Source organism: Paenibacillus litoralis (assembly GCF_046244365.1).
Taxonomy (GTDB): domain Bacteria; phylum Bacillota; class Bacilli; order Paenibacillales; family NBRC-103111; genus Paenibacillus_V.
Map to the genome: position 1 here is coordinate 1 of NZ_CP176395.1, position 115,343 is coordinate 115,343.

The 115,343-nt window shown below is 52.5% G+C and carries 93 protein-coding genes, 3 tRNA genes, 3 rRNA genes and 2 riboswitches; of the genes, 90 read left to right on the forward strand and 9 right to left on the reverse strand.

Translation table 11 applies throughout. The features are described 5' to 3' along the window. The 23 genes from dnaA (at position 1) to ACKGJP_RS00115 (ending at position 27,311) form a co-directional block, all read left to right on the forward strand. A complete protein-coding gene (dnaA, locus tag ACKGJP_RS00005; RefSeq protein ID WP_409343678.1) occupies positions 1 to 1,359 on the forward strand; it encodes a chromosomal replication initiator protein DnaA in 1,359 nt (452 codons plus the stop codon). 292 nt (positions 1,360 to 1,651) lie between these two features. Beyond that, positions 1,652 to 2,794 (forward strand): DNA polymerase III subunit beta, encoded by a 1,143-nt coding sequence (gene dnaN, locus ACKGJP_RS00010; protein WP_409343679.1) that lies wholly within the window; start codon positions 1,652 to 1,654, stop codon positions 2,792 to 2,794. A 13-nt stretch (positions 2,795 to 2,807) separates the two neighbouring features. Beyond that, positions 2,808 to 3,023 carry a S4 domain-containing protein YaaA gene (yaaA, locus tag ACKGJP_RS00015; protein ID WP_409343680.1) on the forward strand — a complete coding sequence of 72 codons (216 nt, stop codon included), beginning with the start codon at positions 2,808 to 2,810 and terminating at the stop codon, positions 3,021 to 3,023. Next, on the forward strand, positions 3,023 to 4,138 hold the full coding sequence (gene recF, locus ACKGJP_RS00020) for a DNA replication/repair protein RecF (protein ID WP_409343681.1): 1,116 nt from the start codon (positions 3,023 to 3,025) through the stop codon (positions 4,136 to 4,138). Before yaaA ends, recF begins: the two co-directional genes overlap by 1 nt. A gap of 32 nt (positions 4,139 to 4,170) precedes the next feature. Continuing rightward, positions 4,171 to 4,419 (forward strand): extracellular matrix regulator RemB, encoded by a 249-nt coding sequence (remB, locus tag ACKGJP_RS00025; protein ID WP_409343682.1) that lies wholly within the window; start codon positions 4,171 to 4,173, stop codon positions 4,417 to 4,419. A gap of 109 nt (positions 4,420 to 4,528) precedes the next feature. Continuing rightward, on the forward strand, positions 4,529 to 6,445 hold the full coding sequence (gene gyrB / locus ACKGJP_RS00030; RefSeq protein ID WP_409343683.1) for a DNA topoisomerase (ATP-hydrolyzing) subunit B: 1,917 nt from the start codon (positions 4,529 to 4,531) through the stop codon (positions 6,443 to 6,445). A 136-nt stretch (positions 6,446 to 6,581) separates the two neighbouring features. Next, positions 6,582 to 7,739 carry a polysaccharide deacetylase family protein gene (locus tag ACKGJP_RS00035; RefSeq protein ID WP_409343684.1) on the forward strand — a complete coding sequence of 386 codons (1,158 nt, stop codon included), beginning with the start codon at positions 6,582 to 6,584 and terminating at the stop codon, positions 7,737 to 7,739. A gap of 200 nt (positions 7,740 to 7,939) precedes the next feature. Then, positions 7,940 to 10,441 carry a DNA gyrase subunit A gene (gene gyrA, locus ACKGJP_RS00040; RefSeq protein ID WP_409343685.1) on the forward strand — a complete coding sequence of 834 codons (2,502 nt, stop codon included), beginning with the start codon at positions 7,940 to 7,942 and terminating at the stop codon, positions 10,439 to 10,441. Between the two features lie 179 nt (positions 10,442 to 10,620). Then, positions 10,621 to 11,691, forward strand: coding sequence for an HD-GYP domain-containing protein (locus ACKGJP_RS00045; RefSeq protein ID WP_409343686.1), 1,071 nt, complete (start codon positions 10,621 to 10,623; stop codon positions 11,689 to 11,691). 316 nt (positions 11,692 to 12,007) lie between these two features. Beyond that, positions 12,008 to 13,548: ribosomal RNA gene (locus tag ACKGJP_RS00050) — 16S ribosomal RNA — on the forward strand. A gap of 176 nt (positions 13,549 to 13,724) precedes the next feature. Then, positions 13,725 to 16,644 (forward strand): 23S ribosomal RNA (locus ACKGJP_RS00055). Between the two features lie 103 nt (positions 16,645 to 16,747). After that, a 5S ribosomal RNA gene (gene rrf / locus ACKGJP_RS00060) occupies positions 16,748 to 16,864 on the forward strand. Together the 16S, 23S and 5S rRNA genes form the textbook arrangement of a ribosomal RNA operon. A gap of 145 nt (positions 16,865 to 17,009) precedes the next feature. Continuing rightward, positions 17,010 to 18,284: a putative glycoside hydrolase gene (locus ACKGJP_RS00065; RefSeq protein ID WP_409343687.1), complete on the forward strand. Its 1,275-nt coding sequence runs from the start codon at positions 17,010 to 17,012 to the stop codon at positions 18,282 to 18,284. Positions 18,285 to 18,398: 114 nt separating this feature from the next. Then, positions 18,399 to 19,856, forward strand: coding sequence for an IMP dehydrogenase (gene guaB, locus ACKGJP_RS00070; protein WP_409343688.1), 1,458 nt, complete (start codon positions 18,399 to 18,401; stop codon positions 19,854 to 19,856). Between the two features lie 124 nt (positions 19,857 to 19,980). After that, a complete protein-coding gene (locus ACKGJP_RS00075; protein WP_409347034.1) occupies positions 19,981 to 21,279 on the forward strand; it encodes a D-alanyl-D-alanine carboxypeptidase family protein in 1,299 nt (432 codons plus the stop codon). A 149-nt stretch (positions 21,280 to 21,428) separates the two neighbouring features. Further along, positions 21,429 to 22,310, forward strand: coding sequence for a pyridoxal 5'-phosphate synthase lyase subunit PdxS (gene pdxS / locus ACKGJP_RS00080; RefSeq protein ID WP_409343689.1), 882 nt, complete (start codon positions 21,429 to 21,431; stop codon positions 22,308 to 22,310). Positions 22,311 to 22,436: 126 nt separating this feature from the next. After that, positions 22,437 to 23,009, forward strand: a complete 573-nt coding sequence (gene pdxT / locus ACKGJP_RS00085) for a pyridoxal 5'-phosphate synthase glutaminase subunit PdxT (RefSeq protein WP_409343690.1) — start codon at positions 22,437 to 22,439, stop codon at positions 23,007 to 23,009. 27 nt (positions 23,010 to 23,036) lie between these two features. Next, positions 23,037 to 24,317 carry a serine--tRNA ligase gene (gene serS, locus ACKGJP_RS00090; RefSeq protein WP_409343691.1) on the forward strand — a complete coding sequence of 427 codons (1,281 nt, stop codon included), beginning with the start codon at positions 23,037 to 23,039 and terminating at the stop codon, positions 24,315 to 24,317. 77 nt (positions 24,318 to 24,394) lie between these two features. Next, positions 24,395 to 24,484 (forward strand) — tRNA-Ser (locus ACKGJP_RS00095). A 154-nt stretch (positions 24,485 to 24,638) separates the two neighbouring features. Then, a complete protein-coding gene (locus tag ACKGJP_RS00100; RefSeq protein WP_409343692.1) occupies positions 24,639 to 24,986 on the forward strand; it encodes a hypothetical protein in 348 nt (115 codons plus the stop codon). An 18-nt stretch (positions 24,987 to 25,004) separates the two neighbouring features. Then, positions 25,005 to 25,181 carry a hypothetical protein gene (locus ACKGJP_RS00105; protein ID WP_409343693.1) on the forward strand — a complete coding sequence of 59 codons (177 nt, stop codon included), beginning with the start codon at positions 25,005 to 25,007 and terminating at the stop codon, positions 25,179 to 25,181. Continuing rightward, positions 25,168 to 25,326, forward strand: coding sequence for a small acid-soluble spore protein P (locus ACKGJP_RS00110; RefSeq protein WP_409343694.1), 159 nt, complete (start codon positions 25,168 to 25,170; stop codon positions 25,324 to 25,326). The genes ACKGJP_RS00105 and ACKGJP_RS00110 overlap by 14 nt, the downstream gene beginning before the upstream one ends. Before the next feature lie 497 nt (positions 25,327 to 25,823). Next, positions 25,824 to 27,311 carry a phosphodiester glycosidase family protein gene (locus ACKGJP_RS00115; RefSeq protein WP_409343695.1) on the forward strand — a complete coding sequence of 496 codons (1,488 nt, stop codon included), beginning with the start codon at positions 25,824 to 25,826 and terminating at the stop codon, positions 27,309 to 27,311. 136 nt (positions 27,312 to 27,447) lie between these two features. Here the strand turns inward: ACKGJP_RS00115 and ACKGJP_RS00120 are convergent, their stop codons facing one another. The 3 genes from ACKGJP_RS00120 to ACKGJP_RS00130 all read right to left on the reverse strand — a co-directional run bounded on the left by ACKGJP_RS00120 (position 27,448) and on the right by ACKGJP_RS00130 (position 29,269). Beyond that, positions 27,448 to 28,524, reverse strand: a complete 1,077-nt coding sequence (locus ACKGJP_RS00120) for a polysaccharide deacetylase family protein (RefSeq protein WP_409343696.1) — start codon at positions 28,522 to 28,524, stop codon at positions 27,448 to 27,450. Positions 28,525 to 29,017: 493 nt separating this feature from the next. Beyond that, positions 29,018 to 29,094 (reverse strand) — tRNA-Pro (locus ACKGJP_RS00125). Positions 29,095 to 29,193: 99 nt separating this feature from the next. Continuing rightward, positions 29,194 to 29,269 (reverse strand) — tRNA-Arg (locus ACKGJP_RS00130). Between the two features lie 273 nt (positions 29,270 to 29,542). On the opposite strand from ACKGJP_RS00130, the gene ACKGJP_RS00135 reads away from it, so the two are divergent. From ACKGJP_RS00135 to ACKGJP_RS00150, 4 genes are read left to right on the forward strand one after another with little or no spacing between them, the layout of a single operon-like run. Next, entirely contained in the window at positions 29,543 to 30,061 is a 519-nt protein-coding gene (locus tag ACKGJP_RS00135; RefSeq protein ID WP_409343697.1) for an RNA polymerase sigma factor, read from the forward strand. After that, positions 30,058 to 30,612 (forward strand): anti-sigma factor family protein, encoded by a 555-nt coding sequence (locus tag ACKGJP_RS00140; protein WP_409343698.1) that lies wholly within the window; start codon positions 30,058 to 30,060, stop codon positions 30,610 to 30,612. Before ACKGJP_RS00135 ends, ACKGJP_RS00140 begins: the two co-directional genes overlap by 4 nt. Then, positions 30,605 to 31,855, forward strand: a complete 1,251-nt coding sequence (locus ACKGJP_RS00145; RefSeq protein ID WP_409343699.1) for a hypothetical protein — start codon at positions 30,605 to 30,607, stop codon at positions 31,853 to 31,855. The genes ACKGJP_RS00140 and ACKGJP_RS00145 overlap by 8 nt, the downstream gene beginning before the upstream one ends. Continuing rightward, on the forward strand, positions 31,852 to 32,526 hold the full coding sequence (locus ACKGJP_RS00150; RefSeq protein ID WP_409343700.1) for a hypothetical protein: 675 nt from the start codon (positions 31,852 to 31,854) through the stop codon (positions 32,524 to 32,526). The genes ACKGJP_RS00145 and ACKGJP_RS00150 overlap by 4 nt, the downstream gene beginning before the upstream one ends. A gap of 25 nt (positions 32,527 to 32,551) precedes the next feature. On the opposite strand, the gene ACKGJP_RS00155 is transcribed toward ACKGJP_RS00150, so the two are convergent. After that, positions 32,552 to 33,916, reverse strand: a complete 1,365-nt coding sequence (locus ACKGJP_RS00155) for an ABC transporter substrate-binding protein (RefSeq protein WP_409343701.1) — start codon at positions 33,914 to 33,916, stop codon at positions 32,552 to 32,554. 162 nt (positions 33,917 to 34,078) lie between these two features. Between ACKGJP_RS00155 and ACKGJP_RS00160 the strand changes: the two genes are divergently transcribed. Continuing rightward, positions 34,079 to 34,444, forward strand: a complete 366-nt coding sequence (locus ACKGJP_RS00160) for an ATP-binding cassette domain-containing protein (protein WP_409347035.1) — start codon at positions 34,079 to 34,081, stop codon at positions 34,442 to 34,444. A gap of 87 nt (positions 34,445 to 34,531) precedes the next feature. Here ACKGJP_RS00160 and ACKGJP_RS00165 read toward each other — a convergent pair whose 3' ends face one another. The 3 genes from ACKGJP_RS00165 to tadA form a co-directional block, all read right to left on the reverse strand. Next, a complete protein-coding gene (locus ACKGJP_RS00165) occupies positions 34,532 to 36,583 on the reverse strand; it encodes an ABC transporter ATP-binding protein (RefSeq protein ID WP_409343702.1) in 2,052 nt (683 codons plus the stop codon). Further along, positions 36,580 to 38,346 (reverse strand): ABC transporter ATP-binding protein, encoded by a 1,767-nt coding sequence (locus ACKGJP_RS00170; protein ID WP_409343703.1) that lies wholly within the window; start codon positions 38,344 to 38,346, stop codon positions 36,580 to 36,582. The genes ACKGJP_RS00165 and ACKGJP_RS00170 overlap by 4 nt, the downstream gene beginning before the upstream one ends. A gap of 135 nt (positions 38,347 to 38,481) precedes the next feature. Then, positions 38,482 to 38,973: a tRNA adenosine(34) deaminase TadA gene (tadA, locus tag ACKGJP_RS00175; RefSeq protein ID WP_409343704.1), complete on the reverse strand. Its 492-nt coding sequence runs from the start codon at positions 38,971 to 38,973 to the stop codon at positions 38,482 to 38,484. 452 nt (positions 38,974 to 39,425) lie between these two features. Beyond that, positions 39,426 to 39,519: riboswitch (cyclic di-GMP riboswitch) on the forward strand. A 252-nt stretch (positions 39,520 to 39,771) separates the two neighbouring features. Between tadA and ACKGJP_RS00180 the strand changes: the two genes are divergently transcribed. From ACKGJP_RS00180 to ACKGJP_RS00190, 3 genes are all read left to right on the forward strand, one after another. Continuing rightward, complete coding sequence (locus ACKGJP_RS00180) at positions 39,772 to 40,392, forward strand: flagellar brake protein (RefSeq protein ID WP_409343705.1); 621 nt, start codon at positions 39,772 to 39,774, stop codon at positions 40,390 to 40,392. A gap of 474 nt (positions 40,393 to 40,866) precedes the next feature. After that, on the forward strand, positions 40,867 to 45,990 hold the full coding sequence (locus tag ACKGJP_RS00185) for an S-layer homology domain-containing protein (protein WP_409343706.1): 5,124 nt from the start codon (positions 40,867 to 40,869) through the stop codon (positions 45,988 to 45,990). Between the two features lie 170 nt (positions 45,991 to 46,160). After that, positions 46,161 to 46,829 (forward strand): glycoside hydrolase family 73 protein, encoded by a 669-nt coding sequence (locus ACKGJP_RS00190; RefSeq protein ID WP_409343707.1) that lies wholly within the window; start codon positions 46,161 to 46,163, stop codon positions 46,827 to 46,829. Positions 46,830 to 46,938: 109 nt separating this feature from the next. Here ACKGJP_RS00190 and ACKGJP_RS00195 read toward each other — a convergent pair whose 3' ends face one another. Then, on the reverse strand, positions 46,939 to 47,097 hold the full coding sequence (locus tag ACKGJP_RS00195) for an asparagine synthase (protein WP_409343708.1): 159 nt from the start codon (positions 47,095 to 47,097) through the stop codon (positions 46,939 to 46,941). A gap of 214 nt (positions 47,098 to 47,311) precedes the next feature. Between ACKGJP_RS00195 and ychF the strand changes: the two genes are divergently transcribed. From ychF to prmC, 3 genes are all read left to right on the forward strand, one after another. After that, a complete protein-coding gene (ychF, locus tag ACKGJP_RS00200; protein WP_409343709.1) occupies positions 47,312 to 48,412 on the forward strand; it encodes a redox-regulated ATPase YchF in 1,101 nt (366 codons plus the stop codon). A gap of 66 nt (positions 48,413 to 48,478) precedes the next feature. Further along, positions 48,479 to 49,549: a peptide chain release factor 1 gene (gene prfA / locus ACKGJP_RS00205; RefSeq protein WP_409343710.1), complete on the forward strand. Its 1,071-nt coding sequence runs from the start codon at positions 48,479 to 48,481 to the stop codon at positions 49,547 to 49,549. Between the two features lie 6 nt (positions 49,550 to 49,555). Then, positions 49,556 to 50,431: a peptide chain release factor N(5)-glutamine methyltransferase gene (gene prmC, locus ACKGJP_RS00210; RefSeq protein ID WP_409343711.1), complete on the forward strand. Its 876-nt coding sequence runs from the start codon at positions 49,556 to 49,558 to the stop codon at positions 50,429 to 50,431. A gap of 45 nt (positions 50,432 to 50,476) precedes the next feature. On the opposite strand, the gene ACKGJP_RS00215 is transcribed toward prmC, so the two are convergent. Further along, the gene (locus ACKGJP_RS00215; protein ID WP_409343712.1) at positions 50,477 to 52,477 is read right to left on the reverse strand and encodes a hypothetical protein; all 2,001 of its coding nucleotides are present in this window, start codon (positions 52,475 to 52,477) and stop codon (positions 50,477 to 50,479) included. A 248-nt stretch (positions 52,478 to 52,725) separates the two neighbouring features. Between ACKGJP_RS00215 and ACKGJP_RS00220 the strand changes: the two genes are divergently transcribed. From ACKGJP_RS00220 to ACKGJP_RS00495, 56 genes are all read left to right on the forward strand, one after another. Next, the gene (locus ACKGJP_RS00220; RefSeq protein ID WP_409343713.1) at positions 52,726 to 53,109 is read left to right on the forward strand and encodes a glyoxalase superfamily protein; all 384 of its coding nucleotides are present in this window, start codon (positions 52,726 to 52,728) and stop codon (positions 53,107 to 53,109) included. An 80-nt stretch (positions 53,110 to 53,189) separates the two neighbouring features. Then, on the forward strand, positions 53,190 to 54,008 hold the full coding sequence (spoIIR, locus tag ACKGJP_RS00225) for a stage II sporulation protein R (protein ID WP_409343714.1): 819 nt from the start codon (positions 53,190 to 53,192) through the stop codon (positions 54,006 to 54,008). Between the two features lie 62 nt (positions 54,009 to 54,070). Continuing rightward, positions 54,071 to 55,222 carry an L-threonylcarbamoyladenylate synthase gene (locus ACKGJP_RS00230; RefSeq protein WP_409343715.1) on the forward strand — a complete coding sequence of 384 codons (1,152 nt, stop codon included), beginning with the start codon at positions 54,071 to 54,073 and terminating at the stop codon, positions 55,220 to 55,222. Positions 55,223 to 55,373: 151 nt separating this feature from the next. Further along, positions 55,374 to 55,934, forward strand: coding sequence for a manganese efflux pump MntP family protein (locus ACKGJP_RS00235; RefSeq protein ID WP_409343716.1), 561 nt, complete (start codon positions 55,374 to 55,376; stop codon positions 55,932 to 55,934). A gap of 70 nt (positions 55,935 to 56,004) precedes the next feature. Then, the gene (locus tag ACKGJP_RS00240) at positions 56,005 to 56,586 is read left to right on the forward strand and encodes a low molecular weight protein arginine phosphatase (protein ID WP_409343717.1); all 582 of its coding nucleotides are present in this window, start codon (positions 56,005 to 56,007) and stop codon (positions 56,584 to 56,586) included. A 138-nt stretch (positions 56,587 to 56,724) separates the two neighbouring features. Further along, positions 56,725 to 56,805: riboswitch (ZMP/ZTP riboswitch) on the forward strand. 178 nt (positions 56,806 to 56,983) lie between these two features. Beyond that, positions 56,984 to 57,442 carry a ribose 5-phosphate isomerase B gene (gene rpiB / locus ACKGJP_RS00245; protein ID WP_409343718.1) on the forward strand — a complete coding sequence of 153 codons (459 nt, stop codon included), beginning with the start codon at positions 56,984 to 56,986 and terminating at the stop codon, positions 57,440 to 57,442. 86 nt (positions 57,443 to 57,528) lie between these two features. Next, positions 57,529 to 58,176 (forward strand): TIGR01440 family protein, encoded by a 648-nt coding sequence (locus ACKGJP_RS00250; protein ID WP_409343719.1) that lies wholly within the window; start codon positions 57,529 to 57,531, stop codon positions 58,174 to 58,176. Positions 58,177 to 58,300: 124 nt separating this feature from the next. Then, the gene (gene glyA / locus ACKGJP_RS00255) at positions 58,301 to 59,557 is read left to right on the forward strand and encodes a serine hydroxymethyltransferase (protein WP_409343720.1); all 1,257 of its coding nucleotides are present in this window, start codon (positions 58,301 to 58,303) and stop codon (positions 59,555 to 59,557) included. A gap of 351 nt (positions 59,558 to 59,908) precedes the next feature. After that, the gene (gene upp, locus ACKGJP_RS00260) at positions 59,909 to 60,541 is read left to right on the forward strand and encodes a uracil phosphoribosyltransferase (RefSeq protein ID WP_409343721.1); all 633 of its coding nucleotides are present in this window, start codon (positions 59,909 to 59,911) and stop codon (positions 60,539 to 60,541) included. A gap of 118 nt (positions 60,542 to 60,659) precedes the next feature. Then, entirely contained in the window at positions 60,660 to 61,805 is a 1,146-nt protein-coding gene (gene wecB, locus ACKGJP_RS00265) for a non-hydrolyzing UDP-N-acetylglucosamine 2-epimerase (protein ID WP_409343722.1), read from the forward strand. Between the two features lie 265 nt (positions 61,806 to 62,070). Next, the gene (locus tag ACKGJP_RS00270) at positions 62,071 to 62,304 is read left to right on the forward strand and encodes an AtpZ/AtpI family protein (protein ID WP_409343723.1); all 234 of its coding nucleotides are present in this window, start codon (positions 62,071 to 62,073) and stop codon (positions 62,302 to 62,304) included. Continuing rightward, positions 62,301 to 62,675 (forward strand): ATP synthase subunit I, encoded by a 375-nt coding sequence (locus tag ACKGJP_RS00275; RefSeq protein WP_409343724.1) that lies wholly within the window; start codon positions 62,301 to 62,303, stop codon positions 62,673 to 62,675. The genes ACKGJP_RS00270 and ACKGJP_RS00275 overlap by 4 nt, the downstream gene beginning before the upstream one ends. Positions 62,676 to 62,711: 36 nt before the next feature. Next, positions 62,712 to 63,497 (forward strand): F0F1 ATP synthase subunit A, encoded by a 786-nt coding sequence (gene atpB, locus ACKGJP_RS00280; protein WP_409343725.1) that lies wholly within the window; start codon positions 62,712 to 62,714, stop codon positions 63,495 to 63,497. An 87-nt stretch (positions 63,498 to 63,584) separates the two neighbouring features. Next, positions 63,585 to 63,800: a F0F1 ATP synthase subunit C gene (gene atpE, locus ACKGJP_RS00285; RefSeq protein WP_409343726.1), complete on the forward strand. Its 216-nt coding sequence runs from the start codon at positions 63,585 to 63,587 to the stop codon at positions 63,798 to 63,800. Positions 63,801 to 63,995: 195 nt separating this feature from the next. Then, positions 63,996 to 64,481 (forward strand): F0F1 ATP synthase subunit B, encoded by a 486-nt coding sequence (gene atpF / locus ACKGJP_RS00290; protein WP_409343727.1) that lies wholly within the window; start codon positions 63,996 to 63,998, stop codon positions 64,479 to 64,481. After that, positions 64,478 to 65,023, forward strand: coding sequence for a F0F1 ATP synthase subunit delta (locus ACKGJP_RS00295; RefSeq protein ID WP_409343728.1), 546 nt, complete (start codon positions 64,478 to 64,480; stop codon positions 65,021 to 65,023). The genes atpF and ACKGJP_RS00295 overlap by 4 nt, the downstream gene beginning before the upstream one ends. 16 nt (positions 65,024 to 65,039) lie before the next feature. Beyond that, positions 65,040 to 66,554: a F0F1 ATP synthase subunit alpha gene (atpA, locus tag ACKGJP_RS00300; RefSeq protein WP_409343729.1), complete on the forward strand. Its 1,515-nt coding sequence runs from the start codon at positions 65,040 to 65,042 to the stop codon at positions 66,552 to 66,554. Between the two features lie 235 nt (positions 66,555 to 66,789). Further along, entirely contained in the window at positions 66,790 to 67,647 is an 858-nt protein-coding gene (atpG, locus tag ACKGJP_RS00305; RefSeq protein WP_409343730.1) for an ATP synthase F1 subunit gamma, read from the forward strand. Positions 67,648 to 67,804: 157 nt separating this feature from the next. Beyond that, positions 67,805 to 69,211 (forward strand): F0F1 ATP synthase subunit beta, encoded by a 1,407-nt coding sequence (atpD, locus tag ACKGJP_RS00310; RefSeq protein ID WP_409343731.1) that lies wholly within the window; start codon positions 67,805 to 67,807, stop codon positions 69,209 to 69,211. Positions 69,212 to 69,294: 83 nt separating this feature from the next. After that, positions 69,295 to 69,696, forward strand: a complete 402-nt coding sequence (locus ACKGJP_RS00315; protein WP_409343732.1) for a F0F1 ATP synthase subunit epsilon — start codon at positions 69,295 to 69,297, stop codon at positions 69,694 to 69,696. A 265-nt stretch (positions 69,697 to 69,961) separates the two neighbouring features. Continuing rightward, positions 69,962 to 70,327 carry an NADH-quinone oxidoreductase subunit A gene (locus ACKGJP_RS00320; protein ID WP_409343733.1) on the forward strand — a complete coding sequence of 122 codons (366 nt, stop codon included), beginning with the start codon at positions 69,962 to 69,964 and terminating at the stop codon, positions 70,325 to 70,327. Continuing rightward, a complete protein-coding gene (locus ACKGJP_RS00325; protein ID WP_409343734.1) occupies positions 70,312 to 70,830 on the forward strand; it encodes a NuoB/complex I 20 kDa subunit family protein in 519 nt (172 codons plus the stop codon). The genes ACKGJP_RS00320 and ACKGJP_RS00325 overlap by 16 nt, the downstream gene beginning before the upstream one ends. After that, positions 70,827 to 71,894, forward strand: coding sequence for an NADH-quinone oxidoreductase subunit C (locus ACKGJP_RS00330; protein ID WP_409343735.1), 1,068 nt, complete (start codon positions 70,827 to 70,829; stop codon positions 71,892 to 71,894). The genes ACKGJP_RS00325 and ACKGJP_RS00330 overlap by 4 nt, the downstream gene beginning before the upstream one ends. Before the next feature lie 6 nt (positions 71,895 to 71,900). Then, on the forward strand, positions 71,901 to 73,001 hold the full coding sequence (locus ACKGJP_RS00335; RefSeq protein ID WP_409343736.1) for an NADH-quinone oxidoreductase subunit D: 1,101 nt from the start codon (positions 71,901 to 71,903) through the stop codon (positions 72,999 to 73,001). Beyond that, the gene (gene nuoH / locus ACKGJP_RS00340; protein ID WP_409343737.1) at positions 73,001 to 74,008 is read left to right on the forward strand and encodes an NADH-quinone oxidoreductase subunit NuoH; all 1,008 of its coding nucleotides are present in this window, start codon (positions 73,001 to 73,003) and stop codon (positions 74,006 to 74,008) included. The genes ACKGJP_RS00335 and nuoH overlap by 1 nt, the downstream gene beginning before the upstream one ends. Before the next feature lie 22 nt (positions 74,009 to 74,030). After that, the gene (nuoI, locus tag ACKGJP_RS00345; RefSeq protein WP_409343738.1) at positions 74,031 to 74,486 is read left to right on the forward strand and encodes an NADH-quinone oxidoreductase subunit NuoI; all 456 of its coding nucleotides are present in this window, start codon (positions 74,031 to 74,033) and stop codon (positions 74,484 to 74,486) included. Further along, the gene (locus ACKGJP_RS00350; RefSeq protein ID WP_409343739.1) at positions 74,476 to 75,003 is read left to right on the forward strand and encodes an NADH-quinone oxidoreductase subunit J; all 528 of its coding nucleotides are present in this window, start codon (positions 74,476 to 74,478) and stop codon (positions 75,001 to 75,003) included. Before nuoI ends, ACKGJP_RS00350 begins: the two co-directional genes overlap by 11 nt. 2 nt (positions 75,004 to 75,005) lie before the next feature. Further along, positions 75,006 to 75,317 carry an NADH-quinone oxidoreductase subunit NuoK gene (gene nuoK / locus ACKGJP_RS00355; RefSeq protein ID WP_409343740.1) on the forward strand — a complete coding sequence of 104 codons (312 nt, stop codon included), beginning with the start codon at positions 75,006 to 75,008 and terminating at the stop codon, positions 75,315 to 75,317. A 179-nt stretch (positions 75,318 to 75,496) separates the two neighbouring features. Beyond that, a complete protein-coding gene (gene nuoL, locus ACKGJP_RS00360) occupies positions 75,497 to 77,383 on the forward strand; it encodes an NADH-quinone oxidoreductase subunit L (RefSeq protein WP_409343741.1) in 1,887 nt (628 codons plus the stop codon). Next, a complete protein-coding gene (locus tag ACKGJP_RS00365) occupies positions 77,373 to 79,007 on the forward strand; it encodes a NuoM family protein (protein ID WP_409343742.1) in 1,635 nt (544 codons plus the stop codon). The genes nuoL and ACKGJP_RS00365 overlap by 11 nt, the downstream gene beginning before the upstream one ends. A gap of 4 nt (positions 79,008 to 79,011) precedes the next feature. Further along, positions 79,012 to 80,556, forward strand: coding sequence for an NADH-quinone oxidoreductase subunit N (locus ACKGJP_RS00370; RefSeq protein ID WP_409343743.1), 1,545 nt, complete (start codon positions 79,012 to 79,014; stop codon positions 80,554 to 80,556). Positions 80,557 to 81,093: 537 nt separating this feature from the next. Beyond that, positions 81,094 to 83,586 (forward strand): S8 family serine peptidase, encoded by a 2,493-nt coding sequence (locus ACKGJP_RS00375; RefSeq protein WP_409343744.1) that lies wholly within the window; start codon positions 81,094 to 81,096, stop codon positions 83,584 to 83,586. A 53-nt stretch (positions 83,587 to 83,639) separates the two neighbouring features. Further along, on the forward strand, positions 83,640 to 83,897 hold the full coding sequence (locus tag ACKGJP_RS00380) for a DUF1146 family protein (RefSeq protein WP_409343745.1): 258 nt from the start codon (positions 83,640 to 83,642) through the stop codon (positions 83,895 to 83,897). Positions 83,898 to 84,258: 361 nt separating this feature from the next. Beyond that, positions 84,259 to 85,581, forward strand: a complete 1,323-nt coding sequence (gene murA / locus ACKGJP_RS00385) for a UDP-N-acetylglucosamine 1-carboxyvinyltransferase (protein ID WP_409347036.1) — start codon at positions 84,259 to 84,261, stop codon at positions 85,579 to 85,581. A gap of 251 nt (positions 85,582 to 85,832) precedes the next feature. Next, positions 85,833 to 86,915: a stage II sporulation protein D gene (gene spoIID, locus ACKGJP_RS00390; protein ID WP_409343746.1), complete on the forward strand. Its 1,083-nt coding sequence runs from the start codon at positions 85,833 to 85,835 to the stop codon at positions 86,913 to 86,915. A gap of 197 nt (positions 86,916 to 87,112) precedes the next feature. Continuing rightward, positions 87,113 to 87,760 carry a peptidoglycan DD-metalloendopeptidase family protein gene (locus tag ACKGJP_RS00395; protein ID WP_409343747.1) on the forward strand — a complete coding sequence of 216 codons (648 nt, stop codon included), beginning with the start codon at positions 87,113 to 87,115 and terminating at the stop codon, positions 87,758 to 87,760. A gap of 153 nt (positions 87,761 to 87,913) precedes the next feature. After that, on the forward strand, positions 87,914 to 88,204 hold the full coding sequence (gene spoIIID, locus ACKGJP_RS00400; RefSeq protein ID WP_409343748.1) for a sporulation transcriptional regulator SpoIIID: 291 nt from the start codon (positions 87,914 to 87,916) through the stop codon (positions 88,202 to 88,204). A gap of 242 nt (positions 88,205 to 88,446) precedes the next feature. Continuing rightward, complete coding sequence (gene mreB, locus ACKGJP_RS00405; RefSeq protein ID WP_409343749.1) at positions 88,447 to 89,442, forward strand: rod shape-determining protein MreB; 996 nt, start codon at positions 88,447 to 88,449, stop codon at positions 89,440 to 89,442. 154 nt (positions 89,443 to 89,596) lie between these two features. Beyond that, a complete protein-coding gene (locus ACKGJP_RS00410; protein WP_409343750.1) occupies positions 89,597 to 90,511 on the forward strand; it encodes a flagellar hook-basal body protein in 915 nt (304 codons plus the stop codon). Between the two features lie 34 nt (positions 90,512 to 90,545). After that, on the forward strand, positions 90,546 to 91,424 hold the full coding sequence (locus ACKGJP_RS00415; RefSeq protein WP_409343751.1) for a flagellar hook-basal body protein: 879 nt from the start codon (positions 90,546 to 90,548) through the stop codon (positions 91,422 to 91,424). A 19-nt stretch (positions 91,425 to 91,443) separates the two neighbouring features. After that, on the forward strand, positions 91,444 to 91,680 hold the full coding sequence (locus tag ACKGJP_RS00420; RefSeq protein ID WP_409343752.1) for a DNA-directed RNA polymerase subunit beta: 237 nt from the start codon (positions 91,444 to 91,446) through the stop codon (positions 91,678 to 91,680). A 211-nt stretch (positions 91,681 to 91,891) separates the two neighbouring features. Then, the gene (locus tag ACKGJP_RS00425) at positions 91,892 to 92,446 is read left to right on the forward strand and encodes a CDP-alcohol phosphatidyltransferase family protein (RefSeq protein WP_409343753.1); all 555 of its coding nucleotides are present in this window, start codon (positions 91,892 to 91,894) and stop codon (positions 92,444 to 92,446) included. A 119-nt stretch (positions 92,447 to 92,565) separates the two neighbouring features. Next, positions 92,566 to 92,997 carry a 3-hydroxyacyl-ACP dehydratase FabZ gene (gene fabZ / locus ACKGJP_RS00430; protein ID WP_409343754.1) on the forward strand — a complete coding sequence of 144 codons (432 nt, stop codon included), beginning with the start codon at positions 92,566 to 92,568 and terminating at the stop codon, positions 92,995 to 92,997. Between the two features lie 190 nt (positions 92,998 to 93,187). Next, positions 93,188 to 94,888, forward strand: coding sequence for a phospho-sugar mutase (locus ACKGJP_RS00435; RefSeq protein WP_409343755.1), 1,701 nt, complete (start codon positions 93,188 to 93,190; stop codon positions 94,886 to 94,888). Positions 94,889 to 94,971: 83 nt separating this feature from the next. Then, positions 94,972 to 97,011, forward strand: a complete 2,040-nt coding sequence (locus ACKGJP_RS00440) for a DUF5693 family protein (protein WP_409343756.1) — start codon at positions 94,972 to 94,974, stop codon at positions 97,009 to 97,011. Beyond that, positions 96,984 to 98,108, forward strand: a complete 1,125-nt coding sequence (gene csaB, locus ACKGJP_RS00445) for a polysaccharide pyruvyl transferase CsaB (protein WP_409343757.1) — start codon at positions 96,984 to 96,986, stop codon at positions 98,106 to 98,108. Before ACKGJP_RS00440 ends, csaB begins: the two co-directional genes overlap by 28 nt. Positions 98,109 to 98,114: 6 nt before the next feature. Then, a complete protein-coding gene (locus ACKGJP_RS00450) occupies positions 98,115 to 98,858 on the forward strand; it encodes a WecB/TagA/CpsF family glycosyltransferase (RefSeq protein ID WP_409343758.1) in 744 nt (247 codons plus the stop codon). Between the two features lie 131 nt (positions 98,859 to 98,989). Further along, positions 98,990 to 100,084, forward strand: coding sequence for a glycosyltransferase family 4 protein (locus tag ACKGJP_RS00455; RefSeq protein WP_409343759.1), 1,095 nt, complete (start codon positions 98,990 to 98,992; stop codon positions 100,082 to 100,084). Positions 100,085 to 100,330: 246 nt separating this feature from the next. Then, positions 100,331 to 104,296 (forward strand): S-layer homology domain-containing protein, encoded by a 3,966-nt coding sequence (locus ACKGJP_RS00460; protein ID WP_409343760.1) that lies wholly within the window; start codon positions 100,331 to 100,333, stop codon positions 104,294 to 104,296. Between the two features lie 438 nt (positions 104,297 to 104,734). Next, positions 104,735 to 108,202: an Ig-like domain-containing protein gene (locus ACKGJP_RS00465; RefSeq protein ID WP_409343761.1), complete on the forward strand. Its 3,468-nt coding sequence runs from the start codon at positions 104,735 to 104,737 to the stop codon at positions 108,200 to 108,202. Positions 108,203 to 108,294: 92 nt separating this feature from the next. Further along, complete coding sequence (locus tag ACKGJP_RS00470; protein WP_409343762.1) at positions 108,295 to 108,819, forward strand: hypothetical protein; 525 nt, start codon at positions 108,295 to 108,297, stop codon at positions 108,817 to 108,819. An 85-nt stretch (positions 108,820 to 108,904) separates the two neighbouring features. After that, a complete protein-coding gene (locus ACKGJP_RS00475; protein WP_409343763.1) occupies positions 108,905 to 109,180 on the forward strand; it encodes a small, acid-soluble spore protein, alpha/beta type in 276 nt (91 codons plus the stop codon). Positions 109,181 to 109,349: 169 nt separating this feature from the next. Beyond that, positions 109,350 to 110,552 (forward strand): methionine adenosyltransferase, encoded by a 1,203-nt coding sequence (metK, locus tag ACKGJP_RS00480; protein WP_409343764.1) that lies wholly within the window; start codon positions 109,350 to 109,352, stop codon positions 110,550 to 110,552. Between the two features lie 142 nt (positions 110,553 to 110,694). Beyond that, the gene (locus ACKGJP_RS00485; protein ID WP_409343765.1) at positions 110,695 to 113,355 is read left to right on the forward strand and encodes a stalk domain-containing protein; all 2,661 of its coding nucleotides are present in this window, start codon (positions 110,695 to 110,697) and stop codon (positions 113,353 to 113,355) included. 99 nt (positions 113,356 to 113,454) lie between these two features. Beyond that, the gene (locus ACKGJP_RS00490) at positions 113,455 to 114,633 is read left to right on the forward strand and encodes a sensor histidine kinase (protein WP_409343766.1); all 1,179 of its coding nucleotides are present in this window, start codon (positions 113,455 to 113,457) and stop codon (positions 114,631 to 114,633) included. Then, positions 114,617 to 115,342: a response regulator gene (locus tag ACKGJP_RS00495; protein ID WP_409343767.1), complete on the forward strand. Its 726-nt coding sequence runs from the start codon at positions 114,617 to 114,619 to the stop codon at positions 115,340 to 115,342. The genes ACKGJP_RS00490 and ACKGJP_RS00495 overlap by 17 nt, the downstream gene beginning before the upstream one ends. The last annotated feature ends 1 nt before the right edge of the window (position 115,343 follow it).

The following is a 115,343-nucleotide window of genomic DNA, read 5'->3' on the forward strand; positions in this document are numbered from 1 at the left end:
GTGGAAGGCCCTACGCACGATTTATGGCAGCAGGTATTATCCGTCATTCAGACCAAAATCAGCAAACCGAGCTTCGATACTTGGCTGAAATCGACAAAAGCGCTGTCGTTTACGGATACGGAGCTGGTCATTTGCACACCGAACAAGTTTACCCAAGAATGGCTCGAAAGCCGTTACCAGAAGCTCATCGGTTCGACCGTTTATGAAGTACTGGACCGTCAGGTCAACGTTTACATCGTTATCGACGACGGACAAGCGATCGCAGTAGCGCAGCCTTCGCCGGCCGTTACGCTGCCACCGCCCCAATCCGCCGTTTCGGAAGAGCCGTTCGCGCATATGCTCAATCCGAAATATCAGTTTGAAACGTTCGTCATCGGGCCGGGAAACCGGTTTGCGCATGCCGCGTCTTTGGCCGTGGCCGAAGCGCCGGCCAAAGCCTATAATCCGCTTTTCCTATACGGGGGAGTCGGTCTCGGCAAAACGCACTTGATGCACGCCATCGGCCATTACGTGCTCGAGCATAATCCGAAGGCTAAGGTTATGTATATTTCTTCCGAGAAATTTACGAACGAATTCATTAATGCGATCCGAGACAACCGGGGCGAAAGCTTTCGCAACAAGTATAGGAATATCGACGTGCTTCTTATTGACGATATTCAGTTCATTGCCGGTAAAGAAGGAACGCAGGAAGAATTTTTTCATACTTTTAACGCTCTTCACGAAGACAGCAAGCAGATCGTCATTTCGTCCGACCGGCCGCCGAAGGAAATTCCGACGCTGGAGGAACGGCTGCGCTCCCGCTTCGAATGGGGTCTCATAACGGACGTTCAGCCGCCTGATTTGGAGACGCGCATTGCGATTCTTCGCAAGAAAGCGAAAGCCGAAAACCTGGATATTCCGAATGAAGCGATGGCCTATATCGCCAATCAGATCGATTCCAACATCCGCGAGCTGGAGGGCGCACTGATTCGGGTCGTCGCTTATTCTTCCCTCATTAATCAGGATGTGTCCGCTCATCTTGCAGCCGAAGCGCTCAAGGACATCATTCCGGCCAGCCGGCCGCGCACGATCACGATACAGGATATTCAGCAGAAAGTCGGGGAGTTTTACGGGCTGCGCATGGAGGATTTCAAAGCGCGCAAACGGACGAAAGCAGTCGCATTTCCTCGCCAAGTCGCCATGTATTTATCTCGCGAGCTGACGGATTATTCACTTCCCAAAATCGGCGAAGCATTCGGGGGACGCGACCATACGACGGTTATCCATGCCCATGAGAAAATTTCGGACAACCTGAAGCAGGATCAGGAACTGTATAAGATTATTCACAACATCACGGAAAAGATAAAAAACCCGAGTTAAAATGACCCGGCAAAGTGACGACAAGCATTCAAGCGAGTTCCGAGCGCTTTGCGGTAAGCTCTAAAAACCTATATAATTTCACGGAAGCCTATGCACAAACTATGCACATGTGGATAGGCTTCCGCTTTGCCTGTTTGATGCACATATCCACATATTAGACGCGCCTACTACTACTGTTAATAAAAAAAGATTAAAATGAATAGCGCTAAAGCCTCAATCGCCTTCGGCAGACACGAATCGTTTCTTTTGTTTCCAGTCGGCCCATTTTCATGAATATCGTAGGAGTGACATGATGAAACTTACCATTTCGAAAGACTATTTGAATGAATCGATCCAGCACGTCTCCAAAGCCATTTCCAGCAGAACGACTATCCCTATTTTGAGCGGGATTAAGTTTGACGCAGACTTCAGCGGGGTTACGTTAACAGCCAGCGATACGGATATTTCCATTCAATCTCATATTCCGAACGAGATTGACAACGAGCAGGTCGTAACGCTCTACACGAAGGGCAGCGTCGTTCTTCCGGCGAAATTTTTTATGGAGATTGTCAGGAAGCTTCCTTCCGATACGATTGAAATCGAAGTAACGAACCATTTCCATACGACCATTCGTGCGGGCACGTCGGAAATTCAAATGGTCGGTCTTGATCCGGAAGAGTATCCGGTATTGCCGAGCCTGGAAGAGAACAAAGTGATCTCGATGGCCAGCGATTTGCTGAAAGCGATGATCAAACAAACCGCATTCGCCGTTTCGACGAGCGAAACGACGCCCATTCTTACCGGGGTGTTATGGACGCTCAGCGACAACCAGCTGAAATTTACGGCATGCGACCGTCACCGTCTCGCATCCCGTGAAGTGAACATGGAGACGCCGTCCGAACAGCAGTTCCAGAACATCGTCATTTCAGGCAAAACGCTGAACGAATTGAACAAAATTTTGCCGGATCAAAATATGCTCGTCGATATCGTCGTTTCCGACAATCAAGTGCTGTTCCGTTTGAACAACATCTTGTTTTATTCGCGTATTCTGGATGGAACGTACCCGGATATGACGAAGGTGATTCCCCAATCCTTTCAAACCGAGCTTGTTATTAAAGCGAAGCTGCTCACGGAAGCGATCGACCGCGCTTATTTGTTGTCCCGAGAAGAGAAAACGAATATCGTGAAAATGGTCATGAAGGAAGATTACACGATCGAAATTTCATCCAGCTCAACCGAGCTCGGGAAAGTAACGGAGACGCTCGCTTGCGAACAATTGACCGGGGACTTGCTGCGCATTTCGTTTAACTCGAAATATATGATGGACGCGCTCAAGGCGCTGGACAGCGATTCGATCCGCTTCCGTTTCACCGGTCCGATGAGCCCGATTATCATTACACCGGAAGACGGTACGAATATGCTGCAGCTTATTTTGCCTTACCGCACCGTAAACTAAGGGGACCGAGCCAATGAAGAACGTACCGATTCAAACGGATTATATTACGCTCGGACAATTCCTGAAGCTGACCGACTGCATCAGCACGGGAGGACAAGCTAAAGGCTTTCTGCAGGACGTACCGATCAAGGTGAACGGCATCGACGAGAACCGCAGGGGCAAAAAGCTTGTTGCAGGCGATATCGTCTCCGTTCAGGGCCACGGCGAATTTCGCGTGGAGCGCTCCTGATGTTTTTGAAATCGATCGGATTGAGCGGTTACCGCAATTACGCCGACTTCGAGCTTCGAACGGACAGCAGCGTCAATATTTTCATAGGACCGAATGCGCAAGGGAAAACGAATTTGCTTGAAGCCATCTATGTGCTGGCGCTGACGAAATCGCACCGGACTCATCAGGATAAGGAATTGGTCGGTTGGGACAAGCAGCAGGCGCTGCTCCAAGGCGAATTGGATAAGAAGTACGGTCCGATCAAGCTGCAGCTCTCCATCTCCCAAAGCGGCAAGAAAGCAAAGCTGAACGGGCTGGAGCAGAAAAAACTGAGCGGCTATGTCGGCGCGATGAACGTGGTGATGTTTGCCCCGGAGGATCTTGAAATCGTCAAGGGAGCTCCGGGCATACGCCGCCGTTTTCTTGATATGGAGATCGGACAGGTGCAGCCTTCCTACTTGTACGATATTACGCAGTATCAAAAAATATTACTGCAGAGAAACAATTTTTTGAAAACGCCGGCGGCCTCAAACAGCTCCGGAAGCGCGATGCTGGAGGTATGGAACGAACAGCTTGCCGGCTACGGTGTTAAAATTATCAAAAAGCGTCAAAGCTTTATAGAGAAGCTGCAGCAATGGGCGGAACGCATTCATTCAGGCATCACGAACGGCCATGAACAGCTGATCATTCGCTATGCTCCGTCACTGGAGACATCGCCCGAGGAACCGGAAGCTGTCTTATTGGACCAATTTATGTTAAAGTTATCAAAGGTGAAAGAGCAGGAAGTGCGTCGGGGTACTACGCTGGTAGGCCCGCATCGCGATGATCTTTTGTTTTACATCAACGATAAGGAAGTGCAGACGTTCGGTTCGCAAGGGCAGCAGCGGACGACCGCGTTATCGCTGAAGCTGGCTGAGCTTGAGCTTATTCGCGAGGAAGTCGGGGAGTATCCGATTTTGCTGCTTGACGACGTTCTGTCCGAGCTTGACCGTTATCGGCAAACCCAGCTCATCGAGACGTTCCAGGATAAAGTGCAGACGTTTATCACGACGACGGGCATTGAAAGCGTCAACCTCGACAAAATCAGCGGCGCGGCCATTTTTCAGGTTAGGAGCGGCACTGTGGTCGCCGAATAACGGCAGGATTGCCGGTTAGGAGTGGATCGTGCATGTTTATCCATTTGGGCGGAGAGAAAATCATTCGCGCATCGGAGCTGATCGCGATTTTTGACGTTGCCATCGAGAAAAATTCCAAGCTGTCGAAGCAATTTTTGACCTATGCCGGCAAAGAGAAAAAGGTGGAAGTCATAGGCGAGGAAGAGAGCAAGTCGCTCGTCGTCACGACGACGAAGGTTTATTACTCTCCCATTTCCTCCGGTACCTTGAAGAAACGGGCGAATCATCTTTTGATGAACTAAGGAAGCCTGCAGTCTTTTGAACGGCAATTGCATATAACGCATTTCCTCGTAGCCTTCGATTTCAGTTGAATCGAAGGCCAAGCGATATTACAGGGTAGGTGATCGGTCCATGTCGTCAAATCAAAATACGTATGATGAAAGTCAGATTCAAGTACTGGAAGGTCTTGAGGCTGTCCGTAAGCGTCCCGGCATGTATATCGGGTCCACAAGCGGCCGCGGGCTTCACCATCTCGTATGGGAAGTCGTAGACAACAGCATCGATGAGGCGCTCGCAGGCTTCTGTACGAAGGTCGATATCATCGTTCACAAAGATAACAGTATCACCGTCATTGACAACGGCCGCGGGATTCCCGTGGGCGAGAATGCCAAACTGAAGCGTCCTACCCTCGAAGTCGTTCTTACCGTGCTCCATGCAGGCGGCAAATTCGGCGGCGAAGAGTCGGGGTATAAGGTTTCGGGCGGTCTGCACGGCGTCGGCGTATCCGTCGTTAATGCGCTGTCCGAACAGCTGATCGTAACGGTCAAGCGCGGAGGGAAGGTATACCAGCAGGAATACCGCCGCGGCGCGCCGCAATACGACGTGAAGGAAATCGGGGAAACCGATGAAACCGGCACGACCATTACGTTCACGCCGGATCCGACGATTTTTACGGAAACGACGGAGTACGACTATGATATTTTGCAGTCGCGTTTGCGCGAGCTGGCGTTTTTGAATAAAGGCATCGAAATCAATTTGCTTGACGAGCGCACGGATGCGTCCTATTCGCACCGGTATGAAGGCGGGATCATCCAGTTCGTCGAATATTTGAACCGTTCCCGCGAGCCGCTGCACGTACCGCCGATCTACACCGAAGGCAAGAAAGACCATATCCAGGTGGAAATCGCGCTGCAGTACAATGACAGCTACTCGGAGAACATTTATTCGTTCGCCAACAACATCAACACTCATGAGGGCGGTACGCACGAGTCAGGCTTTAAGAGCGCGCTCACCCGTATTTTGAACGATTATGCCCGCAAGTCGAACTCGATCAAAGACAACGACGCCAATTTGAGCGGCGATGACGTTCGGGAAGGGCTTAGTGCGATCATTTCCGTCAAAATCCCGGAGCCGCAGTTCGAAGGGCAAACGAAGACGAAGCTGGGCAACAGCGAAGTGAGAGGGATCGTGGAATCCCTGTTCGCCGAGAAGCTTCAGGAATTTCTCGACGAGCATCCGGCTGTCGCGAAGAAGATCATGGAGAAGGGCATCCAGGCTGCGCGCGCCAGAGAGGCCGCTCGTAAAGCGAGAGAGCTTACGCGCCGCAAGAGCGCCCTGGAGGTAAGCTCCCTGCCGGGCAAACTGGCCGACTGTTCTTCCAAAGACGCTTCCATCAGCGAAGTGTACATTGTCGAAGGGGACTCCGCCGGCGGATCGGCTAAGCAAGGGCGGGATCGCCATTTCCAAGCGATACTGCCGCTTCGCGGTAAAATTTTGAACGTAGAAAAGTCGCGCTTGGACAAAATCTTGTCCAATCTCGAGATTCGGGCGATCATTACGGCGCTCGGGACGGGGATCGGTGACGATTTCGACATTGCCAAGGCACGCTACCATAAAATCATCATCATGACGGATGCCGACGTTGACGGTGCGCATATCCGGACACTGCTGCTGACGTTCTTCTTCCGTTACATGCGCAAGCTGATCGAAGCGGGCTACGTGTATATCGCGCAGCCGCCGCTCTTCAAACTGGAGCGCAACAAGACGATCAAATACGCCTACAACGACAAACAACGCGATATTATTCTCAAGGAATTCGGCGAAGGCGTCAAAGTGAACACTCAGCGCTACAAAGGTCTTGGTGAAATGAATCCAGGCCAGCTGTGGGAAACGACGATGGATCCCGATACCCGTACCCTGCTTCAGGTAACGATTCAAGATGCGATCGATGCCGACGAAGTGTTCGACACGCTGATGGGCGATAACGTGGAACCACGCCGGGATTTCATCCAAGCACACGCCAAATACGTGAAAAATTTGGACGTTTAGCATTATTCATAAGCAAGCTACGCTTCGCAGCGACTGGCTTCGGGAATCCCCGAAGCCGCCTTCCTACTTAATGCTCCGCAGCTTAAGCAGGATACGGCTCACTTACAGATAGACCTTTTGGGAGAGGGGTCCATTCTTGAACCGGTTAATTAAACAATTGACAGCTTTAGTATTCGTTGCGAGCGTATTGTTGTATCCGCGTATGATCGAATCGCAAGCAACCGTCATGTACGAGAATCAAGTCGCCGTGCTTGTCTATCACCATATCGACGACCGGCTTGAGGACAATAACGTGACGATCACGCCCGATTTGTTCCGCAGGCAGCTTGTGTATTTGCAGGACCGCGGGTACAACTTCATATCGTTGGAGCAATTCCGGACGTTTATGTCCGGAGGCGCCGTGCCCGTCAATGCCGTACTCGTTACGTTTGACGACGGGTATAGAAGTTATTACACGCATGCGTTCCCGATATTGCAGGAGCTCGATATTCCGGCGGTTCATTTTATCATCACGAATGATTTGGATCGTTCGCAGGATGTACGTGTCCCTTTTTTGTCGAAGGACGAAATCAGGAAAATGGTCGCCGCGCACAAGGGGAAATTCGACTTCGAATGCCATTCGGACCGGCTTCACCACAAGGATAAGAGCGGGACGCCGTATTTGATCAGCCGAACGCAGGATGGCGATACCGTCAAGAGCGACGAAGAGTATGAGAAAACGATCGTGAACGACACCAAAACATGCGTGTCGAAACTGAACGAGCTTCAGCCTACCCGCCATGACGCCTACGCGTATCCGTACGGCATGTTCGATAAGCGGTCCGTACGCATACTTGGCGGCGAAGGCATCCGATATGGCTTTACGACGCTTAGCGAAATGGCGACAGGATCGGTCGATCCGATGCAAATCCCGCGTATCAACGCGGGTTCTCCCTATGTCCAGCCCTCAGCCTTGCATAATTTGATCACGTTCAAAACGGTTACGGAAATCGGGGCGGATCAGTGGGTACCTCTTGGACAAACGGTTATGCAGATTGGCGGAAGCCTTATGCTGCTGCCCGACCAAAGCATACAGATGGATTGGGATAAGAGACAGTGGATTATTCATCCCGGCAGCACGGTTGTGCAAGAGGGCGACCGGACGATTCAGCTCGACGCTCCGATCGAACGAAGAGGCAAACGCAACTACATTCGGATGGGCGATCTGCAGAAGCTGATTCAGCAAAAAGTCATATACAACAAAAATCGCGGCTACTACCATGTGCGAAACGCACCGGATAAAGGCTCGCAGTAGGTCTTGTGGAGAGCGGACCGCTTCGAGGTTCGTATATCAGAAAGTATATACTCGGATGCGGCTCTCCACCTACGGTAAACGCCAGCGTCAAAAGACGCCGGTAGGCGTTTATCCTTGGCTTTCCGCGAAGATTGCAACGAAATTTAATGCCATTCTGGCAAGCTCGCCCTTTGAGGCGGTTTGCCGGCAGGAGGTAAATGATGGCCGAAGAATTGATCCCGCAAGTCAAAGAACGTGATATCGGCTCCGAAATGCGCGAATCGTTTATGGATTACGCGATGAGCGTTATCGTCAGCCGGGCGCTGCCCGACGTTAGGGACGGCTTGAAGCCGGTTCACCGCCGGATTATGTACGCCATGTCCGAGCTTGGTATGGCGCCAGACAAGCCATATAAGAAATCAGCCAGAATCGTCGGCGAAGTTATAGGTAAATACCATCCTCACGGAGACTCCTCCATCTATGAAGCGATGGTAAGGATGGCGCAAGATTTCTCATACCGCTACATGCTTGTTGACGGCCATGGAAACTTCGGTTCGATCGACGGCGATATGGCAGCGGCAATGCGTTATACGGAGGCTCGTCTATCGAAGATCGCGATGGAGCTTCTTCGCGATATCGGCAAAGAAACGATCGATTTCGTCCCCAACTATGACGGCGAAGAACTGGAACCGGCGGTTTTACCGTCGCGTTTTCCGAATTTGCTCGTAAACGGGGTAACGGGTATCGCCGTAGGTATGGCTACGAATATACCGCCTCATAACCTTAGCGAAGTCATCGACGGCATTCAGCAAATGATCCAAAACCCGGACATTACTCCGCTTGAGCTGATGCAATATATTAAAGGCCCCGATTTCCCGACCGGAGGATTCATTCTGGGCAGGGAGGGCATTAAGCAAGCTTATTCGACCGGCCGCGGCTCCGTCACAATGCGGGCAAGAGCGACGATCGAGGATAACAACGGCAAGGCGCGTATCATCGTACACGAGCTGCCTTACCAGGTTATCAAAACCAGGCTTATCGTCAGCATTGCCGATCTCGTACGCGAGAAGAAGATCGACGGCATTACCGATCTTCGTGACGAATCCGACCGTAACGGGATGCGGATCGTCATAGAGCTGCGCCGCGACGTCAATCCGAACGTTGTCCTTAACAATTTGTACAAGCATACGCAAATGCAGAGCAATTTCGGGATCACCATGCTGGCTATCGTCAATAAAGAGCCGAAGGTATTGAACCTGAAAGAAGTGCTGCATCACTATTTGCTTCATCAGCGGGAAGTCATTCGCCGCCGTACCGAGTTCGATTTACGCAAAGCGGAAGCGCGGGCTCATATTTTGGAAGGCTTGCGGATTGCCCTGGATCATCTTGACCGGGTAATTGCCTTGATCCGTGCATCGCGTACGACCGAGGAAGCGCGCGAAGGCCTGATGTCCCAGTTCCAGCTCAGCCTCGAACAGGCGCAAGCGATTCTGGACATGCGTCTACAGCGGTTGACTGGCTTGGAGCGGGAGAAGATCGAAGAGGAGTATGCGGAGCTCTTGCAAAAGATTGCTGAATTTAAAGCGATTTTGGCCGACGAGAATCTTATTCTTGAGATCATCAGCCAGGAGCTGCAAGAAATCAGAGATAAATTCCACGACGAGCGTCGTTCGGAAATTACGATCGGCGAGGATGCCATCGAAGACGAGGATCTTATTCCGCGGGAAGATGTCATTATCACGATTACTCACTCCGGATACGTCAAGCGCCTCCCGGTTACCACTTACCGTTCGCAGAAACGCGGCGGCAAGGGTGTCATAGGGATGGATACGAAAGATAACGACTTTGTCGAACATCTGTTCGTGAGCAACACGCATCATTATTTGATGTTCTTCACCGACAGAGGGAAAGTGTACCGGCTTAAGGCTTACGAGATTCCGGATCTGAGCCGGACGTCCCGCGGGACGCCGATCATCAACCTGATTCAAATCGAACAGGGGGAAACTGTTAACGCGGTTATACCGGTCGAAAACTTCGACTCCGATAAATATCTCTTCTTCGCCACGCGCAGCGGTATCGTTAAGAAGACTCCGCTTGACGATTACGGTAACATCCGCAAGGGCGGCTTGATTGCGATCAACCTGCGCGAAGACGACGAATTGATCGGCGTTAAACTGACCGACGGCAAGCAGTCTATCATCATGGGGACGCGCCAGGGGCTGTCGATTCAATTCGAGGAAACCGACGTTCGTTCGATGGGCCGTTCCGCTACCGGGGTTAAAGGGATCAGTATCGGGGAAGACGATGCCGTTATCGATATGGACGTGGTCCAAGAGAATCATGCGGTGTTGATCGTAACGTCCAAAGGATATGGCAAAAAAACGCCGATATCCGAATACCGTCTGCAATCGCGCGGCGGCAAAGGGATCAAAACGATCAACGTTACCGAAAAGAACGGGCCGGTGGTCTGCTTGAAAGTCGTCGAAGAAGACGAGGATCTGATGATCATTTCCGCCCAAGGCACCATCATTCGTATGGATATGTCCGGCATTTCCACGATGGGCAGGTATGCGCAAGGCGTACGTCTTATCAATATTCGTGAAGACGATGAGGTGGCGACGTTGTCGCGCGTTCAAAAAAATGAAGAAGAAAGCGATCTGACCGATTCTGCGGAAACGACGGAATCACAGGAATCGCCGGAATCGACGGAAACGAACGAATAACGGACAAGCGAGGGGATATTCCCCTCCTTGTTGTTTTATTTTAGCGATCTGGACCCTTTTTCAGCGATGGGTAGACATCTCGGCAAGCGTCTGACGCTAGGTTAAGCCGTTTGGCATCTAATCATAGGATTTTCAAGGTATACGTTAAATTTCGGGCACAAGGTGAGGGGAACCGTTCTATGTCAATCGTTTCCGTTGGACAGCTGAAATCTGGAGAAAGGCTAATAGATTCCGTCTTAACGAAAAGAGGGAGCGTACTTCTGGAAAAAGGCCGCACGGTATCGCATCGCGATATCGAAGTGCTGCGCGCTTTTTTGATACCCAGCGTATCGATCGAAGCAAAGCTTGAAATGGATCAGCCTTCTAAGGAAACAGCCTCTGTAAGCAACGAGGAGAATGCCCCTAGCTATTTTACTCTGGCGTTTGACAATATGGTGATGCTGCTCAAAAAGGCGTTTAATTACGCAAACACCGGGCATCCCATCCCGATTCTGGAGGTTCGTCTACAGTTGGAGACGCTTATCAAAGGGATCGATACCTATAATGTGTTAACGTTCTCTCCCAAACGATCCGGCGAACAAGACAATCTCTACTACAACAGCGTACTGGTTAGTTTAACCTCCTTTCAATTAGCCAAGTGGCACGGATTTGCCCAAAAGGATTTGCTGCCTGTGGCTTTGGGAGGATTGTTCCATGATATCGGCAACGTGAAGATCGACGAAGCCATCCTGGGCAAAACGAGCAAGCTGTCGGATAATGAGATGGAAGAAGTGAAAAAACATACCGTTTACGGCTATCAGATACTTAAAAACCTGCCTGCTATCAACGAGGGCGTCAAGCTCTGTACGCTTCAGCATCATGAGAAAGAAGACGGGACCGGCTATCCGCTAGGAGTCAAAGGCGATAAAGTACACCCCTATGCGAAAGTTGTGGCCATTGCGGATATTTTCCACGCGATGACGTCTCATCGGCGTTATAAACGGGCGTCTTCTCCCTATTTAGTGCTGGAGCAGCTGTTAAATGAGTCTTTCGGCAAGCTTGATCCTGCCATGGTTCAAACGTTCATAGGAAGAGTAACGTCTTTCCATAACGGAACGTTGGTAAAATTGAACGACAATCGGATCGGCGAAATTGTTTTTTCGGACCGGGCAAACCCGACTCGGCCATGGGTCAATGTGAATGGATCGATCGTTAATTTAACCACGGAACGCAGTTTATACATCATGGCTGTGCTCGATAAAATCAATTAATAAACTTTTTTCGATAAAGGCTTGACCTGATAACACTAAGCATGGTATATTACTTCTCGCCCCTTTTAAAGGGCTAGCAAAAAATCACGACAATTCAATAGGTTGAAAGCAAGAAAAAACTTTTTAAAAAAAGTACTTGCAATCGCCCAGTGATGTGTGATAAGATGTAAAAGTCGCGTTAACGAAGCGACGACGAAGTAAAGCAAAACGAATTGTCCTTTGAAAACTGAACAATGAGCGAATAAAGCCAGCAAAACAAGCAACAAATCGCATGAGCAAGTCAATATCGAAATAAAACGAAGCCTCGGCTTCAACTTTTATGGAGAGTTTGATCCTGGCTCAGGACGAACGCTGGCGGCGTGCCTAATACATGCAAGTCGAGCGGATCTTTCCTTCGGGAAAGGTTAGCGGCGGACGGGTGAGTAACACGTAGGCAACCTGCCTGTAAGACCGGGATAACTCACGGAAACGTGTGCTAAGACCGGATAGTTGGTTTCTCCACCTGGAGAGATCAGGAAAGACGGCGCAAGCTGTCACTTACAGATGGGCCTGCGGCGCATTAGCTAGTTGGTGAGGTAACGGCTCACCAAGGCGACGATGCGTAGCCGACCTGAGAGGGTGAACGGCCACACTGGGACTGAGACACGGCCCAGACTCCTACGGGAGGCAGCAGTAGGGAATCTTCGGCAATGGACGAAAGTCTGACCGAGCAACGCCGCGTGAGTGATGAAGGTTTTCGGATCGTAAAACTCTGTTGCCAGGGAAGAAGGGTGAGGAGAGTAACTGCTCTTCATTTGACGGTACCTGAGAAGAAAGCCCCGGCTAACTACGTGCCAGCAGCCGCGGTAATACGTAGGGGGCAAGCGTTGTCCGGAATTATTGGGCGTAAAGCGCGCGCAGGCGGTTGTTTAAGTCTGATGTTTAAACCCAGGGCTCAACCTTGGGTCGCATTGGAAACTGGGCAACTGGAGTGTAGGAGAGGAAAGTGGAATTCCACGTGTAGCGGTGAAATGCGTAGAGATGTGGAGGAACACCAGTGGCGAAGGCGACTTTCTGGCCTATAACTGACGCTGAGGCGCGAAAGCGTGGGGAGCAAACAGGATTAGATACCCTGGTAGTCCACGCCGTAAACGATGCATGCTAGGTGTTAGGGGTTTCGATACCCTTGGTGCCGAAGTAAACACATTAAGCATGCCGCCTGGGGAGTACGCTCGCAAGAGTGAAACTCAAAGGAATTGACGGGGACCCGCACAAGCAGTGGAGTATGTGGTTTAATTCGAAGCAACGCGAAGAACCTTACCAGGTCTTGACATCTGGATGCAAGCGTTAGAGATAGCGCCCTCCTTCGGGACATCCAAGACAGGTGGTGCATGGTTGTCGTCAGCTCGTGTCGTGAGATGTTGGGTTAAGTCCCGCAACGAGCGCAACCCTTGATCTTAGTTGCCAGCATTGAGTTGGGCACTCTAGGATGACTGCCGGTGACAAACCGGAGGAAGGTGGGGATGACGTCAAATCATCATGCCCCTTATGACCTGGGCTACACACGTACTACAATGGCCGGTACAACGGGCTGCGAAACCGCGAGGTGGAGCGAATCCTAAAAAGCCGGTCTCAGTTCGGATTGCAGGCTGCAACTCGCCTGCATGAAGTCGGAATTGCTAGTAATCGCGGATCAGCATGCCGCGGTGAATACGTTCCCGGGTCTTGTACACACCGCCCGTCACACCACGAGAGTTTACAACACCCGAAGTCGGTGAGGTAACCGCAAGGAGCCAGCCGCCGAAGGTGGGGTAGATGATTGGGGTGAAGTCGTAACAAGGTAGCCGTATCGGAAGGTGCGGCTGGATCACCTCCTTTCTATGGAGATCATGATGGCTGTAGGCCGTCGGATCAATAAGCTGGTTTTACTCGCTCATGTTCAGTTTTGAAGGGTCAATTTATTGGCTTTTCAACAGTTTGTTCCTTGAAAACTAGATAGCGAAGCAATGCAAAACATCCTTAGTTTTTTTGTAGCGATCTCGAGAGAGATCATTGGTTAAGCTACTAAGAGCACACGGAGGATGCCTAGGCGCTAGGAGCCGATGAAGGACGTGGCGAACAACGAAATGCCTCGGGGAGCCGTAAGCAGGCGTCGATCCGGGGATGTCCGAATGGGGGAACCCGCACGTGGTAATGCGCGTGTACCATACAGTGAATACATAGCTGTATCGGAGGCATACCCAGGGAACTGAAACATCTAAGTACCTGGAGGAAAAGAAAACAATAGTGATTCCGTCAGTAGCGGCGAGCGAACGCGGATTAGCCCAAACCAAGGAGCTTGCTCCTTGGGGTTGTGGGACGTCAATGTGGGAAAAGTTCGTTAGGTGAAGCGGTCTGGAAAGGCTCGCCATAGCAGGTAACAGCCCTGTAGCTCAAAACGAACGTATCCCTAGACGGATCCCGAGTAGTGCGGGGCACGTGAAACCCCGTATGAATCCGGCAGGACCATCTGCCAAGGCTAAATACTCCCTAGCGACCGATAGCGAAGCAGTACCGTGAGGGAAAGGTGAAAAGAACCGCGGGAGCGGAGTGAAATAGAACCTGAAACCGTGTGCTTACAAGAAGTCAGAGCCCGTTAATGGGTGATGGCGTGCCTTTTGTAGAATGAACCGGCGAGTTACGTTCACGTGCAAGGTTAAGCTGAAGAGGCGGAGCCGCAGCGAAAGCGAGTCTGAATAGGGCGAATGAGTACGTGGTCGTAGACCCGAAACCGTGTGATCTACCCCTGTCCAGGGTGAAGGTGCGGTAACACGCACTGGAGGCCCGAACCCACGAATGTTGAAAAATTCGGGGATGAGGTGGGGGTAGCGGAGAAATTCCAATCGAACTCGGAGATAGCTGGTTCTCCCCGAAATAGCTTTAGGGCTAGCCTCGGAATGAGAGTAGTGGAGGTAAAGCACTGATTGGGTGCGGGGCCCGCCAAGGGTTACCAAGTCCAGTCAAACTCTGAATGCCACATACTTCTGTCCGGGAGTCAGACAGTGAGTGCTAAGATCCATTGTCAAGAGGGAAACAGCCCAGACCATCAGCTAAGGTCCCCAAGTGTGTGTTAAGTGGGAAAGGATGTGGAGTTGCAAAGACAACCAGGATGTTGGCTTAGAAGCAGCCACCATTTAAAGAGTGCGTAATAGCTCACTGGTCGAGTGACTCTGCGCCGAAAATGTAACGGGGCTAAACACGCCACCGAAGCTATGGCTACAGCAGCAATGTTGTTGGGTAGGGGAGCGTTGTGTATAGGTTGAAGGTCGATCGTAAGGACGGCTGGACAGTACACAAGTGAGAATGCCGGTATGAGTAACGAAAAGACAAGTGAGAATCTTGTCCGCCGAAAGCCTAAGGGTTCCTGAGGAAGGCTCGTCCGCTCAGGGTAAGTCGGGACCTAAGGCGAGGCCGAAAGGCGTAGTCGAAGGACAACAGGTTGATATTCCTGTACCACCGTAGCCGTTTGAACGACGGGGTGACGCAGAAGGGCAAGGACGCAGACGGATGGAAGTGTCTGTCCAAGCAGTGAGGCTGATGTGTAGGCAAATCCGCACATCGTGAAGGCTGGGCTGTGATGGGGAGGGAAATTTCGAAAGTACCGAAGGTCTTGTACTCATGCTGCCAAGAAAAGCCTCTAGTGAGGCGAAGGTGCCCGTACCGCAAACCGACACAGGTAGGCGAGCAGAGCATGCTAAGGCGCGCGGAAGAACTCTCGTTAAGGAACTCGGCAAAATGACCCCGTAACTTCGGGAGAAGGGGTGCCTCGGTAGGGTGAATAGCCCGAGGGGGCCGCAGTGAAAAGGCCCAAGCGACTGTTTAGCAAAAACACAGGTCTGTGCGAAGCCGCAAGGCGAAGTATACGGGCTGACGCCTGCCCGGTGCTGGAAGGTTAAGGGGAGCGGTTAGGGGCAACCCGAAGCTGTGAACCGAAGCCCCAGTAAACGGCGGCCGTAACTATAACGGTCCTAAGGTAGCGAAATTCCTTGTCAGGTAAATTCTGACCCGCACGAATGGCGTAACGACTTGGGCGCTGTCTCAACGAGAGATCCGGTGAAATTTTAATACCTGTGAAGATGCAGGTTACCCGCGACAAGACGGAAAGACCCCATGGAGCTTTACTGCAGCTTGATATTGGACTTGGGTACGATCTGTACAGGATAGGTGGGAGCCTTAGAAGCATGAGCGCCAGCTTGTGTGGAGGCGACGTTGGGATACCACCCTGATCGTATCTAGGTTCTAACCTACTCCCGTGATCCGGGAGAGGGACCGTGTCAGGCGGGCAGTTTGACTGGGGCGGTCGCCTCCTAAAGCGTAACGGAGGCGCCCCAAGGTTCCCTCAGAATGGTTGGAAATCATTCGAAGAGTGCAAAGGCATAAGGGAGCTTGACTGCGAGACAGACAAGTCGAGCAGGGACGAAAGTCGGGCTTAGTGATCCGGTGGTACCGAATGGAAGGGCCATCGCTCAACGGATAAAAGCTACCCTGGGGATAACAGGCTTATCTCCCCCAAGAGTCCACATCGACGGGGAGGTTTGGCACCTCGATGTCGGCTCATCGCATCCTGGGGCTGAAGTAGGTCCCAAGGGTTGGGCTGTTCGCCCATTAAAGCGGTACGCGAGCTGGGTTCAGAACGTCGTGAGACAGTTCGGTCCCTATCTGTCGCGGGCGCAGGAAATTTGAGAGGAGCTGTCCTTAGTACGAGAGGACCGGGATGGACGTACCGCTGGTGTACCAGTTGTTCCGCCAGGAGCATCGCTGGGTAGCCAAGTACGGACGGGATAAGCGCTGAAAGCATCTAAGCGTGAAGCCCCCCTCAAGATGAGATTTCCCAGTATGTAAGACCCCTTGAAGACGACGAGGTAGATAGGTTCGAGGTGGAAGTGCAGCAATGCATGCAGCTGACGAATACTAATCGGTCGAGGGCTTATCCAACATCTTTGCATCGACAGGTGTAAGGACTACGAAGGAACAAGGATGAATGCAGAACTTCGCATCTAGTTTTCAGGGAGTAAACCCCCTGTATATGGGCAACATGTTTGGTGACGATGGCGGAGGGGAACCACGCGTACCCATCCCGAACACGACCGTTAAGCCCTCCAGCGCCGATTGTACTTGATCCGCAGGGATCTGGGAGAGTAGGACGTTGCCAAGCAGCTCGCAGCACCTTCACTGGTTATTCAGTGATGGTGCTGCTTTTTTGTGATTTAATAATTGGTTGAGTTTCCATAAAGCTCTAGCTATTTGCAGAATTGTGCAGGTCTTCCTTGTGCCATACTACCAGCAAAGGAGGAGAAGCTATGAACGGAGTACGGTTTAGAACGATCTTGATCGCCTGGATATGTTTGTTGGTGTTCCTGGCAACGGCTTGTGCGCAGAAAGCGGAACGAATGGCCGAATACGCCTCGTTTACCAGTCAAACGGATATACCGGACCCTTCTAGACTGATGCCTGTTCTTGAGCGGAACCTCACCGCACAGGCTGTCAGCGCGCCGGCTGGTACGGATGAAAGCGATAAGCCGGTAAACGATCCGTCGGCCTCTCCGCCTGTCATTCCGATTCCGGCTGGAGGAAACCAATCGAAAAAAGAGGTAAAGGCGAAAGGGATATATGTTTCCGGACGAATGGCTGCCAGCGGTTCTTTTCAACATTTGATCGATTTGGTGGATCGTACGGATTTGAATGCCATGGTCATCGATGTGAAGAACGATTCGGGGCAATTCATTTTTCCTACTGCCATTCCGCTGGCAAATCAAATAGGGGCGACGGAAAGTCCGATGGTTCTGGACCCGTCGGCATGGATGAATCGGATCAAATCCAAAAACATTTACACGATAGCTCGTATTGTCGCGTTTAAGGACCCCTATTTGGCCGTACAGAGACCGGACTTCGCCATACAGGGGAAAGACGGGGGGATCTGGAAGGATGGAAGAGGAGTATCGTGGATCGATCCGTATAACGAGCAAGTATGGGAGTATAACGTAGAGATCGCAAAAGAAGCGGCCAAGATTGGGTTCGATGAGATCCAATTCGATTATGTCCGTTTTCCGGACAACGGCAAAAAGGTCGACCAGGAGGTTGCCTATCAGAATACGCACGGCTGGAGCAAGGCACAAGCGATTGAAGCTTTTTTGAGCAAGGTGAAAGTTGGTTTAAAGGAAACGAACGTCCTGATATCGGCGGATGTGTTCGGACTTACCACTTCCAGTTCAACCGACATGGGCATCGGCCAGGAGTGGATGAAGATCGCGAAGCATGTCGATGTCATTAGCCCGATGATTTACCCGTCTCATTACTCCAAAGGAGTGTATGGAATAGAGAACCCGGATCTTCAGCCTTACTTGACCGTTAAGCAAGCGGTGAACGACGCACTTGTCAAAAACGAGTTAGTGCGTGTCGCCAGCGGAGCCTCTCCGGCTATCCGTCCTTGGTATCAAGCGTTTACGGCGACTTGGCTGCCTGCTCATCAAAGGTATGGAGACCTTGCGATTAAAGAGCAAATTAAAGCGGCAAAAGAGCTCGGCGTGGAGCAATTTATGCTATGGAATCCGGCCTGTAAGTATGCATATGAATGAAAACAGGGAATCCCTAGAATGATTCCATGAAAATGGAGTGGACATTTTCTTGACATGAAAAAAGAGCATTGTTAATATTGCAATAATATACTCATGTAAGGAGGCGCTCCATTCGTGTGGGAGACGAAGTTTGCGAAGGAAGGGTTAACGTTCGATGACGTGCTGCTCGTACCGAGGAAATCAGCCGTATTTGGGAAAGAAATCGACGTATCGACGGTGCTGGACGCTAAGCTGAAGCTGAACATCCCTTTTATCAGTTCCGCCATGGATACGGTAACGGAGTCGGCGATGGCGATCGCGATCGCGCGGGAAGGCGGCATCGGCATCATTCATAAAAACATGTCGATCGAGCAACAGGCTAACGAGGTGGATCGCGTTAAGCGGTCGGAGAGCGGCGTCATTACGAATCCTTTTTCACTTACGCCGGAACATCATGTTTATGACGCAGAAGAATTAATGGCGAAGTACCGCATATCAGGGGTGCCAATCGTGGACGGGAGCAATAAGCTGGTCGGTATTCTGACCAATCGCGACTTGCGCTTCGTGCATGATTTTTCGATCAAAATCAAGGATGTCATGACGACGGAAGGGCTTGTAACGGCTCCTGTAGGCACGACGCTTCAAGAGGCCGAAGGTATCCTTCAGAAGCACAAAATCGAGAAGCTGCCGCTCGTAGACGATTATAACGTATTAAAAGGACTTATTACGATAAAAGATATTGAAAAAGCAATCCAATTCCCGAATGCGGCGAAGGATCAGTACGGCAGACTGCTTGTCGGCGGCGCCCTTGGCGTATCTAAGGACGTAATGGACCGCGCGGCAGCGCTTGTGGAAGTCGGCGTGGACTTGATCGTCGTCGACTCTGCACACGGTCACCACATCAACATAGCCGATACGGTGAGAAAGCTGCGCAGCCAGTATCCGGAGCTTCCGATCGTCGCCGGTAACGTCGCGACAGCCGCAGGTACCCGCGATTTGATCGAAGCAGGCGCCAGCATCGTGAAGGTAGGGATTGGACCGGGCTCGATTTGTACAACCCGTATTATCGCCGGTATCGGCGTTCCGCAAATTACGGCTATTTACGATTGCGCGGAAGAGGCGAGGAAGCATGGCGTTCCGATTATCGCGGACGGCGGCATCAAGTATTCCGGCGACGTTGTAAAAGCTATTGCCGCAGGAGCAAGCGCGGTTATGCTGGGAAGCCTTTTTGCCGGAACGGAAGAAAGTCCGGGCGAATCGGAAATCTATCAAGGCAGACGGTTTAAAGTATACCGGGGGATGGGATCGCTTGGCGCCATGAAGGAAGGCAGCAAGGATCGTTATTTCCAAGAGAACGAGAGCAAGCTAGTTCCGGAAGGAATCGAAGGCCGCATTCCTTATAAAGGACCTGTTGCGGATACGATTTTTCAGCTGGTAGGCGGCTTGCGTTCGGGTATGGGCTACTGCGGAACACAAAACCTGCAAGAGCTGATCAATGATACGCAGTTCGTCCGGATCACGGGTGCAGGCTTGCGCGAAAGCCATCCGCATGACGTACACATTACGAAGGAAGCTCCGAACTATTCGCTATAAGCGGAATAGAATGGGCGCAACGATCAGGTATATAAAGGAAACAGCGGGTAGGAAACCCCTGTTTTCTTTTTTTTGCGTATCGCCCTATGGTACAATGGGAACATAGATTACATCATGCATGGGAGTGTGGGAATTGAAACGGTTCATGGGGATGAAACGATATGTCGCGATGTTGGTAGTGGCTCTTCTAGGGCTGCAGTTGCTGATCATAAAGCCGGTGAGCGTACTGGCGGCGGAAACGGTAGACCTGAAGCTGGAAGTAAAATCGGCTATTCTGATGGATGCCGCTACCGGTCAAATTTTATATGAACTGAACGCCGACACGGCATTGCCTCCGGCAAGTATGGCGAAGATGATGACCGAATATCTTGTTATGGAAAACATAAAGGCTGGGAAACTTAACTGGGACGAGCTGGTTACGACGAGCAAATATGCATCGGAGGTACCGGGTTCAGGGGATCTTCTTGCAAACGGCGAGAAGCTTTCCGTCCGCAGCATGTTTCAAGCTATGTCCATCTATTCCGGTAACGATGCTTCGGTAGCGCTGGCAGAGCGCATTGGCGGTTCCGAAGAAAATTTCGCTAAAATGATGAACGATAAGGCGAAGGAAATCGGCCTGCCTACAGCGCATTTCGTAACGTCGACCGGCCTTAGCAAAAACGATTTAAAAAAATTCCCGCCGATCAACCTGGAAGGCGAGACCGTCATGTCCGCGAAGGACGCTGCGATGCTTGCATTCCGCATCCTGAAGGATCACCCGGAAGTGCTCGACTTTACTAAAATTCCTTCGCTCAAGCTTCGTGAACGGGATAAGTCGCCGATGATCAACTGGAACTGGATGCTGGAAGGCAATCAGAGCGTAACCAACTTCAAGAAATACGCGTACCAAGGGCTGGACGGGCTGAAAACCGGTTCTACGGACGAGGCGGGCTATTGCTTTACCGGGACCGCTGTGCGTAACGGGATGCGCCTGATCAGCGTCGTCATGGGCACCGACTCGGAGCCGAAGCGCTTCGAGGAAACGCGCAAGCTGCTGGACTACGGCTTCAACAACTTCGAGAAGAAGGATGTCATTGCGGCCAAAGCGGAAATCGACTCGATGAAGACGGTTGAGCTCAAAAAAGGCGTGAAAACAACCGTTCCGGTCGTTACGGAGAGCGCGCTTTCCATGGTAGTCAAAAAAGGAACGACGGACGATCAAATCGTCAAAACGGCGGAACCGATCGAGGAAGGCAAGCGTGTCGCTCCGATCAAGCAAGGCGACGTTCTGGGCACCTTGAAAGTAAGCTACAACGGCAAGGATCAAACCATTAACATGGTCGCATCCGAAGATGTCGACAAGGGCAGCTGGATACGCCTTTTGTTCAGGGCCATCAAGAACTTCTTCGTCGATCTCTTTGACGGCATCAAAAACATGTTCTAGACGACTTGTTGACACCTGACAGGATGAAAAATGTCGGTGTTAAGGTTGTATAATGACGAACCATGCTGTAAAATATTTTGTTAGAAGTTTTAACATATTCGGTTCAGTATTCTCATCAGCACATAAGCCATTTGGGAGGTCTATTCGCAATGGAAACAGGAACGTCTCGCGTTAAAAAAGGTATGGCCGAAATGCAAAAGGGCGGCGTCATTATGGACGTCATGAACGCAGAACAAGCGAAAGTAGCGGAAGCGGCAGGAGCATCCGCCGTTATGGCGCTTGAGCGGGTACCTGCTGACATTCGTGCAGCGGGCGGCGTAGCTCGTATGGCGGATCCGACGATTGTTGAGGAAGTCATGAAGGTCGTTTCGATTCCGGTTATGGCTAAAGCGCGTATCGGTCATTTTGTCGAAGCTAAGGTGCTTGAATCTCTTGGCGTGGATTACCTTGACGAGAGCGAAGTTCTAACGCCGGCCGACGAAGTGTTCCATATCAATAAAAAAGAATTCACCGTTCCGTTCGTATGCGGCGCGCGTGATTTGGGCGAAGCGCTCCGCCGTATCGGCGAAGGCGCATCGATGATCCGTACGAAGGGCGAGCCGGGAACTGGCAATATCGTCGAAGCTGTGCGTCACATGCGTATGATCTGGTCCCAAATCCGCAAAGTACAGAGCCTGTCGAAGGACGAGCTGATGGCCGAAGCCAAAAACTTGGGCGCTCCTTACGAGCTGCTGTCTTTCGTACACGAGAACGGCAAGCTGCCGGTCGTTAACTTTGCAGCGGGCGGCGTAGCCACACCTGCGGATGCAGCGTTGATGATGCACCTTGGCGCAGACGGCGTATTTGTCGGATCCGGTATTTTCAAATCCGATAGCCCTGAGAAGTTTGCAAAAGCAATCGTTGAAGCGACAACGCACTATACGGACTACGGCTTGATCGCCAACCTGTCCAAAAACCTCGGCACGCCGATGAAGGGGATTGAAATCTCCAAGCTGAACGCCTCCGAGCGTATGCAGGATCGCGGCTGGTAAGCATAGCTTTTCCATAGTTATCTTAAACGGATGCGGCAGATATGCGGGACCGGCCTTATTGCCGGACACCGCATCATCTGTCCGCATTTTTACAGCTTTTAGCGTTGTATGAAAGAAGGAACGGACATGAAAATTGGGGTTCTTGCGCTTCAAGGCGCGGTCGCCGAGCATATCCGCATGCTGGAACTGGCGGGCGCCGAAGGCGTCGCGATCAAACGGACCGAGCAGCTGGCGGAAATCGGCGGCATAGTCATCCCAGGCGGCGAAAGCACGACGATCGGCAAGCTGATGCGTACCTACGGATTTATCGATGCGCTGCGGCAATTTGCGGCTGAAGGCAAGCCGATATTCGGTACTTGCGCCGGCCTTATCGTAATGGCCAAAGATATCGCGGGACAGCCGGAGGCTCACTTGGAGCTGATGAATATTACCGTTGCCCGTAACGCTTTCGGACGCCAAAGGGAAAGCTTCGAAACGGATCTGGATGTATACGGAATTGACGAGAAAATTAGAGCGGTATTCATTCGCGCGCCGCTTATTGAAAAAGTAGGAGACGGTGTCGAGGTGCTGTCTACATACAACGGACAAATCGTTGCCGCACGGCAAAAGCATCTGCTTGTTGCGTCGTTCCACCCGGAGCTGACCGACGATTACCGTATGCATGGATATTTCCTCGATATGGTCAAACAACGCGGGTAAACTAGTTCCCTTTCTGGAGGGGTTATTTTGTTTGATGCCAAGCTGCTAAGAAACGAATTTGAACGCGCACGGCAGGCCATGATCAATCGCGGCAAGCCGCTCGACGACGTCAGCCGATTTCCCAGCGTAGACACGAAACGCCGCGAGCTGCTGCAGGAAGTGGAACAGCTCAAGAATCGGCGCAACGTCGTTTCGCAGGAAGTGGCAATGAAGAAGCGGGCGAAAGAAAATGCCGACGATCTCATTGAAGAAATGAAGGTTGTCGGGGACCGCATTAAAGTGCTAGACGATGAGGTTCGTATTGTCGAGTCGGATTTGAACGACATTTTGCTCTCGATTCCGAACGTGCCGCATGAATCGGTGCCGGTAGGAAGGTCGGAGGATGACAATGTCGAGGTTAGAAGGATCGGCGAGCAAACTTCGTTTGCCTTCGCGTCCAAAGCGCATTGGGAAATCGCGCAGGATCTGGACATTTTGGATTTTGAAGCGGCGGGTAAGGTTACCGGCTCGCGTTTTGTGTTCTATAAGGGGTTAGGGGCAAGGCTGGAACGAGCGCTCATGAATTTCATGATGGATCTGCATGCCGACCAGCATGGCTATGAGGAAATGCTGCCGCCTTACATCGTAAACCGCGATAGCATGACCGGTACGGGCCAGCTTCCGAAGTTCGAGGAAGACGTATTTAAAATTCAAGGGACCGATTATTTCTTGGTGCCTACGGCGGAAGTGCCTGTGACGAACTATCATCGTGACGATATTTTGTCTGCGGAGGATCTTCCGAAATATTTCGTGGCGTTCAGCGCCTGCTTCCGTTCGGAAGCTGGAGCGGCCGGCCGGGATACGCGCGGATTGATCCGTCAGCATCAGTTCAACAAAATCGAATTGGTGAAGATGGTCAAGCCCGAGGATTCCTACGAGGAGCTCGAGAAGCTGACGAACGAAGCGGAGAAGGTGCTGCAGCTTCTTAAGCTGCCATACCGCGCCATGAGCCTCTGTACAGGGGATATGGGCTTTGCTTCGGCCAAGACGTACGATCTCGAGGTATGGCTGCCTAGCAGCGGCACATACCGGGAAATCTCGTCATGCAGTAATTTCGAGGATTTCCAAGCGCGCCGCGCGAACATTCGTTTCCGCCGCGATTCGAAGGCCAAACCGGAGTTCATTCATACATTGAACGGTTCCGGGCTTGCGCTCGGACGGACAGTGGCCGCTATTCTCGAGAATTACCAGCAGGAAGACGGAACGGTGCTCGTTCCTGACGTTCTTCAGCCGTACATGAACGGCCTCAAGGTAATCGGCAGAAAATAGAGGTTGAAAATGTTTTTGCATCTGTGTTAAAATGCATTGTGCATCTGGAAATTTCCTAACCCTAGGAAATTCCGCCTGGAGAGGTGGTCGAGTGGTTTAAGGCTCTGGTCTTGAAAACCAGCGAAGGGGTAACTCTTCCGTGGGTTCGAATCCCACCCTCTCCGCCACTATATAACCGTTAAATACAAACCATCCTGTCGTTTACCGTCGGATGGTTTTTTTATTTTTTATTCCGGGGTGACTTTATTTTTGAGACCTACCGGGAGCTTGTATAAAAGACTGCCCGTCTCCATACGTTAAACACTGTGGAGGTGGTAACTGATGAGCAAAAAAGAACGTCCGGCAATCGATCAGGAGCAGCTGGTATCCGCTTGGAAGCGTACGCTGCCTACGGTTCTGAACGCATCCGACAAGACGACGGTGTATGCCGACGAGGCGGATCCGCGGTCGATTCGTATTACGATTACAGCGGAAGGCCGCTCCGGGTATGAGTTTGATTTTATATGCAGCTATGTAGACGATCGGGAAGTGAAGGTGCAGCTGGTCGATGCGGAGCGGAATGAAGTGACGGTCGACGAGCGGGGCGAGCGGATCCAGCAAATGGTGGAGGACTACATTCGCCACATTCATGAATGCGCACAGGCGCTGCATGCCGAAACGCACGCTTAACAACGGAGGCGACGCACGATGACGAGAAACCGAGCAACCGATAAAAATTTGCAGAACGTGGTCAAGGATTTGGATAAGAACCCGGTAAATAGCCATAACGCTCAGCAAATGCAACAAGATACGAACGACCGCCGCCATCAGGATTTATTGAACCACGATGAAGAGGGAGGAGAATACGTGCATGCCGAAAAATAAAACGCAGGTCGTCAATCCGCCAAGCGGTCAAACCAATCAGCATGAATCGGTTCATCCGCAAGAGCCGCTGTCCGGCTCCAAGACAGTCAAAACCCGTAACCATTCGCATAAAAGCCCTAGCGAAGGCAGCGGCTCCGGGGGATAACCTTCCGAGGGGCTCAAGCCTGGCTTTCTTACTAAAGCGCCGACCGGCAAGCAGCCGGTACGGCGTTTTTGCATCGTGCAGAATGAACAAAAGTTTTTTTGCAGCAACCGTATAGAACCCATGGGCCCGGACATACTATTATCGACGGTGAGAGCGAGGTGTGGTTCCATTGAACAATTCGAGGGAAACTAACCATTAGCGATCTTTCAGCCTTATTATAGAAACTGGAGGGATGTGCCAAAGACACGTTAGTGTTAGAGGCTACAAAGAAAGTTGTCTGAGACAACTGGAATCGAAAGTGCTATAAGCGAGGAATAAAGAAATGATCAAAAATCATTTCACCGTCAAAAAGGACCCTGTAAAAAGGGTCCTTTTCCTGTTGCCAGGATAATATTTCCTCTTTACAGTCCGCTTCTTTTATGTCGATATAAAAATAAGCCGGTTTAACAAGCGTTAGAGTTACAGCCGGCACTCTACATAGGAACGGAGCTGACGGTATGGCCTCATATGAATTCAAGCAGCGGATACGCCGAAGACGGCTGGCTTTTGCCTTATCGCTAGTCGTATCGACCGGAATAGCCCTGGACGGGGGAGCATGGACGCCAAAGGCCTCTGCGAACGGCGGCGTCGATTATGAAACGGCAACCGTCGGTTATGCCGGCAAAAATTTTACGGTGCAGCTGGTTACCATCGATCTGAAGAATCCCTTTTTGCGGGTGGAGCCAGTCGTAGCCTCCGAAGGGATCGGGCATGTGGAAAGCTTGTCCTCGATGACGGAACGGACGCAAGCCGCCGCAGCGATCAACGGAACGTTCTTCGATTCTTACGAAACGGACGATACGCGAAGATACCCGAACGGATTGATGCTGCGCGCCGGGGATGTTGTCCGCAGCGGGGAAAACCAGACGTTCGCGATGACCGTGGATAAGGCTCCGCTAATCAGTAAGCTGAAGCTAGGGATAACGGTGAAGGTAAACCATAAAGGAAGCTCCTACAGCTTCAGTCCGTGGGGCGTGAATACGTATTACGGCGAGGATTCCTACGACCAGGTTGTCTGGTATACCCGTGACTTCGGGGACAAAGTGTCCTTTGCGGGCGGAACGAAGGTCGTCATATCAAACGGCCGCATCACGGAAATGACAGAAGGCGAAGCGACGATCCCGGAGGACGGCCAAGTCTGCTTTATCGGTCATACGGACGGGAATAAAAAGTACATGCTCTCCAAGCTTCACGTCGGCGACGAGGTGACCGTGGAAGCGAAGGTGGAGAACAAAGACAGCGGACAAACGAGCGGCAGCGGAGGCTGGGAGGCGGCGATCGGCGTAGGGCCGAAGCTGGTGACGAACGGCGCCGTCGATGTGGATTTTGCGAGAGACGGCTTCGACGATCCCAAAATCACGAGCACCTCCAATGTCAGAAGCTTCGTCGGGATTGACGGGCGGCAGCGGATGGTGATGGGAACCGTATCTTCGGCGACGATCTCGGAGATGGCCAATGTCCTTGTGGAGCTTGGCGTGACGGATGCTATGAATATGGACGGCGGTGCAAGCTCCGGGCTATACTACGAGGGCTCGATGAAACGGGCACCGGGGCGATTGCTCAGCAATGCGCTTGTGGTCAGGCGATATGCCGAGCCTCAGGTGCAAGTCGTCGTCAACGGAACGTTCATCAGCGAGTACCGGGGCTTCATTCGCAACCAAACGACGATGGCCCCGTTTAGAGGCATTTTCGAAGCGATATCGGCAGATTTCACGTGGAACAATGACGAACGTACCTTGAGCGTGCAGAGAGGCGGAAAGCGCATTGTGCTCAGACCCGACGAATCGACGGCGCTCGTAGACGGAAAACCGGTGTTGCTGGATGAGGCTGCGACTATCATAGACGGCCACATGTATATCCCGCTGCGGTTCGTGGCGGAGACGCTGGGCGCGAAGGTGATTTGGAACCAGGATCTTTACCGGGCGGAGCTTACTGTGCCGGAGTGATACCGGAAATATGCAAAGGATGAGAAGGTCCGGGAAAGAACGGACACCACTACATACGTGCAGCAAAAAGCGTCGAGCGGATGTCGACGCTTTTTTGGCGTTGCGGCTTTCGTATAGAGATCTGCGCAGTGCCGATTTATTTCTTGACCGGCTGTTTGAATTTATCCATTTTGACCATGAGCTTCTCGGCCGATACGTAGCGGGTTCCGGCGTTGATGCGGAGCACCTCTTTGTTCGCGCGGTTATTGACGCCTTCTTTGATCGTAAAAAAGTGGTCGATGCCGATTTCGTTCCCTACCTGAACGACGGTTTTATTATAAGCGCCGTACGGAAAGCAAAGCACCTTAAGCTGATTGCCGAGCTCCTTTTCCAGCATCTCGTTCGCCTTGGTCAAATCGTCGCGAAGACGCTGCCGATATTCGGCATCGGTTTCCATCCGCTTCTCCTGCTCGAGAAAGAGCGGATTTTGGAGAGCCGGTACGAGCTCCCCTTTTTCATTCGGGCCTTTGCGATGCAGGTTATACGTATGGGAATAGAAGCTGAAGCCGTCGCGCTTCATTTCTTTGACTTGCTCCCAGTTCATGAAGGGCAGCTGCGGGTACGGGACGTCAACGTAGCTGAGGACTAAGAAATTGGTGCCGGTAAACCCGTGCTTCTTCATAACCGGGTAGGCGTATTTGTAATAGGACTCGTATCCGTCGTCAAAAGTGATGACCACGGCGTTGGGCGGAAGCTTCTTGTCGTGCTTGATATAGTCAATGTAGTCCTCGATGGAAACTACCTGGTAGTGGTTATCTTTGAGCGCCTGCATATGCTTGCTGAATCGGTCGGGCGTAATGGTGATTTCTTCGCCGGCTTCATTCTCGGCTATGTGATGGTACATAAGAACGATAACTTGATTCTCATAGCGGATAAATTGCTTAGGAAGCGGCGTTGCAGTCGGCGACGGTGTCGGTACAGGCGTAGGCGTCGGTGACGCTGTAGGCGCAGGAGAAGGCGTTTCTGACGGAGCAGGGGATGCTGCCGGCTGATTAGCCGGTTCGGCTGAGACAGGGCCGTTGTTCGTTCCCTGGTTGGCTAGTACGATTTTGGCGTCATCGTTCGTTGGTTGCATGGAGTTCTTCTTCTCTTCCTCGGTCATAAGCACGGAGGAGCAAGCGGGAAGCAAGGAAATGATGGAAGCGATTGCAAGAGGGTGAAAAAACTTTTTCACGATGACGGATTGCCCCTTATACGTTGGTTAATAAAACGGATTCGTTATCGATTATACATGGATTTGGGTCATTTGATCTATATTTTTTTTGTAAGCGGCAAGAGGGGCAAGACTGCGAGATTCAGGAGGAAGGTGCAACTTGAACCGGCGGCCTCCGCTCCGTTCAATCTTTCGATTGTCGACAATGAACAAACACTGCTATAATGCGACCATATCGATATCAACCGGATTTGGAGGGGGATTATGCGTCTGTTGCGAGAACGAGGCTTTTCGATATATGCGAAGCAATATAAAGTGGATTGCTCTTTCATTATAGATTTACCGAAAATGGGCAACTACAAGAATGTCTTTACTTTTCGGTCTTCTGTTTACCGTTTTATAAAGGGCGGCGCGAATGTTTTGCAGGGATCAGGGATCGAAATGGTAGCTTCATTTGCGATTTTTTGCATACAAAAAAACCGCAGCCCGAAAGCTGCGATTCGATGGTTATGTATGGTCGGGACGACACGATTTGAACATGCGACCCCCTGGTCCCAAACCAGGTGCTCTACCAAGCTGAGCTACGTCCCGATGGTGTTTCCTTGTGACAACCTCAATCGTCACGTTGAACATATTATCATAAACAAAACGGAAAAACAAGCCTAACCGATAACGAATTTTGGAGATATGTGGCGTCCCCGGACGGAATCGAACCGCCATCTGTCCTTTAGGAGAGGACTGCTCTATCCTATTGAGCTACGGGGACGCAGTAAAAATGATTATAGCATAAAATGGCGCGCTCAGGAAGCGCGAGCATACGAATACATGATGTTTTCCTTATTTGAAGCGCTGGATAGGTTTGTCTCACCACATCGGCAGCGACTGGTCGTGAGCAGCTTGACGGCGTTTTCCCTCTGTGTAAATATTTTTTAGAGGGAAGTGCAGTACTAATCCGAAGAAGTTTCGTCTATTCACACATGGGCATGGATAAACGGGAGAGGGGGAGAGCAGCATTCAGGAGCAAGCCGTCATCGAAAGCGTGCTGGCGGGGGATACGGATGCGTTCCGGGCGATCATGGAAGCGTATCAGGCTTATTTGTACAGAGCCGTTTATCCGATCGTAAACGATCGGAAGGATGCGGAAGACGTGCTTCAGGAAGCGTTCGTCAAAATATTCGTCTCTCTCCCCCGTTATCAGCACCAAGGATTCAAAACATGGATTACGCGCATCGCCGTTAATACGGCGATTGATTATAGACGAAAGCGTTCCACGCGCAGAGAGCAATTGAGCGATTCGTACGAAGAGCAGGTGCAGCCGGTCTTCGAGAATGCGGCAGAGCTCGAGGTGGTGCGTAAGGAGCGGGGCGAGCTGATCGCCAAGTACGTAAACGATCTGCCCTCGAATTACCGGGAGGTCGTCGTCGCTTTCTATTTGGAGGAAAAGTCGTATCAACAAATCGCCGACGAACAAGGCGTAGAAATCAAGACGGTTGCGTCCAAGCTGTTTCGTGCAAGATCCTGGATGAAGAAGCATTGGAAGGAGGAAGACCTGCGATGAACCATTACGGCAAAGAAGAATGGCGTTTGTATGCGGAAGGACGCATCGGCGATCGCGAGAGGGAAGCTTACGAGGAGCATTTGTACGTGTGCGAGATGTGCATGTCGATATATGCAGGGCTGTTGGATGAGCAAGCCGATTCGGAAGGCGGGCAGCAGATGCCCTTTATGGAAGCTGCGCAGGGGGCAGCCTTTACGGAGCGCGTCATGGCGGCCATAAGGGAGCTGGAAGGCGCTGCAGCATCCGATTCGGAGGAAGCGGGCGGAAACCCCGATGCAGGAGGCATGAAGGCGAAGCGGGAAGGGCAGGGGACGGCGGCAAGCCGCATTCCTTTGTTCCGGAGGCCGCTGTTCCATTACGCGGTTGCCGCGGTAATTACGCTGATTTTGATGTCGACCGGCATGTTTCATACCATTTCGTCGAGGATCGGACATATGGAGTCGCCAACTAACGAAGCAAGGGAACCGTTCTCCGAACGGCTGATGGAAAAGACGGTATCTGTGCTCGATGCGATGCAGGCGAAGCAAAGAGGAGGGGAAAAGCATGAATAAAAGTCCGATTGTCGCATTTCTGCTGTCGTTTATTCCCGGATTGGGACACCTCTATTTAGGCCGGTTTGTACGCGGCTTGTTGTATGGGGGAGCGTCATTCGGGCCGGTTTTCCTCTTGATTCTGATGGACTTTGGCAATGGCGGCTCGGTCGATGGAGACTTCGCGCTATTCATCATAAGCATTGCGCTCGTTGTAGCTGCCATCAACATGCTCGATATGATTATCACGCTGATAGCGAGGGTCAACGGCAATCCGTATAGAGGGGCCGGCATGCAAGGGAGCTGGACGGGTGACGGGGCGAATGCGTACGCCGCGAACGGCGGAATTTACGGCAGCGCGGCAGGGGCCGGCGAGGCAGGAGAAGGAACGGCCTCCGCAACGAACAGCCTGCGTCCGTTCGGGCAATACGGCCAGGACCAGGCCGGCGCCCCGTTCTGGGCCCAAGCCGAAGCAGGACGGCAGCAGGATGAGCGGTTTAAGACGATATTGCTGTCGTTTATCCCGGGTCTCGGCCACTTTCAGCTAGGACTCATGCAGAGGGGCTTAACGTTCCTCGTCAGCTTCTTCGGTTTGTTCGCCATGATTGCGTTCGTTTCGTATATGACGAGGGAAGACGGCTTCTTCGTCTTCATGCTGGGCTTGCCGGTTATCATATTTTACGGCATGTTCGATGCGATCCAGCAATTGAACCGCAAGCACAGGGGCGAGACGTTAGAGGATAGAAGCATTATCGAGGAGCTTGATCTGAACCGTCAGGACGGGCGCAAAAGCAAACTTGTCGCCGTATTCCTCTCCGTCTTCCCCGGAGCGGGCCACATGTATCTCGGCCTGCAGCGCCGCGGCTTGCAGCTGATGGCCGGGTTTCTGTTCAGCATTTACATGATGGACGTACTTCGGTTATCGATTTTCCTGTTCCTGATTCCGATCATTTGGTTTTTCAGCTTGTTTGATGCGCTTCAGCTCGTTTCGAAGCATGAGCGCGAGGAGCTGCAGGATATTCCGCTCGTCGGATGGCTCCTGAACCATCAAAAATGGCTCGGCATCGCGTTCATTGCGTTCGGAGGCTACTATTTGCTGGACCGTGTCGTGCTTCAGCTGCTTGAGCGAAAGTTCCCGGATCTGCATGTATCGTTTTATTTCCATCAATATTTCCAATTGTTCGTCGTGTCTACGCTGCTGATCGGCGGCGGGTTAAGGCTGCTGCTGGGCAGCTCCGTTAAAAAGGGGGACGGCGGACAATGAGGCGTTGGCGCGTTGGGACCTTTTCGATGGGCGTATCGCTTGTTCTGGCAGGCGTCACTTTATTACTCTCGTCGTGGAAGGGGCTGTCGGCCTTCGATACGCTAGTCGCGTGGTGGCCGGCCGTGTTCGTCATGATCGGAGCGGAAATTTTGCTGTTTGCCGTAATAGCCAAAACGGAGAACCCGGTGGTGAGATATGATGTGTTCAGCATTTTGTTCGTGGGGATAATCGGGTGCATTTGTCTCGGCTATTCGGTGCTGGCTTCAACCGGACTGTTAAATGAAGTCAGGTATACGGTAGGTGCAACCGAACGTTCCCTGGACCTGCCGAAACTGTCGGAAAAAGTGTCTGCGGACGTGAAGCGGATCGTGGTTCAATATGGCGGCCCGCAGCCGAAAATCGACAAAACGGCGGAACGTTCGGTGTCCCTGTTCGGCAACTACCGGGTCCGCACCTCTTCGGACCGAGCGGCAGAGACGCTGAAGCCGGATGATGTAGCAACCGTACAAACGGTCGGCACGACCCTGTACGTATCGATTAAGGAGCTGCCGCGGCGGAGAGGGTTTGCCGACGAGTATCCGTATTCAGCGGTGACGGTCGTCCTGCCGCAGGATATTCCCGTTGAGCTGAGGGGTGCCAGCAATCAGGAAGTCGTAAAGAAAGAGCAATAAGAATTGTAACTTTTAATGCTATGGATTATTTATTATTTTTCTTTTCCTTATTTGCTTCGGTTAGCAGTTTTTGTCCGGACTCCTGTAAGGAATGTAAAATATCATCAGCGTTTTGATCTTCCTTTATTGCCTCATTTGCTTTGTCCGAAAGCAGCTTTTTATACGCTTCCTGAAAAGACTTTGGAGTATTCCGAAACATATCTGAATACGTGGATGGCTTAAGTTTAAAAAAGGCTTGCCAGTTACGGCCGTCGCTAGTTTTTATATGTGCCGTTCGGGATAAAAGAGATGTTGGGGGAATTAACTTGGCATAAATTTGTGCGAATTCGTCGCTATTTAAATACTTGACGACTTCCCATGCTCCTTTTTTATTGGTTGATTTTGCGTTGACTGAAAAAAAGGAGCTAACGTTAAATGAGTTAGATTCCTCTGGCAAGGAAGGATTGACTGGTTCCGTCACCATATCCCAGTTGAAAAGCTTATACAGTTGCTTTCGTATTTCGTCATTCAATAAAACACTCTTTGGAATATCGACTGTCATCGCAGCTGTTCCCATGATAAAGCGGTTATTTTTAAAGTTTCCATCTCCAAATTCTTTATCTGTTGGAGAAAAAATGTATCCCGCCTTGTAGCCTTCACTTACTGATTTCCACACCTTCTTCCATGGATCGCTGTCAATCAAAAGATTTTCCCCTTTAGAGTCGGTAAGCGAAAGACTATTTGTGCTGGCAATCCGATCAATTAAATAATAAGGATTTGTACTGTCGATATACAGACCATATATGCCGTTGCTATTGGCATTTGCTAGTCGAAATTGTTTGGCTAACTCGAGCACTTCGTCCCATGTCATCTGGTCTTTCGGGTAAGGAATTTTATACTGGTTAAATAAATCCTTATTATAATATAAAGCGCGGCTGCTGAAAGTAGGAGAAAGGGCATAAAGTTTGCCGTTTCCTCTTTTCCGCAAAGCGGCAATCACGCCAGGGTGGATATTATTAATATCAAACCTATCTTGTTTAATGAACGGATCGAGGTTCTCAAGCCATTCATTTTCAACGAAATGCTCATAATAGTCGTTAAACCCAGTTAGGATATCAGGCTTCTGGTTCTCAAGAAATGATGCCCAGACCTGTTTCATGTCCCGATTCGCCTCGAATGGAGGAGGGGAAATGACGTTGATTGCAATATCGGGATATTTAGCTGTTAACGATTTTCCAAAATATTGCATGAAGGAACTTTCGCTGTAATATACCACTTTAAGATTCTTTTGTTCCGTAACATGTAACTGTTGGCCTACTTTCTCATCCCTTAGCAGGTCGCTTTTATTGCAACCAGATAGTAGGAAGCAGAACATAACAAGAAAAAAGACTAAAATGCTGTGCTGTTTCATTAAACTTCCGCCTCTATTCTGCTTTAGAAAATATTTGGAATGGAGAATTTATATAACTTTCCTGTCAAGATGAAGCTTATTAATTTGTTCTCTTCCATTGGCTACAATCACGTCTAAGTGCTGCTCAGAGTTTATTAATCCTTTTTCAAGAACGATAGCGTTATTGGAAATAATACAGAATTAAGTAACCAATTCCATGGGGGACATGAAATATCCGGTGGGCAGTGGCAAAAAATTGCGCTTAGCAGGGCATTTATACGTGAAGCACAAGTGATTGTGTTAGACGAACCTACTGCCGCTCTCGATCCCATATCAGAAGCGGCAATATTTGAACACTTTATGCAACTTACCGAAGGGAAGACTTCCATATTTATAACCCATCGTTTGGGAAGTTGCCGGAAGGCAGATCGAATATTTGTTATGAATAGCGGAATGATAGTTGAACAAGGTAATCATGATCAGTTGATTAGCCAACAAGGCTTATATGCTCGAATGTTTGAAATGCAGGCAAAGTGGTACGTAAGTTAAATAGCATTCCTTTACTATAGGAATAGGATAAAGAAATATAAAAATCAAGGGTATCCACTATTACGATACCCCTAGCGTTTGTATTTCCTACCCGGCGCCTTGCTGCAGTCTGTACATTTGCGCATATCGTCCTTGAAGGCTCAGCAGCGATTCGTGCGTCCCCCGTTCGACGATTTCCCCGCGGTGCAGCACGAGGATGAGGTCGGCGCTGCGGATCGTGGACAGCCGGTGCGCGATGATGAACGTAGTCCGGCCCTTCTTAAGCACGTCAAGCGCGTTCTGGATGACGGCCTCGGTCTCGGTGTCGATGCTGGACGTCGCTTCGTCGAGAATCAGGATGGCCGGATTGAAGGCGAGCGCCCTGGCGAACGAAATGAGCTGCCGCTGACCGGCGGACAAGGTAGCGCCTTTCTCCAGCACAGGCTCGTCGTAGCCCTGGGGCAATCCCGATAGCACCTGGGCTGCGCCGACATCGTTCAGCGCCTGCTCCGCCCGTGCCCGGCTGATGGCGGGATCGTTCAAGCTGACGTTCGACGCGACGGTGCCGGTGAACAGATACGGGTCCTGCAGCACGATGCCCATGTGCTCGCGCAGAGGCTGTTTGGCGATGGACGACGTGTCCTGCCCGTCGATCGTGATCGTGCCCCGCTGCGGATCGTAGAAACGGAACAGCAGGTTCATGATGGAGCTTTTGCCGGAACCCGTGTGGCCGACAAGCGCGACCGTCTGCCCCTGCTTCGCTTCGAAGGAAATGCCGCGCAGGACGAAATCCTCCTTATAGGCAAACCACACGTTCTCGAACCGGACGTCGCCCCGGTAACGCTCGATTTGGCCTCGGTCGACATCGGTACCCGGCTCATCGATGAGCTCGAATACGCGCTGGGCCGAAATACGCGCCTGCTCGAGCATGCCGAGCTGGTTGACCATGCCGTTGAGCGGCTGGAACAGTCTGCCCAAATAGTCGATGAAGGCGTAAAGCACGCCGAAGGTAATGGCGCCCCCCACCGTAAACGAACCGCCGCCGAAATACCAGACGACGCCGGCGAACGCAAAATTTTTCAGCACATTGACGAGATTGAACGAAGTGAGCGCGTTCAGATGCTGCATTTTGTTCTGATAGACGAAATATTCGGTGTTCAGCCCTTCGAACTCCTCCATCGTTTGCTTCTGCCGGCGGAATGCGCGGATGACGGTCATGCCTTGAATCGATTCATTGATGATGCCGTTGAGATCGCTGATCCGTGCGCGGATAATCTGGTTATAGCGGCCGGCGTACTTGCGGTAAAGCCAGATCCAGGCCGCCAGCAGCGGAAGGATGACGAGACAGATAGCGGCAAGCCTCGGACTAAGCAGAAACAACGCGGCGTAAATGCCGATCATGTTGATCGCGCCCGAGAAAAATTGCGTCAGCACGGAGACGAACAGATCCTTGACCGCCTCCGTATCGTTCGTAACGCGGGAGACGACCTTTCCGGCCGGCATATTGTCGAAATAGTGGATCGGCAGCCTCTGGATTTGCCCGTACACGTCGAGACGCAGCTTTTGCACGATACGGTTGGCCGCGGTTTGCAGAAAATATTTTTGCCCGTAGTGAAAGAGCGATGCGACAGCGAGAAGCAGTAGGTATAGTCCTGCAAGCTTAAGCAGGCCGCGCACCTCCGGTTTATAGAAGGCGAACAGCTCGCCGGCCGACAGCGGCTGAGCTGCGTAAGAAGCGGTGCTGTCGTCTTTGCGCACGATGAGCTTGCCGTCCGTAAGGGAACGCTCCCCGTCGAAGCGGAGGGGCTCTCCGACGAAGACGAACTGCCGTCCGGCCTGAACGATGCGAACCTCTCGGCCCGCGGTCATACCTGGCGGCAGTCGATCGTTTCGAACGTAGCGTCGGCCGCCGTAGGATACGACGTCTTCCGATGCGGCGGAACTTGGGCCTGCGATCTCGTACCAGGGCTTTTCGATGCCGAGGATATGCGTATCGATCATCGTTTTTGCGATAAAAGGACCGCATAGCTCGGCGCAAACGGCGACGGCGAGCATGATTAAACCGGCGACGAAGCGGCGCTTATAGAGCAGCGCGTACCGGAGCAAACGGCTTCCCGTTCCTTTTGCGCTCCCGTTGTCTGTTAGGGCTTCGGCGCTCATTTGGACTCACCGCCTTCCTCTTCCGATAAATGCGCTTCGACCTGCTGGCGTTCGAATTGCTCGCGATACCAGCCGCCCGCTTGCAGCAACTGATCATGCGTGCCTTGCTCGACGATTCGTCCGCCGTCCAGAACGACAATGAGATCCGCATGCTGTACGGCGGAAAGCCGGTGGGTGGCGATCATCGTAGTTTTGTCGGTACGAAGACGGCGTACGTTCGCGATAATCGCCGCTTCCGTCTTGGCATCGACGGCGGACAAGGAATCGTCGAGAATGAGCATTTCGGGTTCCGCGATAAGCGCGCGCGCAATGGCGACACGCTGTTTCTGTCCGCCTGACAGGGCCACCCCTTTCTCCCCGACAAGCGTGTCGAGGCCATGGGCCAGCAACGGAATATCTCGGAGGAAGGATGCGGCCTCCAGAGCGCGCTTGATGTCTTCCTCGGTTGCTTCCGGCTTGCCGAAGCGAATATTGTCCCTTACGGTCTTGGAGAAGAGCATCTGCTCTTGGGGTACATAGCCAATCGTTCCGTGCAGTTCTTCGAGCGTCATATCCTTGATCGGTACGCCTGCCAGCGAGATTACGCCTTCACCGGCCGGGTAGTCGCGAAGAAGCTGACGGATCAGCGTCGTCTTGCCGCTTCCCGTCCGGCCGACAATCCCGAGCGTTTGGCCGGGCTCGAGCTCAAACGAAACATTCGTCAAATTATCCGTTTCGGATGACGGGTAGCGGAACGTCACTTGCTCGAAGCGAATTGTTTTGCGCCCGTTTACGGTTTTTGGCCGGGAAGCGCCCACGACGTCAGGCTCGTAAGCGAGCGTCTCGTTCACCCGGTCAAGCGAAGCGTTGCCGCGCTGCATGATGTTGATCAGCTCGCCGATAGCGAACATTGGCCAAACCATCATGCCTAAGTAGACGTTGAACGTGACCAGCTCGCCTAGCGTAATTTCGTTGCGGAAGACGAGATAGGCCCCGTAGCCGAGCCCGATCAAATAACTGGCGCCGACGAGCAGCTTGACGGTGGGCTCGAATAGGGCGTCGATCCGGGTAACGTCGGTATTTCTCTCGTATACGTCGTCGGTAAGCTTTTTAAACCGCTCCTGATCCGCCGTTTCTTGGACATAGGCGCGAATGACGCGAACGCCGGCCGTCGCTTCCAAGACGTGGTCGTTCAGCTGGCCGAACGATTCCTGGGCCGAACGGAAGCGCTCGTGAATTTTTTTGCCGTACAAGCTCATGGCAAGCGCGATCAAAGGCAAGGGGAGAAGCGCCGCAATCGTTAGCTTCCAGCTGATAAGGACGCCCATCGCAAGCAAAATGACCAGCATGAAGCCGCTGGAATCGACCAGCGTCAGAATGCCGAAGCCGGCTGTGGCGGATATCGCCCGCAGGTCGTTCGTCGCCCGGGCCATCAGATCGCCTGTCCGATTGCGCTCGAAGAAGGTCGGCGTCATACGGAGCAGGTGACGCATGAACCGGGAACGAAGCATGCGTTCGATCAGGAACGCGCCGCCGAACAGCTGATACATCCAGTAGTACGATATGATATAGATGACGGCCATGATGGCAGCGAATTGGAGCAGGAAGGCGGTCAGCTCCGGTTTGGTCAGCGTGCCTTGCTGGATCCCGTCAATGGCGCTGCCGATCATACGCGGGGGCACAAGCTCCAGGACGCCGACAACGACGAGCAGCGTAACGGCGACGGAATAACGAATCCAATACATTTGATAAAACCAGCGAAGTTTATAAAGTACGGCGAACAAGTTGGGGACCTCCTAGAAATTTTCGAGGGAAAGTTACTTCATAACGGCATACTAAAAACATCGGCAACGATTTCGCGGGCAAACAATCCTGAAGCCCGAACGATGACGATCTTCGCTCAGGCTTCGGTAACCCGTTTAGTCGGATGCTTGTGCGGCAGATTGCTGTTTGCGCATTTCCCGCAGCTCGCGGAAGAAGCGGGACAGCCGCTCGCTGCATGCCTCCTGGAGCACGCCTTGCGTAAGCTCGACGCGGTGATTGAAGCGATCTTCCTGCAGCAAATTCATGAGCGTTCCCGCGCAGCCTGCCTTCGGGTCGCTTGTGCCGAATATGACATGCGGAATACGAGCCTGTACGATAGCCCCCGCGCACATGGGACAAGGCTCAAGCGTGACGTAAAGCCGGCAGTCGAGCAGCCGCCAGGCGTCAAGAGCCCGGCTGGCTTCGCGGATGGCGATCATTTCGGCATGGGCTGTCGGGTCGTGCGACGTTTCGCGCAAATTATGGCCGCGACCGATAATTTCTCCGTCTCGGACGATGACGGCGCCGATCGGCACCTCGCCGATTGCAGCGGCTTTCTCCGCCTCTTCCATCGCGATGCGCATCCAGACGATATGTTCTTCTTCCAAGGGAACACCTCTTTATGTACGGCTTGCCCAGCCATGGGCGTAAGTAGAGCGGCGTGTATCCGCCAAATTCCTATTAAAATTGTCCCCAACGGGGATAAACCCGCAAGCAGGAAACTTATCCACTGTGGACGGAAACCGCGAATTTTCAAACTTATGCACATGCTGTGTATAAGTTTGTGGATAACATTGTTGGTAGTGTGGACAACGAAAGCGGTATTCTCATTGTACGCCGGGCCGTTCCTGAGGGCAAGTCGGCATTGTTCCCGTAAGAACGGGAAACGATAAGGGAGAATGAGCCGGTAAACGGCCTTCCGGACATGTGAATAAAGCGGTCAGGATGGGGATGGCGTTGTGGATAGGCTTTGCAGACGATTGCTTACCCTGTGCAACCCGATTATACTGAAATTAACGATTTTTTAGGACTTTGGTACCCCTTTTTAACATAAAGTGATATTCGATAATGGCAAACTTGCTGAAAAGCAAGGACGCAAAGCCACAGGGTCTAAAGCTTCGCATATGCGGAGCCATGACAGCCTGGTTGCCGAATGGGATCGGACACGCAAGCATGCGTCGGCTGCTCTTTCGGAGCGGCTTTTTTATGTTCGCGTACAACAGGTTATATCCGGGTGGGCCAACGCCGGCGCATACCTGACGGTTACCCGTAAAATTTTCTCCACATTGATTGAGAAAGGTCGATGCAGTATGTCAGGTACGTCTGTTACCCGGAATCGTTCCGAATTCGTAGATACCAGCAATCAAAAAACACTAAGGTCATCGATATTGATGCACTGCCGCACCGTGGTGGAAAAACAGGATTACGTGTCGACCGGCGTACTCGCTGTTGTCGAGGGAGATATGGTTGAAATCGAGATCGGCGATTATAAGCAGTTTGAATTGGGAGATGCCGTTAAGCTGACGATTTATTCGCCGGAAGGCATATTCATGTTCCAGTCTACGATTATCGCGAAGGATAATGGATCGCTCATCGTCATAAATCCTCCGGAAAACCAGCGGAAATTTTCAGAGAAGCGGGAGCATTTTCGGGTAGACGTTAAGATGAAGGGCTCGATCCTGTCGATCGAATCGGCAAACGATTCGCGAAGTCCGGAGGCAACCGATGCGATTCCGTTAACGGTCGTCAATATTAGCGTTAGCGGCATCGGCTTTACGGTCGGCAGCGAATGCAGGCTCACGGAACGAACGATAGTCCGTCTTGAGCTTGAGATGGGGACGATCGTGTCGTGTACGGCTGAAATTGTCCGCCGCGAAACATCCGAGCTAGGCTGCTACTATGGCGCGCAGTTTGTGGATTTCCCCCAGGAGCGGCTAAATGCGCTTCGGGCGTTTATTTTGAAGACGCAGGTCGAATTGTCTTCGGTTCGCAGGCAGGAGGAGAAGGAAGCGCGGATTTTCAAATAGCGGTTTGCCGGCATGAAAAGGGAAGACTTCTGCATCTCGCAGGGGTCTTTTTTTCGTTCAGATTTTGTTCAGAGGGTAAATCTACAATGGGTTCGAGCAGCTTGTAAGAGGAAAAAATCCCACATAATGTAACTTGTTTCGCGGTATTCGGCAACCGCTCGGGGGTCGACGCTTGAAAGAATGCAGATCGAGATATCGTATTTCGGAGTTTCTTCATCGCCAGCCTCTGCTCCTAGGGCAGGTATTCATGTTGGAATCCCTAAATGCTCCTATCATATAACGTCAATCTGAACAAAAAATGAACAATGCGAAATGCAGAAAAAGCGCTTGGCCGCCCCATTCCGATTGTTCAAAAATTGTTCAGATGCGGTTGTTACTATAAGCGGGATGATTCGACAGGAAGCAGCAAAGGGCGAGCAAATCTACGGGAATAACACGACTCGCCATAGAACAGGGAGGGAGAGGAGCAGGGAAATGCGTTTTGTAGAAAAGTTACGAATGGGAAGCGGCAATAGGGAGGGAGAATGGCGGAACCGGCTCCGTCCGCGCGGCGTGCTGTCCAAACGGTTCGTTTCGCTGACTACGGCTCTGCTGATGGCTTTCGGCGCAGCGGCGCCATCGCACGCAGCTGGAGGAGGTTCAGGCAGCGGCTCGCAGGGCGGCACTTATTTTACCGGCACGGACAATTGGGGTGGCGGCGCGGCAAACAGTAATAAAGATAACGACTTGGATTATTACACGCGTCTTGCGGCTGACCAGACATCCGGAGATTTTCGAAAAGCGGGTGATCCTCAAAGCGGTACTGCGATCAAAAACGGGACCCCCAATTTGTATCCGTTCGAGTTCAAGATTGACGTCCCGGCTGGAAAAACGCCTCAGACCAGCGCCTACTTGCTTATTAGAGGCTATGATGTGGATGAAGAAGACGGCGAATGGGATAGAGTGTATCTCTCTAAAACCCCTCTAGCGCTTCTCGCCGGGCCGGGAGTCCCGAGCGGATATACATGGCCGACTACGGGGAATTGGAATGATGCCACTTACCGCAAAGGATTTGACCTTCAATATTATGTGGGTGCGCTATCCGGGAATAACGCCAAATGGAATACAACCGTATTTAAGCTGGATCCTGCTCAAGTAGCCGAGGGCGATAATTTTGTCGGCATTTCGGTTCATCATAATCCCCAAATCGGCACCCTGAATACAGGCTGGGAGACCGTAATCGACTGGGGCCAGCTTGTGATCGACGGCGGCAGCCGCAAGACGGGAGAACTGACTGATGTCAATATCGCCGTCATCGACGGAAAAATTACGTTGACAACGTCGGTTGCAGGCAAGGAGCTTGTCCCTGGACAAGATTTTATTATTGAAGCTAACGTTATCGATAAAGAGGGCAATAATCTGGTTACGGAAACGAGAAAGGTCCCTCAGAGCAGCTTGGGCAGTACGATCCAAATTCCTCTCTCGGATAACGATATCGATAAAACCCAAAATTATACGGTTAACGTTATCTTATTCGACGAGGAAGTAGAAACGACAGGTCCCAATGCAAATAGGGGCTACAAGGTGCCTACTCAAGCAGAGCACATCTTCTCCGTCTCCACCTTTGATCCGAAGGCAGCCGATATCGCGAAGACCGGGCTTCAATACGAGCCTACTGTGTTTGCGGCGGACGATTTCAAAAACAAATACTATAAGCTGAACGGAGCGGCCCACGGAGCGAACCTGCAAAAGGTGAAAATCGGTACTCTCCCCGATCCTGCTAAAGGCAAGCTCGTGCTTGTCGACGGAAGCGGACAGGCTGCCGATATCGTGCTTGGGCGGGAGCTCACAGTCGCCGAACTGCCTAGCCTCCGATTTATTCCCGTCTCTTCCGGCTTTAGCGGAACGGCATCGTTTCAATGGAACGGCTTTGACGGCGAAAAATATGCGCTGACCGACGCTCTCGTTACCCTCGCGGCTAATGCGGCGCCTGTCGTAGGCGATATCGAGAAATCGGCTGTCAAAGGCCAAACCGTCGATTTTACGAAAAATAATTTTGCTTCCACCTTTGCCGACGCGGACGAAGAGACGTTGAACGCCGTGCAAATCGTCACGCTTCCGGATCCGGCCAAAGGCAGGCTGGTGCTCGTTAACGGAGCGGTTGTTACCGACGTCGCAGCAGGACAAGTCATTCCGGAAGCGGCGCTTGGCCAACTGAAATTCATGCCGAAGGACGGTCAGACAGGAGTTTCCTCCTTTACATGGACCGGATCCGACGGCAAACAAAACGCCAAAGATGCCAAAAAAGTAACCATCCGCATCAATACGCCGCCTGTTGTCGGCAACATTGCCAAAACCGGCTTGGCGGGCGCGACCATCGGCTTTGCAGCGGATGATTTTGCACAACAGCCGGCATATCAAGATGCAGAACAGGATGCGCTTAACAACGTGAAAATCAGCTTGCCTGCCGACTTCGGCACCAAAGGCAAGCTGTGGTACACGCCATCCGTAGGCGCTGCCGTTTATTTGACTCCCGGCCAATCCGCCTCCATTCCGGCGGCCGTACTGGGCACGCTCGCTTTCGGCCCCGACGCGGAATTGCCGGACGGCAGCACCGTGACGTTCCAGTGGGAAGGCTATGACGGCACGCAATATTCCGAAGCGCCGGCGCTCGTGACGATCGCCTACTCCGGCAAGCCTGTCGCCCAGCCTCAAACGATAAGCGCAGAGGAAGGCACGACTTCGATTGCGATCGTCCTTAAAGGCACCGACGCGGAAACCGTCACCGGTCTGGTTTACGGCATCAAGTCCGTTCCGGCCAAAGGGACGCTGCAGCCGGCCGATCAGAGCCAACCGAACGGAAACGGCTGGATCTACGTGCCGAATCCGGGCTTTACCGGAGGGGAAGACAGCTTCACGTTCACAGTGACGGATGGCGACGGCCAAGAAAGCGACCCCGTTACCGTAAAAGTGCTGATCAACAAGGCGCTTGACGGTTGGGTAGGCGACAAAGCGCAGGGAGATCCGGCAATCGTAAAAGCGCTGACCGGGCAGCCGCTGAAATTGTCCGCCGTCAGTTCCCTTTTGGCTAATGAGGTTGTGGCTACCGTAAACGGACATGCCGTAAGCCTCGTGCTCGCCAATGCAGAGACATTCGCTGCCGACGGCTATAAGAAGTGGGTGAGAACGGATTACGTGCTGCCGCAAGATACGGCTGCAAGCGAATATGCCGTCTCCTTCGAAGCGCGTAAAGCCGATCAGTCTTTGCTCCCGGCGGAAGCGCCGGACAAGCGGATCGATAACAAATTCGCCGTGATCGGCGCCAACCTGAAGCTGACGGCCAATCCGGCAAAAATCGTAGGCGACGGGAAAACGACTACGACATTGACAGCCGTGCTCAAGGACGCGGACGGCCAGCCGATATCCGGCGTAAAGGTTGTTTTCGCTGCTCCAACAGGTGTAGGCACGTTCGTGGGTCAGGATTGGGCGATTACGAATGAGCAAGGACTTGCGACGGCGATCTACAAATCGGCCAAAATTACCGGTGTGAACGAACAGCAAATTCCGGTTACGGCAACGGTGCTGGACGAGGAGAAGGGTCTTTCCGCGAAGGATCAGATCGCCGTTATCTTCCAGCCCGCCACGATTCAAGGCGTTATTACGAAGGGCGTTGGCAATGCGCCGGTATCCGGCGCAACCGTACGCGTGACGCTCGACTTGAACGGCGACGGCCAAATCGAATCCGGCGTCGACTTCGACGAAACGATCGTTACCGACGAGAACGGCGCGTATTCCGTGCCGGTACCGCGGGGCGATGAGAAATATGACCTGGAGATTACCCAAACGGTCGAGGTAGGCGGCGTACAGACGCCTGTAACCTACAGGCAGAAGGCTAACGTGGGCGTCGTGACGGGCGGCGGAGACGAGAGCTTCGATTCCGAGAAAACCGTAACCGGCATCGTTCTTTTCAAAGAGCCGAACGGCCAGACCGGCTTGTTGAGCAGTGAAATCGTCTCTAAGACCAAAGTATACTTGAAGGACGCGGCAGGCAACTACATCATGGAAAATGGAAAACCGAAGCCGTTCCCTCTGCAAGCGCAGGGCGTTTTCCATGCGGATGGACTAGCCGTAGGCGACTACACGCTCGAAATCCGTTACGAAATCGAAGCAGGCAAGGAAATCACGATTGCGCGCGGAACGGCAGGCGTGAAAGCGAATGGCGAACTGAACATTACGCAAGAGCTGGTCGATCCCTACGGGACGATTCGTGATGCGAGTACAAAAGCCGTGATCAAAGACGCAAAGGTCACGTTGTATTACGCGGATACGCAAAGAAACAAAGATAATGGAAGAACGCCGGGAACGGGAGTCGTATTGCCTCCGTTAGTCGGCTTTGACCCGAACGGCAACGCAAGCCCCGAGCAATTAAGCGACGCGAACGGCTTCTACGCCTATATGGTCTATCCGGAAACGGACTATTATCTGGTCGTATCCAAAGACGGCTACCAATTGTACCGGAGCGCTACCCTTCCGGTAGAATGGGATATCGTCAAGCATGATTTGGTACTGAACCCGGTTTCGGCACCGGAGTCTTCCGCCGACCCCGCGCCGGTCGTGCAACCGAATGTTTCCTTGAGCCTTTCCGTAGATAAAAGCATGGTCGAGGAAGGCGGACAGTCCGTCATCACCGTCGATTACAAAAATCAATCGTCCTCTCCGCTTGTATCGGGCGTTGTCAAGCTGGCGATTCCTGCCGGAGCGACCGTTATCGATGCGAACGGCGGCAAGGCAGACGGGAATACCGTTACTTGGACGGTCAACAATCTTGCGGCCGGACAAGCGGGAAGCTTCAAAGTAACCGTCAAATGGCCGCAGCTGGAAGAGAAGGAAGCTTCCTTCGATGCGAAAGGCGAGTTTGCTGCGGGCGGCTCGGTTAGCCCGGTAACGGCGCAATCGGCAACCAAAGTCGTAGTATTCTCCAAACGCTTCGATAATCTGAAGCACCAGCGTTACATTCTCGGCTATCCGGACGGCGAGTTCAAGCCGAACCGGTCGCTCACCCGCGCTGAGCTGGCAGCGATCGTGGCCCGGTTAACCGACAATTCGGAATCCAAGGATCCGCTGAATTTCAAAGATGTACAAGCCGGCCACTGGGCGGCCAACTACATCAAGATTGCAACGAAGCACGGCTATTTTAACGGCTTTGAAGACGGTACGTTCCGTCCGGAAGCCCCGGTGACAAGAGGAGAGCTGGCTGCGGTTATGGCACGCTTCCTGAAGCTGGATACCGGCAGCTCGAGCACGGCGCATTTTAGCGATGTGGTTGGCCATTGGTCGGCTGCAGCCGTAGAGGCTTTGTATCGCGGCAAATTCCTGTCCGGCTATCCGGACGGAACGTTCAAGCCGCAAAACGATATTATTCGTTCCGAAGCGGTGACGCTTATTAACCGGATGCTGTATCGCGGACCGCTTCAAGGTCTCGAGCCGCTGTTCCCGGATATGCCTGCAAGCCACTGGGCATTCGGTGACGTGCAGGAAGCGACGGTTTCCCACGAATCGGTCCGTCAAACCGACGGAAGCGAGACTTGGAAAAGCAAGCTGGAGGACGATGTGAAGTAATCGCACAGCAAGAAGCGCAGGGCCTGATTCGATCCAAGGAGAAGGCCGATGCGCTTCTTTTTTTCAGGCTGGAGACATTCGGACAGGGGGTTGTGACCAAATTGAACCTCCATACGTAACATAAAGCAAGGGAATGTCAATGATAAGAAGGACAAGGAGGGATGGCGGCTATGAAAGTGGCACCCGACGCTTTTATCGATACGGTCGCTCCGATCGCAGTACTTCTAAGGATCCAGGGCTCCGCGATTTTTCCGTCCGTCCGTATTGCGCAGGCTCTGCTTGAAACGGGGAGCACCCTTCATCCATGGAACAACCTGGTCGGGTATAAAGTAGGCGGCGGACAGCCGACCCCTTATTGGCACGGCCGGAGCGTCAGCAGGACGACTTGGGAAGTGTACGACGGCGTTCGCGTAGACGGCGTGCAGTCCGATTGGCGGGCATACGACACGATAGCCGACGGTTTTCGCGACCAGGATTTGCTGTTTCTGATCCCCCGGTACGACCGAGTGCGCGCCTCGAAGACGCCCAAGGAGCAAACGGTCATGCTGCAGGTGTGCGGCTATGCGACCGATCCGGCGTATCCGGCCAAGCTGCAAAGCTTGATCGCTGTGCACGATTTGGAACGCTACGACGAGGAAGCGGAGGAGAGAATGCCGATGAAGCTGGAACACGACTGGCAGTGGAACATGCTCGGCGATGCGCTCGACGGGCTATATTCCCAAGGGCTGATAACCGACCGCAGCTGGGTGGATAAAGCTTATAAGCAAGAGTTGACGCAGGCCGAGCTGACCTGGCTGAATACGATTCTGTTCGCGAGGAAAAACGGCGTGAAGGTATAAAGCAACCGGTTATATGCGCATGCCACATACGGACTCGTTTGAACGAGCGGCTGAAGGCGGCCTAAAAATATAAAAAGGAGGGTTTCCCCTCCCGTATCTTCTCCAGCCGTTACCGGTGCTCCACCAAATCGATGACGCCTAGAACGACGTGGGCCAAACCGAATCCGATGACGCCCTTGGCGGCCGCCTTGTACCGGGTCGCTAGCAGTGCCGCGCCGGAAGCCGATACTACCGTTCCGAGAACCGCAGGAATCAAACCTTCACGCACATAAAACACTCCTTTGGATTAAGTTTGAGAAGACGGTAATAGGATTGTCCGAAGCGCCGTTTCCTATCCGAAAAGGCCGTCGTTAGCCGTGTGGCTCGGCAGCGGCCTTTTCGGGATGCGGTTCGCGATCCCCAGCCGATTACAAGATGACTTTACATCACGTCTGCGATATAATTGAATAATGACCATTTTCAGAAACTAAGGAGTTGTCGTGATGGCTTTGAAGGCAGGAATCGTCGGCTTGCCGAACGTAGGCAAATCGACGTTGTTTAACGCAATTACCCAGGCGGGCGCGGAATCTGCGAACTACCCGTTCTGTACCATCGACCCGAACGTAGGGGTTGTAGAAGTGCCGGACGAACGGCTGCAGAAGCTGGCCGAGATCGTCAACCCGAACCGGATCGTGCCTACGGCGTTCGAATTTATCGACATCGCCGGCATCGTGAAAGGCGCGAGCAAAGGGGAAGGGCTTGGCAATAAATTTTTGGCCCATATCCGCGAAGTGGATGCGATCGTGCATGTCGTCCGCTGCTTCCAGGATGAGAACATTACGCACGTGTCCGGCAAAGTCGACCCGATCAGCGATATCGAGACGATCAATCTTGAGCTCATTCTCGCCGACCTGGAGTCGGTGGAGAAGCGCATCGACCGCTCTCGTAAAAATATGAAAGGCGGCGACAAGAAATACGCTGCCGAGGTGGAGTGCCTCGAACGGATCAAAGAGGCGCTGTACAACGATCAGCCCGCGCGCAGCGTCGAGGTTAGCGAGGAAGAAGCGCTGCTTATTCGCGATCTTCATTTGCTGACGATGAAAAAAATGCTCTATGCGGCCAACGTTAGCGAAGCGGAAGTCGCGAACGCGGACGACAATCCTTACGTGCAACTGGTTCGAGAATTTGCGGCCAAGGAAGGCGCGGAAGTCGTGCCGATCAGCGCGAAGGTAGAATCGGAAATCGCGGAGCTGGAGGGCGAAGACAAGGAAATGTTCCTTGAAGAGCTCGGCCTGACGGAGTCCGGCTTGAACCGGCTCATTCGCGCAGCCTACAAGCTGCTCGGCCTGTATACGTATTTCACGGCAGGCGTGCAGGAAGTTCGCGCATGGACGATCCGTAAAGGGTTGAAAGCGCCGCAGGCGGCAGGCGTAATCCATACGGACTTCGAACGCGGCTTTATTCGCGCGGAGGTTGTCTCTTACGACGACCTGATCGCGGCAGGCTCGATGAACGCAGCCAAAGATAAGGGCCAGCTGCGGCTGGAAGGCAAAGAATATGTCGTGAGCGACGGCGACGTTATGCATTTCCGCTTCAATGTATAGCGGACCGTCGTACCCGTAAACCGATATACCAAACGAAAGTTTTGAAAAAGCAAGGGGTGAACGAACATGTTGGACCGGCTTCAATCATTGGCCGACCGTTATGATAAATTAAGCGAGCTGCTATGCGATCCGGACGTGGCGAACGATCCGAAGAAGCTGCGCGAATATTCCAAAGAGCAGTCCGATCTGCAAGAAGCGTATAACGCTTATATGGAATATAAGTCTGTCATGGAGCAGCTCGAGCAGGCGAAAGCGATGCAGAACGAGAAGCTTGACGACGAAATGCGCGAGATGGTCAAGATGGAAATCGACGAGCTCGTGGAAAGCAAAAACCGTCTGGAAGAGCAGCTCAAGATCTTGATGCTGCCGAAGGACCCGAACGACGACAAGAACGTGATCGTCGAGATTCGCGGAGCCGCAGGAGGCGACGAGGCGGCGTTGTTCGCTGCCGATCTGTACCGGATGTATACGCGCTATGCCGACTCCCAGGGCTGGAGAGTGGAGGTGCTGGATACGAACCTGAACGATCTGGGCGGGTTCAAAGAGGTCATCTTCATGATTACCGGCAAGGGCGCATACAGCAAAATGAAATACGAAAGCGGCGCGCACCGGGTACAGCGGATTCCGGTTACGGAATCCGGCGGACGTATTCATACGTCCACATCGACGGTCGGCGTTATGCCGGAGGTCGAGGATTTCGACATCGAAATCAAGGAGAGCGACATTCGCGTCGATACGTTCTGTTCGAGCGGAGCGGGCGGCCAGTCCGTCAACACGACGAAATCTGCCGTGCGGGTAACCCACGTGCCGACGGGCATCGTGGCGACTTGTCAGGACGGCAAATCGCAGAACTCCAACAAAGAGAAGGCCCTGCAGGTGCTGCGGGCGCGGATTAACGACAAGTTCCTGCAGGAAGAGCAAGCCAAGTATGCCGACGAGCGCAAAAGCAAAGTCGGTACCGGCGACCGCAGCGAACGGATCCGTACGTACAACTTCCCGCAAAGCCGTGTGACGGATCATCGGATCGGCTTGACGCTGCACCGGTTGGAGACTGTTTTGAACGGCGACTTGGAAGAAATCGTTTCGGCATTGACGGTAGCCTCCCAGGCGGACCAGCTGGACGAAAAAGGAGAATAACACGTCATGCCTATGCATGCGGATTCCATACGTGAAGCCTATCTTAAGGCTTCTTCTTTTTTACGCGACAAGGGTGTGGCTGACAGCGCGGCAAATGCGGAGCTGCTGCTGCAGCATGCGCTCGGCTTGGACCGTACGTCGCTGCTGCTGCGCTGGTCCGAGCCTTTCCCGGCGGAGCGGGAGGCCGTTTGGTGTGAGCTGCTGGACCGCAAAGCTGCCGGCGAGCCGGCGCAGTATATTATCGGCGAGCAGGAGTTTTACGGGCTGCCTTTCACGGTAAACCGCAACGTGCTCATTCCGCGCCCCGAAACGGAGCTGCTCGTCGAGCGGATGATCGCGGAAGGCAGAAGGCTTTGGCCGGACGGGAGCCCGCTGCTTGCCGACGTCGGAACGGGAAGCGGGGCGATTCCGGTCGCAATAGCGGTGAATTGCCCGTCATGGCGGGTCATGAGCTCTGACATTTCGTCCGGCGCGCTGGAGACGGCTAGAGGCAACGCAGTGCGCAACGGAGTAAGCGATCGGGTGGAATTGATGCAAGGCGATCTGCTGGCGCCTTATATCGAGCGGGGTCTCGCCATCGATCTTCTGGTGTCCAATCCCCCGTACATCTCGACGGGAGATATGGCAGGCTTACAGCCGGAGGTAAAGGATTACGAGCCTCACAGCGCTTTGGACGGGGGTGTCGAGGGACTCGATTTATACCGGAGAATGGTTGCGCAGTTAGCGGAGCTGAAGGCGATCCCGCGGGTAGTCGGGTTTGAAGTCGGGCAAGGCCAAGCCCGCGAAGTAGCGCGTATGCTGAGCGGCGCGGCCGACTGGACGAAGATCGACCTTATAGCCGATCTCGCGGGAATTGAGCGTCATGTCGTGGCCATAAGGTAGACATGCAAAAGCGGATAGACGATAAAGCGTAAGGAGCTTTGTCGTCTATCCGCTTTTTTCATGTTGCGGGTTTATGTGGACTCTCGTCATGTACGGATACAGCAGCACCAGCCCGGCTATATAGAGGGCGAAGGCGACAAGCGGCGGCAGCAAGTGGAGCAGATCCGTATAGCCGATCGCAAGATGGACGCCGAAGGCTGCAACAAAGCCCGGAAGCCCGCCGATCAGCAGCGTCCACCACAGCCATCGTTCTCCCTGGTTAATGCCCCATAAGGCCGAAGCCAGAATGGCGATCGCATCCGCAAACAGCGCGCCGCCGAACCCGGCCCGGTCATGGGCAATGAGCGGAATGAGCCGTTCGTTAAGCTGGGACAGCATTTCCGGGGTGGTGCATAAGAAAACCAGGTCCGTCGGGACGAATACGCCGTTCATGCCGATCCAGGCAATGACGGCGCCTCCGGCCGCAAACGCAAATCCGAGCGAGACGAGCATCAGCTGTCCCCACTGGGCTCGTTTCCAGCTGCGGTCGTTATATCGGTTAGGCGGCTTCCGCGACGGTTGGTCGGCGCGACTCCGCATCGATAACAGAAACATCGGAAACAGGATGATGGCGACAAGCGCATGCAGCGGATCGAAATAGCCGTAGCCCAGAAACAGAAAAAAGCTGGAGAAGCCGACGGCTCCTGACGTAAGCAGCGCGGTCTTGGCCCAATGCTGCCGTCTGCGCAGGCCGAATAACGCGAATAGACCGTAAAGGATACCGATCGACATCATCGTCCCAGCCAGCGTCAGACGATCGTGAGACATGAAGGGAAGCAGACGGCTGTTCAACTGTTCGAGCATCGTCCGGTTCATATTCAAATAGGACACGTCGTAAGGAAGCACCACGGAGGTGGCGGCAATCCACCATGCCAATAAGCCGCCGACAAGCATGCCCAAGCCAAGCAGGCACATCCAGCCCCAATCCCGCCAAAAGGAAGGCGCGGCCGGAGCGGGCGTTGAACGGACGCGCTCGTAAACCGCCGCTTCGTTGATCCGTTTGGCCAGTCCCGGTCCGCTGTAGACGAAGCCGCTGTGCAGGTGGACCGAATCTGCACCGGCCTGCATCAGGTCGATGGCGTCCTGCGGCTCGTGAATGCCCGCCGAGGCGAGAATCGGGAGTTTGCTGCCGCTTATTTCGCGTATGCGGCGCAGCAGCTCCAGACACGGCTGCTTGCCGCTGCGTCCGACTGTATCGCCGGATTCGGTGCGGATAAAATCGCCGATCGACACCCCGTCATAACCATTGTCCTTGACGGCAAGCAGCAGCGTCTCCAAAAGCGGCGGCGGGCAGTCAAGCGGAATATAGAGCATAACGGGGAGCGACGGGGCCAAGGAATGGAGCGTTTCTCCGATTTGCGCGATGCAGCCGGCGGTTTGCTCGGACGTCCAGCTCCGCTCGACCGTGGCGTCGAGAATAAAGCCGTCGGCATAAGGAGCTAGCGTCTCCAGCAGAAAGCGCTGTTCGGCGAATGCAAGTTCCGGCGACAGACCGGGCGTATGGGCGACGCGAAATAAATAAGGCGGCTTTTTGCCCGGTTTATGGTTGTGGCCGGCGTTATGTGAAGGGTCATGCCTGTTTGCGTATGCGCGCTCTTTAACTAATCGGAGAGCAATGGCATCAACCCCGTCGTTGACATAGGCATTCGGATAAAGGAGCTCTTCCCGGGCGTCATCGCGGATAATCGGTCTGTCGTCCGTTATTGGCTTGGCGGTGACCGGTCCGATTTCCACATAGCCGATCCCGAACTGGGAGAGCGCTTTGCGGCCGGTTCCGTGCACGTCCAGCCCTCCGCTTAAACCGACGGGGCTCCGCAGAGGAATGCCCGCTATTTCGGTGCCCAGGATGGACGGCAGCTCGGCATGTCCAAGCGTCCGGATGACGAGCGCTCCGCCGGGAAACCGGCTTAAGGCGCCCATGGCGCCGAGTGTCAGATCCCGGGCCGTTCGGGCAGGAAGCCGGAACAGCAGCGGGCGGAACAGCGTTTGATACGACCAATCCGGCATGCCGGCAGCCTCCTTTTTCGGAAAGGGTTTATGAAGGAGCCAAGAGATTGCGAAAGGGTAGCCCCTTGATCATAACAAGGGCGTCCGAACTTGTAAATTTCCAGTTGCGTCAGGCCAGGTCTCTGTCCTCTTGTCTACCGAAATGATATACAATAAGAATGCTAGACTCCTAGAGTTCCGGATGATTTGGCGAACTAGAGAATGGAGTGTGGCGGCGGATCGTATCCGAATAAGAGGAGGGGATTGCTTTGACGCAATCGGAAATCGGCATGAAGCCGGCAACGCCCATCTTGCGTATTTTCGACGAGGCGAAGGCAAAAGCGTTTTATATCGGATTTTTGGAGTTTCAGCTCGATTGGGAGCACCGGTTTGAAGAAGGATTTCCGTTATATATGCAGGTTTCGCGGGGTTCCTGTCTCCTCCATCTTTCCGAACATCACGGCGACTGCACGCCGGGCTCGGCGGTCCGGATCGAAGCGAGCCCCATCGAGCCGTTCCACGCCGGTTTGCTTGCCAAAGCTTATAAATATGCGCGCCCGGGCCTCGAAAGTACTCCTTGGGGCACAAGGGAGGTCTGTGTGACCGACCCGTTCGGCAACCGGATCGTCTTTTACGAGGATAACCAGCGTTAAAAAAATTGCTAGATTGCTAGGTTTAAAGCAAGCCCCTCCTGACCATACTTGGACTATGGAACGGGAAGGGGTTGTGCGCAATGGTAAAACGGGTTTCGTTACGGCAATATGCGTACGTCATATTCGCGATGCTGGTAATGATCGCATGCTGGGAAACGAATAAATCGAATGCGGCGGTTGTCGGCTCGGACATTCCGTCGGAAGCGATCCGTCTTCGCATATTGGCCAACTCCGACGCCGTTCAGGATCAAGCGATCAAACGCGTCATCCGCGACGCGATCATCGCCGAAATGGACAAATGGGTGAGCGAGCCGCAAGGCATCGACGAGGCCCGGCAGATCGTGCGTGATCATTTGCCGGAGCTTGGCGCCCTGGTAGGCAAGCAGCTGGAGGAGCACGGTTACGCGTACGGATACAGCGTAGAGCTCGGCATCGTACCGTTTCCGACGAAAATGTACGGCAACCGCATCTATCCCGCAGGGGAGTATGAAGCGCTGCGGGTGACGCTCGGCAAAGGCGAAGGACAAAACTGGTGGTGCGTGCTGTTCCCGCCCTTGTGCTTCGTGGATGCGGCGTCGGGTGAAGCGGTAGCCAAAGACAAGGACACAGCAGATGTCCGTCAAACGGCAAATACGGCGAAGCCCGTGCAAACGTCGGTAAAAGCACCGAAAGAAGACAACAAGCGCAGCGGCAGTGCAGAGTCCTTATCGAAGCAGAACGCGAAGGATAAGGAAACGAAGCTGGAAACGTCCGCCAAAGGCACGAAAGTGGTAGTTTCCGCTTCGGGCACGCAAAAAACGGTGGAAGCGGATCAGCTTGGCGAACGTCCGGCTATGAAATTTTTCATCTGGGAAAAAATCAAGTCGATTTTCTCCGCCATTAAAGGCTGGTTCTCCTGATTTCGTGACAGCGTCCGACTAGCGAGGTATAATGACAACAAAAAACGCAGAGGATTCTATTGATGAAAACGAAAAATTGGGCAGTCGGCAAGGAACTCCTACCGGACCGGCTGTCTATCATACAAGAAGCGGCCGAATTTCTCCGCGCGGGGAAATTGGTCGCTTTTCCAACGGAAACGGTATACGGGCTCGGCGCGGATGCGCGAAGCACCGAAGCGGTGGAAGGCATTTTCCGGGCAAAAGGGCGGCCTTCCGACAACCCGCTGATCGTCCATATCGCGGATAAGTCTCAGCTGCACGATCTGGTCGATCGCGTGGATGAGACTTCTTGCCGTCTCATGGACGCTTGCTGGCCGGGACCGCTTACGCTCGTGCTGCCGGTCAAACCCGGCGCTGTGTCGCCACGCGTGACGGCGGGCCTCGCGACCGTCGCCGTGCGCATGCCCGAGCATCCGCTCGCGCTCGCGCTGCTGCGCGCCGCCGGCTGCCCGGTCGCTGCGCCTAGCGCGAACCGCTCCGGCCGGCCGAGCCCGACCGAGGCGCAGCACGTGCGCGACGACCTGGACGGCCTGATCGACGGAATCGTCGACGGCGGGCCGACCGGGGTCGGCGTCGAGTCGACCGTCGTCGAGGTCGATGCGGACGGACGCGTGCACGTGCTGCGCCCGGGGGGCGTCAGCGCGGAGCGGTTAGCGCAGCTCGTGCCGGAGGCGCAGATCGTTGCGGCGGCGCACGATGACGGCGCAGACGGCTACGGCGCGGTGGCCGCCGGCGGTGCTGCGGGCCCGGACGCGCCGGCGGGCGGCAGAGACGGCGGCGCGCAGCCGCTGACGGCCACGGCGCCGAAGTCGCCCGGCATGAAGTACGCGCATTACGCGCCGCGAGGCCGGCTTACGCTCGTCCGCGGGGACTCCGCCGAGCGGGTGGCGGCTTATATCCGGCAGGAGCTTGACGCGGCGCGGTCGCGCGGCGAAGTAACCGGCGTCCTGACGGTTGCGGAGCGCGCTTCGTTGTATACGGCCGATCTCGTCGTGCCTTGCGGAAGTCTTGCAGAGCCGGAGTCGGTTGCACGCGGCCTGTATGCGGCGCTGCGCCGGTTTGACGACGCCGGAGCGACGTTCATTTTGGCGGAAACGCCGGAGGAGCGGGGCATCGGCGCGGCCGTCTTGAACCGCTTGCGCAAAGCGGCTGCGGATCGCGTTGTGGAGGTATAGCAATAGAAGGAAGCCGCGTTAGCCGCTTATTTTCATAGCCGGACTTATAGGACTTGTCCTGCCATTTGGATTCCGAAACGTTCCGTACAAGCATCTTTCCCAAGTTGTCCGCATATGTTGAACAAGGACAGGCGGATCGGAGGGACGGGATATGGATACGGCGGCGGCGATGTGGGGACAGCTTGCCACGCTGCTGGTGATGGCGTTTGCGCTAGGCTTGGACGCATTTTCGCTCGGCATCGGAATCGGCATGAAAGGAATCCGGTTCATTCACATTTTGAAAATCGGCTTGATCACCGCTTTGTTCCATGTGCTGATGCCGTTGTTCGGAATGTTTACCGGCTACTATGTAGGGACGCTGCTCGGCAATGTGGCAACCGCTGCGGGCGGGGGTCTTTTAATTCTCCTTGGAGGGCATATGCTGTATAGTGCGCTGAAGGGAGAGGACGCTCCGTCGTTCGATCACGGCACGCTGTGGGGCATCGTGCTTCTGGCGCTGACGGTCAGCGTCGATTCGTTCTCGGTCGGCGTTTCGTTCGGGATGTTCGCCTCGGACTTCTTGCTTACCGTACTGTTGTTCGGCACCTTCGGCGGCATCATGTCGATCCTCGGGCTGTGGCTGGGGCGAAGTGCGGGCCTTTGGGTCGGCGAGTACGGAGAAGCGTTCGGCGGCATCATCTTGCTCGTTTTCGGCATCAAATTTTTGCTGTAGCGCGCTTTTTGCTACAATGGAAGCATACCACTACCTATAACTCGCTCGCGAGAGAAGGGGGCGAAACGATATGGCTCATCGCATTTTGTTCGTCTGTACGGGGAATACATGCCGAAGCCCGCTGGCCGAAGGGCTTTTGCGGATATTGGCGGGGGTGAAGGGGCTTCCGGTCGAAGTAAAGTCGGCCGGCGTAGCCGCGATGGACGGCTGCTCCGTATCGGCGCATTCGGCATCGATTTTGCGTGACAAGGGGTTTACGGGTTCGATTACGTCCCAAACGCTCACCGGCCAACTCGTCGGCTGGGCTGATTTGATTTTGACCATGACGGTTAACCATAAACGGTCGGTCATTCAGCAGTACCCGGATTCCGCGGACAAAACGTTCACGCTCAAAGAGTACGCCGAGGACGACGCAAGGGTGCTTGAGGCCGTCCGCGAGCACGGAGAGCTGAGCGCGGAGCTTCATATGAAGCAGGCCCTTGGCCAGCCTATAAGCCCGCAGGAATGGGGGAGGCTGCGCGATATGGCCGATCGGCTGCCGAATTACGATATCGCCGACCCGTACGGCGGCTCCAAAGCCATGTATGAGCATTGCGCGGCGGAAATCGAAAGCAGCCTATATAAATTGCAGGGCCGCTTGAGAGCGGATTGACCGCTTGGCGGGGGCTCCCGGCGCTTCGGTATTCTCTTGCGAGGCGCCGCCTGCTCCCTACCGATTTTAGCAAGATGCGGCAGGCATCCGGAATCTTTACAGCGCGGCAGGAATGCGTTATGATAGGGGTAAGTGAATAGGACTCAATGTAACTGGCGACAAGTGGGAATAACCACAATGGAGCATTGAGGGAATCGGCCGGTCGCCTGGGCAAAGAGCAACGACGTGGAAGCACGCGTGTGCTCTTTTTCTGTTTTCCGGCAAGAATAGGTTATACTAAGGGAAGTGCCTGGACTACGGAATTTGCAAGAAGCCGGAACGCTGATCGTTCCCGGAATGGAAGCGGCTTTTCTGTAAAGGTACGACGAGTACGGATTTTGAGGAAAGAGGTGTCCTTATGAAAATTGTTATTGGTTCCGATCACGGCGGTTTTGCGTTAAAAGACGGCATTAAGGCGCTGATTACCGAAATGGGGCATGAGGTTATCGACGTGGGCTGCGACTGCACCGATTCCGTCGATTACCCGGATTACGCGCTGCCGGTATGCGAGCAGGTCGTATCCGGCGAGGCCGACCGCGGTATTCTGATTTGCGGGACGGGGATCGGCATGTCGATCGCGGCCAACAAAATTCCCGGCATCCGCTGCGCGCTCGTACACGATACCTTCTCTGCTAAAGCGACGCGCGACCATAACGATTCCAATGTGCTGGCGCTGGGCGAACGCGTTATCGGGCCCGGACTCGCTGCGGAAATCGTGCGTATTTGGGTAGAGACGCCATTCTCGCATGGACAGCGTCACGAAACCCGCGTTGGCAAAATCAAGGCGCTGGAAGACAAGTATTCCATCCACCCGTAAGGGAACAGGAAGAAGGCGCCCGATTGGCGGCTTTCTAACAGCGCCAGGGTATATCCGGACGCCACTAACGGAAAGGGGATGCCGCAATGCAGTCATCAGACGTCAAACCGGAAGAAATCGCAACCGAACAATCCGCCAGCGTCGATCCGAAAGCTGCGCTGGACAAGATCGAGGCGGACGTCGAGACGGTACTCGGGGAGCTCATCCAAGCGGGACGGGTGCAGCCGGGCCAGATCGTCGTCATCGGTACGAGCACGAGCGAAGTACTTGGCCGCCACATCGGAACGGCCGGCACCCTTGAAGTGGCGGAACGGCTGTACCGCGGCATCATGCGGGTAAGGGCCAAAGCCGGCTTCTATCCGGCCTTCCAGTGCTGCGAGCATCTGAACCGCGCGCTTGTAATCGAGCGCGAGCTGCTGGCCCGCAGCCCGCAGCTTGATGAGGTATCGGTGATTCCGGTGCCTAAAGCGGGCGGATCGATGGCCGCTTATGCGTACCGGCACCTTAAGGAACCGGTGCTGGTGGAAGAGATAGCCGCGCATGCGGGCATCGACATCGGCGGCACGCTGATCGGGATGCATTTGCGGCGCGTTGCCGTTCCGCTGCGTCCTTCGATCCGCGTGATCGGCCAGGCTCCGGTACAGCTCGCTTACACGCGTCCGAAGCTGATCGGCGGCGTGCGCGCCGTCTATACGGAGGAAGCCGCCGGCGAAGCGGGCGGGAGCTGTTCTTAACGCCTAAGCGTTCATTCAAGGTTAAAGGCTAACGCTCAGCGTTGCCGGTATCATTTTTTCTTATCGATTAATGGGAAGCATCATCTAACCGTCTATAACGACTACGACTCAGGAGGAATCAAACATGGATCATTTGCGTAAAGCGGACCCGAAAGTATTGGAAGCGATGAATTTGGAGCTGGGCAGACAGCGCGACAAAATCGAGCTGATCGCCTCGGAAAACTTCGTTAGCCCTGCCGTTATGGAAGCTATGGGATCGGTATTGACGAACAAATATGCGGAAGGCTACCCGGGCAAGCGTTTCTACGGCGGCTGCGAATATGTCGACGTTGTGGAAGACATCGCGCGCGATCGCGCTAAGGAATTGTTCGGCGCGGAGCACGCGAACGTTCAGCCTCACTCCGGCGCGCAAGCAAACTTGGCTGTATATTTGGCTACGGTAAAACCAGGCGATACCATTTTGGGCATGAACCTGGCGCACGGCGGCCATTTGACTCACGGCAACCCGGCTAACGCATCCGGCCTTCTGTACAATTTCGTCGCATACGGCGTCAACGAGCAAACGTTCCGCATCGATTACGACGAAGTCCGCAAAGCGGCTTTCAAGCATAAGCCTAGAGTAATCGTTGCAGGCGCAAGCGCGTATCCGCGTACGATCGATTTCGAAGCATTCGCGCAAATCGCTAACGATGTAGGCGCGCTGTTCATGGTTGACATGGCGCACATCGCGGGCCTTGTTGCAACGGGCTTGCACCCGAATCCGGTGCCGCACGCGCATTTCGTTACGACGACGACGCATAAAACGCTTCGCGGTCCGCGCGGCGGGATGATCCTTTGCCGGGAAGCATGGGCGAAGGAAATCGACAAAGCGGTATTCCCGGGAACGCAAGGCGGTCCTTTGATGCACGTTATCGCCGCTAAGGCGGTATCGTTCGGTGAAGCGCTGCAACCTTCGTTCAAAACGTATGCACAGAACGTCATCGACAACGCCCAAGCTATGGCGCAAGAGCTGATTGCCCAAGGACTCGACATCGTGTCCGGCGGTACCGACAATCACCTGCTGCTCGTTGACCTGCGTAACATCAACTTAACCGGTAAAGTGGCTCAGCACATTCTCGATGAAGTCGGTATCACGGTTAACAAGAACGCGATTCCGTTCGATCCGACCAGCCCGTTCGTAACAAGCGGTATCCGTCTCGGTACGCCTGCGGCGACTTCCCGCGGATTTGACCAAGCGGCCATGAAGTCGATCGCCCAAATGATCGCACTGACGCTCAAAAACCCGAACGATGCTGCGGTTCACGATAAAGTGCGCGGTATGGTTGCCGATTTGACGGCGCAATACCCGATGTATCCGGGCCTTACCTATAGTCAGGTATAATCGGCATTCCTTTTCATAGAAGCGGGTCGCTTGCGACCCGTTTTTTTGCACGATTTCGGGTCGAAGCCTGATCATCGTCTCGCTAGCGGGCAAACGGTTCGGAATGAAGCATGGCGGGGGAGGCGCGATTCTGGAAAATAAGGGTGATGCGCCGGTTAATCGGGATTATTCTGATATTTTTCGACGCGTTTCGGGAACGATTTATAAAAGACGACAAATGCGATACTGCATGTTGAACGATTGTGGTATAATAAGCAAGGTTTCTGTAAATTCCTGTTGACAACAGGCTTAGAACGTGAGTAACGCATGGGAAGCGCCTGTCATGTAAGCAGAACAATCGGGAGGAACAACATGGGTAACCTGTTTGTTTGCGATCACCCTTTGATCCAGCACAAACTAACGTACATACGTGATAAAAATACGAAGACGAAAGATTTCCGCGAGCTGGTGGACGAGGTGTCCTCGCTCATGGCGTACGAGATTACGCGCAACGTCGCTCTCGAGCAAGTGGAGGTGGAGACGCCTGTTACTAAGGCTACCTGCCGTATCGTGTCCGGAAGCAACAAGATCGGCTTGATCCCGATCCTGCGTGCCGGGCTAGGCATGGTCGACGGTATGCTGAAGCTGATGCCTACGGCTGAAGTGGGACACATCGGGCTCTACCGCGATCCGCAAACGCTGCAGCCGGTGGAGTATTACGTGAAGCTGCCGACCGATCCGACACAGCGCGAGCTGATCGTCATCGATCCGATGCTGGCGACAGGCGGATCCGCAATCGCGGCAATCGATCTTCTGAAAAAACGGCAATGCACCCGCATCAAGCTGATGTGTCTGATCGCTGCGCCGGAAGGCGTTGCTGCCGTACAGAAGGCACATCCGGACATCGATATTTACGTCGCGGCCGTTGACGAGTATTTGAACGACCACGGGTATATCGTTCCCGGTCTTGGGGATGCGGGAGACAGGCTGTTCGGCACCAATTGATTACGATGTAAAGAATAGGCGGCTACAGCGCCATGCTGCGCTCCGCCTTTTTGCGGCGAATGCGGCAGCGGAGCAACTGGTTTTGCGGCTCTACATGGATGATGGGGGGAATAATCGGATGAAACGCATCAAAGTCATGACCATATTCGGGACGCGTCCCGAGGCGATCAAGATGGTTCCGCTCGTTCTCGAGCTGCAAAAATATCCGGAGCAAATTGAATCGGTCGTTTGCGTGACCGCTCAGCACCGGCAAATGTTAGATCAGGTGCTGGAATTGTTTCACGTGAAACCGGATTACGATCTCGACGTCATGAAAGACCGCCAGTCGCTTAACGAGCTGACGGTTCGCGTGCTGCAAGGGCTCGATCCGATTTTGAAGGAAGCGAAGCCGGATATCGTGCTGGTTCACGGCGATACGTCGACGACATTCCTTGCAAGCTACGCGGCCTTCTTGCAGCGGATTAAAGTCGGTCATGTGGAAGCGGGACTTCGTACTTGGAACAAGCTTTCGCCGTATCCGGAAGAAATGAACCGCCAGCTTACGGGAGTGCTGTCCGATCTTCATTTTGCTCCGACCGACTGGTCGGCAGGCAATCTGAGGAACGAAAGCAAGCCGGAGGATGCGATATACGTAACCGGCAATACGATAACCGATGTCCTGCAATACTTGGTTAAGGAAGATTTCACGCATCCGATGCTCGATTGGGCCAAGGACGGAAAGCTTATTCTCATGACAGCGCACCGCAGCGAGTCGCAAGGGGAACCGCATCGACGTATTTTCCAGGCGGTGAGACGAATCGCGGACGAGTTCGAGGATGTACGCATTGTGTATCCGGTTCATCTGAACCCCGCCGTCCTAGAACCCGCACACGAAATATTAGGCGGTCATCCGCGCATTCAGTTGATTAAACCGCTAGACGTCTTCGAATTGTACAACTTCTATCCGCACACGCACTTGATCTTGACCGATTCGGGCGGGATTCAGGAAGAGGCACCTTCATTCGGTATTCCGGCACTGGTGCTTCGCGATACAACTGAACGCCCGGAAGGCGTCGGCGCCGGCGTTTTGGAACTGGTTGGAACGGACGAAGAGCTTGTCTACAGCAGGGCGAAGGCGCTGCTTACGGACGAAGCACTGTATGAGAAGATGAGCAAAGCATCGAATCCGTATGGGGACGGCCAAGTGTCGACGAGAATCGTCAAGGCGATCTTGCATCATTTCGGACTTGCACCGGAACGGCCTGAACCTTTTTCTTCTAAATAAACGCTGCGATTGAGATCGTGAAAGAAAGAGCTTTTGGAAGCATTTTCATGGCATATGCCGGACGGCGGCGCTCCAGTCAAGGGACAACCCTTCCGGCATGCCGAAAAAGCCCGCACCATACAGTGCCGCTGTCTGGTTTCCAAAACCGGGAAGCCTTGAAGCACAAGGGTTTTTCGCAAAATGTTCACGAAATGTTTGATATTTGATGAATTGACATTGCCACCATGCTCCGATACAATAAATGAGGATTGTTAGGGGTTGTGCCATGAAGAAATCGGATTCTTCCAACCAGAGTCCATGGCGGGCTGCCGGATTACTAGGAGCGATTGGTCTGGATGTTGCGGCCTGTACGGTACTCGGGTATTTCGGCGGACGTTATGCGGAAAGCATTTTCGGCGGAGGAAAGGGATGGGTAATCGGGGGCGTGCTGGTCGGCTTTTTCGTCGGCATCGCAACGGTCGTTCTAATCATAAGGAAATTTATGGAGGACGACAAATGATTGACTTATCGACCCATCTTCGGACTTTGCTGCGCGCAACTCTTTTTCTTATGGCTGCAGGACTTGTTGGTTGGGCGTTGGTCCCATGGATTCGCCCTTATGCGGCGGGAGTCATGCTGGGAGCGGTCGGCAGTCTCGTGAATGCGCATCTGCTGCGTTACAAGATTGAAATGCTTGGGCAGCAGCTTGTCGAGAAAACGCAGAAACGAGTCGGTCTAGGGTTTGTGGCGCGTCTTAGCGTGTCGCTGATTGCCGTTATGGTGGCGATCAAGCAGCCCGGAGTCGATTTGCCGTCGACGATCGTTGGTTTATTTTTTGCCCAAATGGTTACACTCCTTTTAGGCATTGTAACCATTTTTAAACGTAAGTAGCAATGCAACCCATTGGAAAGGGGTGAAAATGGACTAATGCATGAATTTCCTTTATGGCAAATCGGCGGATTGAACATCGACGTTTCTACTTTTTTGGCGATTATCGTGTCCTGTGTCGTCGTGTTCGTGCTGGCTCGCGTTGCAGTAAGCAACCTGTCAGTCGAAAACCCTTCCAAGATTCAAAACTTCATGGAGTGGGTCGTAGAGTTCGTACACAACCTGATAGCCAGCACCATGCCGCTTAACAAGGTAAAAACTTACCTCTCTCTCGGTATGACGCTGATTCTCTTTATCTTCGTTTCCAACTTGCTTGGCCTGCCTTTCGGTATCGTGACCGAGCATACGGAAGAAGTGAAGCTATTCGGACATACGTTAATCTCGCAAGAGATGATTCAAAAAGGGATCGACAAGGGCCATCACGGGGCGGAAGTGGCATGGTGGAAATCGCCAACCGCTGACGTATCGGTAACGTTCGGTCTTGCTGCGATCGTGTTCTTCTTGACGCATTTCCTTGGGTTGACGCGCAATACCAAGCACTATCTGAAACACTATTTCGAGCCGTTCCCTTTCTTTTTCCCATTGAACGTGCTTAAAGAGCTTTCGAAGCCGCTGACGCTCAGCCTTCGTTTGTTCGCTAACATTTTTGCGGGTGAAGTACTGATCTCGACCATTCTTATGGCCGGCGTCTGGGGAACTCCGCTACTTGCCGCTTGGCAAGGTTTCAGTCTTTTCGTAGGCGGCGTACAGGCGTTCCTGTTTACGATTTTGACCATGGTGTACATTGGCTCGGCAGCTATCCACAATGAAGAAGATCATCATTAAGAAGTTGTCGCGCTCATTTATGAGGCAAAGCCTCTCGGGTAAAACCCGTATATCTTAGATTCACCACTATGAGGAGGATGTTTACAAATGGAATTATTGGCAGCAGCAATCGCTATCGGTTTGGGTGCACTTGGCGCAGGTATTGGTAACGGTATGATCGTAAGCAAAACGGTAGAAGGTATCTCCCGTCAGCCTGAGCTCCGCGGTACGCTTCAAACGACAATGTTTATCGGTGTTGGTATCGTCGAGGTTGTTCCTATCATCGGCGTCGTTCTTGCATTCCTGATGTTCTTCAAAGCGTAAATCACATGCCCGTGTATTGGCGGGGAAGGCCTAAGCCATCCGCGCCTTCGTTTTGCCCAAGATTGAGCGGCGGTTACAACAGCAGGATAGGATAGCAACAGTGCGCCGATCTTGGGTCTTTTAAAGCGAAAGGGTGCTTGTGTACGACAAGCGTCGTTGATGATTTTTCGTAGGAATTGGAAGGGAGTGACAGGAATGTCTTGGCATTGGGAGTCGTTTGCATTTGCGATTTTGGCCTTTGCGATATTGTACTGGCTGCTGAACAGATACGCATTCGGACCGCTCTTCGGCATGATGGAGAAGCGCCGCGAAATGATCGCTCAGCAAATGAAATCGGCCAGCGATAACCGCGATCAAGCGGATAAATTGTTGGCGGAACAGAAACAAGTCATCGAAGAAGCCCGTAAAGAGGCTTACGCGATTATCGAACAGTCCCGCAGCATGAGCAGCAAGCAAGCGGACGAATTGATTCAACAAGCGAAAGCGGAATCCAACCGCATTAAAGAAGATGCGCTCAAGGATATCGAGAGCGAGAAGAATAAGGCAGTTGCAGCATTGCGCGGTCAAGTAAGCGCGATGGCGGTTATGGTGGCTTCGAAGATCATCGAGAAGCAAGTTGACGAGAAGTCGCAAGAAGAGCTCATTGACAAATACCTCAATGAGGTAGGAGGCAAGCTATGAGCAGCGGTTCGATCGTAGCAAAAAGGTATGCGCGTGCGCTGTTTGAAGTGGCGCGCGAGCAGAACCAGATTGCACAGGTAGAGGAAGAGCTGCGCTCGGTGCTCGCGGTCATTCGGGACAATCCCGATTTTGGCAAGCTGCTGCAGCATCCGAATATCGCATCCGCAGCAAAAATCGACATGGTCAAAGAAATATTCGGCGGCCAATTGTCGGATACCGTTTTTAACACGCTATGCCTGTTGTTGGAAAGACGCCGCGAGGATTCGCTTTCCTTCGTGCTTGACGCCTATATCGCGATCGCGAATGAGACGCTTGGTCAGGCGAATGCCGTTGTGACCTCGCCTTACGCGCTGTCCGACAAGGAAAAAGAAGAAATTACAGCACAATTCGGTAAGCTGGTCGGCAAGAAGATCCGGATTGAAAATGTTATAGACGCAAGCCTGATCGGCGGCGTACAAGTGCAAATCGGGGATCGTTTATACGATGGAAGCTTGTCCGGTAAGCTGACGAGGCTGCAAAACTCGTTCTCAAAAGCACAATAGTTAGGGGTGAGGTTCGTTGAGTATCAGACCTGAAGAAATCAGCACGCTGATTAAGAAGCAAATCGAAAATTATAAATCCGAAATTCAAGTCGTTGAAGTCGGAACGGTTATTCAGGTAGGTGACGGTATTGCCCGTGCACACGGTCTTGATAGTGTTATGGCCGGTGAGCTGCTCGAGTTCTCGAACGGCGTTGTGGGTATGGCCTTGAACCTCGAGGAAAGCAATGTCGGTATCGTTATTTTGGGACCTTTCAAAGATATCCGCGAAGGCGACCAAGTGAAACGTACCGGCCGTATCATGGAAGTTCCAGTAGGCGAAGAATTGCTCGGCCGCGTCGTTAACTCGCTCGGTCAGCCGGTTGACGGCAAAGGTCCGATCAACACGACGCAATTCCGTCCGATCGAATCTCCGGCACCAGGCGTAATGGCGCGTAAATCCGTTCATGAGCCGATGCAAACGGGTATCAAAGCGATCGACTCCATGGTTCCGATCGGCCGCGGTCAACGTGAGCTTATCATCGGCGACCGTCAAACCGGTAAAACGACGATTGCGATCGATACGATCATCAACCAAAAAGGCTCCGGCATGAAATGTATTTATGTCGCGATCGGCCAAAAGCAATCCACGGTAGCGAACGTCGTCGAAACCCTGCGCCGCAACGGCGCGATGGATTACACAATCGTCGTTACGGCAAGCGCTTCGGAACCGGCTCCGCTCTTGTTCTTGGCGCCGTACGCAGGATGCGCAATGGGCGAGTACTTCATGTACAAAGGCGAGCACGTGCTCGTTATTTATGACGACTTGACCAAGCAAGCTGCCGCATACCGTGAGCTTTCGTTGCTCTTGAGACGTCCACCGGGCCGGGAAGCTTACCCTGGTGACGTATTCTATCTTCACTCCCGTTTGCTTGAGCGCGCCGCTAAGCTGAACGATGAGCTGGGCGCAGGTTCCCTGACGGCATTGCCGTTCATCGAGACGCAAGCGTCCGACGTTTCTGCCTATATCCCTACGAACGTGATTTCGATCACGGACGGTCAAATCTTCCTCGAGTCCGACCTGTTCTACTCCGGCCAACGTCCGGCGATCAACGTCGGTATCTCGGTATCCCGTGTCGGTAGCTCCGCACAGATCAAAGCGATCAAAAAGGTTGCCGGTACGCTGAAGCTCGAGCTTCAACAATACCGCGAGCTGGCTGCGTTCGCGCAGTTCGGTTCCGACCTCGACAAATCGACTCAATCGATCTTGAACCGCGGCGCTCGTACGATGGAAGTGCTGAAGCAAGGCGTTAACGAGCCTTTGCCGGTTGAGAAGCAAGTCGTTGCTCTCTTCACGGTCATGAAAGGTCACTTGGATGAAACGTCGGTTCAAGACGTTATCCGTTTCGAAAGAGAGCTTCTGGCGTTCCTTGATTCGAGCCACCCGGAAATTCTCGCTTCGATCCGCGATACGAAGGATCTGGTTGCCGACAACGAGAAAGCGCTCGTTGAAGCGATCAATAAATTCAAAAGAAGCTTTGCGCCATCTGCTTAATCGTCATGATTGGCACGACGACCTGACGCTCCTAACCAAGCTGGCTTTCCGTGAGGAAAGCTTAGCTTGTGCCTAAGGGCTAACGGATCTGACTGCAGCGAGATGCGCAATACGAATAAGCTCCGTATCTTTGGAAGAAACGGAGCACATCTTTCTAATGAAGCTTTCCCCGTGGAAAGTTTAGCAGATGCTCTGCGAAGTAACTTGCTGACGCAAGTTTTAAGGTGGTGAAAGCATGGCAAAAGGGATGCGCGAAATTAAGCGCCAAATCAAGAGTAAACAAAATATGCGTCAAATCACGAAAGCGATGGAAATGGTTGCGGCCTCCAAGCTGAAGAAAGCGCAAAACGGCGCTGAAGCGGCACGTCCGTACGCGGACAAGATAAAGGAAGTAATCGGAAGCATCGCTGCAGGTACGAAAGGCATCAAGCATCCGATGCTGCAATCGCGCGAGGTCAAGAAGACCGGATACCTGGTCATCACGTCGGACCGCGGTCTCGCAGGCGGATTCAATGCCAACGTTCTGCGTAAAGTGATTAACACGATTCGCGAACGGCATAAGTCGAACGATGAATTCGCTATTTTCGTTGTTGGCCGTAAAGGCAGAGATTTCTTCAAAAGACGCAATATCTCTATCCACCAAGAAGTAACCGGACTTCCGGACGCTCCTTCGTTTGCTGACATCAAATCCGTAGCGGCTGCAGCCGTAAAAGGTTTTGAAGCGGGCGAATACGATGAGTTGTACTTGGTATACAACCAGTTCATCAATGCGATTTCGCAAACGCCGGTTGAGAAGAGATTGCTTCCTCTTGATGATATGAAGTCGAGCGGACCGACTACGGATTACGAGTATGAACCGTCTCCGGAGGCTGTGCTTGAGGTGCTGTTGCCGAAATATGCCGAAACGCTTGTTTACAGCGCAGTATTGGAAAGTAAAGCTAGCGAATTCGGCGCACGGATGACTGCAATGGGCAGTGCGACGAAAAATGCGACGAAGATGATCAACGGACTCACGCTCCAATACAACCGTGCACGTCAAGCGGCCATTACCCAGGAAATTTCCGAGATTGTCGCCGGCGCCAACGCCCTGTAAGGGAACGGTTGTTTGAACGATAGAACGAGCAAGTATGCTTTCGATGCCGTTTTGCTTACGCAAAACAGCTTATGCTTTCGAAGTCGGTTTGCTGAAGCAAACCGAGCTTATGCTTTCGATGCCGTTTTGCTTACGCAAAACGTTAGGAGGGAAAACAATGAGTAAAGGACGCGTAGTTCAGGTCCTGGGTCCGGTTGTCGACATCGAGTTCGAACGCGGACAACTGCCTGAAATCCTGAATGCGATCAAAATTCAGCAAAAAGCCCAATCGGCGAACGAACAAGACATCAACCTTACGGTTGAAGCTGCCGTTCACCTTGGGGACAACATGGTACGCTGCGTTGCGATGTCCTCCACAGACGGACTCGTACGTGGTGTTGAAGCCACTGACACGGGCGCTCCGATCAGCGTACCGGTAGGACCGGTTACACTGGGCCGCGTATTTAACGTACTTGGCGATCCGATCGACAACAATGGTGATGTTGATCGTACCATCGCGCATCCGATTCACCGCGAAGCGCCGAAATTCGACGAATTGACGACGCAAGCGGAAATGCTAGAAACGGGTATCAAAGTTATCGACCTTCTGGCTCCTTACATGAAGGGCGGTAAAATCGGTCTCTTCGGCGGTGCGGGCGTAGGTAAAACCGTAACGATGCAAGAGCTGATCCACAACATCGCTTCCGAGCACGGCGGTATTTCCGTATTTGCCGGCGTAGGCGAAAGAACGCGTGAAGGAAATGACCTTTATCACGAGATGAAGGATTCCGGCGTTATTTCGAAAACGGCGATGGTATTCGGACAAATGAACGAACCGCCAGGCGCGCGTCTTCGCGTTGCATTGTCCGGTTTGACGATGGCTGAATATTTCCGTGACGTAGAAGGCCGCGACGTTCTTCTGTTCGTCGACAACATTTTCCGCTTTACTCAAGCGGGTTCCGAAGTTTCCGCGTTGCTCGGCCGGATGCCTTCCGCGGTTGGTTACCAACCGACGCTGGCAACCGAAATGGGCCAACTGCAAGAGCGGATTACGACGACCAAAACAGGCTCCGTAACGTCGATCCAAGCGATCTACGTTCCTGCGGATGACTATACGGATCCGGCTCCGGCAACGGCGTTCGCCCACTTGGACGCAACGACGAACCTTGAGCGCGGTATCGCGGCAAAAGGGATTTTCCCAGCCGTTGACCCGCTTGCTTCCAGCTCGCGTATCCTGACGCCGCAAGTCGTTGGCGCAGAGCACTACGAAGTAGCGCAAGGCGTCAAACGGATTCTGCAGCGTTACAAAGAACTGCAAGATATTATCGCGATCCTCGGTATGGACGAGCTCAGCGATGAAGATAAAGTGACTGTCGGACGTGCACGTCGCGTCGAGCGTTTCTTGTCGCAGCCGCTTCACGTTGCCGAAGCGTTTACCGGTACTCCTGGTATCTACGTTCCGGTTAAAGAAACGGTTCGCAGCTTCAAAGAACTGCTCGAAGGTAAATTCGATGATCTTCCGGAAGCGGCATTCTTCAACGTCGGTACGATTGAAAATGCAGTCGAGAAGGCTCAAAAGCTGTAAGTTTTGACGAAAAAGAGCTATCTGCCCAAACCCTTGCCCAGAATGGGAGGGTTTGACGGCAAAAGCTCTTGGGAGGGTTCAGAGTGAGCAATTTTTTACTGGAAATTGTCACTCCCGAGCGCAAAGTATACGCGGATCATGCGAATATGATTATCGTGAAGGGAGTTGCCGGGGAACTCGGCATTTTGCCGAACCACATCCCTCTCGTTACTCCGCTGAAAGTGGCGCCGATTACCATTAAGAAAGACGGTAAAAACGAGCTTATTGCCGTAAACGGCGGCTTTATGGAAGTCCGTAAGGACAAAGTCGTCATTCTCGCGGAAAGCGCTGAGCTTCCGGGGGATATCGACGTGGAGCGTGCGAAGGCGGCAAAAGAACGCGCTGAAAAACGTCTTGATTCCAAGCAGGATGAGGTCGACTTCCGCCGTGCGGAGCTCGCCCTGCAGCGTGCTTTAAACCGGATTGATGTGGCTGGCAGGAAATAATATAAGGCATCGAGATGCAGGGGAGCGATCCTCTGCGTCTTTTTTCATTTGGAATACATATTATAGAAGGATAGGGCGCCGATGTAAAAATTGTAAACGGGCGATTTTTGCTGAAACTGGAAATGATTTAACGGCCAATGAATGAAAAATGCCGTGTTTACGCATCATGATAAGGGTTAAACAGGAAAAATCAGTTAGACACTACTGATCGCTTTTGTTATAATTGGGACGGAATTTAATCCAATCTACGGAGGGATCCGGCAGCATGTACATGAACAATTATGTCATTGTGGCCATTTTTATCGGACTGGGCATTTTCTTGCCTGTAGCCGCATTGACGATCGGCCGATTACTGCGACCAAGCAAGCCGGTCTATGAGAAATTGACCACTTATGAAAGCGGTAACGAGCCTGTCGGAGTCGGACAAGTCCGCTTTAATATCCGCTATTATTTGTTTGCGTTAATGTTTGTCATCTTCGATGTAGAGACGGTTTTTCTATATCCGTGGGCTGTCGCCTACAAGAAGCTGGGTTTGTTCGCGCTGGTTGAGATGCTGATTTTCGTTTCGCTGCTTGTGGTTGGTTTGATCTATGCTTGGAGAAAGAAGGTGCTGCAATGGACTTCTCTTTAGAATCGATTTCTCCGGAAGAAAGAAAAGAGCTGGAGCGCAACGTATTCATGACGACGCTCGAACAACTGAAGGCTTGGGCGCGAAGCAATTCGTTGTGGCCGCTTACGTTCGGCCTTGCTTGCTGTGCGATCGAGATGATGGGAACCGGCGGATCCCACTATGACCTGGACCGTTTCGGCGTCATATTCCGCACTTCACCCCGGCAGTCCGACGTGATGATCGTGGCCGGTACCGTAACGAAGAAAATGGCGCCGCTGCTGCGTCGTTTGTACGAGCAAATGCCCGAACCGAAATGGGTTATTGCGATGGGCTCTTGTGCGACCGCAGGCGGGCCTTATATAAAATCTTATGCCGTTGTAAAAGGCGTCGACCAAGTGGTCCCCGTCGATATTTATATTCCCGGCTGTCCTCCAAATCCGGCGGCGCTGATTTACGGGATTAACAAGCTTCAGGAGAAAATCCGTTACGAGGCGAAGACAGGGAAGCAGGTGACCAACCGATGAGCGAAGAGAAGAAGGATCCTGAAAGAAAAGAGGACGAAGCCTCTAAAGCAGTCGGGCCTGAATCGCCGGACGATAAAAAGGAAGCGGATTCATCTTCGGAAGCGAAACCTGACGAACTCCCAAAGGCGTTTGCTGACAAGGCTCCTGAGGAGCCAAGCCCAGAGCTTTCCACGCGCCCCGATAAGGAGCAGGAGAAGGCGGCCGGGCAAATATCCGCTGTTAGCGGCGGGATAGCTGCAGACGAGGCAGTGAAGCCTTCTGCGCCAGAGGCTGGAGCTGCGAAGCCGGCTGCAGAGGAAGGGAATAGCGATGCAGCTGCAAGTGTCGATCCGGAGAAGGAAGCGAAGATTAAGGCTGCTGCGGAAGCGAGAGAAGCCAGGGCAAGAGAGCGTGCGGCCAGAGCCGCGGAAGGCGGCGAAGGTGCAGCGGCACCTGCCGCGTCGTCCGAAGCCGGCGGAGACGCGGAGGCCGACAAGGAAGCCAAAGCGAAAGCAGCCGCAGAAGCGAGAGCGGCACGGGCAAAAGAACGTGCGGCTAAGTCGGGTGAAGGAGCGGACGGGGCGCCTGCAGCGCCGAAGGAGCCATCTCCCAAGCAGCCGGTGCTGGACCGCGCAGTTCAGCTTTTGAAGGAGAATGTTGCTCAGGATGCCGTAGAGGAATCCTCGATCAACGAGCGCGGCGGACACCGTCCGACAATCGTCGTAAAGGGCGAGCATTGGCCGGCTGCGGCTGAACTGCTGAAATCGCATGCGGAGTTCGATCTTACCTATTTACGCAACGTATCGGGCGTTGACATGGAGACGCATCTTGAAGCCGTCTATCACCTTATCAGTTTAAGCAGCAAAGAAGAGTACACGGTGAAGGTGAAGACGAACCGCGATGAGCCGACAATCCCGTCGGTGACGCCGGTTTGGTCTACTGCGAACTGGAATGAGCGCGAGATCTACGACTTGTTCGGCATCGATTTTCCGGGTCATCCCGATTTGAGGAGAATCATGATGTCGGACGACTGGGTCGGACATCCTTTGCGCAAAGATTATGAACCGCTCGATCCGGAGGTGTAACCGAACGTGATACGGACAGAAGAATTGCTGCTTAACGTCGGACCTCAGCATCCGAGTACGCACGGCGTATTCCGGATTGTGGTCAAGCTGGACGGCGAAGTCATCACCGAGGCGATTCCCGTTATGGGATATTTGCACCGGGGGACCGAGAAGCTGGCTGAGAACCTTACCTACACGCAAATAATCCCGTATACGGACCGGTTGGACTATGTCTCGGCCATGACGAACAACTATGTGCTCGTTAATGCCGTAGAGAAGCTGATGCAGGTGGAAATCCCGGAACGCGCCGAGTTTCTTCGCTTGATCGTGATGGAACTGCAGCGCGTAGCGAGCCATCTGGTATGGTGGGGCACCTACTTGCTTGATATCGGGGCGATGAGCCCGTTTTTGTTTGCGTTCCGCGACCGGGAGAAAATCATCGACATGTTCAACGAGCTGTGCGGCGCACGGTTGACCTACAATTATATGCGGATCGGCGGGGTGAAATGGGACGCACCGGAAGGCTGGATCGACAAGGTGCGCGAATTCGTCCCGTACATGCGTGACAAGATGGAAGAATATCAAACATTAGTAACCGGAAATGAAATTTTCCTGTCACGGATCAAAGGAATCGGCAAATATGACGCGCAGACGGCGATCGACTACGGCCTAAGCGGAGCAAACCTGCGCTGCACAGGCGTCGATTGGGATTTGCGCAAGGCGCAGCCGTACTGCATCTATGACCGGTTCCAGTTCGACGTGCCGGTGCGCAGCGGCGGCGATTGCTACGACCGCTATTTGATCCGGATGGAAGAAATCCGCCAATCACTGCGTATTTTGGAGCAGGCCGTAGAGCAATTTCCGGCGGAAGGCGATATCATGGGCAAAGTGCCGCGGGTGCTGCGCGTTCCGGAAGGCGAAGTGTATGCAGCGATCGAATCCCCTCGCGGCGAAATCGGCTGTCACATCGTATCGAAGGGGAAAGACAAACCGTACCGGTTGAAATTCAGGCGTCCGTCGTTCGTCAATCTGCAAATATTGCCCAAGCTGCTTGTCGGGGAAACGATGACGAATCTGATTACGATTCTCGGAGGCATCGATATTGTCGTAGGGGAGGTTGACGGCTAATGGAAAATCTGCTGAATGAACAGTTATCCTTGTGGAATTTTAGCGTCTTCCTCTTCTGGGGAGTCGTCCTGCTCGCGATCGTGCTGGGCTACGTTACTTACGCGATCTATTTCGAGAGGAAGATTCTCGGATGGATGCAGCTGCGGCACGGCCCCACCCGGACCGGCCCGTTAGGCTTGCTTCAAACCGTAGCCGACGTGACGAAGCTGCTGATCAAGGAAGACACGATCCCGCGGAAGGCGGAGCAGACGCTGTTCAAGCTAGCGCCGATCATTATGTTCATCCCTTCCTTTGTCGTCCTTGCGACCATCCCGTACACGAGCAGCTGGTTTTTTGCGGACCTGAACGTCGGAATGCTGTATTATGCGGCGCTTTCCGGCATCTCGACGATCGGCATCGTGCTGGGCGGCTGGGCGTCCAACAATAAGTATGCGCTGCTTGGCGGTATGCGTTCGGCTGCTCAAATGATCAGCTATGAGGTGCCGCTCGTCATTTCCGTTACCGGCGTTATCATGATGTCCGGGAGCCTCAATATGCGTACGATCGTAGCCGCACAAGAAGGGGCGTTCTGGCACTGGAACTTCCTCCCCCAAATTGTAGGCTTTATTGTGTTTATCATTGCGGCGGTTTCCGAGCTTAACCGGACCCCGTTCGACTTGCCGGAGGCGGAATCGGAGCTTGTTGCCGGTTATCACGTCGAGTATAGCGGTTTCCGGTTTGCCTTCTACATGCTTGGCGAATATGTGTATACGTTCGCGATCGCTTGCTTGACGACCGTCTTGTTCCTGGGAGGCTGGCACGCGCCGCTGCCGTTCCTTGACTTCATTCCGGGTATCATCTGGTACTTGCTGAAGTTTAGTCTCGTCGTTTTCTTCCTTATTTGGCTTCGCGGTACCCTTCCGCGGGTGCGCATCGACCAACTGATGAGCCTCGGCTGGAAGGTGCTGCTGCCGCTGTCCCTCGTCAACGTGATTATTACGGCTATCGTGATCGAGCTGACTAAATAAATAGTGGAGGGGTGAGTCGAGAATGAAAGGGATTATGAAAGGTTTGGGCTTTACGTTCAAAAACATGACGCGTAAAAAAATAACGTATGCCTATCCCGATGTGCCGCTCGTTATGCCGGACCGCTTCCGCGGCATCCAGCATTTCGATCCGGAGAAGTGCATCGTATGCAATGCGTGCGCGCGCGTATGCCCGACAGACTGTATTACGCTGACGGGGAAAGCGAACCCCGACCCCGAGAAAAAGGGAAAAGTCATCGATACGTACGATATCAATTTCGAAATATGCATTTTGTGCGATCTTTGTACGGAGGTATGCCCGACGGAAGCGATCGTCATGACGAACAATTTCGAGCTCGCTACCTATAGCCGCGACGATTTGTTCAAAAATCTGAACTGGCTGAACGACAATAACCAGCACATTCGCCAAGAAAACAACTCCGCCATGCCGAAAGGGGGCGCCAAAAAAGATGCTGAATAATCTTGCCGACTTTTTCTCCAGCGGCAGCAATCTCGTCTTTTTCGTCTTTGCGATCCTTGCCATCGGCGGCGCGATCTTCATGCTCAGCTTTACGCGTGTCATCCACATGGTATTGGCGCTGGCACTGACCTTCTTAAGCCTTGGCGGGCTTTACGTGCTGCTGGAGGCCGAGTTCGTCGCATTCGTGCAGGTGCTCATCTATGCGGGCGCGATTTCGATCCTGATGATTTTCGGCATCATGATGACGAAGCATCAAGGAGAGGAAGAAGAGCCGCGGCGGCCGGTCCATTCGATTTTGACCGGGGTGGGGGCGTTGGCGCTGTTCGGGATCCTGTTCTATGCGATACAGCAGGCGACGTTCCCGAGCACCGGCGGTTTCGATCCGGGGGAAGACAATACCCTTGAGATCGGCAAGCTGCTGTTCAATGTCCATGTCATACCGTTCGAACTCGTATCGGTGCTTCTGACCGTCGCGTTCATCGGCGCGATCGTAATCGCCAAAAGGGAGGAGGAGTAGCCATGAGCGGTACCATCGCTCCTTATTTGACGCTTGCCGCGATTTTGTTCTGCATCGGGCTGTACGGAGCGCTCTCCAAAAAGAATGCGGTCATCGTGCTCCTGTCGGTCGAACTGATGCTGAACGCCGTGAACCTGAATCTGGTGGCATTCTCCAAACTCGGCGTCAACCCGTCTCTGACCGGTCAAATGTTCTCGCTGTTCACGATCACGGTCGCCGCGGCGGAAGTAGCCGTAGGCATCGCGCTCTTGATCTCGCTCTACCGCAACAAAGGGACAGTCGACGTTAATGAAATGGATTCTATGAAGCACTAGGTTTTGTCGATTTAACAGATGTGCTTTCCTAACGGAAAGCCAAAGCTTGGCCTTACGATGCGAGTTTGCTCACGCAAACCTAGCTGTTGCTTACGATGTGGCTTTTCTTCCGAAAAGCCAAAGCTTAGCCTTACGATGCGAGTTTGCTCACGCAAACTTTTAGGAGGTTCCCAAAATACATGGTATCCGACTACTCACAGTACGCGTGGATCGTTCCACTGTTCCCGCTTGCGGCGTTTCTCCTGCTGACCGCCTTTGGCCGCCAGCTTAGAGAAGGCGGCGTATTCGTCGGCATAGTCGCCGCATTCGCTTCGTTCGCGCTGTCGCTGCTCATTTTTTTCGAGCGGATCGGCGGGCAAATGGAGGACTATACGTGGAGCGGCCTGCAATGGATTAAAGTCGGCGACTTCACGCTCAACATGGGGTTCGAGGTAACGAACCTGAACGCGCTGATGCTTGTCGTTGTCACCCTGGTCAGCCTGCTCGTGAACATTTACTCCAAGGGGTATATGCACGGGGATGAACGAATCTCCACTTTCTTTGCTTACGTATCGCTGTTTACCTTCTCCATGCTGGGGCTTGTCATCTCCGTCAACATTGTGGAGCTGTATATTTTCTGGGAGCTTGTCGGCGTTTGCTCGTTCCTGCTCGTCGGGTTCTGGTTCTTCAAGCCCGAGGCGAAGGCTGCGGCCAAGAAAGCGTTTATCGTTACCCGGATCGGCGATGTCGGACTGTTTATCGCTATTCTGCTTCTGTATTGGTACATGCCGGGTCACCAGCTCGATTTCAGCTCGATTCATAACGCCATTCAAGACAAGGCAATGGAGCCGGGCATCGTGACCTTGATCGCGATCCTGATTTTCGTAGGAGCTATCGGCAAATCGGGTCAATTCCCGCTGCACACCTGGTTGCCTGACGCGATGGAAGGCCCGACTCCGATCAGTGCGCTGATCCATGCGGCGACGATGGTTGCGGCTGGCGTATACCTGGTTGCCCGGACGTATGACATTTTCCTCGCATCCGAAACGGCATTGTTGGTCGTGGCGCTTGTCGGCGGATTTACGGCTATTTTCGCAGCTACGATAGGCACGGCGCAGAACGACATCAAGCGCATCCTCGCGTACTCGACCGTCAGCCAGCTCGGCTATATGATGATGGCGCTCGGACTTGGTTCGTGGGTAGCGTATTCGGCGGGCATTTTCCACCTGTTTACGCATGCGTTCTTCAAAGCGCTCTTGTTCCTGGGAGCAGGCAGCGTCATTCACGCCGTACATACACAGGACATCCAGCTGATGGGCGGCTTGTCCAAAAAGATGAAAATCACGACGATTACGTTCGGGATCGGTACGCTGGCTTTATCCGGTATTTTTCCGTTCTCGGGCTTTTGGTCGAAGGACGCCATTCTGACCGAGGCGTATCATACCAATCAGCTGCTGTTCTGGATCGGCCTGATTGCGGCGTTCTTTACGGCATTCTATATGTCGAGGCTCTTCTTCCTCGTCTTCACGGGCCCGAAACGGTCCGATTACGAGCCGCATGAATCGCCTGCTTCCATGACGTTGCCGCTGATCGTTCTCGCCGTGCTTGCTGTCGGCGCAGGATTCGTGTTCATGCCGGAGCTGAACCCGTGGCTTGGCGAATGGCTGACGGACAAAACGGTAGAGGAGCATTTCAACTGGGTAGTCGTGATCCTCTCCAATGCCGCCGGCATTCTCGGTATCTTGCTAGGCTGGGCGATTTTTGCCAAAGGCTCGGTGTCGCGCGAGCTGATCTCCAAGCCGATGCCTTGGCTCGTAAAGCTATTGAATCGCAAGTACTACATAGACGAATTGTACCAAGCTATCATCGTCGTTCCGCTGCGTGGAATCGGCCATGCCCTCAATGCGGTCGACGCATTCATCATCGACGGAATCGTCCGGCTGACCGCGACGGGCGTCGTTTCATTAGGCAGGCTTGGCACGAAGCTGCAAAACGGCCAAGTGCAAACGTACGGCTTGATTACGCTGCTCGGATTAGTCATTTTGGCCGTCGCTTTAGTCGGAAGGAGGTTCATCCATGTTGGCTAACATCCCGATTCTCAGCATGATTGCCTTCTCTCCGCTGATTGGCGTGCTTGTACTCTTGTTTATGCCGAAGTCGCAGGGACGCTGGATCAAAGTGATCGGCGTTGCGACGACGCTCATACCGCTTGTGCTTGCCGCATGGCTGTACGTCGATTTCAACCAGCAGTCGAATAACTTGCAGTACGGCGAGCATTATGACTGGATCAACGTTCCGCTGAACAAAGATGTGCCGAATCTCGATCAATACGGCTTCACTTCGTATTATTTGAAGTTTAGCTACAGTTTGGCGGTTGACGGCCTGTCGATGCCGATGGTCTTTCTGACCGCGCTGATCGCGACGATGGCCGCTTTCGCATCGGTTTACATCAAGAAACGGTGGAAACTGTATTATATTTTGTTCCTGCTGCTTGAAGTCGGTATGTTCGGCGTATTCATGTCTCAGGATCTGTTCATGTTCTTCGTGTTCTTCGAAGTCACGCTCGTTCCGATGTTCTTCCTCGTCGGCATTTGGGGATATTTGAACCGGGAGAAGGCGGCCAATAAGTTTTTGCTTTATAACGGGCTAGGCTCGGCCATCATGCTTCTTGCTTTCCTCATCTTGGTTACGACGGCCGGATTTTCGCAGGTGCAGGATCAGGCCAGTTCATCGATCTTCTTCAGCGGCAATCTCGGCGACATCGTGACGAACCTGTTTACGCCCGATTCCGCGGTTAATGCGGGAGGGGAAGGCAACCCGTTCTATTTAAGCTCCACCTTGAAGTGGTCGGTATTCATTCTGCTGCTGATCGCGTTCGGCATCAAGCTGCCGATTCTGCCTTTCCATACGTGGATGCTGAAGGTGCATACGGAAGCTCCGCCATCCGTCGTCATGATTCACTCCGGCATTTTGCTCAAAATGGGCGCTTACGGCTTGATCCGCTTCGCGATTCTGCTATTCCCGGCGGAAGCCAAGGAATGGGCATTTGTGCTCGCGCTGCTCGGTTTGATCAACATCGTGTATGGGGCGATTCTCGCTTTTGTGCAAAATGATTTCAAGCTTGTGCTCGCGTACTCCAGTATCAGCCATATGGGCGTGGTTCTGCTCGGTATTGCGGCGTTCAATCAAACGGGAATGGAAGGCGCCGTCTTCCAAATGGTTTCTCACGGACTGATCTCGGCACTGATGTTCTTGCTGGTCGGTGCCATATATGAGCGGACCGGAACAACCCAGCTCGACAAGCTCGGCGGGTTGGCTTCATCCGTACCGTTCATGAGCGGTATTCTTCTGGTAGCGGGCATGGCCTCGCTGGGATTGCCGGGATTGTCCGGATTCGTCGGCGAGTTCCTGGCATTCCTCGGATTGTTCGGCTCGATGAAGGTCGTTACGGTCATCAGTACGTTAGGTATCATTTTGGCAGCCGTCTACGTGCTGCGCGCGGTGCTTCGAATCACGTACGGACCGATCGACGATGCTTACCGCTCCATAAGGGATGCGCGATTGATAGAAGCCATTCCGATGATTACGCTCGTAGCGTTCATCATTTTGCTCGGCGTTTACCCGGCCATACTGAGCCAGCATCTGCAGCAAACGGTCAGCGGCTTCGACCAGTTCATCCAACAAGTCATTTCGACAAAGACGGGAGGTTAGACCGATGGAGCAACACGGACTTCAGCTGAGCGATCTGTACACATTAGCGCCGGAGTTGACGTTGGTCATAGCCGCCATCGTCATTTCGTTAATCGATTTGTTCATACCCAAAACGGTCAACCGCAGCCTGCTTGGCTGGCTTACTCTGATCGGCATCATCGTATCGGGCATATTCGTCGCTCTGCAGCTTGGACCGACCTCGCTGATCGATCCGGCGAACCCCGAGACGGGAACGTTAACAAGCTTACTCGGCGGCAGCTATCGCATCGATAACTTTGCGAATGTGCTGAAGTTGATTTTGCTCGGCTCTACGGGACTGATCGTTTTGATGAGCATCGGCTCCGTAAAGGAAGAAGACATTCCGCATAAAGGGGAATTTTATTACTTCTTCCTGCCGGCTGTGCTTGGCGCGATGATCACGGCTTCCTCCGGCGATTTGATTACGCTGTTCGTCGGTCTTGAGCTGCTCAGTATAACGTCCTATATCATGGTCGGCATGCGGAAGAAAGACAAGAAGTCGAACGAAGGGGCATTCAAGTATGCCGTTCTCGGAGCGATTTCCTCGGCTATCATTCTGTACGGCATGTCCTTCCTGTACGGGATGTCGGGCTCGACGAATCTGATGGCGATCAATGCGGCGCTGCAGCAGGCCGATCCTTCGTTCTCTGCGCTCCTGTACGTTTCGTTCTTCCTGCTGCTGGCCGGCTTCGGTTTCAAAATAGCGGCGGCACCGTTTCACAATTGGGCGCCGGACGTTTATCAAGGGGCGCCGACGCCGGTTACGGCATTTTTGGCGGTCGTATCGAAAGCCGCCGGCTTCGCGATTCTGTTCCGCGTCATGTACGGCGTATTTTACGGGAATGCCGGAACGCCGGAGCATCCGATCGGAGAAGATGCGTTCTTCGCCATCAGTGTGCTTGCAGCGATCGCAATGATCGTCGGTAACGTGACCGCCCTTCGCCAGAAAAACGCGAAACGGCTGCTTGCATACTCCGGAATCGCCAACGCCGGGTACTTGCTGGTTCCGATTGCGACGCAGTTTTCGCTCATTCATTATACGAATTTCTCGGAATTCGCTTATTATTTGCTGGCCTACGCGCTAATGAATATCGGAGCGTTTGCGGTGCTGCTGACGATCGAGCGTTCGACGGGCTCATCGGAGCTCAGCGGCTATGCAGGCCTTTACTACCGCGCACCGTGGACGGCGGCCGCGATGGTGCTGCTCATTTTATCGCTAGCAGGTATCCCGGTGACAGGCGGCTTTTTCGGGAAGCTGTTCATCTTGATGGGAACCTTGCAAAACCAAACGTATTGGCTTGCGGCGATCATGCTCGCGACAAGCGTCATATCCTACTACTATTACTTCAGCATCATCCGCCAAATGTTCATGCGCAGCGACGAGGCGGCTCCGGTCCGCACGACGCCGACTATCGTCATCACGCTATGGATCTGTACGATTGGCACCGTGGCGATGGGTGCTTACCCGCAAGGTGTGCTTGGCTGGCTGCAGGATATGTTCAAACTGACCCGCGACTTGTTCGTTTCGTAATCAAAGTCTCGATCCATGAAGGAGTTCCGATTTTCGGAACTCCTTTTTGCTGTATTTGCTCGTGTATGCATCAAACCTAATGCCGCCGGAGAAATCGCTCCGGCGGTTTTACTCTTTAAGGGGAGAAGCGCCTCTGTTACAGTGAGGTTATTTGAAGTGGGAGTTTGAGGGCAGGGCCCTCGATGTTCGGGAGTCCGAGGGCAGGGCCCTGGCGGGGGTCCAGGGGGCGGCGCCCCTTGGGGTCCTCCCCTTTGAAGGGGAGGATTTAGGAGGGGTAGAGATGCTTTAGGAGGGGTAGAGATGCTTTAGGAGGGGTAGAGACGCTTTCAGAGGGGTAGAAACACCCTGGGATTTTTGGGGTAGACCATGTAGATAACGCTTTTAGGTGGTGTAGAGCTCTCTGGCAGGTAGAAACGCCTTTGCGCGAACATGCAAATATCAGCACGGGTTTTCATAATGAAGCAGGGAACGAGCGGCCAATGGCGAATTAGTTAAACGGACAACATTGCGACAACATTCGCCAAAGGATGCCCGATTATGACAAAAAAAACGTTATTTTTGGTTGTGCTTTTATTCGCTGTCGGCACTACCGCCGCGTGGGCTGCCGAGCCCAATGATCCGCTTATAAGCAACCAAGATTATTTAAGGCAAATTCATGCTTACGAAGCTTGGGATATCGCTAAACGAAACACGGATATTATTATTGCCGTCGTGGATACGGGAATCGATTTGGATCACCCCGATTTGAAGGACAATCTGGTTCCCGGAGCGAATTTGATCCAGCCTAGTAAACCTCCGATGGACGATAAAGGTCATGGTACCAACGTAGCGGGCGTATTAGCCGCAGCGGCCGACAACGATAAGGGAATTGCCGGACTGCTCTGGAACGCCAAAATTATGCCGATTAAAGCGCTGGAGTCCGACGGCACCGGCGACGAGGAGAAGCTGGGCGAAGGAATTCGCTATGCCGTGGATCACGGTGCCAAAATCGTTGTACTCTCTCTAGGCATTAACAAATATTCGTCTTACATGAGCGCTATAATCGACTATGCGGAGGAACGCGGCGTTCTGCTTGTAGCCGCAGCCGGGAATGAGGGCAACGCCGTTCGGTATCCCGCCGCATATCCGACCGTTCTTGCCGTCGGAGGCGTAGGGAAGGACAATAAACCGGAGGCATTGTCCAATTTTGGGCCGGAACTGGATATCGTGGCCCCATGGGACGTCTTTACGACCGCAATTCGAGGTACGTATACGGAGAAGAACGGCACATCGCTTGCTGCTCCTCAGGTAGCTGCGGTGAGCGCGCTGCTCTGGTCGATTCATCCGGAATGGAAGCCGTATCAAATTCGCAATGCAATTCGCCAAAGCGCGGAGGATTTGGAAACGCCGGGTTGGGATCCGGTAACGGGGTTCGGCCTGCTTCGCGCCGATCGTGCGCTCGCCCTAGCCTATCGCGACGATATGTTTGAGCCTAACGACACATTGTCTAGCGCAAAACCTCTTCCGGTCAACAGCTCGATTGACGCATCGTTCGCGAACGCCAACGATAACGATTGGTTCGTCGTGGATGCGCCGTATGACGGACTGCTTCGCGTTCAGTTGATTGGCGAGGATGCCGGACTCAAAGGGCAGCTTGTACACTATTCAGATTCGGCCGGAGCAGGCGTTTCCTATAACGAAGGGCTTTCCTCCGGCGTTGAAATCCCTCTTCTCAAAGGAAAGAGCTACCTCAAGCTTCAATCGCAAGGCGTCCCGAAAGGGCAAGGCGTGTATCATTTGAAAACGGATTTCAGGATGCATGCCGATGCTTTCGAAGACAATGACCGTCAATTCAAAGCCTATGTGCTGCCAAATAGAAGCCAGACGGTGGTCGGCACGTTTCATGCGTACCGTGACGACGACTGGTTTGCCATGATCGTCGACCAGCCGGGGACGCTGCAAATTAAGCTTGCCGTCGATACCGCAAGAATCGATCCGGTGCTGCTTATTCAGCGGAAAGGCGATAAAGAAATTATTATCGACGAGCGGTCCGACGGTGAAACGGAAACGTCCATGCCTCTCGAAGTGACGCCCGGCACGTATTATATTCGAGTCAGCAATATAGCCGAGTATGCCTATCCTGTCGTCGGGGAATATATGTTGAATATTGACTTCTCCACACGATATGAGGACCCGAACGAGCCGAATGATAAACCGTATCAGGCTGCTCTTATCGAGCTTGGGACCGGATATCAGGGTGTGCTGGACACCGATGCTGATGTAGATTGGTTTAAGTTTAAGCTAAACGGCGAAAATCTCGTTCATTTTAAACTGACGGACATACCCATCGATCGTGTCCTTACAATCGGATTGACGGATGCCTCGCTTGCCCCGCTGCAAACGGATTTGGTGGAATCCAATTATTCGTCCGTGCAACTCGATGCTAAGCTGGCTGGAGGAACCTATTATGTTAAGCTGACGGCCGACCGAAGCTTCAACAATCAGTTATACTCGCTTGTCGTGGATGCGGAGCCTCTTGTCTCCGGCTATGCCGACATCGGCGGGCACTGGGCGGAGACGGCTATTGCGAAGCTGACGGCCAAGCAAATCGTAAACGGCTATGCTCCCTATCGATTCGGTCCGGATCGCACGTTAACGAGGGCGGAAGCCGTCACGATGTTCGCCCGCGCTTTTGGGCTGAAGGGCGGACAAGCCTCATACACCGACGTCTCTCTCAATCATTGGGCCAAGGATGCAATAGCCGCGGCAACGCGCGTTGGAATCGTCAGCGGCTATGGAGACGGGACGTTCAGGCCCGATTCGCCGGTTACACGGATGGAACTGACCGCCATGCTTGCCCACGCGCTTGGTTTCAAACCAATCAGCGGCCCATCTCCATATGCGGATGTTGACGATTCCTATTGGGGCAGCGGCATTCTAAGGACAATGAAAGCGGAGGGCTGGGTGCAAGGCTTCGAGGACGGCAGATTTCTCCCGGGCTCCCCGGCGACTCGCGCTCAAATCGCGGCGCTTCTTGCGAAGACGGGATAACGTCTCATATTCGGTAAGCCGACACACATGTATGGCATAGGAGGAAATGCGAGATGGATATGGATTCGGCGGATCCGCTTAACTATTCGTTTGCCATGAGCAGTCTTGGCTATATTGTTTTGACGCTTTGCGCGATCGGCTTATCCTGGTGGGCGCTCCAGCAGATACGCCTCGATCTTTTTGTGAAAAACCCGAAAAGTCCACAGGCGAAAGTACTGCAAATCTTTTTGTCGATCGCGCTCGGTTATGAAGTGTCCCGGTTTTTTATCGATTATTTCAACTGGTCGGCTTTGCTCAAAGGAATGTTTTAGCGAGTTCCGAAGCGAAATCTCCGGTAACTCATTTTCCCGGTAAACATAGGCATATAAGCCTACGCTCCTGCAGCGGTTTGTTCTTGGGATGCACAGGACGAGCCAAAAGCGGCTCGACATGATTTTGTCGAATAACATAGTCCCTACTTGTCAACAATGGATAATAACAACAACGAATGGGTGTCCCCCATCTCAAATAATCAGATAGTACCGTCTTATAATACGAATAGCCTACGAACGTTATGAAGAACGTCGGTTTACGACTGAATGCCTACGCTGAACCTATGTGTTTGCACAAGCGCGGGCAGCAGCGGCCAGCACACAAACGATGCTGACATCAAACAGGCGCGGAGGGACCATGATGAGCAAAATAATCGTCCGCGGGGGCAAACGATTATCGGGTAAAGTGAAAGTATGCGGGGCGAAGAACGCCGTTCTTCCCATAATAGCCGCATCGCTGTTAAGCGGCGAAGGCGAAAGCGTCATCCATGACGTACCGCATTTGGACGACGTGATGACGATGATCCAGGTGCTGAAGCATCTGGGTGCCAATATCGTCTATGAACGCGATATGATGCGTGTAGATGCGACGGACATCGTTTCTTGCGAGGGCACTTACGAACTGGTCCGCAAAATGCGGGCGTCTTTCCTGATCGTCGGACCGCTGCTGGCCAGAATGGGCCGCGCCAAGATTGCGCTTCCCGGCGGCTGTGCCATCGGAACCCGTCCGATCGACCAGCATCTTAAAGGCTTTGAAGCGATGGGCGCCACGATCGAGCTCGGCCAAGGCTATATTGAAGCGAAGGTAGAGGGAAGGCTAAAAGGGGCCAAGGTGTATTTGGACGTCGCAAGCGTAGGGGCGACCGAGAACATCATGATGGCTGCCGCTCTTGCCGAAGGTACAACCGTTATTGAAAATGCGGCCAAAGAGCCGGAAATCGTCGATCTTGCCAATTATTTGAATGCCATGGGGGCTCGCATACGCGGCGCCGGGACCGGAGTGATCCGAATCGACGGCGTGGAACATTTGCGGAGCGTAACCCATACCGTGATTCCGGACCGTATCGAGGCAGGCACCTATATGGTTGCGGCGGCGATTACCGGCAGCAGTTTATATATTGAAGGCGCGATTGCCGATCATATGATGCCGGTCATCTCCAAGCTTCAGGAAATGGGCGTTGTGATTGATGAGGATGAGAACGGCTTATACGTAAGCGCACCCGAGCCGCTTAAAGCGGTCGACGTGAAGACGCTGCCGTACCCCGGCTTTCCGACGGATATGCAATCGCAGATGATGGCGCTTTTGATGAAAGCGGACGGAACGAGTCTTGTGACGGAGACGGTGTTCGAGAACCGGTTTATGCACGTAGACGCGTTTCTTGCGATGAATGCACAAATCAAGGTCGAAGGCCGTACCGCGGTTGTCGTCGGAAATGCAAGACTGAAGGGCGCCAAAGTATGCGCGACCGACCTGCGTGCGGGCGCCGCACTCTTACTCGCGGGTCTTGCGGCGGACGGAGAGACGGAAGTGACCGGTATCCATCATATCGATCGCGGCTATGTGGGCATCGTCTCGCGGCTGCAGGAGCTGGGGGCCGATATTCGGAGGGTCGAAATCGATCTGGAGCAAGAAGAGGAAACGAGCGAAGTCGGCTTGTTCGCCATCCAGCCTACTTGGGCATGATAGGCGCCCTAGCGGCTTAACCGTTACATACGAACATATAAACTGACATTCCAGCAGCAGCCGGGGTGTCAGTTTTTTTGTTGCTTCTTCTGTCCTTCCCTCTCAATATGCATGCGAGTTGGTCTGTTAAACATGTTCTAGCAGGTGTTTCATAGTCATATGATGGATAGCAAGCCTAGCGAAAGCTGCTAGCTTGCCATTTCCGTTACGGCGGACGGACATCGTATTCGCTAGAGGAGGCCCGTGCAAACATGATTAAACTAGCCATGCAGCGCAAAAAACAGACCGCTATCCGAGTGGGTCTATGGTTGTCTATCGTTGTCTTGATCACAATTATAGTGGTTATTCCCGGTCTCCTAATCAAAGGCTCCTCCTCTCCATCGCCTTCGGACGGTACTTCCTTGCCTGCTAACGGCTCGGTACAGGTTTCCGCCGCAGCAGAAGCCGCCAAATCTCTGATCGTCCCCGTGTATTTAACGAAGGAGCAGCGCATTGACCGCATCCCGATAGAATCTTATGTCCGCGGCGTCGTAGCGGCTGAAATGCCGGTCGAGTTCGAAGCCGAAGCGCTGAAGGCCCAGGCGCTGGCAGCCCGTACCTATATCGTGCGGCGTATTTTGGAGAAGGATACGAGCAGCGTGCCCGTAAAGGGAGCCTGGGTAACCGATACGGTTGCGCATCAGGCGTACTTGACCGACAGCCAGCTTGAAGCGCAGTGGGGCGCCGAAGCGTACCGGCAGAACGCCGCCAAAATCAGCAGTGCGGTCGAGGAGACGAAGGGCCTGATTTTGACATACGACGGCAAGCCGATTACGGCAACCTTTTTCTCCACCAGCAATGGTTATACCGAGAACGCGGAGGATTACTGGTCGGAGGCTATCCCGTATTTGCGCAGCGTCAAAAGCCCTTGGGACAGCAAGCTGTCGCCGCGCTATCGCGAAACGATTACCATGCCCTATAGCGAGTTCGCGCGAAAGCTGGGAATCGGCGGTTCGGTGGCCGCAAGCTCGGCCGTATCCGGAAGCAAGACGCTCGAAACGTCTGACGGCCATCGCATCAAGCAGATCAAGATCGGAGGCAAGCTGTTCAGCGGCCGCCAGGTTCGTGAGAAGCTTGGGCTTAATTCGTCGCAGTTTCAATTTAAATTGAAAGGGAAGGACGTCGAGATTACTACGACCGGCTACGGCCACGGCGTCGGTATGAGCCAGTGGGGCGCCAACGGAATGGCGAAAGAGGGCAAGACAGCCGAACAAATCGTTACCTACTATTATACCGGCATTCAAATAGAGAGCGACGCCTCTTATCTGGAACAAGCTTCTAAATCGGACTTCTAGCGACTCCTAAACTTCTACATTACGAATCTCCAAAAAAATCTATCATCTCGCGTATAAAACATCTTGATCTGGCAACAATGCTTAATGAGGTGATAGTAATGAGTGATCAAAACAGAGAGATTCAAAGCAAACCAGAAGCTGCTCAATCCACAGAAGCAGCTCCGGCGGTAAACCCGTCCTCGTCTTGGAAAAGGCTAATGTCGAAGAAGTGGGCCTTTCCTGCGCTGTACATGGTAGCCGCTGCAATTATTTTAACGTTAATGTGGGTCTACCAGAGTTCCGGAACGTCAACCCTGACCGGTAAAGAGCTAGGCCTCGAAACCGGTAAGGCCGGAACGACGGTAACCGACGCAGGCGGCAAAACGGGAGATTCGGTAGAGGTGGCGGCGAACACGGAAACGATGCGCTGGCCGGTGAAGGATCGCAATGAGCTTGAAACAGCAATGCCTTTCTTTGACAAAGACGCAACGAGCGAAACGAAGCAAGCGGCTATGATCGAATACGGCGATACGCTGATCCCGAATGCGGGTATCGATCTGGCCAGGGAAGACAGCCAATCGTTTGACGTACTAGCGGCAGCAAGCGGCAAGGTCACGAACGTGCAAGATCATCCGGTAGCCGGACAAACCGTGGAAATCACACATCCAAACGGGCTTGTCACCGTATACCAGAGCTTGTCCGACGTGAAAGTAGCAAAGGACGCCGCAGTGAAGAAGGGCGACCTTATTGCAAAAGCGGGACGCAGCGAGCTTGGCAAGGATCTCGGCGTTCACCTTCACTTCGAGGTGCGTCAGGGTCAAAACGGTACGGCACTCAATCCGGACACGGCAATCAGCGACAAGTAAGCGTCTCGCTAAGCAAAGCTTAGGCAGGCGGCCATAAGCAGAGGGGGACAATCCTTCTCTGCTTTTTTTTGTGGGACAAACGCTCAATCAGAATATATAGGCTCGCTCCTCATATAATGTACCAAACTATCTCGAAGTAGGGAGGCGGGCGGAGTGCACGATTACATCAAAGAGCGAACCGTCAAAATCGGTCGCTGTCTTGTTGAAACGCGAAATACGGTTCGAACGATTGCCAAGGAATTTGGAGTCTCCAAGAGCACGGTGCACAAGGATTTAACGGAACGGCTGCCTGAAATCAACCCCGATCTGGCGAATCAAGTGAAAACGATTTTGGAATATCACAAATCGATCCGTCATTTGCGGGGAGGCGAAGCCACGAAAATCAAATACAAAAAAACACGTCATTACAAAGGCGCAGACCAACTGGTCACTGTTAAATCGTAACCGATCTCCGCACGCAAAAATGTTCGAATAAAAGAGGATTTTAGCTTTTTGTGGCGAATGATAGTTGCAGGCGGTATTCTCGGCTTTTGAAGTGATTCAGAATGTATAAGCTTTACGCGTATACGCGACTCTGAATTCACCTCGGGAAACGGCACTGTCTTACCTAAGACGGTGAGCCGTTTCCACTTGGAACACCCCAAATGTTGGCAGGAACGGTCGGTTCAGGGAGGATTTTACTTCGTATGTTAAGCAAAGATATCGGAATAGATTTGGGAACAGCAAACGTACTCATACATGTGAAGGGTCGCGGCGTCGTTCTGGATGAACCTTCGGTCGTTGCGATCGAAAGCGAAACCAAGCGCGTGCTGGCCGTTGGGGAAGAAGCGCGGCGGATGGTGGGCCGGACTCCCGGCAATATTATCGCCATTCGCCCGTTAAAGGATGGCGTCATCGCGGATTTTGAGATTACCGAGATGATGCTCAAATATTTCATCGATAAAGTAGGCGGGCGCAAATGGTACAGCCACCCCCGCATTCTTATTTGTTGTCCGACCAACATTACGTCAGTCGAGCAGAAGGCCATACGCGAAGCGGCCGAACGCAGCGGCGCCCGGGAAGTTTTTCTGGAAGAAGAGCCTAAAGTGGCCGCTATCGGCGCAGGAATGGATATTTTTCAGCCAAGCGGAAACATGGTAGTGGATATCGGCGGAGGGACGACGGACGTTGCCGTCTTATCGATGGGCGACATCGTCACCTCCTCTTCTATTAAGATTGCAGGGGACAAGTTTGACTCCGCAATCATGAAGTTTATCAAAAATAAGTACAAGCTGTTGATCGGCGAGCGGACGAGCGAAGACATCAAGATGAAGATCGCTACCGTTTACGGCGAAGGCCGCTACGACGAAATGGATATCCGCGGAAGGGACATGGTTTCGGGCTTGCCGCTTACCGTCACCATCAACTCCAAGGAAATCAAGGACGCGTTGTGGGAATCGGTATCCGCCATCGTACAATCGGCCAAAACGGTGCTGGAGCGCACGCCTCCGGAACTATCTGCGGACATTATCGACCGCGGCGTCATTTTGACCGGCGGAGGGGCTTTGCTGCACGGACTGGATCTCTTGCTGTCGGAAGAACTTAAAGTACCGGTCATCGTGGCGGAAGATCCGATGCATTGCGTGGTCAAAGGGACCGGCGTTATGCTGGACAACCTCGACAAGGTGAAGAAGCGCATTTAACGGGGTGCCGTAAAAATGTGTAAAAAGACCGATAAAAAACGGATGCTCCGATGACGATATAAAAGAATAGAGCAAAGGAAAAGGCCGGTTCTGGGACCGGCCTTTTCTAAAAACGGAAAAAAGCGTGTCTCGCCCAGGCGGGAGGAGGAGCATCATGTTAAGAGGATTGTATACGGCGGCGGCAGGAATGATTTCCCAGCAACGCAAGCATGATACCATTACGAATAATATCGCGAACATCAATACGCCCGGGTTTAAACAGGGCAATGCAGTAAGCCGGTCGTTTCCGGAAATGCTGCTCGCCATATCGACAGGCGGATCGGACAGTCCGGTTGCGTCGGCGATCGGCAGAATCAACACCGGCGTTATGGCGGAGGAAGATTTATCGATTTATTTGCAAGGCGATCTTCAGGAAACCAAAAACCCGTTCGATTTGGCGCTTGTTTCGAATATTCAGGTTCCCGGCATCGCGTTTGACGGCGCCGGTAAATACATAACGCCCGAAGGCGAACGCATTTATCGGCCGCAGGCTTTCTTTACCGTGCAGGATGTGAACGGGGAGAACCGGTTTTCCCGTAACGGCCGATTCACCGTAAATGCGGGCGGCGAGCTGGTTACCCCGGAGGGTTACCGCGTACTCGGCCAAGACGGCCAGCCGGTCGTGCTGGTGGATAATGCCGATCCGGCCAATCCGGTTCTTTTGGCTGACGCTACGATAGGCCCGCAAGGGCAGTTTCTGGACGCCGTCAATGGTCAACCGCTCAACGACGTGAACGGTAATCAGATTTCGCTACTTATATCCCGCGTGGAAAATCCGAATAGGCTGATTCGCGAAGGAAACGGTGTTTACCGTTTGAACGAAGAGGATGCGGCGCAAGCGGTACCGATTCTCAATATGAACGATCAAGTCCGCGTGGAGCAAGGGTACATCGAGCGCTCGAACGTGGATCCGACCCAATCGATGATCGATATGACGGCCGCACTCCGCGCCTACGAAACCAATCAGAAGATGGTTCAATTTTACGATAAGAGCATGGAGAAAGCCGTGAACGAGGTCGGCCGGGTCTAGGTTAGAGATGTTACGCGCTTAGGAGGTTCCCTTAATGAACAACTCGATGATCAATTCGATGGTGACGCTTCACGCCCTCCAGCAGAAGCTGGATATCGTGTCGAACAACATGGCCAACGTCAATACGGTAGGCTATAAGCGGCGTGAGGCAACCTTCGAGGATATCTTGAACAACATCAAGCAGCAGCCTGCCGGGTTTCAGAAAGAAGGCCGGTTGTCGCCGCTCGGCTTTAATCAAGGCTGGGGCGCAAAGCTTAGCCAAGTACAGATGAGCATGAGTCAAGGCGCGATGAAAGAAACGGGCACAGCAACGGATATCGCCATCGAAGGCGAAGGCTTGTTCGAGGTAGTCCGCAACACGGTTGACGAGAATGGAAACGCCTTGCAGGAAGCGCTCTACACGCGTGACGGGGCATTTGATTTGATCGTTCAGCCCGGCGATCCAGAAAATCGCTACTTGGCGACCAAAGAAGGCTATCATGTACGGGACACGAACGATCAGCCGATAACCGTGCCGATTGGATTTCGCATGGCAGTAGATACGAATGGCGACATTCGGGTTTACGACGAGGGGAACCCGAGCAATACGTTTCTGACTGGACAACGGGTCAAGCTCATGCGCGCCGTTCGGCCTCAATACTTGCAGCAGATCGGGGACAATCTATTCGTACTGCCGCAGACGGTTGCCAACGGACCGGCTGCCGGGCAGGTGATTCGCGTGGCGAACAATGGAGCAGGTTCCGGCCTTGAGACCCCGATTACCGTCCGCCAAGGTTTTTTGGAGCAATCGAATGTGAACATGGCCGATGAGATGACCGAACTCATGATGGTCCAACGTGCATTCCAAATGGGCTCGCGCGCGATCACATCGTCGGACACGATGATGAATCTGGCGAATAACCTTCGCGGATGACGGTATGGAGATTAATGTTATGACATCCAAACCATCCAAATCCGAGAAAACGAAGGCGGCCCGGAAACGTCTCCCTCGTGCCCTTGTTATAACGCTGCGCATCCTTCGCCACTTGCTGATACCGATTCTTTGCTGCATCGCTTTGCTTGCGGGACTCAGTATCGGTTACGTAAAGCTGGGCGGACAGCCGTTCGCAGACGTGTGGAAGCTGGACACCTGGAAGCACTTGATCGACCTCGTTTTTGCGAATACGTAAGCGGCTTTTCACCGGACTAGGCATGAAGGGCCTGGAAAGAATCAATAGGAAACCATAGCGGACTCCCTGCGGGGAGTTTTCTTTTTGACCATTCTAACGTTATAATGTAAGGATGTGGACGGTATTTCGATTGCGTACGCTTACATAAGACTAGACTAGAGATGCTGCGGAGTCGTTTTACTGAAGGTGAAAGTTTAGGAGGGGCACGGATTTGAACTTGCCAAATCTGTTGACCGGGGTCCGGTTTCTATTAATACCGCTTTATTTGAGTGTGTTTTTCGAGGGATATGTGAAGTCCGCCTTTATCGTATTGCTGATCGCGGGCGTAACGGATGTACTCGACGGGTATTTGGCGCGTAAACGAAAGCAAATTACGGAGATCGGCAGTATGCTCGATCCTCTGGCGGACAAATCGATGATGCTGGCTGTCATGGCTTCCTTGTTGATCTCCGAAATGATTCCGTGGGCCGCAGCAATCGCGATGCTCATTCGGGATGCGGGGATGATCGCAGGGTCTGCATTTTTTCATTTTCGCGGCAAAAAGACGGTTCCAGCCAACACGATGGGCAAGCTGACGACGGTTCTTTACTATATCGCGATATGGCTCATCGTATTCGAAGTTCCTTATGCTATCACTTATTTATGGTTTGTCATTACGTTTTCTTTCGTTACTTCCTTCATTTATATATTCAAGTTCAAGTCGCTTAACCGCGGCCGAGGCATGCCGCATGCAGAAGAAAGGAAAGAGCATATTTCCCGATTCTAGGGCGAATCCGGCAATATGCTCCCTTATCTCAACCCTCAAACCTGCAGGTTTTGAGGGACATTTGTATTGTAAGTTGAACGCAGCAAAATTATTCGAAACAAGGAAAGGCAGGTAATTTTATGTTGAACGTTACTGAAGTGCAAGACATTATTCCACACCGGTATCCCTTTTTGTTTGTCGATCGTATTCTGGAAGTCGAAGAAGGCGTTCGTGCGGTTGGAGTGAAAAACGTGACGATTAATGAACCGTTCTTTCAAGGCCATTTTCCGGGTTTTCCGGTCATGCCTGGCGTTCTGATCGTTGAAGCACTGGCCCAGGTCGGCGGCGTCGCTCTTCTGAAGCTGGAAGGCAATCGCGGCAAAATAGGCCTGTTCGCCGGTATCGACGGTTTGCGGATTCGCCGTCAAGTCGTTCCCGGCGATACGCTGACGTTGGAATTTACGGTTACGCGCCTGAAAGGGACGATCGTGAAGGGCCGCGGCGTTGCTCGCGTAGGGGATGAAATTGCAGTGGAAGGCGAATTGATGTTCGCTATGGCGGACCGCTCCTAGAGGGCAAGCGGGGTTCCGCATTTGTTGGATTATTCGGTGGTAAAAACAAAGCGATGCTCATATTCATGGGAAGGTGCGCAATGAGCCTGCTCAGCTGCGGCCAATCACCGGAGACGGTCATAGAAAGTTGCCAATAGTAGGGCACAGGCCATGCTTCCGTTGTCATTTATGTGGAGAGGGGTTATGGAAAATGAACGTTAACGTGCAAAATGAGTACAGGCAATGGTTGAACGACCCGGCGATCGACGAAACGACCAAGCAGGAGCTGCTGGCGCTGGAAGGGCAGCACGCCGAAATCGAGGACCGGTTTTACAAGGGCTTGGAGTTCGGAACGGGAGGCCTGCGGGGCGTAATCGGCGCGGGCACGAACCGGATGAACCGGTATACCGTGGGGCGGGCTACACAAGGTCTGGCGCAATATTTGCTCGAGCACGAAAAAGCTCCTCGTTCCGTCGTCATCGCATACGATTCGCGAAACCAATCGCCCGAGTTTGCCTTGGAAGCGGCGCTGGTGCTCGCGGGCAACGGAATCGCCGCTTACGTTTTCGAGTCGCTGCGGCCAACACCGGAGCTGTCGTTTGCAGTTCGGCACTTACGGGCTTCAGCAGGCATCGTCGTAACGGCCAGCCATAATCCGCCTGAATACAACGGATACAAAGCCTATAATTCGGACGGTTGCCAGCTTGTACCGGATCAGGCGGAGCGGGTCATCGCGAGCATTCAATCCGTAGCTTCTTTTGCGGAGATACACCGAATAACGCGCGAACAGGCGGAAACGCAAGGCCTGCTTCATTGGATCGGAGAGGCGATCGACGAAGCTTATTTGGAGCAAGTGACCGCAGTCAGCCAAAATCCGGACGTAGTCAAAGCGATGAGCGAGCGGATGCAAATTATTTATACGCCGCTGCATGGAGCGGGGAATCTCCTCGTTCGTGGTGCCCTGAAAAAAATCGGCTTCGAACGCGTCGCCGTTGTCGCTGCCCAGGAGCTGCCGGATCCGCAGTTTTCGACCGTCAAATCGCCGAATCCGGAGGAACGCGAAGCTTTTACGCTTGCCATCGAGCTGGCGAAACAGAGCGATGCCGATCTGATCCTCGGTACGGACCCGGACTGCGACCGGATGGGAGCGGTTGTCAAGGATGCGAATGGCGAATACGTCGTTCTGTCGGGCAATCAGTCGGGAGCGATTATGGTCGACTATTTGCTTGGGAGTCTGAAGCGTCGCGGCGAGCTGCCGGCAAACGGAATCGTCATCAAGACGATCGTCACCAGTGAAATGGGAGCTGTCGTCGCTAAGCACTACGGCATCGATACGCTTAACACCTTGACCGGATTTAAATATATCGGCGAGAAAATGACGGCATTCGAAACGCAAGGCGATCGGACTTTTTTGTTCGGTTATGAGGAAAGCTATGGCTATCTCGCCGGCAATTACGCACGGGACAAAGATGCGGTCGTCGCAGCGATGCTTCTCGCGGAAGCGGCAGCCTATTACAAGCAGCAAGGCAAGACGCTGTACGACGTTCTCCAGGAGCTATACACGCGGCACGGCTACTTCTTGGAGGCGTTGGAGTCGCGGACGATGAAGGGCAAGGACGGTCTAGCCCAGATCGGTCAAATCATGAACGAGTGGCGCAGCAATCCGCCGTCTGAAGTAGCGGGCGTCCCCGTAGCCGAAGTGCTTGACTATGCGCAAGGCCGCGACGGCTTGCCGCCGGAGAACGTGCTCAAATACGTGCTGGCGGACCATTCCTGGTTCTGCTTGCGACCGTCCGGCACCGAGCCGAAGATCAAGCTGTATTTTGCCGTATGCGGAGAATCGAACGAACAGGCGGCAGAGCTGCTGCAGAGTGTAAAACAAGACGTCATGGCCGGAATTGACGGCAAATAGCGGAATTCGCCCTGCTTGGGCGGATTACCATAAAGAGGTGAAGTGGATTGGCTCAGCGGGCTGTCCAATGGAATCGCACATTAATGAAACTGCTGTGGGGGCTTGTCATACTCGGGTTGCTGGCCTCCCTTCCTTTTATCTATGAAAGGTTGCGTACGGAGGAGTCATCCAAGAAGGTTGAATTCGTGTTCGACTACCGCGACCTTCTCGAGATTTCCGATACGAAAACCAATCCGCGCGAGTTCGTAAACGGACAGCTGGATGTATTGAAGAAGAACGGCATTCACTCGCTTGCCGTATATGAGAGTACGCTTAACGAGCTGAAGCTGAGCCGCAGGATCGAGCTTTATTCCTCCCGCGACGCTTCAATTATTATGCAAACGCCTATTACGGCTAATGAAAACTTTGCCTATGTCCTGTTTTCGGACAAAGAATCGCAGGCGGTTACGAAAGATTTAATTGAGCGCGCGTTCAATCGGCTGGGCGTGAAGATGCGGCCTTGGAGCTTCAAGAACCAAGACGGCTTGATTATCGAAATGCCGCTGGACGATGCGTCGATCAAGTCGCTCGATCCGGACCCGATCACGCTGAAAACATTGAAGGATAAGGGATTTCACATCGTCAGCCGGCTTTCCAACCGTCGCCCTTTTCAAGCGGAAGACATGGACAGGCTGCTTGGCCAGTTGAAGCAGCTCGGCGTAACCACGATATTAGTTGACGGCGACTCGGTGCCCGGCTATAGCAACGGCGCAGGAGGCAAGTCTAAGGTTGAGGACATCGAGACGATGGCAGAGCTGATGAACAAGTATCAGCTGGCGATAGCGGGCGTTGAGCCGGTCAGCTTGAAGGTTCCTCCCAAAGGCATGAGTACGTTAGCGAAGGAGCTTCACTATAACATCATTCGTCTGCATTCGTATTCCGAGCAGGAAGCGGACAAGCTGACGGAAAACCTGACTCCCGAAGAACTGGAAGGGCGCGTTCAGGCGATTGCGGACCGGTTCGTTCTTGCCGTGAAGGACCGCAATATCCGCATGATTTTCTTGAATGCGAGAGCATCCAAGAACCTGATTCGGGGTCAATACGTCGATCCCCTTAATGCTGTCATCGATACGGTTAACGGCATAGACGGAGCACTGGAGCGAATCGAAAAGTCGGGTTACACGCCGGGCATCGCCCATTCTTTCAGCGTGTATGAACCGCCGATGCAGAAGCCGCTCAAACTGCTGTCGATTATCGGCTGCGTCGCTTTGATTGCGCTTATGCTTGCCCGCTTTGTACCGCGGCTTATTCTCCCGATTTGGATCATCGGAACCGTAGGGGCTCTTGGCTTATTCGTTGCCAAACAGGACCTGCTGATCAAGCTGCTTGCGCTTGCCGTAACGGTTAGCGCGTCGACGCTGGCGATCATGACCGTCATAAGCAGCTTGCGTGCGCGTGCCGATTCACCGGTAAAGTCCAAGCTAGGCACGATGTTTGCGCTGCTGCTGCAGGCGACCGTCATCTCCAGCTGCGGAGCGATTTTCGTAGTGGCGCTGATGAGCCATATCACGTTCAATTTGCAGCTTGCGCAGTTTACCGGGGTGAAGATGCTGGCGTATTTGCCTGTCGTGCTTGCAGCCGTCTACTTGATCTTCTTTAGCGAGGGCTTGAGCCTGGCGGGAATCGCCGGCAAGGCCAAACGCATACTATTCTCCCACGTCAGTGTTATATCGATTGTTGCGGGAGCCGTTATTTTAGGGGCGGGATATTACTACTTATCCCGTACAGGCAACGAAGGACAAGCCTCCTCCTTTGAGCTTATTTTCCGGTCGTTCCTGGAAAATACGCTGGGCGTGAGGCCGCGTACCAAAGAATTTTTGATCGGTCATCCGCTGTTCCTTCTGGGCGTATATCTATGTTTGAAACGCAAGGCATGGGGACTATACGCGGTGCTGATCGGGGCGATCGCCCAAGCGGATATCGTAGGTACGTTTACGCACCTTCATACGCCGCTCGATATTTCGATGATTCGGGTGATTTACGGCCTTCTGTTCGGAAGCGCGATCGGTCTTGCGCTGATTGCAGTATGGGAACTTTGCGCAAGGAGTTGGCATAGATGGGCAGGCCCGCTAAAACAATTGTAATATCCGGCTATTACGGCTTCCGGAATAGCGGAGACGAAGCGGTGCTGCAGTCGATTTTGCTCGCGCTTCAAGAAGAATCGCGAAAACAGGAGATCACGATTGAACCGGTTGTCTTGTCTGTCGATCCCGAGTGGACGACGCGCATGTACGGCGTGAAGGCCGTTCACCGGATGAAGGCGGGTCCGCTCTTGGCGGCGATAAGGCAATGCGATGGCTTGATCAGCGGCGGAGGAAGCCTGCTTCAGGATGCGACGGGCAAAATGTCCATTCCCTACTACGTTGGCGTAATCAAAATCGCGCAGTGGTTCCGTAAGCCGACGTTCGTTTACTCGCAAGGCATCGGGCCGGTCAACAGTACAGCGTTCTATCCGTTGATCCGCAGCGCATTTAAGCATTCGGCTTACGTATCCGTCCGCGATCAAGAATCGGCAGACTTGCTCAAGTCGATGCATTTAGGGCAAACTAGGATAGAGGTTGTTCCCGATCCCGTTATGGGGCTTCCGCTTAAAGCGTCTATCCGGCAGCAAACGGCTTCAAACCAAGAGGGCCGCAAACCGATTCTTGGCGTATCGGTCCGTTATTGGAACGAAGACCGCAGCGAGCTGGCGGGACTGGCTGCAGCTTTGGACCGCATTGTGGCGGACCGGGACGTAGACATTCGGTTTCTGCCGTTCCATTTGCCTTCGGACGAAGAGGCTTCCCAAGAAGTCGTCTCCCGTATGGGAGAGGCTGCCCGTGCTCTTAGCACGATCGTACGCGATGTGACGCACCCGCAAGACATGCTCGGGGAGGTCAGCGCTTGCGATGCGATCATCGGCATGCGTTTGCATTCCTTGATATATGCGGCTTCTCAGCAGGTTCCGATGATCGGCATTTCGTACGATCCCAAAATCGATCAGTTTTTACACCGGCTCAACATGCGTTCGGCGGCAACGACCGCGCGCTTCGATTCAACGGCCGTAGCGGCCGAAACGCTCCGTCAGCTTGACGAACGCCGGCATTGGCAGCTTGAGAAGGGCGATGCCATCGAAAGGCTGAAGGCGGAAGCGAACAAACCGGCGCAACAAGTCGTGTCATTTTTACGTCAAAAAGGGTGAACAGCGATGACTATTCCGAAAGTATCCATATTCGGCGTTCCGATCTCTAAGCTGGGAATGAGCGAAACGGTACAAATGCTGGCCGATGCCATTGAAAGCGGTCGTCCGCATCAGATTATTACGGCGAACCCGATCATGGTGATGACGGCGCTCGAGCAGCCGGCCTACATGGCGATGATGAAAAGAGCCGAGGTCATTGTACCGGACGGGGCCGGCGTCGTATGGGCGTCCGGTTACGTCGGCAATCCGGTTAAGGAGAAGGTTGCAGGCATCGAGCTCGTTCACGAGCTTGCCAAAATGGCCGAGCGGACGGGGTGGCGCATGTATTTGATGGGCGCTTCGGAAGAGATCATCACGGCAGCGGCCGAAAAGCTGAAGCAAAAATATCCCCGGCTAGAGCTGATCGGGTATAGAGACGGTTTTTTCGGGGAGAATCAGGATCAAGACGTCATCCGGGATATTCGCGAGGCGAAACCTGATATTTTGCTCGTAGGCCGTTCTGCGGATAAGCAGGAGCCTTGGATCGATCGTTATAAAGAGGCGCTGAACGTACCGCTCATTATGGGTGTCGGCGGGAGCTTTGACGTTATCTCCGGCAAATTGAAGCGCGCTCCCAACTTTTGGATCAAATTGCGTCTGGAATGGTTTTATCGTCTGATGCAGGAGCCATGGCGCTACAAAAGAATGCTTGTGCTGCCGAAATTTGCATGGAAAGTCATCCGCGAAAAAGAGAATGTGCAAAAAGATTGAAAATGTTCATGAAAACGACAGTTTTTCGCCCATTTTCGGATAAATAGCAGATTCGCCTTTATTTCACAAACAGAGTATAATGAGTCCCGAAGGCTTTGTGAAAGAAACCTGAGGGGTTGTGTGTAAATAAAATGAGCGCATGGATGTATGTGATCGGCTTCATCGCTTCATGCTCGTTAGCCGTCCTGCTGACACCGCTGGTCAAAAAGCTCGCGTTCCGCGTCGGCGCCGTATCCATTCCGAACCACCGGAGCGTGCACACCAAGCCTATGCCGCAAATGGGCGGGCTCGCGATCTTTTTGGCATTTGCTATCGTATATACCGTAGTCTCGCTTATCGCTCATCATTATACAACCGACGTGACCATGGCTCTGCTAATCGGCGGCACGATCATTGTGATCGTCGGCGCCTTTGACGACCGTCTTGCGCTTTCTCCGAAAGTGAAGCTCCTCGGTCAAATCATTGCTGCAGTAGTCGTCGTTTCGTTCGGTCTGCAGATCGATGTGATCAATATTCCGTTTACCGGTTGGTCATGGACCCCGCCAACCTGGTTAGCGATTGTGATTACGGTTGTATGGATTATCGGCGTGACCAATGCCGTTAACCTGATTGACGGCTTGGACGGCTTGTCCGCCGGCGTATCGGGTATCGCTACCGCAACGATCATGGTCATGGCGCTTATGATGCCGCAGCAAGAATACCCGATCGCGCTGTTATGCGCGGTGCTTCTGGGCAGCATCGTAGGTTTCCTGTTCTTCAACTTCAACCCGGCCAAAATATTTATGGGCGACACGGGCGCGCTGTTTCTAGGCTTTACGCTGGCGACGCTGTCCATAGTCGGTTACAAACAGGCGGCATTCGTCTCCTTCATCGTGCCGATCCTCATTCTGGGCGTACCGATCTCCGATACGCTGCTCGCGATCGTTCGCCGTAAGCTCAACAATAAGCCGATCTCGGCTCCGGATAAAGGCCACCTCCATCATAGCCTGATGGGACTTGGCTTTAGTACCCGTAAGACCGTACTAATCATCTACGGCATTTCGATTCTGTTCGGCTTGTGTGCCGTGCTGATGTCTCAACCGCTGCAATGGTGGACAATCGTTCTGCTGGCCGTCTTCTTCCTCGGCATGGAAGTCGGCGTTGAAGCGCTCGGCATCCTAAGCAAAAAGCGCAAGCCCGTCATTCAGTTGTTTCAGCGGCTGGCTGGCCAGCGCAGCAAAGGATAACGCCTAGACAAGAAAGCCTCTGCCTCCGAAAGGAGACAGGGGCTTTTGTTTTGTGAGTATTTTATGGAAATCGACGCCATGTCTAAAAAAAACGCATGATTCGACCGATAACAACAAGTAACTGCAACTTTTTGAAAGAAGTCAGAGTCTAATGGGTGAAGAAAAATTTGGAAGGGGTCGATCGTTTCATTTTAGCTATTCATCATCGGTAATGTGCACATTTTTTTACATAAGGAGGACATTGTGTTGAAAACAAAATTACTACGCAGCTGGACAAGCATGTTCGTCGTCGCCGCGCTGCTGCTGACGCTGCTTCCGGCGTTCCCGCAAAAGGCTGCAGCCGCAGCGACCTTTTTCTATCCCGATAATCCGGGGCTGGCACAGAAGGCGAATCCGGCGGACAACGTCGCCATCGACCGGAATTCCGCCTATGTATCCAATACGAAGACGTTGGATATTACAGGTACGTATCAGTCCGTTTCCGCCGACTCGCTGGTCGTCAAGGTGGAGCAGCTGGTTAAGAAAGACGCGGGCTGGGTGGTCGATCCGCTAAGAACGTTTACGAAAGGGATCAATGCGCTGCCGAACAACCGTTTCGAAGCGTCCCGGATTCAATTGTTTGCTGGGTTCAACAAGGTGACGCTGCTCGGCAAGCAGAACGGCGTCGAGAAGTACGATATTTTTTATGTTTTGTACGATGATATTCCTTATCTCAAAACATTGAAAATCGGAACGGGGACCGTTGACCCCGTCGATCTGAACGAGGGCGTAAGCCGGATTATTCCGAAGCCGTCAAGCGTTACGGATCCCAATTACAAAATGGTCGTCTATTTGCAAGGACAAGCGCAAAATGCCACCAAAGTTTCGGTCAACGGAAGCGTAACGACGCCGATTGACGACGGATCCTTTTTTGCGCCGCCTATTACGTTGACGCCCGGAAAGAACGAGATCGAGGTTATCGTAGAGAACGATACGAACCGCGTTGTTTCGAAGCGCTCCGTATACTATTACGATCCGCTGAAGCCGTATATAGATTTGCAAATCCAACAGCAGTCTCCTCTGGCTACGAATCCGAATCCGGTGCAGAGCCTGCTGGGGACCGATAAGCCGAAATTAACCGACTCGACGACAGCGGCCGATTTGACTGCCACGATTATTACGCCGTATAGCGCAACGGGGAAAGCCGGCGATTTTGCCCATCCGACGCAAGGCGCTACGGTAACGACGCATGTGTACGAGCCTACTCTTAAGCAGACGTATAACGGCGGCGCAGGACTGACCGTCAACAAAGAAACGATAGTGCCGGGAGACGACGGCGAACCGGCTTATAAAATCATTGAGTTCAAAGTTAGCGGCTATAATATCCCGAATTCAAGCGATAAAGAAACCAAAATCTTTGATTTGGCGGTCGACTACGGAACCTTCCATACCCGGATCCCAAATTTGAAGTATAACTATTACCCGGGCGATATTGTGATTAAGAAGGCGACATTGGTCGAGATCGACACAAAGGGCAATGCGGACCCGGCCGATGACGTTTTCACGGAAAAGGCCCCTCTGAACGGCAGTGAAGTAACGTCGCCGGACTTCTATATCCAACTGGAAACCAGCGTTGACGAAGCAACCACTACCGGCAAGGAGCTAAGCGCATCCCTGCTTCCGATCGGTACAGCTACGTTGACGGTCGAAGGCAGCGCGCCAGGTAAGCCGGTTAAAATCATTACAGATGGAACTACCAAGAAATATATTTATAAAATTAAAGGATTGCCGAACGGATCCCAGAAGGTTCAATTTATTTATAAAGACTCGCTGACCGGATACGAAGCAACCATTAACTACGTATCGAAGCGCTATATTTATGTAGAGGGCGTTTACGACGGACAGACGGTTACCTTCGACTCGAGCGATACAACGGGTCAAAAAACGGTTAATATTTCCGGAGAATTCGTCGGATTTGACAGCCTGCTAGGGGAAAAGCTGACGATTAACGGGAAAGAACCCGGCCTTGATACGCCGGGCAATGCTGCCGATGATTTCAAGGTAGATCCGGTAACGCATAAGTTTACGTATACCATGCAGTTTGCAAATGCTACGAATCCGGATGCCCGCCTTTATTTCGGCGAAAATACGATCGTGCTGACGGGAACGGATACGACGGGCGGCATGCTGCAAACGATCCGCAAGGAAATCAAAATTTATATCATCGATAAGAATATGCCTGTGCTTACCAAGTTTCAGCCGCTCGAAATTCCGACAACCGGATCGAGGCCGGTACTGGACAGCACCATTTTCACAAAGCCGTTGACGTCGATTCTGTTTAAGAACGACCGCTATGTAACGAGCCTGAAAGAGTACGATCTGGTCTTTAACGGCGGCGGTGCGGAGGAAATTAAGCTGATGAGGGGCGGAGAACTGATTCTCCACGCCAAAACAGACGGCACGATCCTTCCGGGAACAACGCCTAACGCGGAATTGTACAAAAATGACGGAACGCACGTAGGCTCGGGGAGCACCTCCAGCAATTTCTTGTTCCGGATTACGAACCTGAAGTTTGATGCGCCGGGCAGCCAGGTGTATACGCTTGAATTGAAAAATTCAACAGGTGCGCGGATTACGCAACGTTTGGAGATTCAACGCGAAGTGGCGCCGTACCGCATTTTGGCTCCTCAGCCGACGGTAGGCGACCGGATATTGGTCAACAAAAACTTCGTTCGCTTCGATATTGAAGCGGAAGGCGCCGAGCAGGTTTTAATAGACGGTAAAGCCGCTACGAAACGTCCGGACTTCAATGACCGCTTTATTTATGAATACTCCGGCTTGAAGGCGAATAAGGAAACGATCATTAAAGTGGCTGTTGTACGCCAAGGCGGAACGTTGAACACGACAGTCAAAGTGTATTACACGGATTCGGTTCAAATCGGATCGCAATTTATGGAGAAGATCGGATCGAAACATAATGTATTCGGCGGAGATTTGCAGCTGGCCTTCCCGAAGGGGACGATACTCAAGACTGCGGATCCTACGATGAATCAGAATCAAGTGACTCAGTTCTATGATCAGACGCAGCTCATGTTCGGGATTGCAGACCCGACGAACGGTATGGTCGAGCGTATAAACGACTACGGCAACCGCAAGGGACTGGACGTTGATTTGAGGACGGATGCGCGGAACGGCCAATATGCGATTCCGATTTTGGACTGGCTCTCGCAGCAGTTTACTAGTCCTTCTACTAGACAGCATTTCACTGCGGTATCGCCATTCTATTGGATTTCCGGCGGAGTAGGCGAGCAGAGCGTCAAGGGTTCGTCCAACTATCGTCCTGCAACGAACGGCTTGGATCCTTACGACATAGAAGGAACGTTCACGACCTTCTTGCCGGAACGCAAGATCGTACCGTCCGAGCGCGGCTCGCTGACCCTCCAATTTGACAAGAACGTCGTGGATATTGCGGGGACTCAGATTACCGTCTTCTATTTCAATGATAGAGGCGAATGGTCCAGACTGGGCGGCGTTGTGGACACGAAGAAAAACACGGTCACGGTGCCGTTCGATGACTTCGGCTATTACGTCGTCATGAAGCTGCGGGAAGGCTTTGCGGACATTACGAATCACCCTTGGGCTAGAAACGTATTGGAAGCCCTATTTGCGAAAGGCTACATGGAGAATATCCGATACGAGGATTTCGGTACCGACGACTTTGCGACACGCGGAGAATTCGCTACCATGCTAGTCAAGTCTCTTGAGATTCCGATCAATGCGGATAACAACAACACATTCGTAGATGTCGTGCCGGGCAGCCGATCGGTAACCTGGGATTATGCGCACATTGAGACGGCAGCCAGAGCGGGCATCATTACCGGAATGGATAACCGCTGGTTTGGCGTCAATCAACGCTTGACCCGGGAACAGGCTGCCACGATGATCGCCAGAGCGCTGGATCTGAAAGTCGCCGTAAACGACAGCAAGCTGCTCGCGAACTTGGATAAGCTCTACACGGATACGGGAGCGATGAGCTACTATGCTTTGCCATTCATTGAGGCCGTGACGAAAGACGGCGTCATGCTTGGCCGTCCGAATGAGCTTGCCGAGGGCGAGAAAAAGCAGACGAGCCGGTTCGACCCGCTTGCAAACCTTACGCGCGCAGAGGTCGGCCAAATAGCCGTACGCTTGCTTCAAAAGCATAGCAAGGTTTTCCCTAAAAACCTCAATTAGTTGTACTTGGAGACTGTTCCAGAAGTCTGGAACAGTCTCATTTTTATTGGAAAATGTTTCGCGATGACTTTGCATGTCCTTCCATGTATACTAATTCTCGTAGCCTAGATATATCAAATGGTATACACTCGGAAGGCAACATAAGTTGACAATAAAATATTTCGAAACTTTTTTTTCGAAATCCGCAACTTTTTCAGAGTTGGAGCGTTTAATTACTGTGAAAACACACCGCGGAATACATAACGAGCAACAATCCGATGGTTAATTTTCACAAAATTATCTCTTTACGCTGACTTAGGTCCATTGTATAATGTTTAAAGTGGCCTAGGACTCTCTAGTTTTTTAAACGTGTTTACTAGTTTCTGTGGGCACCACTTGTTCGCAGACTTTCATATTAATCAACATACGCTCAACTCTGGGAAGGGGGTGAATCGGCAAATGAGTGAATCGAGCTCAAATTTATCTAGAGAATACTCTCAGAAACATATTCGAGGAGGAGAAAAAAAGGTTATGAAAAAAACTTTATCTTCTGTCGTTTCGATCGCGCTGATCTCTTCGATGTTCGCAACGGCGGCATTCGCTGCTGAAGCAACACCGACAGCTGGAACGACAACAACTACATCCGCAACTGCAACAAAGGAATTGACGATCGAACAAAAATATGAGGCTTTGAAAGCTCTTGGCATCTTGGAAGGCGACGGCACTGGCGCTAACCTGGAAGGGTTGACTGACCGCGCTCAAATCGCGAAAATCATCGCTAAAACATTCAAGTTGACTGAAGATGCTTCCGGCGCTTCCGTTTACACGGATGCAGCTTTCAAAACTCCTGAATATAGCTGGTCGCTTGGCTTCGTAGGCGCTGTTACTAAAGCTGGCTACATGGACGGCGTTTGGGACAAAACTTTTGCTCCTACAAGCAAAGTAACACTTCAAGAACTGGCAACTATCTTGGTTCGCGCATTCAAACTTGAGCACCCTAAAACTGAAAAAGTTGAAGGCAAAGTTGATGAGTGGGCACAAGAGTACGTAGCAGCTGCAATCAAAGCTGGCTTGATCAGCGCAAAAACGGACTACACTGCACAAGCAAAACGTAGCGACCTCGTTGAGTCCGGCTACACTGCAGTGAAGAAAGTTGAAGAAGGAACAAAACCAGTAGTAACAGCTAAGTTGACTGGCGTTTCCGGTTTGACAAATGCGAAAGTGAAAATCACTTTTGATGCAGAAGTTAAAGCCATCGACAAGTCCAGCGTTGTTATTAAAGACGAAGCAGGCGCAGCTGTTGAAGTGAAGGATGTTGCTCTTGCATCCGATGGTAAATCTGCAGTTGTAACAACTGTAGCATTGAATGGCTATAACAAATATACGCTTACTGTTAAAGACGTTACGAAGAACTTCGTAGCAATGGGCGTTGATTCCGACAAACCAGTTGCTAAAACGGCTGTTATCGGTCAAGATGCTGCAATTACAGTTACTTTTAACGAAGCTGTAGACGCTGCGACAGCAACTAACGTTGCAAACTACGTACTTGACCCTTCGGTTAAAGTTAAGAGTGCAACGCTTAACAGCGATGGCACTGTAGTGACAGTTGTGACGGAAGCTCAAGAAATGGGCAAAACTTACAAGTTCTCCGTTCAAAGCGTAACGGATCTGTCTGGAAACGTAGTAGACAAAACCGATTTCTACGTGGGCGGTGTTGTTGATAACGTTAAACCAACAGCAACGGTGGTTGTAAACGCTGATGCTACAGTTACTGTTTCGTTCGACGAGAAAGTGAACAAAGAAACAGCTCAAAACGTATCCAACTACGTTATTGATCCTGCTTTGAACGTGAAGAGCGCAACGCTCAACAGCGACGGCAACAAAGTTACTCTCGTAACAGACGTTCAAGAATTGAGCAAAACTTACAAAGTAACAGTTCAAAACGTTGCTGACCTTGCAGGGAACGTAATTGATAAAAAAGATCACTACTTCGGCGGTATCGTTGATGCTCAGAAGCCGACTGCTAACGTAACAAACAATGGTGACGGATCGCTCAACGTTGCTTTCAACGAGAAAGTAAACAAGGAGCAAGCCGAGAACGTGTCCAACTACACGATCGATACAGGTCTTGCAGTAAAGAGTGCAACGCTTAACAGCGATGGCAATGCTGTAACGCTTGTTACTGACAAACAAGAAAACTCCAAAACTTACAAGCTTACGATTCAAAACATTGCAGACCTTGCAGCAACTCCAAATGTAATCGAGAAAAAGGATTACTATTTCGGTGGTATCGTTGACACGGCGGGTCCAGAAGTAACGACAGCAACATCTACTGGTGCTACTACTGTTGTTCTTCAGTTCAATGAAAAATTGAATAAAGACCTTGCACAAGATCCAACTAATTACGTTGTAGATGGCGATTTGAAATATCCAACAAAAGCTGTTTATGATGACGCTACTCAAAAAGTGACGTTGACAACAGCTAAACAAACAGCTGGTAAACTGTACACAGTCTCGATCAACAACCTGAAAGACAAATCGGGCAATGTGATTACTTCCGGCTACAAAAAGACTTTCGGTGGTACATCTTCTTCGACAGCTGCTCAAACGAAGCTTCTGAACGTGTCGACAGTCAACCAAAACACAATTGATTTGGTGTTCGACCAAGAAATTTCTGATGCAGACCTGAATACAAACCTTGGCGTTGACGTTGTAAAATTCGATGGAACGGCAGTGTCGGTAACTGCAGTTACTTACGAAACGCTGAGACAAACTGACAAAAAAATCGTTCGTGTACAATTCAAGAACAGCGAGACCAACCCTGCACTCTTTACTATGGGTAACAACTACAAAGTTACTGCAACAGGTGTTGCAAATCTTGTAACAACTGATTCCGCTAACACTAGAGTGTTCTCGGGTACTAGTGTTGCAAACGAAGCTCCGAAATTCGAGCATGCTGTTGCCATTAACAATACCTCCGTTAAAATCAGATTCACTGAAGACGTATTGTTTAATTCGACTGTAGCGGCGGACACTTATCAACAATTTAAAATCGGCGATCTGTCTATCATTGGTATTCAAACTGATGTGACGAAACCAGTACGTGAAGTAGTTCTGAACCTTGGAACTCCACTTGCATCGGGTCAAACGTACACAGCTTCCTTGAACACCGGTTCGACAATCAAAGATGCAGCTGGCTTCAATGCAATTAAATCCGATACAACAGCATATGTATCCGGAACAACTGTAGCGAACAGCGCTCCTAAGATCCAATTTGTAAATGTTACCGACAAAAACAACTTCGATATCGTATTTACTGAAGCAGTTGAGAATGCTGCTAACGCGGAATACGTAATCGAGAAAACAGCTGGCCCTGGTACAGTTCCAGTTATCACTAAGGATGTTAATGCTACCTTTACGGCTTCCAGCGACAAAACGAAATTGACTGTCAACATCTGGAGCACTACAGGTACAGCTCTTGATCCTTACAGCTCTTACACTGTAAAAGTGAAAGATACAAGCGTTGCTGCAGAAGTGATTAAAGATCTGCAAAACACACCGCTTAAATCGGCTGACAATGTAGCTGTTAACTTCGCTGGTACTTCGCTTGCTAACGCTCAACCGATCATCGCAGCAGTTGACGCTGTTATCAGCGGCGCTGATAAGAAAACATTGACAGTTAAAGCTAAATTCAGTGAAGTAGTAACTGGTACAGCAAACCTTGAAGTAGTAATCAATGGTCAAACGATCGTTGTTGCTGTAACATTGGCTAATGCTGACAACACAACATTCACTGTAACAACTACTGATGCAATGGCTGCTGGAAATACAGGTACTATCAAAGTATCTAATGATTCCACTAACTTGCTGCTCGATGTTAACAAACAAAAAGCAAAAACAGATGCTACTTCTTTTGCTACTAAGTAATTAGAAATAATCTCGTAAAGGAGTCATTAAGGGGAAACCCTTAATGGCTCCTTTTTAATTGATTTTATATCTGACAAATAGGAGTGAATGTAATGAAAATGAAAGTAGTTATGTCAATGTGTGTCACAGTGCTTTTCACATTGTTTCTAACGCAAGTTGTGACTGTCGCCGATGCTCCCGCACAACCCGGCACATCCAACGATCCTCTCGTCACCAAAAGTTATGTAGATGAGCTTGTGCAGAAGAAGGTCGCCGAAGAAGTAGCCAAAATGAAGGACGGTACTCCTGCGACTCCAACGCCTGCCCCGAATGCATCCGAATCGGTAACCGTTGTCGAATTAAAAGCCAATCAAACGCTCTTAGCAGCAGCAGGTGCTGAATTTATCGTACGTACCGGCAAAACCTTGATCGTGAGCAGTGATGAAAACGGCGTTCCCGACGTTACGACTGGGAAGGATATCGCTCCGAATGGAATCATTGAAACGAATCATTTATTAATATTCCCACGTGAGGGCCGTGGCATTAAACCCGATCCGAAAAACAAGGACGCCATATTTGTAATGGTTAAAGGCAACTACATCTTGCAAAATGCAGACGGCACAAAGGTAACACCATAAATTTACCCAAAATGACAGAAAGTTATCCGGCTGACACAGATGCCTCCGGTCATACTATAGGTACACCAACAAGGAGGTGACCGAGATGGCTAAACAAAAATTGGTACAAGCCAGCAAACAAGCACTCGATATGATGAAGTATGAAATTGCCGCAGAGCTTGGCTTGCCGGTCGGTAAACAAGCGATAGGTGCTTTAGGCGCAGACGTTGAGTTTGCGACCGAGCTGGGTTCCATTACCGCCGGTTCCGTAAAAGAAGACTACTGGGGGCATATTGCATCCCGAGATACCGGAGCGGTAGGCGGAGCGATTACGAAAAGACTCATCCAAAAAGCAGAAGAAGCACTTTTCTCCCTGTCATAATTTGTGTTCCCCGAAAAGCCTATTTTTATACTTGGTTTATTGACAGTACTCGACAAATCGATTAGTATAAACTATTGAAGGTCGTGAATAACAACCTCCTCCGTCGATTTTTGGAGAAGGTTGATTTTTTGTGCAGCCTTTTCAAAAATTATTGGGAGGTCGAGTTAAAATGGCGACTTCAAGCAAAAGACGCTTGTTTACGTCCGAATCCGTAACGGAGGGACATCCGGATAAAATATGTGACCAAATTTCCGATGCGGTTTTGGATGCCTTCCTTAAGGAAGACCCTAACGCACGCGTTGCTTGTGAAGTATCGGTAGCAACAGGTTTAGTATTGGTAATTGGTGAGATTAGCAGTCGTGCGGATTATGTCGATATTTCTGCAATCGCTCGTCAGACGATCAAAGAAATCGGTTATACGCGCGCGAAGTATGGTTTTGACTCCCATACCTGTGCAGTTCTGACTTCGCTTAACGAGCAGTCTGCGGACATCGCTCAAGGCGTAGACAAGGCGCTTGAAGCAAGAGAAGGACAAATGTCCGATGCCGAAATCGAAGCGCTTGGCGCTGGCGACCAAGGCTTGATGTTCGGTTTTGCGGTAAACGAAACGCCGGAATATATGCCAATGCCGATCGCTCTGGCTCATCGTTTGGCTCGCCGCCTTTCGGAAGTAAGAAAGAACGGAACGCTTCCTTATTTGCGTCCTGACGGCAAAACGCAAGTTTCGGTTGAGTACGAAGGTGACAAGCCGGTTCGTGTCGACACCATCGTGGTTTCTACGCAGCATGCGGAAGAAATTACGCTTGAGCAAATCAAAAGCGATATCCATGAGCATGTTATTAAACCGGTCGTACCGGCTGAGTTCTTGGATGCCGAAACAAAATACTTCATTAACCCGACAGGCCGCTTCGTAATCGGCGGACCTCAAGGTGATGCCGGTCTTACAGGCCGCAAAATAATTGTCGACACCTATGGCGGTTATGCGCGTCATGGCGGCGGTGCATTCTCCGGTAAGGATCCGACGAAAGTCGACCGTTCCGCTGCTTATGCTGCACGCTATGTAGCGAAGAACGTAGTGGCTGCAGGACTTGCCGACAAATGCGAAATCCAGCTTGCTTATGCGATTGGCGTAGCTCGTCCGGTTTCGATTAACGTGGATACATTCGGTACAGGCAAAGTAAGCGAAGATAAAATTGTTGAATTGATTCGCAATAACTTCGACTTGCGTCCGGCCGGAATCATCAAAGAGCTTGATCTTCGTCGCCCGATCTACCGTCAAACGGCAGCATACGGACATTTTGGACGGACCGATCTCGATGTGCCTTGGGAACGTCTGGACAAAGCGGAGAAGCTGAAAGCCGAAGCGTTCTAATTATATAATCATGATAATGGAAGAACCATTTGTCCTCCTGGAGGCAATTGGTTCTTTTTACATGCGCAACTTTTTGTCGAAATAAGGAGTCTAAAAGAGATAGAGAGATAGAAAAGGAATGGGATCAGAGAGGAGAACAGCAATGACTGGGCAATACCGAAGGAGAACGATGTTCATTATTTTGAAGAAGACGGGGACGCTGTTGTTGACGGCTGCGATTCTTGCTACACCGGTAGCGCTCAGCTGGAAGCCAACCTTGGCAGCGGCGGCGGAGGATTCGATCAAGCTTCTTAGCGAGGAACCGATAACGGCAGGAGCCGTTCTGCAAAAATATGAATGGACCTCGACACGCGGAAGTAAAGCCATTCGTGTCGGTGCTAACGTAGTTCGCGTGGACTTGCAAAACCCTTACGTTAAGCTGGATGTAATGACCGGGCGAGAGGGACAATTCACCAAGAAGCAATCCGTGCGCGGTATGGCGAACGAGACGGGAGCTGTGGCGGGCGTCAACGGCGACTTTTTTAACACGCAAGCGGAAGGCGCGCCGATAGGGCCTGAAGTAGCGGATGGTAAGCTGGAAGCTACGCCTCCGTACTTGCCTGGCTGGTATTCGTTTGCTATCACGAAGGAGAACAAGCCGGTAATTGAAATGTTTACGTTCAAGGGCTCCGTAAAAGCCAAGGACGGCGCGGAATTTCCGTTAGGCGGCATAAACAAGTCATATTACTGGTTTGAACCGAACGGCGAGCATAGCCATATTGATTCTATGTTCTTGTATACGAGCACATGGGGGCAGGACGATCGCGCGAACGATCGGAATACGGACTTGACCGAAGTATTGGTGCAGAATGATATAGTCAAAGAAATCGTACGTTATGGGAAAATCCCTATGGTGGCCCCGGAAGACGGCTACATACTGAGAACGGAAGGTAAAGCGGCGCAGTTCGTGCTCGATCATATCAAAGTTGGCGATAAAATTCAGGCGAACTATGACGTGTACGCACAGGATCCTACTTTAAGCTACGATGCGAAGACGTTCAAAATGATGATCGGCGGGCAAACCATTTTGGTCGATCAGGGGAAAGCGTCCGAGTTTTCGCGTCCTTTATCGGATGTGAGCGGCGCTTCTGCCGTTGCCAGAACGAGCGTCGGTTTTTCGAAGGATGGCCGTTACGTCTACATGATTGCGGCTGACAAAAGCAGTGAAAGTGACGGATTGACGCTGGCGGAGCTGCAAAAGGTCATGGTTAAGGTCGGCGTATGGCGAGGGATGAACCTTGACGGCGGCGGTTCGACGCAGATGGTATCCCGTCCGCTCGGCGAGACGTCCACACAATTAGTCAACAATCCGGGCGGGTACGAGCGTCCCGTGGTCAATGGGCTAGGGGTGTATTCTACGGCTCCGGTCGGTCAACCGCTAGGTTTAAAGATTTCGGGTCCGGCTTCCATGCTGATAGGCGAAAAAGTAACCTATAACGTAGGCGGCTATGACGAGTTTTACAATCCGATTAAGGCGGGGCAAGTAACGGCTGACTGGTCGACAAGTCAAGCGATCGGGACGTTCAGCGGAAATACGTTTACGGCTACCAAGAAAGGGAAGACGACGCTGACGGCGGTCTCCGGCAAGGGCAAGCAAACGCTGGATGTGCAGGTCATCGGCAAGAATGAGATCGCCAGCATGACGATCGAGCCTTCCAATTCGGTTATTACGGAGAGCAATGAGCCAATCAAGCTTAACGTTCGCGTGAAAACGAAGGCCGGCGCCGAAAAGGTCGTGCCAGGCGACTTGTTTCAGTGGGAGATCCGCGGGGCAAAAGGTGAAATTACCGGAGATACATTCCGTTTGGCATCGGTAGCCGACGTTAAATCGGTAGAGCTCGTTGCGAGATACGATGGATTCAGCACCATGACATCGATTGGAATCGGCTATAAAAAGCTGTGGGCCGATTTCGACATGCTGAATGCCGAGGTCTCGTTCACAAGCTATCCTTCCGAAGTCAAAGGCGAAGTAAAACGCGTGCCGGGCTTCGCGGGCCTTGATGCCGTTAACAATGCCGTTTATATGAGTTATGACCTCACTGGCGGAGCCGGTACCAAAGCCGCTTACATTACGTTCGGCCAAGGCGGCCTTCCGATCGAAGGAGAGCCGAAATCGCTCAGCGTAAAAGTGAAGGGCGACGGCAGCCGCAACTGGCTGCGTGCTTCTTTTATTGACGGGGACGGCAAAGAGGTGCTCGTCGATTTTACGAAATCGCTCAACTGGTCCGATTGGCAGACGGCTACCGCAAACCTTTCGACTATTAAATATCCGGTTAAGCTGAACAAGATTTATATCGCCAACCCGGCGCTGGGGCAGGATGAAAGGGAATTGAAAGGCGCGATCGCCATTGACGACATCACCTTCCACTATCAAACGAAGGCGCCGGAGCTTCCAAGAAACCAGATTCAACTGACGATCAACAAGAAAACCGTAGAGGTGAACGGCAAGCCGGTAGAAATCGATCAAGCGCCGGTCATTGTGGAAGGGAATACGCTTGTGCCGCTTCGGTTTGTCGTGGAGGCTTTGAAGGGCGAGGTGCTCTGGAACAATGACGAACGCAAGGTTACGGTTTACCGCGGAAGTCAAATGGCCGAGCTGTGGCTGGATAACAAAGAGATGAATATGAACGGTAAATCGGTTACGGCCGAAGTACCCCCGGTGCTGATGCAAGAATTGACCATGGTGCCGCTGCGTATTTTAACGGAAAATCTCGGATGGAAAGTAAGCTGGGATCAGAGCACGCTAACCGTGACGATGGAATAAAATAGTACTTCCATAGCACTTTCAAACAACGGCAAATATGATACTATTAAACCAAACGCCTTACGCGGAATTTGTTTGAATTAAAGGAGTTTGGGTCGCTTGCAGCAAGTCGATGCTATTGATCGCGTCATAAAAAATGCGATAGCTGTCATGGAAAGCAGCAAATATCAAATTTTCGAAATTTGCGAGAGCGCACGCTCCGAGAAGGATGCGCTTAACAAAGAGCTGCAGCAGGTATTGGAAGAAGTGAGTCTTACAATCGAGCAGGTCGACAAGCATGAGCTCGAATACAAAAAATCACGTATCCGGCTCACGGAGGTGAGCCGGGACTTTCGTCGTTTTAAAGAAGAGGATATCAAGATCGCTTACGATGCGGCGACCCAGCTTCAACTTCAGCTTACCGTGTACCGGGAGAAGGAAGAGCATTTGAAGCTTCGCCGCGATGACCTGCAGAAGCGGATCAAGAACGTGGACAAGCAGATCGAACGTGCGGAGACGATCGTGTCCCAAATGAGCGTGGTCCTTGATTATTTGTCCGGCGACCTGAATCAAGTTACGCGGATTCTAGAGTCGGCGAAGAACAGACAGATGCTCGGTCTGAAAATTACGCTTGCCCAAGAGGAAGAGCGGAAGCGCATTGCCCGGGAAATTCATGACGGTCTTGCCCAAACGATGGCCAATGTCGTGCTGCGTGCGGAGATATCCGAACGTATGCTTAGCATGGGACAGCCGGAAGCGGTGAAGGACGAATTAATCGAGCTGAAGGGGCAAGTGCGCGGAGGACTCGAGGAAGTTCGGAAAATTATTTTCAATTTGCGGCCAATGGCGCTTGACGATCTTGGTCTGGTTCCGACCTTAAGGCGATTTGTGCAGGACTTTGAGGAGCGGACGAAAATTCGTGCGTCGATCGAACTGATCGGAAGGGAAACGCGGCTACCTTCCGGAATGGAGGTGGCGATCTTCCGGTTGGTTCAGGAGACGTTTTCCAACGTGCTCAAGCATGCTAACGCTTCATTCATCTCGCTGGAAATCACGTTCCAGGCCAAGATGGTCAAAATCGCTGTGCTAGATAATGGAATCGGCTTCGATGTCGGGTTAATCGAATCGAAGATAGCCAAGGGTAATCACTTTGGATTGATGGGTATGCGAGAGAGAATCGAGCTGCTGGAAGGGCGGATGGATATCGAGTCCACCCCAAGCGCCGGTTCCAAAATTTCGATGCTCATTCCAATCGGTTCCGAACAGAGGAGGAATATGACGGATGGACAAAATGTCTAGCGCGAAACGAAATATCAAGCTGGTATTGGCTGACGACCATCAATTGTTTCGGGAAGGCGTCAAACGGATTATCAATATGGAGCAAGGCCTGGAAGTGGTAGGGGAATGCGGTGACGGTATTCAGGTTATTGAGCTGTGCAACGAGCTGAAGCCGGATATCGTCCTCATGGATATCAATATGCCGATAGAGAACGGCGTTGTGGCAACGGAGAAGCTGAAAGAGTTTTTTCCGGAAACGAAAGTTATCATTCTATCCATTCATGATGATGAAAGCTACGTATTCGAAACGCTTCGCAAAGGCGCATCCGGCTATTTATTGAAGGATATGGAAGCGGAGTCGCTGATCAATGCCATTCACTCGGTTGTGGCAGGCCATGCCTACATCCATCCCAAGGTTACCGGGAAGCTTATCAACCAGCTGCGCCGGATGACCTATTTGGACGAAGTCGGGGTTGCGGCAAGCGGGATCGGCGTCAAGGAAGCTGGCGTTAAATTCGTGCATACGTCGAGCAATCCGCTCACGCGCCGCGAAGCGGAGGTTCTTCGTCTGATGGCTGAAGGAAAGAGCAACAAGGGCATCGGCGAATTCCTATTTATTAGCGAGAAAACGGTAAAGAACCACGTCAGCAGCATTTTGCAAAAAATGGAAGTTGACGATCGGACGCAAGCGGTCATTATCGCGATTAAGAACGGATGGGTGACGCTTTAAT

Excerpts from the sequence above, each read along its gene's own strand:
- ACKGJP_RS00435 (WP_409343755.1), top strand. The coding sequence starts at position 93,188 with ATGAACGTTAACGTGCAAAATGAGTACAGGCAATGGTTGAACGACCCG.
- ACKGJP_RS00370 (WP_409343743.1), top strand. The coding sequence starts at position 79,012 with ATGGAGCAACACGGACTTCAGCTGAGCGATCTGTACACATTAGCGCCG.
- ACKGJP_RS00475 (WP_409343763.1), top strand. The coding sequence starts at position 108,905 with ATGGCTAAACAAAAATTGGTACAAGCCAGCAAACAAGCACTCGATATG.
- metK (WP_409343764.1), top strand. The coding sequence starts at position 109,350 with ATGGCGACTTCAAGCAAAAGACGCTTGTTTACGTCCGAATCCGTAACG.
- ACKGJP_RS00450 (WP_409343758.1), top strand. The coding sequence starts at position 98,115 with ATGACTATTCCGAAAGTATCCATATTCGGCGTTCCGATCTCTAAGCTG.
- mreB (WP_409343749.1), top strand. The coding sequence starts at position 88,447 with ATGTTAAGCAAAGATATCGGAATAGATTTGGGAACAGCAAACGTACTC.
- pdxS (WP_409343689.1), top strand. The coding sequence starts at position 21,429 with ATGGAAACAGGAACGTCTCGCGTTAAAAAAGGTATGGCCGAAATGCAA.
- glyA (WP_409343720.1), top strand. The coding sequence starts at position 58,301 with ATGGATCATTTGCGTAAAGCGGACCCGAAAGTATTGGAAGCGATGAAT.
- ychF (WP_409343709.1), top strand. The coding sequence starts at position 47,312 with ATGGCTTTGAAGGCAGGAATCGTCGGCTTGCCGAACGTAGGCAAATCG.
- ACKGJP_RS00455 (WP_409343759.1), top strand. The coding sequence starts at position 98,990 with ATGAGCGCATGGATGTATGTGATCGGCTTCATCGCTTCATGCTCGTTA.
- ACKGJP_RS00270 (WP_409343723.1), top strand. The coding sequence starts at position 62,071 with ATGAAGAAATCGGATTCTTCCAACCAGAGTCCATGGCGGGCTGCCGGA.
- rpiB (WP_409343718.1), top strand. The coding sequence starts at position 56,984 with ATGAAAATTGTTATTGGTTCCGATCACGGCGGTTTTGCGTTAAAAGAC.
- ACKGJP_RS00150 (WP_409343700.1), top strand. The coding sequence starts at position 31,852 with ATGAGGCGTTGGCGCGTTGGGACCTTTTCGATGGGCGTATCGCTTGTT.
- ACKGJP_RS00320 (WP_409343733.1), top strand. The coding sequence starts at position 69,962 with ATGTACATGAACAATTATGTCATTGTGGCCATTTTTATCGGACTGGGC.
- prfA (WP_409343710.1), top strand. The coding sequence starts at position 48,479 with ATGTTGGACCGGCTTCAATCATTGGCCGACCGTTATGATAAATTAAGC.
- ACKGJP_RS00065 (WP_409343687.1), top strand. The coding sequence starts at position 17,010 with ATGAACGGAGTACGGTTTAGAACGATCTTGATCGCCTGGATATGTTTG.
- gyrA (WP_409343685.1), top strand. The coding sequence starts at position 7,940 with ATGGCCGAAGAATTGATCCCGCAAGTCAAAGAACGTGATATCGGCTCC.
- pdxT (WP_409343690.1), top strand. The coding sequence starts at position 22,437 with ATGAAAATTGGGGTTCTTGCGCTTCAAGGCGCGGTCGCCGAGCATATC.
- ACKGJP_RS00275 (WP_409343724.1), top strand. The coding sequence starts at position 62,301 with ATGATTGACTTATCGACCCATCTTCGGACTTTGCTGCGCGCAACTCTT.
- murA (WP_409347036.1), top strand. The coding sequence starts at position 84,259 with ATGAGCAAAATAATCGTCCGCGGGGGCAAACGATTATCGGGTAAAGTG.
- ACKGJP_RS00470 (WP_409343762.1), top strand. The coding sequence starts at position 108,295 with ATGAAAATGAAAGTAGTTATGTCAATGTGTGTCACAGTGCTTTTCACA.
- ACKGJP_RS00100 (WP_409343692.1), top strand. The coding sequence starts at position 24,639 with ATGAGCAAAAAAGAACGTCCGGCAATCGATCAGGAGCAGCTGGTATCC.
- ACKGJP_RS00145 (WP_409343699.1), top strand. The coding sequence starts at position 30,605 with ATGAATAAAAGTCCGATTGTCGCATTTCTGCTGTCGTTTATTCCCGGA.
- ACKGJP_RS00325 (WP_409343734.1), top strand. The coding sequence starts at position 70,312 with ATGGACTTCTCTTTAGAATCGATTTCTCCGGAAGAAAGAAAAGAGCTG.
- atpB (WP_409343725.1), top strand. The coding sequence starts at position 62,712 with ATGCATGAATTTCCTTTATGGCAAATCGGCGGATTGAACATCGACGTT.
- ACKGJP_RS00165 (WP_409343702.1), bottom strand. The coding sequence starts at position 36,583 with ATGAGCGCCGAAGCCCTAACAGACAACGGGAGCGCAAAAGGAACGGGA.
- ACKGJP_RS00440 (WP_409343756.1), top strand. The coding sequence starts at position 94,972 with ATGAAACTGCTGTGGGGGCTTGTCATACTCGGGTTGCTGGCCTCCCTT.
- atpD (WP_409343731.1), top strand. The coding sequence starts at position 67,805 with ATGAGTAAAGGACGCGTAGTTCAGGTCCTGGGTCCGGTTGTCGACATC.
- nuoL (WP_409343741.1), top strand. The coding sequence starts at position 75,497 with ATGGTATCCGACTACTCACAGTACGCGTGGATCGTTCCACTGTTCCCG.
- remB (WP_409343682.1), top strand. The coding sequence starts at position 4,171 with ATGTTTATCCATTTGGGCGGAGAGAAAATCATTCGCGCATCGGAGCTG.
- ACKGJP_RS00415 (WP_409343751.1), top strand. The coding sequence starts at position 90,546 with ATGAACAACTCGATGATCAATTCGATGGTGACGCTTCACGCCCTCCAG.
- ACKGJP_RS00190 (WP_409343707.1), top strand. The coding sequence starts at position 46,161 with ATGAAAGTGGCACCCGACGCTTTTATCGATACGGTCGCTCCGATCGCA.
- ACKGJP_RS00155 (WP_409343701.1), bottom strand. The coding sequence starts at position 33,916 with ATGAAACAGCACAGCATTTTAGTCTTTTTTCTTGTTATGTTCTGCTTC.
- ACKGJP_RS00235 (WP_409343716.1), top strand. The coding sequence starts at position 55,374 with ATGGATACGGCGGCGGCGATGTGGGGACAGCTTGCCACGCTGCTGGTG.
- spoIID (WP_409343746.1), top strand. The coding sequence starts at position 85,833 with ATGATTAAACTAGCCATGCAGCGCAAAAAACAGACCGCTATCCGAGTG.
- gyrB (WP_409343683.1), top strand. The coding sequence starts at position 4,529 with ATGTCGTCAAATCAAAATACGTATGATGAAAGTCAGATTCAAGTACTG.
- ACKGJP_RS00375 (WP_409343744.1), top strand. The coding sequence starts at position 81,094 with ATGACAAAAAAAACGTTATTTTTGGTTGTGCTTTTATTCGCTGTCGGC.
- ACKGJP_RS00485 (WP_409343765.1), top strand. The coding sequence starts at position 110,695 with ATGACTGGGCAATACCGAAGGAGAACGATGTTCATTATTTTGAAGAAG.
- ACKGJP_RS00115 (WP_409343695.1), top strand. The coding sequence starts at position 25,824 with ATGGCCTCATATGAATTCAAGCAGCGGATACGCCGAAGACGGCTGGCT.
- recF (WP_409343681.1), top strand. The coding sequence starts at position 3,023 with ATGTTTTTGAAATCGATCGGATTGAGCGGTTACCGCAATTACGCCGAC.
- ACKGJP_RS00185 (WP_409343706.1), top strand. The coding sequence starts at position 40,867 with ATGCGTTTTGTAGAAAAGTTACGAATGGGAAGCGGCAATAGGGAGGGA.
- fabZ (WP_409343754.1), top strand. The coding sequence starts at position 92,566 with ATGTTGAACGTTACTGAAGTGCAAGACATTATTCCACACCGGTATCCC.
- atpG (WP_409343730.1), top strand. The coding sequence starts at position 66,790 with ATGGCAAAAGGGATGCGCGAAATTAAGCGCCAAATCAAGAGTAAACAA.
- nuoH (WP_409343737.1), top strand. The coding sequence starts at position 73,001 with ATGGAAAATCTGCTGAATGAACAGTTATCCTTGTGGAATTTTAGCGTC.
- ACKGJP_RS00420 (WP_409343752.1), top strand. The coding sequence starts at position 91,444 with ATGACATCCAAACCATCCAAATCCGAGAAAACGAAGGCGGCCCGGAAA.
- ACKGJP_RS00250 (WP_409343719.1), top strand. The coding sequence starts at position 57,529 with ATGCAGTCATCAGACGTCAAACCGGAAGAAATCGCAACCGAACAATCC.
- ACKGJP_RS00495 (WP_409343767.1), top strand. The coding sequence starts at position 114,617 with ATGGACAAAATGTCTAGCGCGAAACGAAATATCAAGCTGGTATTGGCT.
- ACKGJP_RS00395 (WP_409343747.1), top strand. The coding sequence starts at position 87,113 with ATGTCGAAGAAGTGGGCCTTTCCTGCGCTGTACATGGTAGCCGCTGCA.
- ACKGJP_RS00380 (WP_409343745.1), top strand. The coding sequence starts at position 83,640 with ATGGATATGGATTCGGCGGATCCGCTTAACTATTCGTTTGCCATGAGC.
- csaB (WP_409343757.1), top strand. The coding sequence starts at position 96,984 with ATGGGCAGGCCCGCTAAAACAATTGTAATATCCGGCTATTACGGCTTC.
- atpE (WP_409343726.1), top strand. The coding sequence starts at position 63,585 with ATGGAATTATTGGCAGCAGCAATCGCTATCGGTTTGGGTGCACTTGGC.
- ACKGJP_RS00330 (WP_409343735.1), top strand. The coding sequence starts at position 70,827 with ATGAGCGAAGAGAAGAAGGATCCTGAAAGAAAAGAGGACGAAGCCTCT.
- ACKGJP_RS00365 (WP_409343742.1), top strand. The coding sequence starts at position 77,373 with ATGTTGGCTAACATCCCGATTCTCAGCATGATTGCCTTCTCTCCGCTG.
- ACKGJP_RS00045 (WP_409343686.1), top strand. The coding sequence starts at position 10,621 with ATGTCAATCGTTTCCGTTGGACAGCTGAAATCTGGAGAAAGGCTAATA.
- wecB (WP_409343722.1), top strand. The coding sequence starts at position 60,660 with ATGAAACGCATCAAAGTCATGACCATATTCGGGACGCGTCCCGAGGCG.
- ACKGJP_RS00465 (WP_409343761.1), top strand. The coding sequence starts at position 104,735 with ATGAGTGAATCGAGCTCAAATTTATCTAGAGAATACTCTCAGAAACAT.
- nuoK (WP_409343740.1), top strand. The coding sequence starts at position 75,006 with ATGAGCGGTACCATCGCTCCTTATTTGACGCTTGCCGCGATTTTGTTC.
- ACKGJP_RS00350 (WP_409343739.1), top strand. The coding sequence starts at position 74,476 with ATGCTGAATAATCTTGCCGACTTTTTCTCCAGCGGCAGCAATCTCGTC.
- ACKGJP_RS00105 (WP_409343693.1), top strand. The coding sequence starts at position 25,005 with ATGACGAGAAACCGAGCAACCGATAAAAATTTGCAGAACGTGGTCAAG.
- yaaA (WP_409343680.1), top strand. The coding sequence starts at position 2,808 with ATGAAGAACGTACCGATTCAAACGGATTATATTACGCTCGGACAATTC.
- prmC (WP_409343711.1), top strand. The coding sequence starts at position 49,556 with ATGCCTATGCATGCGGATTCCATACGTGAAGCCTATCTTAAGGCTTCT.
- ACKGJP_RS00215 (WP_409343712.1), bottom strand. The coding sequence starts at position 52,477 with ATGCCGGATTGGTCGTATCAAACGCTGTTCCGCCCGCTGCTGTTCCGG.
- ACKGJP_RS00140 (WP_409343698.1), top strand. The coding sequence starts at position 30,058 with ATGAACCATTACGGCAAAGAAGAATGGCGTTTGTATGCGGAAGGACGC.
- nuoI (WP_409343738.1), top strand. The coding sequence starts at position 74,031 with ATGAAAGGGATTATGAAAGGTTTGGGCTTTACGTTCAAAAACATGACG.
- ACKGJP_RS00410 (WP_409343750.1), top strand. The coding sequence starts at position 89,597 with ATGTTAAGAGGATTGTATACGGCGGCGGCAGGAATGATTTCCCAGCAA.
- ACKGJP_RS00295 (WP_409343728.1), top strand. The coding sequence starts at position 64,478 with ATGAGCAGCGGTTCGATCGTAGCAAAAAGGTATGCGCGTGCGCTGTTT.
- upp (WP_409343721.1), top strand. The coding sequence starts at position 59,909 with ATGGGTAACCTGTTTGTTTGCGATCACCCTTTGATCCAGCACAAACTA.
- ACKGJP_RS00230 (WP_409343715.1), top strand. The coding sequence starts at position 54,071 with ATGAAAACGAAAAATTGGGCAGTCGGCAAGGAACTCCTACCGGACCGG.
- dnaN (WP_409343679.1), top strand. The coding sequence starts at position 1,652 with ATGAAACTTACCATTTCGAAAGACTATTTGAATGAATCGATCCAGCAC.
- spoIIR (WP_409343714.1), top strand. The coding sequence starts at position 53,190 with ATGGTAAAACGGGTTTCGTTACGGCAATATGCGTACGTCATATTCGCG.
- atpF (WP_409343727.1), top strand. The coding sequence starts at position 63,996 with ATGTCTTGGCATTGGGAGTCGTTTGCATTTGCGATTTTGGCCTTTGCG.
- ACKGJP_RS00240 (WP_409343717.1), top strand. The coding sequence starts at position 56,005 with ATGGCTCATCGCATTTTGTTCGTCTGTACGGGGAATACATGCCGAAGC.
- ACKGJP_RS00110 (WP_409343694.1), top strand. The coding sequence starts at position 25,168 with ATGCCGAAAAATAAAACGCAGGTCGTCAATCCGCCAAGCGGTCAAACC.